Below are 113,274 nucleotides of genomic sequence, written 5' to 3' on the forward strand. Positions count from 1 at the left end.
TTGTGGTCCCACCTGACCCCATGCCGAACTCAGAAGTGAAACGCACCCGCGCCGATGATAGTGTGGCAGCTGCCATGTGAAAGTAGGTCACTGCCAGGCACCCAATTAAAAACCCCGATACCTGTGTATCGGGGTTTTTGCTTTTTCCGTTTCATGATTCTCTTAGCTTTTTCGTCACCTGCTTCGGCATCAGATCAGGCCCTGCTTTGTGCCAGGCAGCTTGATTCTGCCCTTGCTCTGCCTTATCCCTCGATCTTTATCCTGTCCCATCCGGGACTTGACCGCCGTTCCCTCCGTAAATATCCATTTCATTAATGTACACAATGTTGGTGTGCTATGTTTTATTGATGTCGCGACATAGGCTGCGATACCGGTGTTCGTTAGCTGTTTTTGTGAATGCTATGGTGGTTACATATACTTAATTTTTGTGTACAAAGTTATCACACAGGTATAACACTTATGTTTTTTTTACGGTATTATCTCTTCAGCTCCTCACTTAGCCCAGGCTTTGCAGTGGAGTATGGAGGGTAGTGCCAACCGTCTTTACAGGATGTTGGCCAATAAAAAAACAGCAGTCTGTTCATGTCTGCACATTGGCAACGATTAACAAAGGGATCTGTTATGACCCAGGATGTAAAAACAGAACAAAGCAAGAACCACGACCTGCTTTATTCGCTGCACGATAAACCGGGCTTCTGGCCTTCTTCTTTCGCCGCCTTGCAGCATGTGCTGGCCAGTCTGGTAGGCGTCATTACCCCGACCCTTATTGTGGGCGGCGTGCTCGGCTTGGGTGAGCATGTTCCCTACCTCATCAGTATGGCGCTGATGGTGTCCGGTGTGGGTACCTTTATCCAGTGCCGGCGTATCGGCCCCGTCGGTGCCGGCATGTTGTGCCTGCAGGGTACCAGCTTCGCTTTTCTCACCGCCGTGCTGTCGGCTGGTATGATCGTCAAGAGTCGCGGCGGATCACCGGAAGATATTCTGGCGACCATTTTCGGGGTCAGTTTCTGCGCCGCCTTTATCGAAATTTTCCTGAGCCGCTTTGTCCACAAGCTGCAGAAGGTGATCACTCCTGTGGTGACAGGTACCATCATCATTCTGATCGGTATTCCCCTGATCAAGGTGGCCATGACCGATATCGGTGGCGGCTTCGGCGCCCAAAACTTCGGTGCCCTGGATAACCTGATGCTGGCCGGCATAGTACTGGTGACGGTGATATTGCTGAACCGCTCCAAGAATCCCATGGTCCGCCTGGCCGCCGTGGTGATTGGCCTTGTTCTGGGTATGGTTGCCGCCTTCTTTATGGGACGTCTGGATTTCTCCCACCTGAGCAGCCTGCCGGTCATTTCGGTACCGGTTCCCTTCAAGTTCGGCTTCCAGTTCGATCTGGCCGCCTTTATTCCCCTGGCGATCCTGTTCTGTGTCAGTGCTATGGAAACCACCGGTGACCTGACCGCCAACTCCACTATTTCCCGGGAGCCGGTCAAGGGACCCGTCTACATCAACCGTATCCGTGGCGGTGTGCTGGGCGATGGTGTCAACTCCATGATTGCCGCCGTCTTCAACAGCATGCCGTCAACCACCTTCAGCCAGAACAACGGCGTTATTGCCCTGACCGGGGTGGCCAGCCGCTTCGTGGGTATCTACATCGCCGCCATCCTCTTTATCATGGGTCTCTTCCCCATCATCGGCGGTGTGCTGCAGCAGATGCCCAAACCGGTGCTGGGCGGGGCCACCCTGATCATGTTCGGCACCGTGGCCGTGGCCGGGATCCGGGTACTCTCCCAGGCCAACCTGGACCGTCGCAACATGATGATCATCGCCATCTCGGTCGGTATGGGGATCGGTGTGTCTACTGTGCCGGATGTGCTGCAGGAGCTGCCGAAGACGGTCTCTAATATCCTGAGTTCGCCGGTTGCCATGGGCGCCATCACCGCCATCCTGTTGAGTCTGATATTGCCTGAACAGAAAGGAGCCGAAGAAGACTCGATTGCAGAAGCGGAACAGGCGGATGCGGCCAAAAAAAAGTTAGGTGAGGTCAGCTAAGTCTCACTGTCGTATTGTCGCCTGAACGGGCGCAATCCCCTGGCGTACCTTCCCGGATTGTACGTCAGGGGTTTCTACATCCGGGGGATGCCAACTTTCATTTGCTAACGGAGTCGAAAGTCTGATGCAAAACCCCAAAACACTCTGGATAAAACAACCCCTCGCCACCCTCGATCCTGCCTGTGCCGGCGGCCTGGTGGTGGAAGGAAGCAACATTGTCGAACTGCTGGCCCCGGGCCAGCTACCCTCGAGGCCGGTGGATGAGGTTTTTGATGCGGGCCGGCATGTGCTGCTGCCCGGTTTGATCAATGCCCACCATCACTTCTACCAGACCCTGACCCGAGCCCATCCGGTGGCGCTCAACAAGGAGCTGTTCTCCTGGTTGACCTCCTTGTACCCGGTCTGGGCCCGGTTGCAGCCGGAGATGGTGGAAGTCTCCACCCAGATAGCCCTGGCCGAGCTGCTGCTGTCGGGCTGCACCACCGCCAGCGATCATCATTATCTTTTCCCCCAAGGGTTGGAAGAGGCCATCGATCTGCAGCTGGAGCAAGCCCGGCGGCTGGGCGTTCGGGTGCAGCTGACCCGGGGCTCGATGAGCCTGGGCAAGGATCAGGGCGGCCTGCCGCCCCAGTCGACGGTGCAGTCGGCAGAGACCATTCTGGCCGACAGCGAGCGCCTGATCCGGCGTTATCACGATCCGGCCGACGGCGCCATGAGCCGGGTGGCCCTGGCGCCCTGTTCGCCGTTTTCGGTCAGCACCGAGCTGATGAAAGCCTCCGCCGTGCTGGCGGAGCAGCATGATGTACAGCTGCATACCCACCTGGCGGAAACCCACGACGAGACCGAATTCTGCCTGAAGATGTTCGGGATGCGGCCGGTGGACTACCTGGAGTCGGTGGGCTGGCTCAGCGGCCGGGTGTGGCTGGCTCACGGTATTCACTTCAATGAGGAGGAGATCCTCCGCCTGGGTCGGGCGGGCGTGGGCATCGCCCATTGCCCTTCCTCCAATATGCTGCTGGCTTCGGGTATCTGTCCTACTCTGGAGTTGGAGGCGGCCGGTTGTCCCGTCGGCATTGGCGTTGACGGCTCCGCTTCCAACGACGGCTCCAATATGATCATGGAAGTACGCCAGGCGCTGTTGCTGCAGCGGCTGCGTTATGGTGCCAAGCGCATCACCCATCAGAAGGTGCTGGACTGGGCGACCCGCGGTTCGGCGGCCTGCCTGGGACGGCATGACATCGGTGAGATCGCCGTCGGCAAGCAGGCGGATCTGGCCCTGTTCACCCTGGATGACATCCAGTTCGCCGGTGCCGGCGATCCCCTGGCGGCCCTGGTGCTTTGCGGTGCTCGGCGGGCGGACAGGGTCATGGTGGCGGGCCGCTGGCGGGTGAGCGATGGCGTCGTATGTGGCCTCGATATCGAGGCGCTCAAGGCGCGACAACGGGAACTCTCGGCGCAGCTGCGTTGAACACGAGGGGCGCCACCGGTGCCCCTTTCTTGTGATCCGACCTGAAATTCTCTTCCTTATCTGGTATAAACGGCCCCATTTAATGGAGGGCGATATCACCATGCAATGGGATCTCAAAGGCTGGGCAGCGCTGCATGCCCTGGCGTTGTTGTTGTTTTTTTCCTGGTTTCTCGGCTACTGGCAGGGGCTGGATGAAGGGCTGTTCTGGTTGTTCAACGGCTGGTTGGTGACGGTGCCCGGCTGGGCGGAGTTCGTGGCTTTCGTCAACCAGCGCTGGATTGACGGCGCCGTGGCCCTGTTGATGGCCCTGTTCGTGTTCCACCATGCCTGGAGGGTATCCGGACGGGAGCGGGCCAGGATCTGCTGTCTGCTGCTGATCATGGCCGGCTGTTTTTCCATCCAGGCGGCGGTGGGCAAGGCCCTGCCTATAGAGCGGCCCAGCCCGACCCTGGTGTACGAGCAGGCGGAGCGGGTCAGCCAACTGGTGCCCCATATCAAGGCCAAGGACGCCTCCGGTGACTCCTTCCCCAGCGATCACGGTATCGGCTTCGCCACCTTCCTGCTGTTCGCCGTCTACCAGTTCCCGCGCCGCTACCTTTATGTGGTGGTGCCCCTGGTGCTGGCCCTGGCCATGCCCAGGGTCATGTCGGGCGCCCACTGGCTGACCGACTTCCTCTGCGGCTCGGTGCCCCTGGCCCTGATCACCGGCGCCTGGCTGTTTCATACCCCCCTGGCCAACAGGGTGATCAATCTGGCCACCGGCCTGGTCGAGGGGCTGCTGCGGCGCCTGCGCCTGATTGGCTAGAACTCAGCTGGTCAGAGTGACCCGCTCGCTGCAGGGCAGGATATCGTAGTCGATCATCACCTCCTGGCCCTGCAGGTGGCGGCGCAGCATGTCCAGGGCCACGAATGCCAGCAGGCGACGGCGGGACAGGGGATCGCGGAAGTGCAGCTTCAGGGTCTGCGCCTGGCAGTCCCGCTCGCTAAGCAGGGCCACCGGCACCCCGCCGGGACCTTCTGCGCCCACGGCCAGCGCCAAGGGGCGGGCGCTGCGCTGCAGCCAGAGACCCAGATCCTCGGCGCTGTCCGGCAGGCCGCTCAGGTAATGGCCCTCGAACTCGGTAGTGATGGTGCTGATGGTATCCGTCAGTCGGCCGCCGCTGGCCTCCTCGAACAGGGTCAGCGGCTGCTGGTGCAGCAGGGGACCCAGGCTGGCGGTGAAGTTCAATTCATCCCGGGCTACCAGATGAGCGCCCACTTCCTCCAGTAGCTGGGCCTCTGCCGCAGCGATGGCGGCCGAGTCATCCCGCTCGATAATCAGCTTGAGCTCTATGGTCGGCAGGCTGGCCCGGTAGCCCAGGGTGATGCCGGACGGCCAGGGCTTGTGGTCGAGCCGGTCGCTCAAGCCCGACTCCGACAGCCCGAACAGGAAGAAGCGGCGCACCTGGCTGCTGCCTTTCTGGCCAAAACGGTGGCGCAGCCGCGGCAGTATTTCATCCTCTACCATTTTCTTCAGCTCGGAAGGAACGCCCGGGGTAAAGATAAAGGTGGCCCTGTTGAGCTTGACGGCGAAGCCGCAGGCGGTGCCGACCGGATTGTCCACCAGCTCGGCCCCCTGGGGCAGCATGGCCTGCTTGATATTGCTCTGGGGCATGGTTCTGTTGCGGCTGGCGTACTTCTGCGCCATCACCGCCAGCCAGTGTTCGTTCAGCTCCAGGGGGACGCCGGCGGCGGCGGCCATGGCCTCGGCGCTGATGTCGTCCGAGGTCGGCCCCAGACCGCCGTTGACGATCACCAGGTCCGCATGATGGCTGCGCTGTTCAAACAACTCGACCAGATCCGCCTTGTCGTCGCCGAGGGTGAAACGGCGGCGTACCTGCCAGCCCTGCTCCAGCAGGCGCTGGGACAGCCAGGCCGCATTGGTATCCACAATCAGTCCGGTCAGCACTTCATCACCGGTACTTACCAGCTCAATCACAGGTTCCATATCGTTCTTCCTCGAGATGTATTACCGGGATTCTAACGTAACTTCCGCCCCCGGCCCACGCCGGGGATGACAAGCACCGCCGCTTTGTTGTAGATTTCTAGATGTCTAGACTTTCTTACTGATACTGCTCATGGAGTAAGCACATGCCCATCAGAATTCCGGATCGCCTGCCTGCGGCCGATGTCCTGTCTCAGGAAAATATCTTTGTGATGACGGAAACCCGGGCGGTCAACCAGGATATCCGCCCGATGCGGGTGCTGCTGCTCAACCTGATGCCGAAGAAAATTGAAACCGAAAACCAGCTGCTGCGGATGCTGTCCAACTCGCCGCTGCAGATAGGGGTGGACCTGCTGCGTATCGACGACAGGCCCTCCAAGAATACTCCGCAGTCTCATCTGGAGCATTTTTACTACGATTTCGAGCAGGTGAAGGACGAGTTTTACGACGGCCTCATCATTACCGGGGCCCCCCTGGGCCTGACCGATTTTTGCGATGTGGTCTATTGGGACAAGATAGAGCAGGTGGTCGAGTGGGCCAAGAGCCACGTCACCTCCACCCTGTTCCTGTGCTGGGCGGCCCAGGCCGGGCTGAAAATCCTGTACGGGCTGGATAAACAGACCCGTCTGGAAAAGTTGTCCGGCGTCTATGAGCACCAGAACCTGGCCCAGTTCGAGCCCCTGGTGAGGGGATTCGATGACGTCTTTCTGGCGCCCCATTCCCGTTATGCCGATTTCCCTCTGGAGCTGGTTCGGCAACACACGGATTTGAAGATCCTGGCCGGCTCGGAGCAGGTCGGGGTCTATCTGGCGGTCAGCCCGGATCGACGGCAAGTATTCGTGACCGGCCACCCGGAATACGACGCGGATACCCTGCACCAGGAATACATGCGGGATCTGGCCGCCGGGATGGAGCCGCGGATGCCGGAAAACTATTATCCCGGCAATAACCCGGATCAGGCCCCTCGGGCAAGCTGGCGTAGCCACGGCCACCTGCTGTTCTCGAACTGGCTGAACTATCACGTCTATCAGCTGACCCCCTACGACCTGCGTACCCTCAGCGCGGCCGGCGATACCCTGACCAGGGACTGGGAAGAATAAGGGGCTGTGGCCCCTTGCTTTCTACTCTATGGGGAAACCCGCCTTCTCCGCTTCGTTGGCCCTTTTGATCAGCGAGGTGATGGTCATGCCCTGCACCAGTATGGAGAAAATCACGCTGGCGTAGGTCATCATCAGGATCAGATCCCGCAACTCCACCTGGCCGCTGCTGCCCAGCTTGACCCCGGCGGGAATGGACAAGGCCATGGCCAGCGACAGGCCGCCGCGCAGCCCACCCCAGGTGAGGATGCGTACCGAATACTTGTTATAGGATCTGAAACAACGGAACACCATGTAGGGGGCCGATACGCTGATAAAGCGTCCGGCAATGACCAGCGGGATGCTGAGCAGCATCAGCAGCCAGGCTTGCCAGTGGAAGCCGACCAGCAGCATGGCCAGGCCGATCAGCAGGAATACCAGGGCGTTGAGGAATTCATCCAGCAGGTGCCAGAAGTGATCGAGGAAGTGTTTGCTCTGCTCGGAAAAACCGGTGTGGCGGGTCCAGTTACCGATCATGATGCCGGCCACCACCATGGCCAGGGCACCGGATACCCCCAGCACATTGGCCATGGCAAAACCGGCGGTGGGAATACAGAGGGTCATCAGCAGCTCCATGGAGCCGTCGTCGGTGGCGCTGATCATCACATGGGACATCAGCCCCAGCAGGGCGCCGAAGATGATGCCGCCGATGGCCTCGTGGGCAAACAGGGTCATGACCGAACCGAAGGTGGTCTCATTGCCGCTGAAGGCCACCGCGAAGATGGTCAGGAAGACCACCAGGCCGATACCATCGTTGAACAGGGTTTCACCTTCCACCTGAATGGCGATCTGCTCCGGGGCGCCCAGCTTCTTGACGATGGCCAGTACCGCGATGGGATCGGTGGGAGAAATCAGGGCGCCAAACAGCAGGCAGTACACGAAAGGCAGGGGGATGGCGACCACATAGGACAGCAGCCACAGGCCGGAGCCGATGATCACGGTGGACAACGCCGTTCCTAGGGTGGCCAGGATGGTGATTTCCCACTTCTGTTTTTTCAGCGCGGGCAAGTTGATCCCCAGGCCGCCGGCAAACAGCAGAAAACCCAATATGCCCTGCAGCAGGAACTCGCCGAAATCCACGGTTTTGATCACTTCCACCGCGTGTTGCTGCAATTCCGGCCAGGTGGTCTTGCCCAGGATCAGCATCAAGATGGAGATGGCCAGGGCCCCGGAGGTAATGGCGATGGTGGTCTGGATTTTCATGATGTATTGGTTGACGAAGGCAATGGTGATCGCCATGGCCGCCAAAAAACACAGAGTGTAATAGACGCTCATAAAGGCACTTCCGACAGTTATTGTATTTTTGCAAGCTGGAGTAGGTTGGCCGGTCTTCGCCGGTTGGGCATAGTTTGCCTAACCGCGGCCATTTTCCCTAGTGAAAACTGTGGTTGAATAACCTCTTTTCAGGAAGTTTTGACGGGTCCTTACCGATCGGCCTTGTAGATGGCTGGATTTCTAATGAGCCGTTTTGTGGTAGCATGGATGCCGCTTGCAGGAATCAGTCGTAACAGGAGTCAATAGTGTCTATATCCCCGGTCTTTTCCCAGCTTGAACAGGCACTCGCCGAACGTATTCTGATCATCGACGGCGGCATGGGCACCATGATCCAATCCTACCGACTGGATGAAGACGCCTACCGGGGGGAGCGCTTCGCCGACTGGCCGTCGGATCTCAAGGGCAACAACGATTTGCTGGTGCTGACCCAGCCCGAAATCATTGCCAGGATCCACAGCGATTATTTCGCTGCCGGTGCCGACATCATCGAGACCAATACTTTCAACGCCACCACCATCGCCATGGCCGACTACCAGATGGAGTCCCTGGCGGCGGAAATCAACCTGGAAGCGGCCCGGCTGGCACGCCGGGTGGCCGATGAGTGGACGGCCAGGGAACCCCACAAACCGCGCTTCGTGGCCGGGGTGCTGGGCCCGACCAACAGAACCGCCTCCATCTCGCCGGACGTGAACGACGCCGGCAAGCGCAACGTTACCTTCGATCAGTTGGTCGAAGCCTATACCGAGGCCGCCCAGGCGTTGATCGAGGGGGGCGCCGACCTGCTGATGATCGAAACCATTTTCGATACCCTCAATGCCAAGGCGGCGGTGTTTGCCCTCGAAACCCTGTTCGACAAGCTGGATCTGCGCCTGCCGGTGATGATCTCCGGTACCATTACCGATGCGTCCGGCCGGACCCTGTCGGGCCAGACCACGGAAGCCTTCTATCATTCCCTGCGCCATGCCAAACCCATTTCTTTCGGCCTCAACTGTGCCCTGGGCCCGGATGAGCTGCGCCAGTACGTGGCCGAGTTGTCCCGGATCAGCGAAACCCATGTGTCGGCCCACCCCAATGCCGGTTTGCCCAACGCCTTCGGGGAGTACGATCTGGACGCCAGGGAGATGGCCGACCATATCCGCGAGTGGGCCGAGAGCGGCTTTCTCAACCTGGTCGGTGGCTGTTGCGGCTCCACTCCGGAGCATATCCGCGCCATGGCCGAGGCGGTGGCCGGCATCAAGCCGCGGGTGCTGCCCGAACTGCCGGTGGCCTGCCGGCTGGCCGGCCTGGAGCCGGTGCTGATCACCCCCGAGAGCATGTTCGTCAACGTCGGCGAGCGCACCAACGTCACCGGCTCCGCCATGTTCAAGCGGCTGATCAAGGAAGAGCAGTACGACAAGGCGCTGGAAGTGGCGCTGCAGCAGGTGGAAAACGGCGCTCAGGTGATTGATATCAACATGGACGAGGGCATGCTCGACGCCGAGGCCTGCATGACCCGCTTCCTCAACCTGATCGCCGGCGAACCGGACATCGCCCGGGTGCCGATCATGATCGACTCCTCCAAGTGGGAAGTGATCGAGGCCGGCCTCAAGTGCATTCAGGGCAAGGGTATCGTCAACTCCATCTCCATGAAGGAAGGGGAAGAGAAGTTTATCGAGCAGGCCCGGCTGGTGCGCCGCTACGGCGCCGCCGTGATCGTGATGGCCTTCGACGAGGTGGGCCAGGCCGATACCCGGGCGCGCAAGTTCGAGATCTGCCAGCGTGCCTACCGGGTGCTGGTGGACCAGGTCGGTTTCCCGCCGGAAGACATCATCTTCGACCCCAACATCTTCGCGGTGGCGACCGGTATCGATGAGCACAACAACTACGCGGTGGACTTTATCGAGGCGGTGAAGGACATCAAGGACCACCTGCCCCACGCGATGATCTCCGGCGGTGTGTCCAACGTGTCGTTTTCGTTCCGGGGGAACGACGCGGTGCGCGAGGCCATTCACGCGGTGTTCCTCTATCACGCCATCAAGAACGGCATGGACATGGGCATCGTCAACGCCGGCCAACTGGCGATCTACGAGGACATCGAGCCCGAGCTGAAGGAAAAGGTCGAGGCGGTGGTGCTCAACCTGAACGATAATGCCACCGAAGCCCTGCTGGAGATCGCCGAGCGCTACCGCGGCAGCGGCGGCCAGCAGACGGACGCTCGGGATCTGGAATGGCGCAGCTGGCCGGTGAACAAACGGCTGGAACACGCCCTGGTGAAGGGGCTGACCGATTTTATCGAAGACGATACCGAGGAAGCGAGAGCCCAGGCGGCCAGGCCGCTGGAGGTGATCGAAGGCCCGCTGATGGACGGCATGAACGTGGTCGGTGACCTGTTTGGCGAAGGCAAGATGTTCCTGCCCCAGGTGGTCAAGTCGGCGCGGGTGATGAAACGGGCGGTGGCCTACCTCAACCCCTTCATCGAAGCGGGCAAGGAAGCGGGTCAGACCAACGGCAAGGTGGTGATGGCCACGGTCAAGGGCGATGTACACGATATCGGCAAGAATATCGTCGGGGTGGTACTGCAGTGCAACAACTTCGAGGTGGTGGACCTGGGCGTCATGGTCTCTTGCGAGACGATACTGAAAACCGCCCGGGAAACCAATGCCGATATGATAGGCTTGTCCGGGCTGATCACCCCGTCGCTGGATGAAATGGTGCACGTGGCCAAGGAAATGCAGCGCCAGGGCTTCAAGATCCCGCTGCTGATCGGCGGGGCCACCACCTCCAAGGCCCATACCGCGGTCAAGATAGAGCAGAATTACGACGAGCCGGTGGTCTATGTGGCCAACGCCTCCCGCGCCGTGGGGGTGGTACAGACCCTGTTGAGCGCGGAAAACAAGCCGGCCTTCGTGGCGCGGCTGAACAAGGAGTACGAGGTGGTGCGGGATCAGCATGCCCGCAAGCGTCCCCGTACCCGGCCGGTGCCCCTGGCCGAGGCCCGGGCCAACCGGATGCTCATCGACTGGCAGGCCTATACCCCGCCGGTGCCGGCCAAGCCGGGCATTCACGAATTCCACGATGTGCCGATTTCGGTGTTGCGCGAATATATCGACTGGACGCCGTTTTTCCTTACCTGGTCACTGGCGGGCAAGTACCCCCGTATCCTGGAGGACGAGATCGTGGGTGAAGAGGCCAAGCGGCTGTTTGCCGACGCCAATGCCCTGCTCGACCAGTTGGCGGCCGACGGCGAGCTGCGCTGCTCCGGCGTCATGGGATTGTTCCCGGCCAACAGCGTGGACGACGACGTGGAAGTCTATAGCGACGAGTCCCGCAGCCGGGTGCTGCATACCCTGCGCTTCCTGCGCCAGCAGACCGAGAAGAAGGACGGCTTCCCCAACTATTGCCTGGCCGATTTCGTGGCGCCCAAGGGCGCGAGGCCCGACTATATCGGTGCCTTCGCGGTGACCGGCGGCATCGGCGAGGATGATATCATCCGTCGTTACAAGGAGGCCCATGACGACTACAACGCCATCATGGCCAGCGCCGTGGCCGACCGGCTGGCGGAGGCTTTCGCCGAATACATGCATCTGCTGGTGCGGCGGGAATACTGGGGCTATGCCCCGGACGAGGCGCTCAGCAACGACGAGCTGATCCGCGAAAAGTATCGAGGTATCCGTCCGGCTCCTGGCTACCCGGCCTGCCCGGAACACACCGAGAAGGGGACCCTGTGGCAGCTGCTGGACGTGGAATCGCGCATCGGCATGAAGCTGACCGAGTCCTTCGCCATGTGGCCGGGGGCGGCGGTGTCCGGCTGGTACTTCTCCTACCCCGATACCCGTTACTTCGCGGTGGCCCAGATCCAGGAAGATCAACTGCTGGATTATGCCGCCCGCAAGGGCATGAGCCGGAAGGATGCGGAAAAGTGGCTGGCGCCCAACCTGAGCGAGTAAGGATTGGGAAGGCGCCGGGGTGGCGCCTTGCTGCTAAATATTGTACCGAGCCGACTCCCCGAGGGGGATGCCGGCGTGTATGCTTGTAATAATGAGGCCGCCGCAAGTACGGTGAAGGTGCTTTCGGATGGGCGGTCGCGGGAAAGGCTGGACAGAATTCGGGCGATAACGTAGCTTCTGCCGGCTTTGTTTAATCTCTGGGAGGAGCCTTCCATGTTTGCTGTAAAAAACGCCGGAAAAACGGGATTTTTATTCCTGGCTGTTTTGCTGATGTACTCCCTGTTCAACCAGGTGCAGGCCAATCCGCGTTACGCCTCTATCGTGCTGGACGCGGACAGCGGCGAGGTGCTGCATGCCTCCAATGCCGACGCTTCCCGTTATCCCGCCTCGCTCACCAAGATGATGACGCTCTATATGCTGTTCGAGGCGATGGACAAGGGCCTGATGACTCTGGACACCGCCATGCCGGTGTCGGCCCATGCCGCCGCCATGCCGCAAACCAACATTTCATTGAAGGCGGGAGATCGGCTTAAAGTGCGGGATGCCATTCCGGCGTTGATCGTCCGCTCCGCCAACGACGTGGCGGCGGTGGTGGCCGAAGCCCTGGGCGGCACCGAGAGCGGCTTTGGCCGCATGATGACGGAAAAGGCGAAGGCGATGAAGATGACCTCCACCACCTTCCGTAATGCCTCCGGCCTGCCCGATGCCGCCCAGACCAGTACCGCCCGGGATCTGGCGATACTGTCGGTGCGGTTGATGAAGGATTATCCCCAGTATTACCATTATTTCGCTACCCAGTCCTTCACCTATAAGGGGCGGACCTACAACAGCCACAACCGCATGGTGCGCAACTATCCGGGGGTCGACGGCATGAAGACCGGCTTTATCCGCGCCTCCGGCTTCAATGTGGCCACCTCCGCCGTCAAGGGCGAGCGGCGGCTGATCGGCGTGGTCATGGGCGGGCAGACCGCCCAGTCCAGAGATGCCCATATGGCGTCCCTGCTGGATCGCGGTTTCGAGCGGGCGACCCAACTCGCCAAGGTATCGCCCGCGGCGGCCAAGCCGGCCGCCAATCTGGTGGTCAGTACCGACACGGTGCGCCAGGTGGTGCGACAGGAGCAGCCGGTGACCCGGGCGCCGGCGGTGCTGCAACGCACCTCCCAGACCTTCCCGGTCGAGCAGACCATGATCACCGATGAGCTCGGTTGGGCGGTACAGATTGGCTCTTTCCGGGTGCCGGAGCAGGCGAGGGACAGGGCTTCCGATGCGGCCCAGCGGCTGGATGACATCGATCTGGCCCAGATAGCGGTGAGCGAGGTGGAAATCAGTAATCGCAAACTGTTCCGCGCCCGGCTGGTGGGACTGCAGGAAAATCAGGCCAAAAGCGCCTGCCAGCGCCTGTCCCGCCAGGGCATGGACTGCCTGGTGGTCAAGCTGACCGGCAGCTGAACAGAGGGCCTGCCGCCCGGAAGCGGGCGGCAGGGATGGCCGGGGCAAAGTCAGGGTGCTGCCCCTTGAGCGGCAAACAAAGAAAAAGGGGGTGACATCATGTCACCCCCTTTTTGGGTCGTCTTAGCGGTTCTGTCCCTAAACCAAATTGCTCCCTGCAATCCCTGACTTCACCTTGATCCTTAAGGTCATCCTCTTCCCGATCCGTCGGTGTGTCCATCTGGTCATCCTGACCGCGTGTCATCCTGACGCGCATGACCGTCTCCATCCGGGGAGGTGTCCGTTACCGCATCCTGCTGGGTTCCCTTTGCCTTTCCTGGCAGCCCGTCATCCTGACCGGCTTCCTTGCTCCTTGCGGGAGAGATAATAGCCCAAGTACCGTCCGGCTCAAGCCGGATAAATCGGCCGCCGCTGGAGGTTATTCGGGGTATTATTTCAATTCTTTGATTTTAATGAATAAAATTGATGTCATTGGTAAAGTCCGCGCACGGAAAACGTTTTCTCTGTCGCTAGCTTGAGAGATCTCTTACAAGATAGTGGGCTTATCTCCCTGATTCCTTCTGGCCGGCTTCGTGCTGCAACAGCCAAGCCTTGCGTTCCAGGCCTCCACCGTAGCCGACCAGCTTGCCGCCGGCGCCGATCACCCGGTGGCAGGGAATGATGATGGAGATGGGGTTGCGGCCGTTGGCCAGGCCCACGGCCCGCACCGCCCTGGGGTTGCCGATGCTCTCGGCGATGTCTTTGTAGCTGCGGTGTTCGCCATGGGGAATGGTCTGCAGGGCCTGCCAGACCCCGTGCTGGAAGGGGGTGCCTTGCGGCGCCAGGGGCAGCTCGAAGCGGCGCAGGCGGCCGTCGAAATAGGCGCTCAGCTGGTCGCAGGCGGCCTGCAGCAGGGAGCTGGCCGGCGGGCTCAGGGGCATGACATCGTCCCGGAAGTCGACCTCGAGGATGGCGTCGTCGCTGGCGGCGATATAAAGGGTGCCCAGGGGGCTTGGCAGGGTGCAGTGCATAAGGACTCCGGCTGGCGTGGGGATACCCTGATTGTATCCCCATTGCGCTCCGGGTGGCAGTTATCGGGCCAGGCGGCGGGCGATGGTGTCGCCCAGGGGGCCGTGGTGACGCTACCCCGGCGGCTGCCGCTGCCGGATCAGAGTTCGGCCAGCGGCCAGGCGTCGAAGGCGGGCTCTTCGTAGGGATGGGCGGTGCGCAAGGCGGCGATGGCGTCCCGGATCAGCCGGTCTTCGCACACCAGCTCGACCCTGACCTCGGCCACCCGCTCCAGCTCGCCGGGCTGGCCGAGAAAGGGGTTGGCCCCGGCCAGGGGACGGAACTGGCCCTGCCCCCGGGTTTCGAAGCAGCACTCCGTGTAGTCGCCGATCCGGCCGGCGCCGGTGGCGAACACCGCCGCCTTGACCGGCTCCAGATGGGATTCGGGCACGAAGAACACCAGCTTGTACATGGCTAGCTCCCGGTCGCCGCTCAGGCCTTTTTCAGGAATTTGGCCACCAGCACGATGTGCACACCGTTGACCTTGCCTTCGATATGCTCCGGATTATTGGTCAGGCTGATGTTCTTGACCAGGGTGCCGCGCTTGGCGGTGAAGCCCGCGCCCTTGACCTCCAGATCCTTGATCAGGGTGACCGCATCGCCGGCCTGCAGCCGGCTGCCGTTGCTGTCGAGGGTCGGCTCGCCGTCGTCTTCCTCCGCGGCCAGGCCGGCCTCGGCCCACTGCTGCACTTCCGGCTCCAGGTAGAGCATGTCCAGCAGGTCCCGGGCCCAGCCCTCGCTGGACAGCTTTTTCAGGGTGCGCCAGGCCAGCACCTGCACCGCCGGCACCGGGCTCCACATGCTGTCGTTGAGGCAACGCCAGTGGTGGTGATCCTGGGGATGATCCAGCTCGCCCTGGCAGCGGGCGCACAGCAGGACGCAGTGATCGGCGCTGTCGGCGGTCTTGGGGGCTACGGTATTCTGGCTCAGCGCATCGGTGGCGCCGCACAGCTCGCAGCGGCCGCCGCTGCGTTCCTGCAGTTGTTGTTCTATGGTCATGATTTGGACTCTTGTCGCTACGTAAAAGTGGCGCAGATCCTAGCATAAAACCGGGCTCCGGTTGTGGTTATCCATGGAATGGCAGACAATGCAGCTTCGTATGAGTTTATTTTTCGGGCAGGCCCGGACGAGATGACAGACCCCCTGATCCTGGAAGCCGATCCGGTACCCCGTGTCCGTTTGCACGGGGACTGGACCCTGGCCCGCTACCGGCAGCTGAGCCGGCTGCAGTTAACCGCGGAGACGACACCGGTGCAGCTCGACGCCGCCGGCCTCACCGCCCTGGACACCGCCGGCGCCGCCCTGCTGGTGCGGCTGCTGGGGGCGGAGCGACTCGGCCGACTGCTCCCTGCTGCTACCGGACTGTCGGACGAGCGGCGGGCCCTGCTGCGGGCGGTGGCCGAGGCCATGGCGGGGCGGGAGCCGCCACCGATACCGGTGCGTCGCTGGGTCGACGACCTGGCCCGGCTGGGTAGCCTGGTGGCCGGCGGCTGGCGGCAGTGGCTGCAGCTGCTCGGCTTTATGGGGCTGACCCTGATCACCCTGATGGTGCTGCTGCCCAGGCCGGGCCGCTGGCGGTGGACCGCCCTGGCGGCCCAGATGCACCAGTGCGGCCTCAACGCCGTGCCCATCGTTGCCCTGCTGACTTTCCTGGTGGGGGCCGTGGTGGCCTTTCTCGGCGCCACCGTGCTGGCCAACTTCGGCGCCACCATCTACACGGTCGATCTGGTGGCCTATTCCTTCCTGCGCGAGTTCGGGGTGCTGCTCACCGCCATACTGCTGGCGGGGCGTACCGCCAGCGCCTTCACCGCTCAGCTCGGCGCCATGAAAGTCAACGAGGAACTGGACGCCCTGCGCGCCCAGGGGTTGGACCCGATGGAACTGCTGGTGTTGCCGCGGCTGCTGGCGTTGCTGCTCACCCTGCCGCTGCTGACCTTTATCGCCATGCTGTCGGGCATGGCGGGCGGCGCCGCGGTGGCGTTGCTGGCGCTCGACATCTCCCTGGCCCAGTACCTGGCCATAGTGCAGGAAGTGCCGGTGCGGCACCTGCTGGTGGGGTTGGGCAAGGCGCCCCTGTTCGCCCTGCTGATCGCGCTGATCGGCTGCCTGGAGGGCTTCAAGGTCGGCGGCAGCGCCCAGTCGGTGGGCGAACACACCACCTCCAGCGTGGTGCAGTCCATCTTCGTGGTGATACTGCTGGACGCCATCGCCGCCCTTTTCCTGATGGAGATGGGCTGGTGAGCCGGGAGGCGGTGATCCGCATCCGCGGCCTGGACAACCGCTTCGGCAGCCAGGTGGTGCACCAGGGGCTGGATCTGGACGTCTACCGGGGCGAGATCCTGGGGGTGGTGGGCGGCTCGGGTACCGGCAAGTCGGTGCTGCTGCGCTCCATCGTCGGCCTGCGCCGGCCCAGCGGGGGCGAGGTGCGGCTGTTGGGGCAGGATCTGCTGGCCCTGCCGGAGCGGGAGCGGGCACGGCTGGAGCGGCGCCTGGGGGTGCTGTTCCAGAACGGCGCCCTGTTCTCCTCCCTGACGGTGACGGAAAATATCGCCCTGCCGCTGATCGAGCACGCCGGCCTGCCCCGGCCGGAGGCGCAGTATCTGGCCGAGGTCAAGCTGGCCCTGGCCGGCCTGCCGGCCGGAACGGGGGCGCGTTACCCGGCCCAGCTGTCCGGCGGCATGGTCAAGCGGGCGGCCCTGGCCCGGGCGCTGGCGCTGGATCCGGATATCCTGTTTCTGGACGAGCCCACCGCCGGCCTGGACCCGATCGCGGCGGCCGCCTTCGATCGCCTGCTGCTGACCCTGAGGGACGCCCTCGGGCTGACGGTGTTCCTGGTCACCCACGATCTCGACACCCTCTACACCAGCTGCGATCGGGTGGCGGTGCTGGCCCGCAGGAAGGTGCTGGTGGCGGATCGGCTGGACGCGGTGGCAGCCACCGAGGACGACTGGATCCGCGATTATTTTCACGGTCCGCGCGGTCGTGCCGCCCGGGCCGCGCAACGGAAGGAGTGACCATGGAAACCCGTGCACATCATGTATTGATCGGGGCTTTTACCCTGGCGCTGGCCGCGGCCGCGCTGCTGTTCGCGCTCTGGCTGGCCAAGTCCGGCAGCGAGCGTGATGCCCGCCGCTACGACATCCTGTTCCGGGAGCCGGTATCCGGCCTGTCGGTGGGCAGCGCCGTGCAGTACAGCGGCATCCGGGTGGGGGAGGTGGAAAGCCTGACCCTGGATCCGCAAGATCCCCGCCAGGTCTGGGCCCGGGTACGCATCGCCGCTGACGCCCCGGTCAAGACCGACACCCGTGCCCGCCTGGCCCTGGCCAATATCACCGGTGCCGCCAACATAGAGCTGAGCCAGGGCTCGCCGGAAAGCCCGCTGCTGGCCCGGGGCGACGAGATCCCGGTGATCGTCGCCGAGCCCTCGCCCCTGGCCCGGCTGCGGCTCAACAGCGAAGAACTGCTGCTGGCCATCACCACCCTGGTGGACAACGCCAACCGTATGCTGTCGCAAGACAACGCCCGCCATCTTGGCCAGGTACTGGCCAACCTGGACGCCACTACCAGCACCCTGGCGGCCCAGCAGGACAGCCTGGCCGCCGGCCTGCAGAGCCTGGCCGGGGCCGGCGACCAGCTGCAACGGCTGCTGGCCCGGCTCGATGCCCAGGCCGGCCGCCACGGCGAGCCGATGCTGGCCAATGCCGCCACCGCCATGGCCAACCTGGAGCGGCTGAGTCGCGGCCTGGACGCCCTGCTGGCCGATAACAGACCGGCCCTGGACGGCGGCCTGCAGGGCCTGGCCGAGCTGGGACCGGCTGTCCAGGAGCTGCGCTCTACCCTGATCATCCTGGGCGACATCGCCCGTCGGCTGGAGCAGGATCCCGCCGGCTATTTGCTTGGCCGCGACGACATCAAGGAGTTTAAGCCATGATCCGGGCCCTGCTTTTGCTGTCCTTGTCCGGCCTGCTGGGGGCCTGCAGCGTGCTGCCCGAGCCTACTCCCTTGACCCTGTACCGGCTGCCCCCCTCCGGGCAGGTCGCCACCGAGGCCGGGCCGCGGCTGACGGCGCTGCGGCTGGCCCGCCCCGCCGCCACCGATGCCCTGGGCGGCAATCGCCTGCTGGTGCTGGCGGCGGACCACAGTTACCAGGCCTATCCCCGGGCCCGCTGGGCCGCGCCGGTGCCGCTGTTGTGGCGGGACTGGCTGCTGGATGCCTTCTGGCGCGACGGCCGGGTGAGCCGGCTCAGCAGCGACGGCGACGGCCTGCAGGTCGGGCTGGAGCTGGGCGGGGTGCTGCGCGCCCTGAACGTGGAGATGCGGGAGGGCGGCCCGGTGGCGGTGATCCGCTACGACGCCCGGCTGGTGGATACCGGCAGCCGGCAGATCCTCGCCAGCCGGCGGTTCGAGGCCGAGGAGCCGATGGCCGGCCCCGCCGAGGCGGAGGCGGTGGCGGCCCTGGGCCGGGCGGCGAACCGGCTGGCGAGGGCGCTGATCGACTGGAGCCTGGCCGTAGCGCCTTGATTGCTCCTTATTCGGGCGGCAGCGCCGCCAGGGCCTGCCGGGCCCGGGCCTGGAAGGGGCCGTCCAGCGCGGCGGCCCGGGCCAGGGCCTCGGCGGCGTCCCGCGGTCGGCCCAGGGCGGCCTGGAGTAATCCCAGGTTGAGCCAGGCCGCGGCCAGTTGCGGATCCTGCCGGGTCGCCTGGCGGAAGGCCGCGATGGCGGCATCGTTGTTCCCGCCGCCATGCTGGGCGTTGCCCTGGGCGAACCAGCCCGGGGCATAGCCGGGCCAGCGGGCCGTCAGCGCCTGCCAGGCCGGCAGGGCGGCCTCGGGCCCGGCCACCGGTTCGAAGGCGGCGATGCTCTCCGCCGCCTGGGCCGGCCCCAGGGTCGCCGGCAGGGTGCCGGGCGGCAGGGCCACCATGGCCCAGCGGCCGCTGCGGGCCCAGGTGGCGTCGAACCGGCCCATGGCGATGGGCTGCCGGGCCTGTTCGCCGCTGTGGTGGATCAGCAGTTGCCGCTCCCGGTCGTAGCCGGTGACCACGGCGTAATGCCACAGGGGCCAGGCGGGCAGGGACAGGTTCTGCAGCACCACCACCGGGTGGCCGGCGGCCAGCTCGCCGAGCAGGCCGTCGAAGCCGTCCGGCAGGGGGTAGCCGATCCGGCCATGGCGCCGCACCGTGGCCAGCATTTCCGGTTGCACGCTGCCCTGGCGTCCGGGCAGGAACAGCTGGGGGATCAGCTCGTCGACCCCGACCGGCACGCCGCTGGCGTTCAGCACCATGGCGAGGGAGGCGGGGCCGCACTGGTAGTCGCGCTGGCCGTGGAAGGGCACGCCGCCGACGTGGGCGCTGGCCGGCAGGGCCCGGGCCGCCTCGGGGGACAGCGGCGGGGTGCCGGCGCAACCGCTCAGCAGCAACAGCAGCACGCCCGCCAGGCGGGCGTGCCAACGGCTCTGAGGCGCTGTCATCAGCGGGTGAAGGGGAAGACCTTGGTCAGCCCCAGCAGATCGGTGACCAGCAGTATGATGAAGACGGTGAGCAGGGCCCCGACCGCGGCGTTGGCACCGGCCGGCAGGTGGTCCAGTTGATCCGCCATCTGCCGGACTTCCTGATCGGACAGGGCGGCGACCCGGGCTGCCACTTCGGCCGGTTCGACGCCCAGCCCGACCAACTGGTCGCGCACCTCGGTGCGGGCCAGCAGCTCGCGGATGCGCTCGCGATCGGCGTTCACCTGCTCGGTGGCCAGCAACTGCTGGGTGGAGACCAGGGCGACCGGCTGGGCCTGGAGCGTCAGCGGCATGCTGCCCATGAGCAGAGACAGGATCAGTACGGGGTTAATGATTCGGCAGATAGGTTGCAACATTCTTGTTCTCCCTGAGGTTGGCGGTGTGAGACGGGTGGGGCGCAAGTGCCGCAATCTCGGTGCTGTGTTCCATGCCATCTCTTAATCGGTAGTATAGTCTTGCGGGTGCTCCGGATTCTGATGAATACGATGCGGAAAGCAAGGGGAGCGGAGTGATCCGAGCAGTGTTTCTCCCGTCGGCCAGAGGCCTGCAGACAGGGTTGCACGGCGGTTTGGCTGCCTGCCATCATGGTTGGGGGACGGATGTTGTTGCGACAACAATGGACATGGCCGCCCTGGCGTGGTGCTGTATCCGAGGTGGTGTGACATGGGGACGGGCGGTGGCGGTAGAGCGAAGGGGTTGGAATAATCAGCGGGAAAGCGCAGCGTTACGCTTGGAGGCGTTGGTCGTCGGAGAGCTGGCGCCGGTCTCCTTGACGGTGGCCCCCGGCGAAATCCTCTGCCTGTCCGGGCCGTCGGGCTCGGGCAAGAGCCGGCTGCTCAGGGCCATCGCCGACCTGGATGCCCACGGCGGCGAGGTCTGGCTGGGGAGGCAGCGCCGGTCCGGGGTAAAGGGCCATTGCTGGCGCGGCTGGGTGATGCTGGTACCCGCCGACAGCCAGTGGTGGGGCGAGCGGGTGGGTGATCACCTGGCACAGGAGCTGGGCGGGCAGTGTGCGGCCCTGGGATTCGAGGCGCCGGTAGCGGACTGGCAGGTCAGCCGGCTGTCGTCCGGCGAGAAGCAGCGGCTGGCCCTGCTGCGGGCCTGGTCCCGGCAGCCCCGGGCGCTGCTGCTCGACGAGCCCACCGCCAACCTGGATCCAGCATTGACCGAGCGGACGGAGGCCTGGATCCGCCATTGGGCCCGGCAGGCCGGCTTGCCGGTGATCTGGATCAGCCACGATCCGGCCCAGATCGCCCGGGTGGCGGATCGCCACTACCGGATCCGGAACAAGCTGCTGGAGAGTGCCGATGGGGGTGATTGAACTGGGCTGGTGGCAACTGGCCCTGGCCGCACTGATGATAGTGGCCCTGGCCGCCTGCACCTTCGCCGCCCGGCTGGAAGTGGGGCGCAGCCTGCTGGTGGCGGCCCTGCGCACCGTGCTGCAACTGGCCCTGATCGGCCTGGTGCTGGAGGCGCTGTTCGCCACTTCGGCGCTGCACTGGGTGGCGCTGATGGCCACCGCCATGCTGCTGATCGCCGGGCGGGAGGTGATGGCGCGGCAGAAACGGCGGCTGACCGGCGTCTGGAGCTTCGGCATCGGCACCCTGGCCATGCTGCTGTCATCGTTCACGGTGACGGTGCTGTCCCTGACCCTGATCATCGGGCCTGCGCCCTGGTATACCCCCCAGTATGCCATTCCCCTGCTGGGCATGATGCTCGGCAACACCATGACCGGGGTGGCGCTCAGCCTGGACCGGCTGACCGAGGGGGTCTGGCGTCAGCGGGCGTTGATCGAGGGCCGGCTGATGCTGGGCCAGCGCTGGCAGGAGGCGGTGGGGGATCTGCGGCGGGACGCCATGCGCGGCGGCCTGATCCCCACCATCAACGGCATGGCGGCGGCCGGCGTGGTCAGCCTGCCGGGCATGATGACCGGCCAGATACTGGCGGGCAGCCCGCCAGCGGTGGCGGTGAAATACCAGATACTGGTGATGTTCGCCATCACCGCCGCCACCGGCTTCGGCACCCTGCTGGCGGTGACCCTGGCCAGCCGCCGGTTGTTCGACGAGCGGGAGCGGCTGCGCCTGGACCGGCTGGCCGCGCCGAAAAAGTGAAGGATGCCATGACGCGTGTGATCTTGTTGGTTTGTCTGCTCTGGTGGGGGCCTGTCCGGGGCATGCCGCCGGTGGAACGGCTGGAGGTCGAGGTACTGGCGGTGTTGCCCCATGATCCCGGCGCCTTTACCCAGGGGCTGCTGCATCACCAGGGGTACCTGTACGAAAGTACCGGCCTCTATGGGAATTCCAGCCTGCGGGAGGTGGATCCGGCCAGCGGGGAGGTGCTGCGCCAGTTACCGCTGGATCCGGCTTTCTTCGGGGAAGGGCTGGCCCTGGTCGAGGATAGGCTGATCCAGTTGACCTGGCGTGAGGGATTGGCACTGATCTGGCGACTGGATGACTTCAGGCTGGTGGGGGCGCACCAATACGGCGGTGAAGGCTGGGGGCTGTGTTTCGATGGGGAGGCGTTATGGATGAGTGACGGCTCGGCCACCCTGTACCAGCGGGATGCGCATGATTTTTCGCTGCTGGCAGCCGTCGAGGTGAGCCTGCACGGCCAGCCGATGATGCAACTCAACGAGCTGGCCTGCGTCGGCGACCATGTCTATGCCAACGTCTGGCGGCGGGACCAGATAGTACGGATCGATAAAAGCACGGGGCGGGTTGACGCCGAGATCGACGCCTCCGCCCTGAACCCGCTCAGCGAGCGGCCCGGCGGCAGGGAGGCGGTACTGAACGGTATCGCCCATGATCCGGAGCGGGACGAGTTTTATCTTACCGGCAAACTCTGGCCGACCATGTTCCGGGTGCGATTCGTTCCGCGCCCGGAGTGCGCATCGTTGCACTGTCTGGTTCCCGTCACCATGGCGGCCGGCGACTGAGCCGCCCTTTCTTCAGCGCCCTTTCAGCATGGTCCGTAAAAAGCGGGCCGTGTGGGAACTTTCATGTTCGGCCACCTGTTCCGGGGTGCCGGTCACCAGGATGCGGCCGCCGCCGCTGCCGCCCTCGGGACCCAGATCCACTATCCAGTCGGCGGTCTTGATCACGTCCAGGTTGTGCTCGATGATCACCACCGTATTGCCGTGATCCCGCAGCCGGTGCAGCACCTGCAGCAGCAGCTGGATATCGTGGAAGTGCAGGCCGGTGGTGGGCTCGTCCAGGATATAGAGGGTCTGGCCGGTGTCGCGCTTGGACAGCTCCCGGGCCAGCTTGACCCGCTGGGCCTCGCCGCCGGACAGGGTGGTGGCCGACTGGCCCAGGCGGATGTAGGACAGGCCCACGTCCATCAGGGTTTGCAGCTTGCGGGCGATGGCCGGCACCGGGGCGAAGAAGTCGCAGGCCTCCTCCACCGTCATCTCCAGCACCTCGTGGATGCTCTTGCCCTTGTAGCGGATCTCCAGGGTCTCCCGGTTGTAGCGCTTGCCCTTGCACACATCGCAGGGCACGTAGACGTCGGGCAGGAAGTGCATCTCCACCTTGATCACGCCGTCGCCCTGGCAGGCCTCGCAGCGGCCGCCCTTGACGTTGAACGAGAAGCGGCCCGGCTTGTAGCCGCGGGAACGGGCCTCCTGGGTGCCGGAGAACAGCTCGCGGATGGGGGTGAAGATGCCGGTATAGGTGGCCGGGTTGGAGCGGGGGGTGCGGCCGATGGGGCTCTGGTCGATGTCCACCACCTTGTCCAGCTTGTCCAGGCCGTGGATCACCCGGTAGGGGGCCGGCTGGCTGACGGTGGCCTTGTTCAGCTCCCGGTGGGCGAGCGGGAACAGGGTGTCGTTGATCAGGGTCGACTTGCCCGAGCCGGACACCCCGGTGACGCAGGTCATCAGTCCCAGCGGCAGTTTGAGGTCGACGTCTTTCAGGTTGTTGCCGCGGGCGCCGTTCAGTTCCAGCCAGTGCTCGCCCGGCGGGGTGCGCCGCTCGGGCACGGCGATTTGCTCCCGTCCCGAGAGGTAGGCGCCGGTGAGCGAGTCCGGGTTGGCCATCACCTCGGCCGGGGTGCCCTGGGCCACGATTTGGCCGCCGTGCACCCCGGCACCGGGGCCGATGTCCAGCACATAATCGGCGGCACGGATGGCGTCCTCGTCGTGCTCCACCACGATGACGGTGTTGCCCAGATCGCGCAGGTGGGTGAGGGTGGACAGCAAGCGCTCGTTGTCCCGCTGGTGCAGGCCGATGCTGGGCTCGTCGAGTACGTACATCACTCCCACCAGGCCGGCGCCGATCTGGCTGGCCAGGCGGATGCGCTGGGCCTCGCCGCCGGACAGGGTCTCGGCGCTGCGCGACAGGCTGAGGTAGTTGAGCCCCACGTTGACCAGGAAGCCCAGCCGTTCCACGATTTCCTTGAAGATCTTGTCGGCGATCTGGGCCTTCTGGCCGCTCAGTTCCATGCGGGTGAAGAAGGCGTGGGCCTCGCCGATGGCCATGTCGGTGACCTGGGGCAGGTTGTGATCGGCCACGAACACGTGGCGCGCGCCCTCCTTCAGCCGGGTGCCCTGGCAGCTGGGGCAGGCACGGTTGGTCTGGTACTTGGCCAGCTCCTCACGCACCGAGTTGGACTCGGTTTCCCGGTAGCGCCGCTCCATGTTGTGCAGTATGCCTTCGAAGGGGTGCTTGCGCACCAGCACGTCGCCCCTGTCGTTCATGTACTTGAATTCGATGCTGGTGCGGCCCGAGCCGTACAGCACCGCCTTCTGGAGGTCCTTGGGCAATTGTTCGAAGGGCAGCTCCAGGTCGAAGCCGTAGTGCTCGGCCAGGGACTTGAGCATCTGGTAATAGTAGTAGCTGCGCTTGTCCCAGCCGCGGATGGCGCCGCCGGCCAGGCTCAGCTCCGGGTTGCTGATCACCTTGTCCGGGTCGAAGATCTGCTGCACCCCCAGGCCGTCGCAGCTTTCGCAGGCGCCCGCCGGGTTGTTGAAGGAGAAGATGCGCGGCTCCAGCTCGGCGATGGAATAGCCGCACTCGGGGCAGGCGAAGTTGGCGGAGAACACCAGCGGCGCTTCGTCCGGCCCGTCCATGGCCACCACAGAGGCGATGCCGCCGGACAGCTCCAGCGCCGTTTCGAAGGACTCCGCCAGCCGCAGCTGCAGATCGTCGCGCACCTTGAAACGGTCCACCACCACTTCGATGGTATGTTTTTTCTGTAATTCCAGGGCGGGCGGATCCGACAGATCGCACACCTCGCCGTCGATACGGGCACGGATGAAGCCCTGGGCCGCCAGGTTGTCGAGCAGCTTGCTGTGCTCGCCCTTGCGGTTGCGCACCACTGGTGCCAGCAGCATCAGCCGCTTGCCCTCGGGCTGTTCCAGCACCTTGTCCACCATCTGGCTGATGGTCTGGGCGGCGAGCGGCAGGGCATGGGTGGGGCAGCGCGGCTCGCCCACCCGGGCGAACAGCAGCCGCAGGTAGTCGTAGATCTCGGTGATGGTGCCCACGGTGGAGCGGGGGTTGTGGGAGGTGGACTTCTGCTCGATGGAAATGGCCGGCGACAGCCCCTCGATATGGTCCACGTCCGGCTTCTCCATCAGCGAGAGGAACTGGCGGGCGTAGGCGGAGAGGGATTCCACATAGCGGCGCTGGCCCTCGGCGTAGAGGGTATCGAAGGCGAGGGAGGACTTGCCCGAGCCGGACAGGCCGGTGATCACGATGAGCTTGTCCCGGGGCAGTTCCAGGCTGATGTTCTTCAGGTTGTGGGTGCGGGCCCCGCGAACTTCGATTTTATCCATCTGCAGCATGACCTTGGTGTAAATTCGACCGGCTAGTATGGCACTGGATGAATAGACAGCCAAGGGGACAATAAGGATTAATCTTGACAGCGCCTCCGTGCTAAACTAGCCGCCTTTTGATGGTCTTGATGGCGGAAGGATATTCATGAGCGACGAGCAAGGCTTCAGCCCCGGCGAGCGGCGGGCCTCGTTGACCCTGGCGAGCATTTTCGGCATGCGGATGCTGGGTTTGTTTATGATCATGCCGGTATTTGCGCTCTATGGTCAGGATTTGATCGGCTTTTCGCCGTTATGGGTGGGTATCGTCATCGGTGCCTACGGCCTGACCCAGGCCGTGCTGCAGATCCCCGCCGGCTGGCTGTCGGACCGTATCGGCCGCAAGCCGGTGATCTACGCCGGCCTGGGGCTGTTCGCGCTCGGCTCTGTGGTGGCGGCCCTGTCCGAGTCGGTCTACGGCGTGGCCGCCGGCCGGGTATTGCAGGGCAGCGGCGCCATCGCCGGCGCCATACTGGCGCTGGCCGCCGATGTTACCCGGGAAGAGCACCGTACCAAGGCGATGGCCATCATCGGCGTCTGCATCGGCATTTCCTTCGCCGTGGCTATGGTGGCCGGTCCCCTGCTGGCGGCGCTGTTCGGTCTGTCCGGGGTGTTCTGGACCACGGCGCTGCTGGCGCTGGCGGGCATGGGCATGGTGCGTTTCCTGCTGCCCGAGCCCGTTCATCGCGGCCAGATCCGGGATGTGACCGCGGCGCCCGAGCTGTTCGGCCGGCTGCTGAAAGACCGGCAACTGCTGAGGCTGGACTTCGGCATACTGCTGCTGCATATGACGCTCACCGCGGTGTTCGTGGCCTTTCCGCTCACCCTGCTCGATGCCGGGCTGGCGGCGGAGCGCCATTGGTGGCTGTATTTGCCGACCCTGCTGCTGTCGTTCGTGCTGATCATCCCCTTCCTGATCCTGGGGGCCCGGCGCAATATGAACAAACAGCTGTTCCAGGCTTCCATTTTGGTGATGATGGTGGCGCTGGTGCTGATGGCGGTGGGCCAGGGACAACTGTGGCTGCTGGCCCTGGCCATGTTGCTCTATTTTACCGCCTTCAACTTTATGGAAGCCTCGTTGCCGGCTTTTTTGTCGATGCTGGCACCGGCGGGGGCCAAGGGCACCGCCATGGGCATCTATTCCACCAGCCAGTTCTTCGGTGCCTTTCTGGGCGGTGTGCTGGGCGGCTTGCTGTTCCAGCAACTGGGTGGGCCCGGGGTGTTTCTATTGGTTGCGATCAGCATGGCATTCTGGTTCTGGCTGGCGGCGGGCATGGCCAATGTCAGCCAGGTGCGGTCTCATATCCTGTCCATCGGTGTTAATATAGAAAGCAAGGATGCCCGCGAACTGCTGTTGCAGCGGCTGATGGCCCTGCCCGGCGTGCATGAAGCCCTGATTATCCCCGAGGAAGGGGCCGCCTACCTGAAGGTGGACGGGAAAATTTTTGAACTGGATCAGGCCCGGCGCCTGATCAACTTGTGAGTACGGAGCGAGTTATGGCCAATAGAGGCATCAATAAAGTCATACTGATCGGCCACCTGGGCCAGGATCCCGAAGTGCGTTATATGCCCAACGGCAATGCGGTGGCCAATATTACCCTGGCCACCAGCGAGACCTGGCGCGACAAGCAGACCGGCGAACAGAAGGAACGTACCGAGTGGCACCGGGTGGTGTTCTTCGGCAAGTTGGCGGAGATCGCCGGCGAATACCTGCGCAAGGGTTCCCAAGTATATGTGGAAGGCCGGCTGCAGACCCGCAAATGGCAGGATCAGGGCGGCCAGGACCGCTACACCACCGAAGTGGTGGTGGACATGGGCGGCGTGATGCAGATGCTGGGCGGCCGGCCTCAGGGAGCTCCCCAGGGCGGCGGCCAGGGCGGTTGGAACCAGGGGCAGCCCGCCGGTGGTCAGGGCGGTCAGGGCAATTGGGGCCAGCAGGGTGGTCAGCCCCAGGGCCAGCCCCAATACGGCCAGCAGAGCCCGCAGCCGGCCAGCAAGCCGCAGAGCCAGCCGCCGGTATACAACGAACCGCCGATGGACTTCGATGACGATATTCCGTTCTAGCGTTCAGCTGAGACATGAAGTGTAAATTTTTTATTTAATGCCCTGTTTTTACAGGGCTTTTTATTTTCTGCCGGCGTCACTTTGGATCTTCGTGAGTCTTGTCTTTCGGGGTGGGCTACGATAATGGAAAACTCCTGTTGTATCTCCGCCCCAGTGTCTGCGATAACAACGGCATAATAAGGAAAAAACCGGGTCATCCGGACTTTATCAGGGATCAGGAATGAGATTTACCAATCAGTTTATTGCCACTATCACTCTGTGCGTGCTGGCGGCCGTGCTGATGGTGCTGGTGGGAGCCGGGATCAGCTTTTACCAGATGGGGACCGCCTATCAGCAGCGGCAGGTGGACGCGGTGGTCCGGCTGGTCGATGAAGGCTGGCGCGCCGGCGCCGAGCAGCAGGAGAGCATCGATCGCTGGCTGCCCGCGCTGCTCAACGTCAACGACATCATCGACTTTTCGGTGCTGGACGGCCAGCGCACCCTTTATCGCTATCAGTCGGACAACAGGCTGTCGGCCAGCGAACTGTCGCTGGAGTATCGGCGCAACCTGGCGGCGCATCCGGAACTCAGCGTACAGCTGGTGCTGCGCCCGCCCTTCTATGAGATCGATCATTCCCTGGCGGCGGTGTCGGGACTGACCGCCGCCATCCTGCTGGTGTTCGTCGGTCTGCTGTTCAGCCTGCGCTGGTTCCGCCGCCAGTTGCGCGGCGCCGAACTGCTCGATCTGCGCGGCCAGTTGATCCTGGACGGTAAACTCGGCCTGCTGCAGCACAATCCCCAGGAAGAGTGGCCGCACCATGCCAGCCAGGCGCTGGACAAGTTGATCCGCGATCTGAAAGATGCGGGCAAGGAACGCAGCCGGTTCGATACCTTTATCCGCGCCAATGTGTTTGTGGACAAGAAAATCCGCATCGGCAACCGGGTGTTCTTCGATAACCGGCTGGACGCGGCACTCAACGATCCGGCCAGCCATTCCGGCGCGCTGCTGCTGGTGGAGTTGCAGGATCTGGAATATATCAACTACAACCTGGGTTACGAGCGGGGCGACGAGCTGCTGTCGTCCGCTTCGGTCTACCTGGGACATTTGATCCGCCGCTATCCCGGTGCCCTGCAGGCCCGTTATACCGGCAACACCTTTGCCCTGCTGTTCCCCAACCTGGTGGAAAGCGAGGCGCTGGAGGCGGCGCGGCAGGTGATGAAGCTGTTGCAGCGGCTGCACTGGCCCGATGATATCCGCGAACCGGCGCTCTTTATCGGCGGGGTCTGTTTCCGTTTCGGCGAACCGCTGACCCAGGTGGAGGAGGAGGCCGAGCTGGCCCTGCGCAGCGCCGCGCTGCAGGGCGGGGATGGCTATTTCATGTATTACAAGGGCGTCACCGAGGAGAACAGTGGCAAGGGCACGGTGCGCTGGCGCACCCTGCTCGGTCGCCAGCTGGAGCAGGATCTGATCCGGCTCGATCGGCAGGGTATCTACACCGGCGAACATCAGGAGCCGGTGATCGACGAGCTGCTGGCCCGGATCCGGGACGAACAGGGGCGAGAACTGTCGGCCGGGCACTTCATTCCCATGGCGGAAAAATGCGGCCTGCTGCAGGAGCTGGACAGGACCATTCTGCTGCGCTGCCTGACCCTGTTGCAGGAAAGCGATCGCCGTTGCACCCTGGCGGTGAACATCTCGGCGGCCAGCCTGCTCAACCGGGGCTTTCACCGCTGGCTGATCTTCGAATTGATCCAGCTGCCCAAACCCCAGCTCGGCGAATTGGTGATCGAGTTGTCAGAGGCTCAGGTGAGTCGTCATTTTCAGGCGCTGATCAAGCCGCTGCGGGCGCTGAAGGCGCTGGGCTGCCGGCTGGCGGTGGACCATGCGGGCCAGGACGTGGTCAGCACCCAGTATATCAAGGACTATGAGCTGGACTACCTCAAGTTGCATCCCAGTCTGGTGCGTGACATCGATCACAAGCCGGTCAACCAGATGGCGGTCAGAAGCCTGGTCGGCAACTGTGCCGGAGGCCGGACCCGGGTGATTGCGGTCGGGGTGGAAACCGCCGCCGAATGGGAATGCCTGAACCAACTGGGCGTCTATGCCGGCCAGGGCTATTACTTCGCCCGGCCCGAACGGTTCGAACTGCTATAGGCCGCCGCGCGCACCCTGCAGGCCGCCGGTGTGCAGGAAGATGAGGCGGCTGCCGGCCGGATACATGCCGGCTTCGATATCCCGGAACAGCCCCAGCATGGCCTTGCCGCTGTACACCGGCTCCAGGGGGACCGCCAGCGCCGAGGCGAGGCGGGTGATGCGTTCCCGATCGTCGCCGGGGCATTTGGCATAACCGCCGCCGTGATGGTCCAGTTGCAGTCGCCAGCCGTCGTCCCGTGCCGCCGGGGGATACAGTTGTTGCACCGTTGCGGCCAGCCAGCCGTGGCCCTTGAGCACCGCATAGCCGGTGAGGCGTACGCCGGGCGGACGGGCCGAGAGCAGGCCCGCCAGGGTGCCGCCGCTGGCCAGCGGCAGTATCAGTTCATCTGCCGCCGGCAATTCCCGCCACAGCTCCGCCACTCCCGGCAGCGCCAGTGGCTCGCTGCCGCCCTCGGGGATCAGCCTGTAACCGGGATGGCGGTCGGCCAGGGCGGCCAGCCAGTCCGGATCCTGGCGGCGGCGGTATTCCGCTCGTTCGACGAATTCCAGGGTCATGCCCCAGCGTCGGGCATCGCTCAGGGTCGGGTTGGCGACGCTGTGCGGTTCGCCACGCACCAGGCCGACGGTGGGCAGCCCGAGTTGTTTGCCGGCCGCCGCCAGGGCATGCAGGTGGTTGGAGTAGGCGCCGCCGAAGCTGAGCAGGCCCGGGGCCTGCTCCGTCAGCGCCTGGCGCAGTATATACTTGAGTTTGCGCCATTTATTGCCCGATATGTGCGGGTGCAGCAGATCGTCCCGCTTGATGCTCAGGCTGATGCGATGGCGTTCCAGCAGCGGATGGTCGAGCGGTTGTAACGGCGAGCGGCTCGCCTGCCGGTACAGTCGCTGCCAGACATGGAGTAAAGACACAAGAGAAAATAAAAAAGGGCGATGGAGGCAAGTGTAAGGAACTTATCACTTTATTAAAACTCCTATCCGCCGGTGGTCGGCTTTAGCTGTGGTTGCGCCTTGCTACGAACTGGCTGCATTGGTAAAGTTAGCCGAATTTTCCGGTTTCTCAATCCAGGATCCCCTTCAGCATATGTTTAAAAAGCTCAGAGGCATGTTCTCCAACGATCTGTCGATCGATCTGGGAACGGCCAACACCCTTATTTACGTCAAAGATCAGGGCATAGTCCTGAACGAGCCCTCGGTCGTGGCCATTCGCCAGGAAAGATCCGGCTCGGCACAGAGTGTTGCCGCCGTCGGTCATGCCGCCAAACAGATGCTGGGACGGACGCCCGGCAACATCGCCGCCATTCGCCCGATGAAGGACGGGGTCATTGCCGATTTTTATGTCACCGAGAAGATGCTGCAACACTTCATCAAGCAGGTGCACGACAACAACTTTTTCCGTCCCAGCCCCCGGGTTCTGGTCTGTGTGCCCTGCGGTTCCACCCAGGTGGAACGACGTGCCATCAAGGAGTCCGCCCTGGGTGCCGGTGCCCGCGAGGTCTACCTGATCGACGAGCCGATGGCGGCCGCCATCGGTGCCGGCCTGCCGGTGTCCGAAGCGACCGGGTCCATGGTGGTGGACATCGGCGGCGGTACCACCGAAGTGGCCATCATCTCCCTCAACGGCGTGGTCTACTCCCAGTCGGTGCGTATCGGCGGGGATCGGTTCGACGAGTCCATCATCAATTACGTGCGCCGAAATTATGGCTCCCTGATCGGCGAGGCGACGGCCGAGCGCATCAAACACGAAGTCGGTTCGGCCTATCCGGGGGACGAGGTGCTGGAAATCGAGGTGCGCGGCCGCAACCTGGCCGAAGGCGTGCCGCGCAGCTTTACCCTCAATTCCAATGAAATTCTGGAAGCCCTGCAGGAGCCGCTGAGCGGCATCGTCAGCGCCGTCATGGTGGCGCTGGAGCAGTCGCCGCCCGAGCTGGCATCCGACATCTCCGAACGGGGCATGGTGCTCACCGGTGGTGGCGCCCTGTTGCGGGATCTGGATCGGTTACTGATGGAAGAAACCGGCATTCCCGTCGTCGTGGCCGACGATCCCATGACCTGTGTGGCCCGTGGCGGCGGCAAGGCATTGGAAATGATCGACATGCACGGCGGGGATCTGTTCCATTACGATTGATGACAAGGCCGGGAACACCGGCCTGCCTACTCCCTTATGAAACCGATTTTCGGCCGTGGTCCGTCCTTACCTATCCGCCTGGCACTGGCGGTGGTGGCCGCTTTGGCGCTGATTGTCGCCGACAGCCGCTATCACAGTTTTACCGAGGTCAAACTGTATCTCAATTCCCTGGTCAGCCCGCTGCAGTATATGGCGAACAGCCCCCGCATCCTGCTCGACTCCGCCTCCACCCAGTTGATGTCCCGCAAGGCCTTGCTGACCCAGTCCCAGCGGATGGAGCAGGAACTGTTTTTGTTGCGGGATGATCTGCTGCGGTTGCGCCACCTGGAGCAGGAAAACCAGCGGCTGCGGGATCTGCTCGGCTCTCCGGTACGCTACGATACCCGCCGTATGGTGGCGGAGATCATGGCGGTGGACACGGATCCCTTCTCCCATCAGGTGGTGATCGACAAGGGCAGCCTGCAAGGGGTGTTCGAGGGGCAGCCGGTGCTCAACGAGCAAGGGGTGGTCGGACAGATTATTTCGGTCGGCAAGACCACCAGCCGGGTGTTGCTGATCACCGACATCAGTCACGGCATACCGGTGCGGGTGGCGCGCAACGACATCAGGGCCATCGCCAGCGGCAGCGGCCAGCTCGACAGCCTGCTGCTGCACAATATCACCCGCAACACCGATATCCGGGAAGGGGATGTGCTGCTCAGTTCCGGGCTGGCCGGGCGTTTTCCGGAAGGCTATCCGGTGGGGCGGGTCAGCCGGGTGGGCTATGAAGAAGGCCAGCCTTTTGCGGATATCCGGGTGCAGCCCTTCGCCGCCCTGGATCGTGTCCGTTACCTGCTGTTGCTGTGGCCCGAACCCAGGGTGATCGATGTGGATGACCCGGCGTCACCGACGGAGGTGTCCCGCTCATGACCGCCTTTTCCCTGAAAGGACGGCTGGTGATCGGCACCAGCCTGCTGCTGGCGCTGATGCTGTCCATACTGCCGTTGCCGGAGCTGATCGCCCCCTTCCGCCCCGACTGGCTGCTGGTGACCCTGATCTACTGGGGCATCGCCCTGCCGCATCGGGCCAACGTCGGTACCGCCTTTTTCACCGGCCTGCTGCTGGATCTGCTGCTCGGCTCGGTGCTGGGGGTGCACGCCCTGGCGCTGGTGATCCCGGTCTACCTGGCCGCCTCCCAGTTCCAGCGCATGCGCAACTATTCGGTGTGGCAGCAGGCCTTCGTGGTCGGCGCCCTGGCCATGCTCAACAAGCTGCTGATCTTCTGGGCCGCCTACATGAACCGGGAGATCCAGCTCGATTACCATTACTTCTGGTCCATCGTCAGCAGCATGGTGTTCTGGCCCTGGATCTTCCTGCTGCTGCGCAAATGCCGGCGGCAGTTCGCCCTGTCGTGAGCCTGCCCATGTCTGCCGTACTTTATCTCGCCTCCGCCTCGCCCCGCCGCCGCGAACTGCTGGCCCTGCTGGAACTGCCGTTCGAGCTGGTGCTGCCCGACGTCGAAGAGCGGCGTCTGCCCCATGAGGCCGCCGCCGACTACGTCCGACGGCTGGCACGGGACAAGGCCCTGGCCGGCGCCGCGCTGGCGCCCCGGCCGCTGCCGGTGCTGGCCGGCGACACCATAGTGGTGGTGGACGGCGAGGTGCTGGAGAAACCTGCACACGAAGCCGACGGGCTGGCGATGCTGCGCCGGTTGTCGGGCCGCCGCCACCAGGTGATGACCGCCATGGCGCTGGCCCATGGTGGTGGCTGCGACGGGGTGCTGGTGACCACCGAAGTCAGCTTCCGCCCCCTCACCGAGGCGGAGATGGCGCGTTACTGGGCCAGTGGCGAACCGGCGGACAAGGCCGGCGGCTACGGCATCCAGGGTCTGGGCGGACGCTTCGTGGCGCGTATCGACGGCAGCTACAGTGCCGTGGTGGGGTTGCCACTGGTGGAAACCGAGGCATTGTTGCGTCAAGCCGGGGTTTTATCGGGCTGATCCCCCCTGTTACCGACCATTCTGTGATAGTTTAGAAGCAATTTATTCTCCTGATGGGCGGAGTGACCATGTCTGCAGAACTGATAATCAATATGACCCCCGCGGAAACCCGGGTGGCGCTGGTGGAAAACGGTATCCTGCAGGAAGTGCACGTGGAACGCCAGGCCCGGCGCGGTATCGTCGGCAATATCTACAAGGGCAAGGTCAGCCGGGTGTTGCCCGGCATGCAGGCGGCCTTCGTCGATATCGGCGGCGAGCGGGCCGCCTTCCTGCACGCCTCCGACATAGTGCCCCACACCGAGTGTGTGGACACCAAGGAGCAGGCCCATTTCCAGGCGGGCAACATCGCCGAACTGGTGCGTCAAGGGCAGGACATCATGGTGCAGGTGGTAAAGGATCCGCTCGGCACCAAAGGTGCCCGCCTGACCACCGACATCACCCTGCCGTCCCGCTACCTGGTGTTCATGCCCGGCAGCGCCTATGTGGGGGTGTCCCAGCGCATCGATTCGGAGCAGGAACGGGAGCGGCTCAAAGCACTGGCGGCCGGCTACGTGGACGAACTGGGCGGCTTTATCATCCGCACCGCCGCCGAGGGCATCGGCGAGTCGGAGCTGGCCCAGGACGCGGCCTTCCTCAAACGGCTGTGGCGCAAGATCCTGGAGCGGCGCGGCAAGTACCCCTCCTGCTCCATGCTGTATGAAGACCTGGGGCTGGCGTTTCGCATCGTGCGCGACTTCGTCGGTGCCGAGCTGGACCGGATCCGGGTCGACTCCCGCAGTACCTGCGAGTCGCTCAAGGCCTTTGTCGACGAGTTCGTGCCCGAACTGTCCGGCAAGATAGAGTACTACCAGGGCGAGTCACCCATCTTCGATCTCTACGATGTGGAAAACGAAATCCAGCGCGGCCTGGACCGCAAGGTGGAACTCAAGTCCGGCGGCTACCTGATCATCGACCAGACCGAGGCCATGACCACGGTGGACATCAACACCGGCGCCTTCGTCGGCCACCGCAACCTGGAAGAAACCATCTTCAACACCAATATCGAGGCCACCCAGGCCATCGCCCGCCAGCTGCGGCTACGCAACCTGGGCGGCATCATCATCATCGATTTCATCGACATGTACGACGAGGACCACAAGCGCCGGGTGCTGCACAGCCTGGAGCTGGCCCTAAGCAAGGACAGGGCCAAGACCAACGTCAACGGCTTCTCCCAGCTCGGGCTGGTGGAGATGACCCGCAAGCGCACCCGGGAAAGCCTGGAGCACGTGCTGTGCGGCGAATGCCCCGAGTGCCTCGGCCGGGGCCGGGTGAAGACGGTGGAAACGGTCAGCTACGAGATACTGCGCGAGATAACGAGGGTCAACAAGGCCTATGATGCCGACAAGTTCGTGGTCTACGCCTCCAGCGCCGTGGCCAGCGCCCTGCAGGAGGACGAATCCCATATGCTGGCGGAACTGGAGGTGTTTATCGGCAAGCAGGTGAAGGTGAGCAGCGAGCCCCTTTACAACCAGGAACAGTTCGACGTGGTGATGATGTAGTGATCAGGCGGGGACTAAGCTGGGCCTGGCTGGGCCTGGCGGCGTGCGCGGTGGGACTGGCCTTGCTGGTGACCCTGCTGCGTTTTGGCTCCCCCTGGCTGGCGGCCTGGCAGCAGCAGTGGCTGGACCGGCTGCTGAGCGAACAGCAGCTGACCCTGGAAGTGGGGCAACTGGGCCTGTCCTGGCAGGGTTATGGCCCGCTGCTGGTGGTCGAGGAGGTCAGCCTGCACCGGGCCGAGGGGCCGGCCATCACCCTGCGCCGCGCCCTGGTGGACCTGCATCTGTGGCAGAGCCTGCGGCAGTGGCGCCCGGTGCTGAACGAACTGACCCTGGAAGGCCTGCGCCTGCCCCTGGAGCTGGCCGCCGGTGAGGCCGCCGACCGTCACACCGATCTGGCCTTCCTGCGCCGCCTGGCGCTGGAAGGGGTGGCACGCTTTTCCCTGCAGGATGCCCTGCTGGTGGTGACCGCACCGGAGCAGGATTTGCTCGAACTGCATGTCCCCGCCCTGCACTGGCACAACAGCCCCGGTCGGCACCAGGGCCAGGGGCGGCTCGGCTTCGGGCCCGACGGAAGCCAGCAATTCACCCTGAAAGGGCATTTTGCCGGGCCGGCCGACCGGCTGGACGGCAGTCTTTACCTGCAGGCGGACCGGGTGGATGCGGCCTCCACCATTGCCCGCATCCGGCCCGACGACGAGCACATCGGCGCCGACCTGTCCTTCGAACTCTGGCTGGAGTGGCGCCAGGGCCTGCTTGATGCCGGTGTGCTGCAACTGGGCGAAAACCGGCTGCGCTGGGGGGATGACCACCAGATCGCCGTGGACGGGGGCCGGATACAGTGGCAACCGACCGAGGGCGGCTGGCAGCTGGCCAGCGAGGGCATCGACATCAGCGTGGACGGTGAAGCCTGGCCCAGCTGGCGGATACAGCTGGACCGGCAGGACGACAGGGTGCACGGCTACCTGGATCGGCTGACCTTCGCCGACCTGGCGCTGCTGGCCCAATGGGGCGAAAGCTTCTGGCCCGGTGCCGCTCGCCAACTGGCAGGAGCAGCACCCGAAGGCGAGCTGTCCGGGCTGTACTTTTCCGCCCGGCCGGATGGCACCGACTGGCTGGTCCGTGGCGAGCTGAACGAGGTCGGTACCCGTCCCTTTCAGTGGATACCCGGCACCCGGGGGCTGCAGGGAGACTTCCTGCTGACCCCGACCCGGGGCCGGCTGGGCCTGCGCCAGCAGGACGCCGCCGATTGGGTATTTGAGTCGGCGTTTCGGGCGCCCTGGCCCATGCAGCGGCTGGATACCGAGCTGAATTGGCGGCGGCAGCCGCAGGGCTGGCTGCTGTGGAGCGATAGGGTGCGGCTGGAGACCCGGGATCTGGCGTTGCAGGGCTGGTTCAGCCTGCAGCTGCCGCAACAGGGCTCACCCCTGCTCAGCGCCTCGGCGGAAGTGGATCTGGCCCGGGCCGAGCAGGCTTTCACCTATTTTCCCGAGCCCTTGATGGGCTCGCCCCTGGTGGATTACCTGCAGGGCGCCATCCGGGCGGGCAGGGCGGAACAGGCCGAGGTGCTCTGGTACGGCCGGCTGGACGGTTTTCCCTACGCCGACGGCAGCGGTCTGTTCCAGGCCCGGGTGCCCCTGCGCGAGGCCGAATTCCGTTTCGATCCCGGCTGGCAACCGCTCACCGATCTCAGCCTGGACCTGCTGTTCGAAAACGACGGTCTCTATATGACCGGCTCCTCGGGCAGGCTGGGGGAGGTGGATGCGGCCGACATCGATGCCCGTATCGTCCCCCTGAACAAGGCGGCCAGCCTGCAGCTCAGCGCCGGCATCAGCGGGGAAGGCAAGGCGGTGACCCGCTACCTGCAACAGTCGCCCCTGGCCGGTTCCGTGGGCAAAACCCTGCAGCAGGTGCAGGTGGCGGGCCAGCTCGAGGGGCGGCTGGCGCTCGATATTCCGCTCAGCGGGGGGGAGGTCGGGGTGGAAGGCCAGGTTGACTTCGTGCGCAACCGGGTCCAGATCTCGTCGTTGGGGTTGCCGTTGAGCGAGGTGTCCGGCCGGCTGTTGTTTGACGAGCGGCAAACCCATTTTGAGGCGCTGCGGGCGCAATGGGCCGGACAGCCGCTGGAGCTGGATTACCGGGGCCAGGTGACGGCGCAGGGGTATGAGGTCCGCCTGGATATGCGCGGGCGAACCCCGGCCCCGGTGTTGGCCCGGCAATACCCGCCGTTGCAGGCGCTGGAGGGGGAAACCGCCTGGCAGGGCCGGTTGTGGCTGACCCTGGCCGAGCAGGGCGAATTCAGCTATCGCGTCGAAGCCGATACCGAGTTGCGGGGCATGGCCAGCCGGTTGCCGCTGCCCCTGCACAAGACGGCCGAACAGCCGCGGCCGGCCCGCCTCATGGTGAACGGCAACGACCGGCAGGCGGAGGTGGCGTTGAGCCTGGGCCCGGATATTCAGGGGCAGGCGGAACTGCGCTTTGAGGCTGGGGGGGCCCGGGTTTCCCGCTTGTGGCTGTCGGCCGGCGAGGCCGGGCCGGCCGCGGCGAGGGCCCCCCTCGATATCGCGTTGCGGCTGCCCGCGCTGCCGCTGGACGACTGGCTGGCATTGCTTGGCGCCGACTGGCAGCAGGGGGAGGCGGCGGCGATGCCCCAGCTGCGCTGGCCGGCACCCTACCGGGTGGTGATCCAAGCCACCGAAGCCCGGCTCTGGCGCCAGCCTTTCAACCAGCTCCGGCTGCAACTCGAACCCGCTGGGGAAGGGCGCCGGCGACTGGCCTTCCAGTCCGAGCAGGCCGAAGGCGAGCTGGCGTGGGGGGGGGCTGTCCCGGCCCGGGCGGAACTGCGTCGGCTGTGGCTGAGCCCGGCGCCAGGCGAAGATCGGCTGGCGCAGCATGCCAACCACATCAGCCCGCAGCAGGTGCCGGCGCTCGAGGTCGACTGCCGGGACTGCCGTTGGCGGGAGCTGGCCCTGGGCCGGCTGAGTTTCCGGCTCGAGCCCCAGCCCGAGCAGAATGGGGTGCGGCTGGTCGATTTGCGGCTTGATGGCCCCCTGTTGCAGGGGACGGCCGAGGGCCAGTGGCTGCAGCACCAGAGCGGCAACCTGAGCCGGCTGGAATGGCAGCTCCGTACCCCCTCCCTGCAGCGATTGTGGCAGGGCCTGGGCCAGGAGTCGCCCTTCAGCGAGACCCGGGCCAGCCTCCAGGGCCAACTGCGCTGGCTGGATCTGCCCTGGCGCCCGGACCGGCCCAGCATGAATGGCAGTCTCGGCGCCGAATCCGGTGCCGGGGTGCTCACCGAATTGAATGACAGGGGCGCCGGCCTGCTGTCGGTATTGAGCATGGAGTCGGTGTTGCGCCGGCTGCGCCTGGATTTTCGCGACGTGTTCGAGCAAGGCTTCTACTTCGATCGCATCGGTGCCAGCGGTGAACTGCGGGACGGCGTCTTGCACAATGATGACTTCGTGCTGAACGGGGCCGCGGGGGATCTGCGCGGGCGGGGGCGGCTGGATCTGGTGGCGGAGCAACTGGATTACCAGTTCGATTTCACCCCCAATCTGACCGGCAATCTGCCGGTGCTGGCGGCGTTTGCGGTTACCCCGGTCACCGGCCTTTACGTGTTGGCACTGTCCAAGGTGCTGGGCCCTGTGGTAGATGTATTCACACGCATTCGTTATCGGGTCAGTGGCCCCCTGGCACAGCCCCAGGTTACCGAGCTGGATCGGGAGCAGGAGCGGGTGAGACTGTCCCGCAACCATAAGGAGTAAGCCATGGAACTGGTGGCGATACAGATGAATGCCGGGCCCGACTGGCCGGCCAACAGAGCCCGGCTGGAAAAACTGCTGCAGCAATTGCCCCCGAGCCGGCCCCTGCTGGTGCAGTTGCCGGAAAATGCGGCGGTGTTCGGCGGCCGGGACGCGGCCCGGCAATGGGCCGAGCCACTGGGCGCGGGCCCGGTGCAGGAGCTCTTTTCCCGCTGGGCCCGTGAACTGGGGATCTGGCTGGTAGTGGGATCCATGCCGACCCGTATCGAGGGGAGCGACAAGCTGCATTCCACCTGCCTGGTCTATGATGATCGGGGCGAACGGGCGGCTCATTACCACAAGGTGCACCTGTTCGACGTGGAGGTGGCCGACGGCCACGGGCGCTATCAGGAGTCGGCGACCTATGCCCCCGGCGACGCGCTGTGCGTTATCGACAGCCCGTTCGGCCGCCTGGGCCTGTCGATCTGTTATGATTTACGTTTTCCCGAGTTATATCGGGCCTTGCGGGAACGGGGGGCCGAGATCCTAATGGTGCCCGCCGCCTTTACCCGGGTCACCGGCCAGGCCCACTGGCTGCCCTTGTTGCAGGCCCGGGCCATCGAGAACCAGTGTTACGTACTGGCTGCGGCACAATATGGTGATCATGGTGGCGGTCGGCAAACCTGGGGCCACTCCCTGATCCTCGACCCCTGGGGAGAACTCCAGGCCTGTTTGCCCAAGGGCGAGGGCTTGATTATTGCCCCGCTGGAGGCCGAGCGCCTGGCCCGCATCCGGAGCCAGATGCCGGTGGCCCAACATGCCCGCCTGACCGCGGTTTGGAGAGACAAAGCATGAGTATTGAACAGATTAACCGCAGCCTGCTGGCCCCGAATGAACTGGATATGGCCCTGCTGGATGCCCAGCTGGCCCGGCTGTGCCGGCACCAGATCGACTTTGCCGACCTCTATTTCCAGAACAGTGTGCACGAGTCCTGGGTGCTGGAGGACGGCATCGTCAAGGATGGCAGCTACAACATAGAGCAGGGCGTGGGGGTGCGGGCCGTCAGCGGCGAGAAGACCGGTTTTGCCTATTCCGATGAACTGACGGCCTCGGCGCTGGATCAGGCGGTAAGCGCCGCGCGCGGTATTGCCGAGCGGGGTGGCGACGGCCGTTTCCAGATTGGCCGCGAGCAGCCGGTGCAGGCCCGTTACCTGGGGCTGAACCCCCTCGACAGCCTGGGGCGGGAGCAGAAAATTGCCCTGTTGCAGCAGATGGATGCCTTCGCCCGTAGCCTGGATCCGGCGGTGACTCAGGTGATCGCTTCCATTTCCGGGGTCTACGAGGAAATCCTGGTGCTGGCGACCGACGGTACTCTGGCGACCGATTTGCGGCCCCTGGTGCGGCTGAACTGCTCGGTGTTGGCGGAACGCAACGGCCGACGCGAGCGGGGAGGCAGTGGCGGCGGCGGCCGGGTCGGTTACGACTATTTCCTGGAGGAGGTGGACGGTCAGCCGAGGGCCCTGGGCTATGTGAAGGAGGCGGTGCGCCAGGCGCTGGTCAACCTGGAGGCGGTCGACGCCCCCGCCGGCACCATGCCGGTGGTGCTGGGCGCCGGCTGGCCCGGGGTGCTGCTGCACGAGGCGGTGGGCCACGGCCTGGAAGGGGATTTCAACCGCAAGGGGTCTTCCGCCTATGCCGGCCGCATCGGCGAGCAGGTGGCTTCCAGCCTGTGCACCATAGTGGATGACGGTACCCTGGCCAACCGGCGCGGCTCGCTCTCCATCGATGACGAGGGCACCGCCAGCGGCTACAACGTGCTGATCGAGAACGGCATTCTCAAGGGCTATATGCAGGACAAGCTCAATGCCCGGCTGATGCAGATGGCGCCGACCGGTAACGGCCGGCGCGAATCCTATGCCCACCTGCCGATGCCGCGTATGACCAATACCTACATGCTGCCCGGCGACACGCCGCCGGAGGAGATCATCCGCAGCGTGAAGAAGGGCATCTATGCGCCCAATTTCGGTGGCGGCCAGGTGGACATCACCTCCGGGCGCTTCGTGTTTTCGGCCTCCGAAGCCTATCTGATCGAAGACGGCAAGCTGACCGCCCCGCTCAAGGGCGCGACCCTGATCGGCAACGGCCCCGAGGCCATGAGCCAGGTGTCCATGGTGGGCAATGATCTGGCCCTGGATACCGGGGTCGGGGTCTGCGGCAAGGATGGCCAGAGCGTGCCGGTGGGGGTGGGGCAGCCGACCCTCAAGCTGGACCGGATGACCGTCGGGGGCACCCAGTAGCAAGGTTGGTCAATTATTAACCTTCAGTGAAAAGCTTTTTTCTGTGCGATTGGGGCAGGGACCAGGGTCTAATCATTGTTGCCGCAGTTGCGGCAATCTCTGGAGGCGATAAAGATGAAAACCTTGCTATCGATAGCCTTTGCCTCTGTCCTTGGGTTGATGTTGATGCCGGCGCAAGCCGGAACAGTGCTGGATATGCAGCAGCCCGTAGTGCAGGAAATGGCAACAAGGGGCGACGGTGTAGATAACCGTGAATGTGCAGTACAGAAACGAATGGGCAAAAAACCGGCGGATATGTGTTTCTAAGTGCCGGCTTGGCCCCATAGATCACAACGGGAGCCGAGGCTCCCGTTGTGCTGTTCAGGGTTCCAGATGCTGCTTCAGGTACTGGAACAGCTCCCGGTAGGCTGTGGGCGGCAAGTTGGCGGCCAGCTCCTTGCGGCCCTGGCGGGCCAGCTGCCGTAGCTTCTGCCGATCCAGCTCCCGGTATTCCGCTAGCAGGGCGTCCACGCCCTTGTCCCCTTCCCTGATTAGCCGGTCCCGCCACAGCTCCAGCTTGTGGAAATGGGCATTGGCCACCGCGCTCTTGTGGTCGAAGGCGGCCAGCGCCTCCTGGATGGCGGACACGTCCCGGCTGCGCATCAGCTTGCCGATGAATTGCAGGTGCCGGCGCAAGGCTTCCCGCTTGTTGCCGAGTTTGTGCGCCAGGGCGATGGCATCCTGCAGTTCTTCATCCAGGGGCACCTTGGCCAACTCGCTGGGTTTGAGCCTGACCAGGGACTCACCCAGCTGTTGCAGGGCATGGCTCTCCCGTTTCATCTCGCTCTTGCTGACCCATTCGATCTCATCATCGTGCTCGGGGTGCTCATCATGGTGGCGCATAGCTTTTCCGTTTCAACAAAGATTTACATATATAGTACCAGCTTCTCCCAAGGGGCGCAGGGGTCTGTTATGCTAACTCCAAACAGAGCCAGCGATGCCATTATGACCCCAGCAGAAATTCAGATCGAACAGCGCCAGCTTGAGCTGGCGGTAGAACAAGCCCTGGACAGCGCCAAGCGGCTGGGTGCCGAGGCGGCGGAAGTGTCCATCAGCAAGCAAACCGGCCTGTCGGTGAACACCCGCAACGGCGAACTGGAAAACATCGAGTTCAATAAGGATGGCGCCCTCGGTATTGCCGTCTACCGGGAGGGACGCAAGGGCTCGGCCTCGACCTCGGATCTGCGCCCCGATGCCATCGCCCGCACCGTGGCGGCGGCGCTGGATATCTCCCGTTATACTACGGTCGATCCTTTCGCCGGTATCGCCGAGGCCGCCGAACTGGCCTGGGATGCGCCCGAGCTGGGATTGTGTTTTCCCCAGCCATTGGAACCGGCGGACGGCATCGAGCTGGCGCTGCGTTGCGAGCAGCATACCCAGGGCCGGGATCCGCGCATCAAGCAGTCGGACGGCGCCAGCTTTTCCAGCAACCTGGGTATCAAGGTCTATGGCAACAGCCACGGCTTTATCAAGGGCTATGCGGGCACCCGCTTCGGGTTGAGCTGTGTGCTGATCGGCGAGCAGGACGGTGACATGCAGCGGGAGTACGGCTATACCTCGGCACGCAGTTTCGCGGATCTCTGGACACCCGAGCGGGTGGCCGACGAGGCCGTCAGCCGTACCCTGGGCCGCCTCGGTGGCCGCAAGATAGGCACCACCCGGGCGCCGGTGCTGTTTCATCCGGATGTGGCCGCGGGCCTGTTCGGCCACCTGGTGATGGCGATCAGCGGTGGCAACCTGTACCGGCAGTCCTCCTTCCTGCTCGATGCCCTGGGCAGCCGGGTCTTCCCGGACTGGCTCAGCATCCATGAACAGCCGCACCTGGACAAGGGCCTGGCCAGTGCGCCTTTCGACAACGAGGGGGTGCGTACCCACGAGCGCCATATCATCGAGGGGGGCGATCTCAAGAGCTACCTGCTGACCAGCTACTCGGCGCGCAAACTGGGGTTGCCGCTGACCGGCCATGCCGGCGGCATTCACAACTGGCAAATCTCCAGCAGCGGCCACGATCTGGCAGCCTTGCTGAAGATGATGGGCACCGGCCTGCTGGTGACCGAGATGATGGGCCAGGGGGTGAACATCGTCACCGGCGACTATTCCCGCGGTGCCGCCGGTTTTTGGGTGGAAAACGGCGAAATCGCCTACCCGGTGGAAGAGATCACCATCGCCGGCAACCTGAAGCAGATGTTCGCCGGCATCCAGGCCATCGGCACCGACGTGGAAACCCGCTCCAGCCTGCAGACCGGCTCGGTGCTGATCGACAACATGAAGATAGCAGGGCAATAAAGAAAGCCGGAAGCGTGAAGCTGGAAGCTATAAGAAAGGGCCGCCTATGCGGCCTTTTCTCGTCTATGGCCGAGGCGGCAGCCTTAAGGCTTCCAGCTTCCAGCTTCCGGCTTCAGTTCAGCAGGATCAGCGTCGCCAGGCCGAGGAAGGACAGCAGGCCGACGATGTCGGTGATGGTGGTCAGTGCCATGGAGCCGGCCAGGGCCGGGTCTATGTTGAGCTTGCGCATGCCCAGGGGGATCATGGCGCCGGCCATGCCGGCCACCGACAGGTTGATAAACATGGCCGCGGCGATCACCAGGCCGATCTCCCAGCTGCCTTTCCACAGGCTGACCACCACCGCGATCATCAGCGCCCACAGCATGCCGTTGATCAGACCCACCAGGGCTTCCTTGGTCAGCAGCCAGCGGGCGTTGCTGTCGCCGATATGGCCCACCGCCATGCCACGGATCACCAGCGCCAGGGTCTGGTTGCCGGCGATGCCGCCCATGGACGGCACTATGGTCATCAGTATGGCCAGGGTGGCCAGCTGGTCCAGGGTGGCTTCGAACATATTGGACACGCTGGCGGCGGCCAGGGCGGCGCCCAGGTTGACGGTCAGCCAGATAGAGCGGCGGCGGGCGCTGGTCAGCACCGGCGCGAAGGTGTCCTCGTCGTCGGCCATCTTGGCCATGCCCATCATGGAGTGCTCGCCCTCCTCCCGGATGATGTCGACCACGTCATCTATGGTGATCCGGCCCAGCAGGCGGCCTTCCTCGTCCACCACCGGCGCCGACAGCCAGTCGTGGCGTTCGAACAGGTTGGCCACCTCGGTGTCGGACATGGTCAGTGGAATGGCTTCCACATTGGTATCCATGGCTTCCGCCACCGTGGCGGTGGGCGCCTGCACCACCAGGCTGGCCAGCGAGATATCCCCCAGCAGGCGGTTATGCTGATCCACCACGTAGAGGGTATCGGTGCCTTCGGGCAGCTCGCTGTGGCGACGCAGGTAGCGCAGCACCACGTCGATGGTGACGTCCGGGCGCAGGGTGATGAACTCGGTGTTCATCAGCGAGCCGGCGGTGTCTTCCGCATAGGACAGGGCCTGCTCGGCCCGCTGCCGGTCCTGCTCGTCCATCCGGGTCAGTACCTGGTTGAACAGCTGCTCGGGCAGATCCCGCAGCACATAGGCCAGGTCGTCCGACTCCATGTCTTCCAGGGCGATGGCCAGCTTGTCCGGGTCCATCAGCCGGATGATGCCGTCCCGCACCTCTTCCGACAGCTCCTCCAGGATTTCGCCGTAGTCGTCGGGATCGATCAGCTGCCACAGCACCTTGCGGCTGGGCGAGGGGGAGGATTCGAGCAGCCAGGCCACGTCGCCCGGGCGCATCTGCTGCAGCATGCGCCGCACGTGCACGAACATGCCGCTGTTCAGGGCCTGGGTGATGCTGTCCAGCTGATCCGGCGTCCTGGGTTGGTCTAATGGCTCGGTCATCCGGGCTCCGGGTCGAGGAACGGGGGAGAGTGTCTTATTCCGATTCGTTGAAACGGTCGGCCACCAGCCGGGCCACGGCCGCCATGGCCGCTTCCGCGTCCGGGCCTTCGGCCACCACGCGAATGGCATGGCCTTGCGCGGTTTCCAGCATCAACAGGCCCATCACGCTGTTGGCCGGGGCCTGCTTTTCCTGGTTGCACACGGTGACGGTAGCATCGAATTGTTGCGTCAGTTGGACCAGTTGGATGGCGGCCCGGGCGTGCAGGCCCAGTTTATTGACGATTTCCAGGTCCCGTTCAATTTTCGGCATTGCGTTTTTCCAGTGTTCGGTGGCGAAGTTGCACGCTTTTCCCCATCTGCCGGAACACCCGGGCCAGTTGCTCGGCGAGAAACACGGAGCGGTGCTGGCCGCCGGTGCAGCCGATGGCCACGGTGACGTAGCTGCGGTTGTTGCGTTCCAGATGCGGCATCCAGGTGATCAGCAGGTTTTCTATCTGCCAGAGGTATTTCATCACCTCCGGCTGGCCGGCCAGGTAGTCGGCCACCGGCTCGTCGCGGCCGGTGAAGGGACGCAGCTCGGCAATCCAGTGGGGATTGGGCAGGAAGCGGGCGTCGAACACGAAGTCGGCATCCTTGGACACCCCGTACTTGTAGCCGAAGGACTCGAACACCCAGTTCAGTTCCCGCTCCTTCTTGCCGAGGATGCGCTCGCGGATGATCTCGCTCAGATCGTGGATGCTGAGGCTGGAGGTGTCGATGCGCAGGTCGGCATCCGAGGACAGGGGCGCCAGCAGGTGGGTTTCTTCCCGAATGGCTTCATCCAGGGTCAGGCTGTGGCGGGACAGGGGATGCAGCCGGCGGGTGTCGCCGAAGCGGCGGATCAGCGCGGCGTTGTCGGCATCGATAAAGATGCTGGACAGGCTGACACCTTCCATGGCCCTGACTTCGGCCAGGCAGGCTTCCAGCTTGTCGGGGCTGTCGGGCAGGTTGCGCACGTCTATGCTGACCGCCACCTCGCCGGGCCTGTGGCGGCGCATCTGTACCAGGTCGGGCAGCAGCTCGACCGGCAGGTTGTCGACACAGTAATAGCCCAGGTCCTCGAGTACCCGCAGGGCGACCGTTTTTCCCGATCCGGAGCGACCACTGACGATGACCAGCTGCATCTTGCTTTCCTCAGGCTGAAATCATGATGTGATAGAGTTCGTCATCGCTGCCGGCCTGACGCAACTGCTTGCATACCTGCTTGTTGCTGAGCTTTTCGGCAATCAATGACAGCGTCTTGAGATGCTGTTTGCACTCCTGTTCCGGCACCAGCAGGGCAAAGACCAGGCCGACCGGCTGGTGGTCGATGGCATCGAATTCCACCGGTTCGGCGAAGGTGAGTAAGACGGCGGTCGCCTTGTTGTCATTGCTGATACGGCCATGGGGGATGGCGATACCGTTGCCGATGCCGGTGCTGCCCATTTTTTCCCGGGCCAGCAGGCAGTCGAACAGTTGTTGGCTGCTGATGTTGAGGTGTTGCGCGGCCAGCTCACTGATGATTTCCAGGGCTCGTTTCTTGCTCGTGCAGGGAACTGCACTGCGGGTGCAGTCCCTGCTCAGTATGTCGGCGACTTCCATGGTTATTTTTGCTTGAGTTTCTCTTTGTGTTTGATGATCTGGCGATCCAGCTTGTCGATCAAGCCGTCGATGGCCGCGTACATGTCTTCATGCTGCGAATTGGCGAACACTTCGCCCCCGCTGACGTTCAGCTTGGCTTCGGCGATTTGTTGCAGTTTTTCCACGTTAAGGATGACGTGCGCATTGGTGATATGATCGAAGTGACGCTCCAGCTTGGAAAATTTGCTGTTCACATAGTCACGCAATGAATCGGTGATTTCTACATGGTGTCCAGTCAGGTTTATTTGCATAACGTCTTCCTTCTTGGTCTGCCTTAAACCAGGCGTTTACGCTGATTGGAAGGGGGAATGGCCAGCGACTCCCTGTACTTGGCGATGGTACGCCTGGCCACCTGTATCCCCTGTTCGGCCAGCAGTTGGGCGATTTTGCTGTCGCTCAGCGGCTTGGCCGGGTTTTCCGCACCGACCAGTTTCTTGATCAGGGCGCGAATTGCCGTCGAAGAGCATTCACCGCCGTCATCGGTCCCCACATGGCTGGAGAAGAAATACTTCAGCTCGAACACCCCCCGGGGCGTGTGCAGAAACTTCTGGGTGGTGACCCGCGAGATGGTGGACTCGTGCATTTCCACCGCCTCGGCCACGTGATTCAGCACCATGGGCTTCATGGCCTCTTCGCCATACTCAAAGAATGCCTGTTGTTGCTCGACAATACAATTGGCAACCTTGAGCAGGGTATCATTTCGGCTTTCCAGACTCTTGAGAAACCACTTGGCGTCCTGCAAATGGTTGCGGATAAACTGGCCGTCTTCGCTGTTCCTGGGCTGACGGGCCATGGCGGCGTAGGTCTGATTCAGCTTGACCTTGGGCATGGCTTCCGGGTTCAGCTCCGCCACCCAGGTGCCCTGGCGTTTGGTCACCACCACATCGGGGATCACATACTCGGAACTGCTCTGGAGTACGCTGTTGCCGGGTCTGGGCTCCAGCTGCTGGATCAGGGCCAGCACCTCCCTGAGCTCCTCTTCCTTCAGCTTGGCCTTGCGCTGCAGGGTGCGGTAGTCTCGATTGCCGAGCAGGTCCATATGCTGGGCGATGACGGCACGGGCCTCGTTCAGCCAGGGGGTCTCGGCGGGGAACTGTTCCAGCTGAATGCGCAGGCATTCCTGTACGCTGCGGGCGGCGACCCCGATGGGATCGAAGTGTTGAATCCGTTTCAGTACCGCTTCCACCTCGTCCGCTTCTATCTCCAGCTCGTCACCGGCCACCGCCTCGAGGATGTCGTCGATATCTATGGTCAGATAGCCGGCATCGTCGATGGCATCGATGATGGCCAGGGCGATGGCCTGATCGGTATCGCTGAAGGGGGTGAGGCGCATCTGCCATAACAGATAGTCCTGCAGGGTTTCGGTGGTTTCCCCTTGGTAGACGGTGTCTTCGGCGCCATCCGGCAGGCCGCCGCCGGCGCCGGATGAGGCGGTATAGACATCATCCCAGTTGGTGTCCATGGGTAATTCGTCGGACAGCTGGTTCTGCTCCATGGCGGTGTCGGCCGCCATCTGCTCTTCGTGGCGGGGCTCGGCCACGTCGATGGTTTCCGGCTCTTCCTGCTCCAGTAACGGATTGCTTTCCAGGGCTTGCTGGATCTCCTGCTGCAGTTCCAGGCTGGACAGCTGCAACAGGCGTATGGCCTGCTGCAGCTGGGGCGTCATGGTCAGCTGCTGACCCAGGCGTAACTGAAGAGTTGGCTTCATCTGTTCAAAAAGTCCTTCTATATCAACCGCATAATATACTGTTGCGGGCCTGCTCAGAGGCTGAATTGTTCACCAAGATAGACTTTCTTGACCTGCTCGTTATTGAGTATTTCCGCCGGGGTGCCGGCGGCGATACGGAGGCCATGGCTGACGATATAGGCCCGTTCGCACACATCCAGGGTTTCCCGCACATTGTGATCGGTGATCAGCACGCCCAACCCCCGGTCCCGCAGGTGCAGTATGATTTTCTTGATGTCGATCACCGATATCGGGTCGACCCCGGCAAAAGGCTCGTCCAGCAGGATAAAGCGGGGATCGGCGGCGAGGGCGCGGGCGATCTCCACCCGCCGCCGTTCGCCGCCGGACAGGCTCATGCCTAAGCTGTCGCGGATATGAGTAATATTAAACTCTTCCAGCAACTGTTCCATTTTCTCGTCGCGCCCGGCGGCATCCAGCTCCTTGCGGGTTTCCAGCACCGCCATCAGGTTATCGGCCACGCTCAGGCGACGGAAAATGGAGGCTTCCTGGGGCAGGTAGCCGATGCCGGCCCTGGCGCGGATGTGCATGGGCTGATGACTGATGTCCTGGTCGTCGATGGTGATGCTGCCCGCGTCCCGTTGCACCAGGCCGACGATCATATAGAAGGAGGTGGTCTTGCCGGCGCCGTTGGGGCCGAGCAGGCCGACGATCTGGCCGGTGTTGACGGTCAGGCTGACGTCGGCCACGACCTGGCGGCCCTTGTAGCTTTTCTGCAGCCCGCGCGCTTTCAGTGTTGCCATGGCTCAGTCCTGGCCCTGCGGGTTATCGAGGTTCTGCAGTTGTTCGGGCAGGAAGATGGTGGTGACCCTGTCCTGGCCACCCTGGCTTTCCGCTTCCATCTGCTCCCGGTCGATGTGGTAGCGGATGCGATAGCCGGTGACGATATTATCGTTCTGCTGCAGCTTGGCGTCCTGCAGCAGGGTGATGGTGCGGGCGCGCATGTCGTAGTGGATCTCCCGTGCCTCGGCATGCACCGGCTGGCCGTTGTCCAGGATCTGCTGGTAAGTCGCCGGGGTACCGTGGGCGGTCATCGACTGCAGCCCCTGTTCGGTGCGGATCACCACCACCCGGTCGGCACGCACGTCTATGGTACCTTGCTTGACCACCACCCGGTCGCTGAAGGTCACCTTGTTCTCCGCCAATTCGACCAACTGGCGGCCGGCGTCGATGGTGACCGGCTGGCGAAAGTCCGACTCCCTGGCTTCGGCCAGGCCCAGGCCCAGGGCCAGCAGTCCGCTTATGCTAAGGATTGAAGTAAGTTGCCCGGGTTTCATGCAGTAGTTCCACCGTTTGTTGTTCAAGCTTGCCCAGCAGGCCCTGGCCCTGGGCCTGGTAGTGCGGACTGCTCAGCTGCACATCCCGGTTGGAGCGCAGCTGGTTGTTGATAAAATCCAGTTCCAGATATTCGGTGGTCAGGGTTTCCACCAGGGCGTCCGGTTGCAGCCCCCGGCCGATCACGCTGCCGACCATCACCGCGTTGTCGCCGGTGTTGATGACGCCCTCGTCTCCCTGCAGCCGCCACTGGGGCTGGCCGTCGGGCGAATAAAGCAAGATAACAGGTTTTTCCATCAGGGTCATGGAGAGTGGATCGTAGTACTCCGCATAATCCGCATCCAGCCCCCGGTAGGGCAGGCCCAGCGGGTTGTATTGCAGGCTGGTCAGTTGCCTGGCGATAAAATCCGGTTGGTAATCCTGCTCACTGGCCGGGCCGCCGGGGGCGGGCCTGAACCATTGCCAACTGACCAGGGCGCAGAGGAAGAGGGCAGCAAACAGCCAGCTCTGGCGACTCATACGCTCATGCCCTTGGCATCGGCCAGCGCGCCCCGCGCTTCCAGGAGCAGGTCGCACAGTTCGCGTACGGCGCCATGGCCGCCGCGGAGTCGGGTGACGTAGTCGGCACCGTGCAGCACCAGGGGGTGGGCGTCACAGACGGCGACGCCCAGGCCGCAATCGCGCATCACCGGCAGATCGACCACGTCGTCGCCGATATAGGCGACCTGTTCGGGAGCGAGCTTGAGGGTATCCAACAAGGCCCGGTAGCTGTGCATTTTGTCGCCCTGGCCCTGGTAGACGTGGCGTACCCCGAGGGAGGCCATGCGCTCGCTGACGATGCGCGAGTCCCGCCCGGTGATGACGGCGACCTGGATACCGGCATTCAACAATGCCTTGATACCGAAGCCGTCCTTGGTACAGAAGCTCTTGTATTCCTCGCCCTGGTTGCCGAGGTAGATCATGCCGTCCGACAGTACCCCGTCCACGTCGCAGATCAGCAGGCGGATATCGGCCAGCCGCCGCCACAGTTTGATCGACACTGGGCCGTACAGGCTCTGCTGTGCCATCAGATCACCCCCGCCCGTAACAGGTCATGCATGTTGAAGGCACCGACCGGCTGGTTGTGCTCATTCACCACCAGCAGGCCGCTGATTTTCTTTTCTTCCATCAGTTTGACCGCCTCCGCCGCCAGCATCTGGGTCCTGGCGGTGGTGCAGTGCCGGGTCATGACCTGGTCGATGGTGGTGTGGTGGACGTCGATTTTATGGTCCAGGGTCCGCCGCAGGTCCCCATCAGTATAGATGCCGACCAGTTGCTGCTGTTCATCGACCACGGCGGTAAAGCCGAGCCCGGTGCGGCCGATTTCCAGCAGCGCCTCGATGATCAGGGTGTTGAGGCCGACCTTGGGCACCCGGTCGTCCTTGTGCATCAGGTCGCCGACCCGCAGCAACAGGCGTTTGCCGAGGGCGCCGCCGGGATGGCTAAGGGCGAAGTCGTCGGCGGTAAAGCCCCGGGCTTCCAGCAAGGCCACCGCCAGGGCGTCGCCCATGACCAGGGTGGCGGTAGTGCTGGCGGTCGGCGCCAGGCCGAGCGGGCAGGCTTCCTGCTCGACCCGGGTACACAGGTGCACATCGGCTTCCCGGGCCATGGTGGAGTCGGGATTGCCGGTCAGGCAAATCAGCTTGAGGCCGCGGCGTTTGAGCACCGGCAGCAGGGACAGGATCTCATCGCTTTCACCGGAATTGGACAGGGCCAGCACCACGTCATCATGGCCGATCATGCCGAGATCTCCGTGGCTGGCCTCGCCGGGATGGACGAAAAAAGCCGGAGTGCCGGTGCTGGCCAGGGTGGCGGCAATCTTGTTGGCGATGTGTCCCGACTTGCCCATGCCGGTGACGATGACCTTGCCCCGGCACTGGAACATCAGTCGGCAGGCCGCATCGAAGTCCTGATCAAGATATTGATAAAGGCCGTCGATGGCCGCCTTTTCAATATCCAGCACACGCTGGGCGGTTTTACGGTAATCAAATTCGACTGACATAACTCTCTCCACACCTTAGGCGGCGCCATTATAGAAAAGCTCGGGCCGATAAGCGACTGGTGCGGCGAGGATTCCTGGGCAAGGCCCGGGCCCCGGCTGCATTCGGGACAGGGCGTGGCGCAGGGGGACAGGAAAAAGCATCAGCTTGGTTGCCCATCTATCGGGGAACCCATACAATTCTTTCTTTTTTGCGGGGGATCAGTTTGAACAAGAGCCTTGTCGAAATCCGGGACCTTTGTTTCAGTCATGGGGAGCGGGCCCTGTATGAACGGATCGACCTGCAGATACCCCAAGGCAAAATCACCGCCATCATGGGACCGAGCGGCATCGGAAAAACCACCTTGCTGCGTCTTATCGGTGGGCAGATCAAGCCCGACAGCGGCGATGTGCTGTTCGATGGCGAGTCCGTGCCGTCCCTGAGCCGCAATCGGCTGTACCGGGTGCGTCGGCGCATGGGCATGTTGTTCCAGAGCGGGGCCCTGTTTACCGGCCTGTCGGTGTTCGACAACGTGGCCTTCCCGCTGCGCGAGCACAGCGGACTGCCCGAAGCCATCATCCGTACCCTGGTGATGATGAAGCTGGAAGCGGTAGGCTTGCGCGGGGCGGCGAGGATGTTCCCGGCCGAACTGTCCGGCGGCATGGCCCGGCGCGCGGCCCTGGCTCGGGCCATTGCCCTGGATCCGGATCTCATCATGTACGACGAGCCCTTCGCCGGCCAGGATCCGATCAGCATGGGGGTGCTGGTGAAGCTGATCGCCGAACTGAACAAGGCCCAGGGGCTGACGTCCATCATAGTGACCCACGATGTGGACGAAGTGATGAGCATCGCCGACTATGCCTATATCATCGCCAACAAGCAGGTGGTCGCGGCGGGCACGCCGGCCGAGCTGCAGCAGCATCAGGACCCCCGGGTGATCCAGTTTTTGCAAGGCCAGGCGGACGGACCCGTTCCCTTTCATTATCCGGCCCCGACATTCAGAGAGTCGTTAGCTTATGTTGATTGAACTGATCGGGCGACTGGGGCGCCGTGGGGTGAGCGGGGTGACCAGGGTGGGTCGCGCCGGCTTCATGCTGTTACATGCCCTGGTGGGACGCCCCCAGCCGAGCAAGCATTTTCCGCTGCTGGTGCAGCAGCTGCAGGTGGTGGGCGTGCAGTCGGTGGCCATTATCCTGGTATCCGGCCTCTTTATCGGCATGGTACTGGCCCTGCAGGGCTACAACGTGCTGGTGGACTTCGGTGCCGAAGGCAGCCTGGGTCCGCTGGTGTCGCTGTCGTTGCTGCGCGAGCTGGGCCCGGTGGTGACCGCCCTGCTGTTCGCCGGCCGGGCCGGCTCGGCGCTGACCGCCGAACTGGGCCTGATGAAGGCCACCGAACAGCTTTCCAGCCTGGAGATGATGGGCATAGATCCCCTGCGCCGGGTGGTGGCACCGCGCTTCTGGGCCGGCTTCATCAGCATGCCGCTGCTGGCCTTCATGTTCAGCATCGTCGGTATCTGGGGGGCCAAGCTGGTGGGGGTCGACTGGCTGGGAGTGGACGAGGGCGGCTTCTGGTCGGCCATGCAGGCCGCAGTGGACTGGCAGGAGGACATCATGCAGGGCTTTATCAAGAGTCTGGTGTTCGCCCTGGTGGTAACCTGGATTGCCCTGTTCAACGGTTTCGATGCCAGGCCGACGGCGGCGGGCATCAGCCAGGCCACCACCAAGACAGTGGTGCATTCATCTTTGGCGGTGCTGGGGCTTGATTTCGTCCTGACCGCCGTTATGTTCGGGTAGACAATAATGAAATACAGCAAACTGGAATTCAGTGTCGGCTGCTTTATGCTGGCCGGGATAGGCGCTCTGCTGCTGCTGGCATTCAAGGTAGCGGGGGTGAGTCTCAACAATCAGGGGGAAACTTATACCCTCTATGCCAAGTTCGATAATATCGGCGGCCTCAAGGCCCGCTCCCCGGTCAAGGTGGGCGGCGTGGTGGTGGGCCGGGTCAGCCAGATCGGCCTGGATCCCCGGGATCAGGTGCCGGTGGTGACCCTGGTTCTGAGCCGGGAGGCTGGCGAGTTCGCCGAGAGCAGCACCGCGTCCATCCTGACCTCCGGCCTGCTGGGGGAGCAATACCTGGGCTTGAATCCCGGTTTTGTGGACGAAGACATGGGCATCGGCATGCTGCAGGACGGCGATACCATCGCCCATACCCAGTCGGCACTGGTATTGGAAGAGCTGATCGGCAAGTTTATCTATTCCATCGGCAACAATTAATCCATGGGGCAACCCTGAGGAGTGATGATGAAGAAAATACTGATTACCTGGCTGCTGGCCCTGGGAACCCTGTGGGCGCCCCTGACCGCCTCGGCCACCTTTTCCGACCCCTACACCCTGATGGGCGAAGTCGCCCAGAACACCTTCGATCGCCTCAACCGGGAGCAGGTACGGATCAAGTCCGATCCCGAGTACCTGCGCATCATAGTGCGGGAAGAAATGCTGCCGGCGGTGGACGTGCGTTTTTCCGCCTTCCGGGTGATCGGCAACCAGCTCAACAACACCACCCCGGAACAGCGGGAACGCTTTGTCGATGCGTTCAGCGATTACCTGGTGGTGACCTATGCGGATGCCCTGGCGGCCTATAACGATCAGACCCTGGATATCGGCAGCGGCCGGGTCGCGGAAGGTGAGCGGCTGGTGACGGTGCCGGTGACCGTAAAGGAAGCGAACAAGCCGGACATCAGTGTTGAATTCAAACTGCGCCAGAATACCCGTACCGGGGAATGGCGGGTGTTCGATATGGTGGCCGAAGGCATCAGCCTGCTGTCCGCCAAGCAGACCGAACTGAGCGGCCTTATCCGCCAGAACGGCATCGATGCGGTGACCCGGCAGTTGCAGGAGCACACCAAGAAGCCGGTCACGCCGCTGGAACGGCCTGAATGAAGCTGGAGCGCCCCTTGACCAGGGACGAGCTGCCGGCCTATTGGGCCGAGCGGGGGACCCTGTTCGCCGCGGAGCAAGCCGACCTGAGCGCGGTGGAGCAGCTGGACTCGGTGGGCCTGGCATTTCTGGTGCAATGGAGCCAGGCCCTGGCCAGCGCGGGGAAGGGCCTGACCCTGCTTTCCCCGCCGGCCAGTTTTTACCCCCTTGCCGATTTATACGGTGTCGGTTCCTTGTTCGAACTGACAGACAACCCTTCCGGGAGCAAAAATGGATCTGAATAACGAAGTCGAGCGCTTGTTGCGGCAGGCCCTGCCCCTGGACGAGCTTTATGTCAAAAGCGAAGGTAGCCACTTCGAGGTGATTGCCGTATCCGCGGATTTTGCCGACATGAGCCGGCTCAAGCGACAGCAGGCGATCAATGGTCCCCTGATGGACTTGATTGCCCAAAACGCCATCCATGCCTTGACCATCAAAACCTTTACTCCCGAGCAATGGGCCCGGGAGCGAAAATTCATCATGCCGTCCTGATTAGGAGCCGAAATGGACAAATTCAAGATTCAGGGACCTTGCCGCCTGGCGGGCGAGGTCACCATTTCTGGCGCCAAAAATGCCGCCCTGCCGATCCTGTTCGGTACCCTGCTGTGTGACGAGGCGGTGCACCTGAGCAATGTGCCCAGGCTCAAGGACGTGGATACCACCCTGCAGTTGCTGGCTTCGATGGGGGTGAATGTGAGCGTGAACGGTGATGTCACCGTGCTGGCCGGCGCGGTCAACAGCCATATCGCGCCCTATGAACTGGTGCGTACCATGCGCGCTTCCATTCTTGCGCTGGGGCCCCTGGTGGCCCGCTTTGGCGAGGCGGATGTGTCCCTGCCCGGCGGCTGTGCCATCGGCGCCCGGCCGGTCAACCTGCATATCCATGGCCTGGAGCAGATGGGGGCCATCATCAGGGTGGAAGACGGTTATATCAAGGCGCGGGTCGACGGCCGTCTGAAAGGCGCCCATATCCTGATGGATATGGTCAGTGTGACCGGTACCGAGAACCTGATGATGGCGGCGGTATTGGCCGAGGGCCGCACCATTATCGAAAATGCCGCGCGTGAGCCGGAAGTGGTGGATCTGGCCCACTTCCTCAACACCCTGGGCGCAAAAATCCAGGGCATCGGCCAGGATACCCTGATCATCGACGGGGTCGAGGCACTGCATGGCGGCGATTACCGGGTGCAGCCGGATCGGATCGAAACCGGCACCTTCCTGGTGGGCGCCGCCATTACCGGCGGCGACATCACCTGCCGCAACACGGATCCGCGCCTGCTGGAGGCGGTGCTGGTCAAGCTGAAGGATGCAGGTGCCATGGTGGAAACCGGCGAAGACTGGATCCGGCTGGACATGACCAACCGGGTGCTCAAGCCGGTCGACATCAAGACCGCGCCCTATCCGGCCTTTCCCACCGACATGCAGGCCCAGTTCACCGTGCTCAATGCCGTGGCCAAGGGGGTGGGGCGGGTGACCGAAACCATCTTCGAAAACCGTTTCATGCATGTGCCCGAACTCAACCGTATGGGAGCCCATATCGAGCTGAATGGCAATCTGGCGATCTGTGACGACACCGAGCAGCTGACCGGCGCCACCGTCATGGCGACCGATCTGCGCGCTTCCGCCAGCCTGGTGCTGGCCGGTTTCGTGGCCCAGGGCACCACCATAGTGGATCGCATCTATCATATCGATCGGGGCTACGAGGATATCGAAGCCAAGCTGTCCGGTTTGGGCGGCAGGATAGAGCGGGTCAAAGGCAACTAAAGCCGGAAGCCGGAAGCTAGAAGCGTTCAGCAGCCCGAGTTGGCTGTTGAAAAAGTAAAAAGGGAAGACGATGCTTGTCTTCCCTTTTTTGTATGTTCAGTCTGCAATAATGAGCTTCCAGCTTCCAGCTTCCAGCTTCCAGCTTCCAGCTTCCGGCTTGCGTCAGCGCAATCGCTGAAAACGGCTGTCTTCTTCTATCAGTACCTTCAGGGTCAGGGGCTGCCCGGCCCGCAACAGGGTGGCGCTGATCTCGGTTCCCGGTTTGGTTTCGGCTATCAGGTCCATGGCGTGGCGGGCATTGATGACGGCCCTGCCATCGATTTCCAGCAGCACGTCTCCGCCCTGCATCCCCGCCTTGTCTGCCGGCCCGCCCGGATTGACCGCTTCCACATAGATACCGGAACGCTCCCCCAGGTTGAGCAATTGGGCCATGACCGGAGGGATATCGGCACCACCGATGCCAAGGTAACCGCGGATCACCCGACCGTGGCTGATCAGCTCCTGCATGATACGCTGGGCCAGCGCATAGGGGATGGCGAAGTTGATGCCGTAGCTTTCCTGATGGGCCAGGCTCTGGAAGGAGGCGGTGTTGATCCCTACGATTTCCCCGTACACATTGACCAGGGCGCCGCCGGAGTTGCCGGCATTGATGGCGGCGTCGGTCTGCAGCAGATCCTGCCGGCCGTTGCTGTCCGGCCCCATGCTGGACAGGCCGGTGCGGCCGGTGGCGCTGATGATGCCCTGGGTAATGGTCTGGCCGACGTTGTAGGGATTACCGATGGCCAGCACTATGTCCCCGACCTTGGGATTGAGATTGCTATCCTGGGGGATCACCGGCAGTTGTCCGGCTTCGATCTTCAACACCGCCAGATCCGTGGGCACATCGAACCCGGTGACCTCGCCGGCGATGATGCGGCCGTCCTGCAACGCCACAATCACCTGATCCGCATCGGCGATGACATGATAGTTGGTGAGGATATGGCCTTGCTCCGACATGATGACCCCGGAGCCCAGTCCGGTGGCGCTGAGCTCGGGCGTGTCACCACCGCGCTGGAAGCTGCGGGTGTAGATGTTGACCACGGCGGGCCCGGCACGGCCGGCGGCATAGGAAAAACTGGACACCCCCACCTGCTGGTTGCGCCACCAATGCTCGAACGGCTGGGTTCTCAGTTGGGGAAACAGCAGCAGCAGCAGCAGCGCCATCAACACCCCGGTGAGGGTGGACTGGAGCAGGAATTTGAACAAGGAGGCTGACCGCATGAGCTGACCTGATGGCCGAAGAATGATCCCAGCATAACATAAAGTGCCGGGGTTGGGAGTCCGCACCCGGGCAGACTCCCTGTAGCATCAAACGGTTATCTCAGCACCAGGTAGATGGAGGAGTTACCGCGCTGGATATTGAGCGCTATCACTTCGGGCTTGCCCTGGATGATCTGGCGCAGGTCGTTGAGGTTTCTTACCCGCTGGCGGTTAATGCCGATGATGATGTCGTCTTTTTCCAGCCCGGAAACGGCGGCAGGAGAACGGGCCGTCACCTCGGTAATCTTGACGCCCTGCACCGGATCACCGCTGCCGGTATTGGCCAGGGCCGCCCCTTCCAGGGACTCGTGCAGGGTGTTGGCCTGGATATTGGCCTCATCGGCCCGGGTCAGGGTCACGTCCACACGCTGCTCCTTGCCGTCCCGGAACAGGCCCAGGGTCACGGTCTTGTCCGCACCCATGGTGGCGACCTTGGCGCGCAATTCGCTGAAGGAGCGGATCGGCTTGCCGTCCAGGCTGATGATGATGTCACCGGCCTGCAGCCCGGCCTTGGCGGCGGCGGAGTTTTCCATCACCTGGCTGACGAAGGCGCCGTGCTGGCTGCGATAGCCGAAGGTGCGGGCCAGCTCGGAGGTCAGCTCGCCGCCCATCACCCCCAGTACGCCACGGCGTACTTCGCCGTATTCGAGGATCTGATCGGCCAGGTTCTTGACCATGTTGGCGGGAATGGCGAAGCCGATGCCGATATTACCGCCGCCCGGGCCCAGTATGGCGGTGTTGATGCCGACCAGCTTACCCTCCAGATCGAGCAGGGCGCCGCCCGAGTTGCCGGAGTTGATGGCGGCATCGGTCTGGATAAAATTTTCCAGGTTCTCCACGTTGAGGCCGGAGCGGCCCAGGGCACTGATGATGCCGGAGGTGACGGTCTGGCCCAGGCCGAAGGGGTTGCCGATGGCGATGGCAAAATCACCGACCTTGAGCCTGTCGGAGTCGGCAAACTCGATCTCCACCAGATCCTTGGCATCAACCTTCAACAGGGCGATGTCGGACTGTTTGTCGGCGCCGATAAGCTCCGCCTCGTATTCCTGGCCGTCGATCAGGGTGATCAGTATTTTGTCGGCATCTTCGATCACATGGTTGTTGGTGATGACATGTCCCTTGGCGGCATCGATGATGACACCGGAGCCCAGGGCCTGGAAGGGCCTTTCCTGCACCTGCTCGCCGGGCGCATTGGGGCCGAAGAAAAAGCGGAAGGGCTCGGGCAATACCTGCCGGCTTACCTTGCTGCCGGAGACCGAGATATTGACCACGGCCGGGCTGACCTTTTCTACGACCGGAGCCAGGCTGGTCAGGGTGGAGCCGGCCCCGAAAGGCAGGGCGGCCTGTGCCGCAGGCAGCAGCGCCAGCCCCAGGCTCAGGGCCAGGGTGGAAACCAGGGGGAGTCGACGTTTCATGCACATGCTCCTAACTCGATACGGGTGATTCAGGGAAATTGTTCAATCTGACCGGATCTGGGCTGCAAGAGTTCCGGTGCGGTCGCAATTACTTCATCTCCCCATTAATTGTGCTTTTTGCATGGAAGATCAAGCCCCTGCTGTTGGCCAGGGGTTGCTCAGGGAGGGACAGGACATTTACACTGGGGGCCCCTATCGTTTTTATATACCCTAATGACCCCGAGCGAAAAATACCAGGCGGATCTTAGTCGCCCCGATTTTGTCCGCGATCCGGCCCAGGCCATGGCCGTGTCTCACCTGCAGCGACTGTTTGATGAGTTGCGGGAGCCCCAGGAGCAGCCCAGGCTCAGCCTGTGGCAGAAACTGACCGGCAAACCGGTGCAGGCTCGCACCATCCAGGGACTCTATTTCTGGGGAGGGGTCGGCCGGGGTAAAACCTATCTGGTGGATACCTTCTATGATTGCCTGCCGTTCGACAACAAGCTCCGGGTACACTTTCACCGTTTTATGGGGCGGGTGCACGACGACCTGAACAGGCTGAAAGGGCAGTCCGATCCGCTCAGGCTGGTGGCGGAGCGCCTGGCCCGGGAAGCGCGGGTGATCTGCTTCGACGAATTCTTCGTGTCCGATATCACCGACGCCATGATCCTGGGGACCCTGTTCCAGTACCTGTTCGGCCATGGGGTCATACTGGTGGCCACCTCCAATATTCCGCCGGACGAGCTCTACCGCAATGGCCTGCAGCGGGCCCGTTTCCTGCCGGCCATCGCCCTGATTAAAGAGCACTGCGAAGTGGTCAACGTCGACTCTGGTGTGGATTACCGGCTGCGCACCCTGGAACAGGCGGAAATCTACCACTCGCCCCTGGACGCCCAGGCCAAGACCAACCTGGAGCAGTATTTCGCCCGCCTGACCAACGAGCCGGGCAGTTGGGGAGGGAGCATCGAGGTCAACCATCGCCGCCTCAAGACCATAGCGGAAGGGGATGGGGTGCTCTATATCGATTTCCGGGAGCTGTGTTGTACCGCCCGCTCCCAGTTCGACTATATCGAGCTGGCACGCTGCTACCATTCGGTGCTGCTGGCCAACGTCATGGCCATGGGGCTGGACAGCGACGATGCCGCCCGCCGCTTTATCGCCATGGTCGATGAGTTCTACGAACGCCATGTCAAGCTGATCATCTCGGCGGCGGTGCCTATGGAGCAACTCTACGGCCAGGGCCGGCTCAATTTCGAGTTCAAACGTTGCCTTTCCCGACTGACCGAAATGCAGTCCCACGAATATCTTGCCAGAGAGCACCTTCCTTAGTCACAATATGCGCCCCCGGGATCTGGGCATGATCGCGGGGAAGGGGCGGGCAAGCCGGCTAATTTCAGTGGGCATTGAAATTAGCAGGTGATTTTTAAGGCAACTTTACCTATAATCGCCCGGCCCACGTTACACAGCTGTCGATAAGACAGCATCACAGTAAGCAGACTGGTGCTCGAAGGGGTGCAGGTCTGGTCGTGTTTTGCGCATGGTGCGCAAGTGTAGGATTCATTTTCAGTAATTTGGGTTTATCCATGAAAACTTTTGTTGCTAAGCCAGAAACCGTTAAGCGTGACTGGTATGTTGTTGATGCAGAAGGCAAAACTCTGGGTCGTCTGGCCACCGAGATCGCTCGTCGTCTGCGCGGTAAGCATAAGCCGGAATTTACTCCGCACGTTGACTGTGGTGATTACATCATCGTTATCAATGCCGAGAAAATTCAGGTAACCGGTAATAAAGCCGAAGACAAGATTTACTACTCTCACTCCGGTTTCCCGGGTGGCATCAAGTCCATCAGCTTCGAGAAGCTGATCGACCGCAAGCCCGAGATGGTAATTGAGTCTGCCGTTCGCGGCATGCTGCCCCGTGGCCCGCTGGGTCGTGCTATGTTCCGCAAGATGAAAGTCTTTGCCGGCAGCCAGCACAACCACGCTGCGCAACAACCTCAAGTACTGGACATCTAAGACGGGATTAGGCAAATGGCAGAAACTCAATACTACGGTACCGGTCGTCGCAAAAGCGCTACTGCGCGCGTATTCGTAAAGCCGGGTAGCGGTAACATCGTTATCAACAAGCGTTCACTGGATCAGTACTTTGGCCGCGAAACCGCCCGCATGGTGGTACGTCAGCCGCTGGAGCTGGTTGAACTGACCGGAAAGCTGGATCTGTACATCACCGTTGCCGGTGGTGGCATCTCCGGTCAGGCCGGCGCTATCCGTCATGGCATTACCCGTGCCCTGATGCAATACGACGAAACCCTGCGTGGCTCGCTGCGCAAGGCTGGCTTCGTGACGCGTGACGCTCGTCGCGTTGAACGTAAGAAAGTCGGTCTGCACAAAGCGCGTAAGCGCCCCCAGTTCTCCAAGCGTTAATTGGGATTGCAGTTTTATATATCAAAGCCCGGGTTTACCCGGGCTTTTCTGTATCGGAATCCATGGGTCGAATTCACTAATAATTTGTTGTTTTATAACAAATTATCTTGCTAAATAACGACTTTTCGGCCCTTTACCCGTCCTTGTAAAAGACCGCGCTTTTCTTTAGAATTTCGGGGTTTTTTTGTGGCAATTGAAACCATGATATCCGCCGCAGTTGTCACAAGCAGTCTCAATGCATGGAATGAACAATAAACGCGCGGAGACCAAATGGGAGAGTTTTTGGATGAGCAATGCGCCAGTTGATACCGGTCGCCGCAGATTTCTGACCTGGTCAACCACAGCCGTGGGTGGGGTCGGAGCTGCTTTTGTCGCTGTTCCCTTCATTAAATCCTGGAACCCCAGTGCCAAGGCAAAAGCGGCAGGGGCCCCGGTAGAAGTCGATATCAGCAAGATGGAGCCCGGGCAGTTGATCCGGGTCGAGTGGCGTGGCAATCCGGTGTGGATGGTCCGCCGTACCCAGGAAATCCTGGATGCCTTACCCCAGCATGACAACCAGCTGCGTGACCCCGACTCCAAGGAGCCGCAACAACCCGAGTACGCCCAGAATGCTTATCGCTCGATCAAACCGGAAGTGTTTGTGGCGGTGGGACTCTGTACTCACCTGGGTTGTTCGCCCACTTACCTGCCCAATACCTTCGGTGAGCAGGTACAGGGCGTGAGCGCCGGTTTCTTCTGCCCCTGCCACGGCTCCAAGTTCGACATGGCCGGACGCGTGTTCCAGGGTGTGCCTGCCCCGCTGAACCTGGTCATTCCCCCTTATTACTATGTCAATGACACCACCATTCTGGTCGGTGAAGACAAGGAAGGAGCCTAAATCATGCTGGGTAAACTCGTAAGCTGGATTGACGAGCGCATTCCGATGACGGCGACCTACAACAAGCATGTAGGTCAGTATCCTGCGCCGAAAAATTTCAACTTCTGGTACTTCTTCGGTTCTCTTGCCATGCTGGTGCTGGTCAACCAGATCCTGACCGGCATCTTCCTGACCATGCATTATAATCCGTCTGGTGACGGCGCTTTCGCGTCCATCGAATACATCATGCGGGATGTGGAGTACGGCTGGTTGCTGCGTTACATGCACTCCACCGGCGCCTCCGCCTTTTTCGTAGTAGTCTATCTGCACATGTTCCGCGGCCTGATTTACGGCTCTTACCAGAAGCCCCGTGAACTGCTGTGGATTTTCGGCATGCTGATTTTCCTGGTACTGATGGCGGAAGCCTTTATGGGCTACCTGCTGCCCTGGGGCCAGATGTCCTTCTGGGGTGCCCAGGTCATCATCTCCCTGTTCGGCGCCATCCCGGTCATCGGTGACGATCTGACCCTGTGGATCCGCGGTGACTACGTGATCTCCGGTGCCACCCTGAACCGCTTCTTCGCGCTGCATGTCATCGCGTTGCCGCTGGTGCTGGTGCTGCTGGTGTTCCTGCACATAGTGGCGCTGCACGAAGTGGGTTCCAACAATCCCGACGGCATCGACATCAAGAAGAACAAGGACGAGAACGGCTGGCCGAAAGACGCCATTCCCTTCCACCCTTACTACACCGTCAAGGATGTGGTGGGTGTGGCCGGCTTCCTGTTCCTGTTTGCCTTCGTGATCTTCTTTATGCCGGAAGGTGGCGGCTACTTCCTGGAAGCGCCGAACTTCGAGGCGGCCAACGGCCTGAAGACGCCCGAGCACATAGCGCCGGTCTGGTATTTCACCCCCTTCTACGCCATCCTGCGGGCCGTACCCGATAAGCTGATGGGCGTTATCCTGATGGGGCTGTCCATCGCCGTGCTGTTCGTGCTGCCCTGGCTGGATCGCTGCAAGGTACGCTCCTTCCGTTACCGCAGCAAGCTGCACCTGCTCAACATAGTGCAGTTCGTTATCTGCTTCATCATTCTGGGGATCCTGGGCGCGCTGCCGTCGACTCCGGCACTGACCCTGCTTGCCCAGGTGTGTTCGTTCGGCTATTTCGCCTTCTTCGTCCTGTTGTTCTTCTACAGCAAAAACGAAAAAACCAAGCCGCTGCCAGAGAGGGTTACGTTCAAATGAAGAAGTTAATCATAGCCGCATTGACCTTGCTGCCGTCGCTGGTGATGGCAGCCGGCCCCAGCGTAGCGCTGGACAAGGCCAACTACGACCTGCGTGACCAGGCTTCGCTGCAAAATGGCGCCAAGCTGTTCATGAACTACTGTGCCGGCTGCCACAACACCCAGTACCAGCGTTACAACCGGGTGGCGGAAGATCTGGGGATCCCGGAAGATATCATGCAGGCCAATCTGAACTTCACCGGTGCCCCCATCGGTGAACTGATGCGCAGCGCCATCCCCGAGAAGGACGCGGCCAACTGGTTCGGTGCGCCGCCCCCCGATCTGACCCTGGTGGCCCGGGTGCGTGGTGCCGACTGGCTCTACACTTACCTGCGTTCTTTCTATAAGGATGACAGCCGTCCCTTCGGCGTGAACAACCTGGTGTTCCCCTCCGTGGGCATGCCCCATGTACTGGAACCCCTGCAGGGCAGTGCCCGGCTGGAAACCGTGACCCGCATGGTCGATGGCCATGAGGTGGATACCCCGGTAGGCATCAAGGCCGACGGCAACGGCGAGATGGCCGCGGACGAATACGACCATGCGGTGCTCGACATCGTCAACTTCCTGGTCTATTCCGGTGAGCCGATCAAGCTGGAGCGTCAGCGCCTGGGGTACTGGGTACTGGGTTTCCTGGCCATCTTCTTCGTCTTTGCATATCTGCTGAAGAAAGAATACTGGCGTGACGTACACTGATTAGACATCGTCTAAGCTAAACAGGGGAGCGGCAATGGGGCAAATATGCTTCCATTGCCGTTCCCATTTATGATTTGCGGAGGATTCAATGGCAGTTGCGGCCAATAAGCGTTCCATCATGACGCTGTTTTCGGGTGCTGACGATATTTACAGCCACCAGGCGCGTATCGTCCTGGCGGAAAAAGGGGTCAGCGTGGAGATCAGTCCGGTAGAGCCTGACAGCCTGCCCGAGGACATGCTGGAGCTGAACCCCTATGGTACTGTGCCGACCCTGGTCGACCGGGAACTGGTACTTTATGAATCTCGTATCATCATGGAGTACCTGGATGAGCGTTTTCCCCATCCGCCCCTGATGCCGGTGTATCCGGTGGCCCGAGGGACCAGCCGGCTGATGATGCACCGTATCGAGCAGGACTGGTACTCCCTGGTCAAGCGTATTCAGCGCGGCGACAAGGCCGAGGATGCGCGCAAGGAATTGCGGGAGGCACTGTTGTCCGTGGCCCCGGTCTTTGCCGAATACCCCTACTTCATGAGTGAAGAGTTCAGCCTGGTGGATTGCTACATGGCTCCCCTGCTGTGGCGGTTGCCTTCCCTGGGGATAGAGTTGTCCGGTCGCGGTGCCAAGGAAGTGAAAGCCTACATGATCCGGCTGTTCGAGCGGGAATCCTTCCAGGCCTCCCTGACCGAAGCCGAGCGTGATATCGGCGGCAAGGTATAAGTATGGATGAGATGACGCCCAGCCGGCCCTATTTGCTGCGCGCTTTCTACGACTGGCTGCTGGACAACGAGCTGACGCCGCACCTGCTGGTGAATGCACAAGTGCCCCACACCATGGTGCCCCGGCAGTATGTCAAGGACGGCCAGATAGTGCTGAACATTGCCCCGCGGGCGGTGGTCGGCCTGCAGATGGATAACGAGGCGGTCAGCTTCAGCGCCCGTTTCGGCGGTGCGCCGTTTCAGGTCTATATCCCGATGGCGGCCATTGTCGCCGTTCAGGCCCGGGAAAACGGGGCCGGCACTTTCTTCCCGCCGGAGCCCGCCTACGAGGCCTGGCTGGCCGCCGCCAGTGAGGAAGGCGAGGTTGCCGGGCCCCCGCCGGAGAGGGAGGAGTCCCAGCCTTCGACCGGCAAGAAGGGCAAGCCCAACTTGCGGATCATCAAATAAAAAAACGCAGCCTCGAGCTGCGTTTTTTTATGCCCGGTCGTTATGGAGGCTAAGGCGCCGCCTGTACAAATTCGAAGGCGGTGACGACCTTGGCCACCCCGCTGATAGTGCGGGTCAGTTGCACGGCGATATCCGCTTCTTTCTGGGTGACCAGGCCGATCAGGAAGACCTCGGCGTTTTCGGTGACCACCTTGATCTTGGTTCCGTCGATATTCTTCTCGGCCAGCAGGGTGCTTTTCACCTTGGAGGTCAGCCAGGTGTCCTGGCTGCGCGCCGAAAGCGATAGGGGCTGCCCCAGGCGGATCTCGTTGAACACCTCGGCCACCCCGGGTACGCTTCTGACGATTTCTTCCGCCTGTTGGCGATAGGCTTCGGTGGGCGTCTGGCCAATCAGCAGGGTCTTGGCGTTGGTGGTGATGACCGCCAGGCGGCTGTCGTCCCACAATGGCTTGGTCTCACCCAGCCGGTGCAGGGCGCGCATGTCGATGGCCTGGTCACTGACCTGGGTCGACACGGTACGGCGATCGGTCACGCTCCCGACGCCGGTACCGGCGCCGGCCATCATGACACCGGCACAGCCCTGCAGCAGGGTGAAGGCGGCCAGAAGAAGCAAGTGTCGTTGTTTCATCATTAATCTTCCTGTTGGGGAAAGAGGGTTCTGTCTATCAAATCACAGAGGCAGTGCAGGGTCAGCAGATTGACTTCATGAATTCGCGGTGCCCGCAAAGCCGGAACCCGGATTTCCACGTCGTTGGGGCCGAGCAGACCGGACAGCTCACCTCCGTCGCCGCCACTCAGCGCCACTATGGTCATGTCCCGGCTCAGGGCCGCTTCGGCCGCCTTGATCAGGTTGCGGCTGTGGCCGCTGGTGGAGATCACCACCAGTACGTCTCCGGCCTGACCCAGGGCGCGGATCTGTCGGGCATAGGCTTCATCGAAGTGCTGATCCACCGAGATGGCGCTGATGCTGCTGGTATCCAGGGTGAGGCAGAGGGCGGGCAGGGCGGGCCGTTCGGTTTCGTAGCGGTTGATCAACTCGCTGACGAACAGTTGCGCCAGGGCATTGGAGCCGCCGTTGCCGCATACCAGCAGCTTGTTGCCGTTAAGCAGGCACATCACCATCATTTGCGCCGCCGCCAGGATATCGTCCGGCAGGGCTTCGGCGGCGGCGATTTTGGTTTGAATGCTTTCGGTAAAGCTGGCCTTGATTTCTTCCTGCATGGGGGTCCTTAAAAAGCGTTGGCGATCCAGTTGATGTCGGTCCCTTCACAGGCGACCAGGTCAAAACGACAGGACTGACGGGATTCGTTCAATCCTTTTGATTGCAAGTAGCTGAGCGCGGCGCGACGCAGGCGTTGCTGTTTGGCCGGGCTCACCGAGGCGGCGGCGCCGCCGAAGTGGGTAGTTTTGCGGTAACGAACTTCGACAAATACCAGGGTGTCATCGCTGCGCATGATCAGATCGATTTCCCCGAGCTTGCACTGGTAGTTGCGTTCTACCAGGCTCAAGCCCCGGCCGAGCAGGAACTGTTCTGCCCGGCGTTCGTGCTGCTGGCCCTGCTCGCGTTTACTGCCCGCCGGGAAGCCATTCGCCATTACGGTACTCCATCCATTGCAGCCGTCGCTGCAGCACTCCCTGGGGCGATGCGGTCAGTTCACCCGTGAGGGCCGGGACCGGTGGGGCTCCTTCCCTCAGCTGGGACAACTGCGGGATCAGGGTCAGCGCATCATAGCCGAAGGCGAACAGCCGCTGCCAGGTGATACCGGCATTCGGCCACAGCGCGTCCACTTCTTGCCTGAGTTGTGGGGCGCCGTCGAAAATCCAGGGCATGTCGGCCAGTTGCAGTCCGTTGAGCTCGCTCATCGGCGCGTCGTCATCCGGTATATAGCTGCGTGAGGTCACATAGGTGGGCAGACGGGCGGCCCGGCTGTCCCGCACAAAGTCGAAATAAGGCAGTATGACCCGGGTTTCGGTGGCGTTGGTGACCATAAAGACGGAATCAATGGGCCCCGGTGCGCCGGTCCAGCCGCCGTCGCCGAGCGGCTGGATAACACCGGCGGCGGCCGGGGGGGGGCTGCCGGCGCTGGCCAGGGCGCGGCGAACGTCAGACTCAATAGAGGACTGCCCGGCAAAGTAGGCCAGAATAGCCGGCCGACCGCTCTGTTGCTGCCAGCGCTGGCCGAACTCGGTCGCCACCCGGCGCCCGAGTTCGTTGTTGGGGGCAAATACCAGCGGCTGGCGGTGGCCCTGATCCCACATGTGGCGGGCGGCTTCGGCGGCTTCCGCCTCCGGTGACAGGGCGAAGTAGTACAGGTGGGGCAGGCCCGGCTGATAGGCGGGCACATTGAGTGCCAATACCGGCATGGCCGGATCCAGCTCGGTCAGGGCATCTACCTCCTCCTTGAGCAGGGGGCCCAGGATGAAATCGGCCCCGGCTTGCTGCACTTGCTGGTAGAGGCTATTCATGGCACGGCCGTTGGTGTCGAAGAAGCTGAGCCGGGATGTCTGGCCCTGGTGGGCACTCAGGATACCATTACGGATGGCGTCGGCCTGCTCCGCCAAGCGTCCGGACAGGGGGAGCAGCACGGCGATATGGGCGGGCTGGTAGGCCGAGGTGACGACGGGCTCCGCCGGCGTGCCGACCACATAGGCCTGGCCGGGATGGTCCGGATAGGCGGTGCGCCAGGATTGCAGCTGCCATTGGCGTTGCCCGGGCTGGAGGTTGTCGCTGTTGAGGATGGCCATCAGCCGGAACCAGCCGTTGGCCAAATCAGTGTTACCGGGGCCCTGGGCCTGCCGCAGGCTCTGAGGGGAGAGGGACTGCAGAAGATGGTGGATATGCCCCCTGTTGGTCTCCCGCTCATCGCCGCTGAGCAGCTCCTGGCGTTCGATCAACACCTTGGCCGCTTCCAGCGGCTGCTGTTGCAGCTCCAGGGCGTTGGCCTGGAGCTGCAGGTAATAAATCTCGCCGCCGCGGGAAAGCCGGGTTCTGTCGACGGTGGCCAACTGTTGCAACGCCCCTGCCGGGTTGTTCTGGGTCAGCGCCAGGGCCGCCTCCAGCACTCCCAGGATGGATTGCTGCTGGGGCGAGGCCTGGCGGCGCAATACTTCCAGCTGCTGGCCGGCGGTGGCGGCATCCCCCTGCTGAAGGGCTGAACGAATGGCCAGCACCCGCCAATTGAAGGCGTCGGGCTCGGGGGCTCGCTCGGCCAGGGCCTGGTACTGGTCGGCCGGCCGGTCGATGAGGCTGAAGATGTCCGGCGCCGGCGGTGGGGCTTCCTGGGGAGCCCGGAGGCCGGTACCACAAGCCATCAGAATGGATGAAAGCACCAGGGTGCACAGCAGCCGTGTTACACTGTCGCGTTGATATTGTGTCGCCAATCCCATCTATCCCAAACTGTGTCATTCTGGCCCTAAGTGTAATAGGGCCATGACGGTGAAACAATTGCTTGCACAGGAGTCCCTATGAGCCACGCGGCCGCACTTTATATTGTGCCCACCCCTATCGGCAACCTGAATGATATCAGCCAGCGCGCTCTGGAAACATTACAACAGGTTGATTTTATTGCCTGTGAAGACACCCGTCACACCGCCAAGCTGCTGTCCCATTACCAGATTAGTACGCCTACCTGGGCGCTGCATGATCATAATGAACAATACAAGTCGGAGCAGCTGGTCACCCGGTTGCTGGCGGGCCAGGCTATCGCCCTGGTCTCGGATGCGGGCACCCCCTTGATCAGCGACCCCGGTTATCACCTGGTCAACAGCTGTCGTGATGCCGGTATCCAGGTGATTGCCTTGCCCGGCCCCTGTGCCGCGATCACGGCGCTGTCGGCGGCGGGCCTGCCGACCGACCGCTTTGCGTTCGAAGGATTTCTGCCGGCCAAGGACAAGGCCCGCCTCGACAAGCTGGAAAGCCTGAAGGACGAGGCCCGCACCCTGGTGTTTTACGAGTCCCCCCGTCGCCTGCTCGACAGTGTCCGTGCCTTGGTCGAGGTGATGGGGGAAGAGCGGCGGCTGGTGGTGGCCCGGGAGTTGACCAAGACCTTCGAGAGTATCCACAGCTTGCCGGCCGCCGAGATGCTCGAATGGCTGATGGGAGACGACAACCGCAGCCGGGGCGAGATCGTGCTGATGGTGGCCGGCCATCGCCCCGATGCGGATGAGCTGCCGGCCGAGGCGCTGCGTACCTTGGGCTTGCTGCGGGCCGAGCTGCCGCTGAAGAAGGCGGCGGCGCTGACCGCCGAGATCCATGGGGTCAAGAAGAACGCGCTCTACAAGTACGGGCTGGAACATACGGCATAAGGCGGCTGGTGTCCTCCCTGGCATTGGTGTACACTGCGCCGCGGAGTTGGCCGGGTAATCGCTGCTTCGTCGTTGTGCTTTCGGGCAAACGGGCGGAGGGGAGGAAAGTCCGGGCTCCACAGGGCAGGGTGCCAGGTAACGCCTGGGGGGCGTGAGCCTACGACCAGTGCAACAGAGAGCAGACCGCCGATGGCCCGCAAGGGATCAGGTAAGGGTGAAAGGGTGCGGTAAGAGCGCACCGCGCGACTGGCAACAGTTCGTGGCACGGTAAACTCCACCCGGAGCAAGACCAAATAGGCCTCCTACAGGCGCGGCCCGCGCTGGAGGCGGGTAGGTTGCTTGAGCCAGCGAGCGATTGCTGGCCTAGAGGAATGATTACCAGCCGAGCTTGCTCGGTACAGAACCCGGCTTACAGGCCGACTCCACTATTTTTTGAAAAACGCAGCTTCGGCTGCGTTTTTTGTTATCGGTATCAGCTGAGCCCTTCGTCGATGGCCAGCAGCAAAGTTTATTTGCACCACTTTTTTCGCAAATTTTTTTATAAAGCAGTTGGCTAGTTCCTCAGTTGCCCATCCTGGCGCTCCTTTGTCGTTATCTTCCGTTTCCTCGCTTGAAAAGCGTGAGTCCGCTCCTTACACTTGAGCCGGGTGGGGAAAAGTGGATTTTTGTGGAACAAAGTAGAGAATAAGGACTCAGCATGCTGCGTGGTGCTCACGCCATCAGCCTGGATACCAAAGGCCGGTTGGCAATACCGACACGATTCCGGGACTCGCTGCGCGATGAGTGTGATGGGATCCTGATCTGTACCATAGATATCAGCAACCCCTGCCTGCTGCTGTATCCCCTGGCCGAGTGGGAACAGATAGAAAAAAAATTGCGGGCCCTGTCGAGCACCAACCTGCAGGAGCGGCGCCTGCAGCGGCTGTTGCTGGGGCACGCGGCCGAATGCGAGCTGGATGGCCAGGGACGTTTCCTGGTGCCGGGCCCGCTCAGGCAACACGCAGGACTCGATAAAAAAATCATGCTGGTGGGTCAGCTCAACAAGTTCGAGATATGGAGCGAAGCCCGCTGGCAACAACAAATTAGCGATGATCTGCAGGCCCTTCCGGGGGAAGGCTGGGAATCATCGGAACGACTGCGGGACTTTGCGTTATAACATGAGTCAACAACAGGCACACATCACCGTCTTGCTGGACGAGGCCGTGGCCGGCTTGAATATCAATCCGGACGGCATCTATGTCGATGGTACTTTCGGCCGGGGGGGGCATTCCCGCCACATACTGGCACAGCTTGGGCCCAATGGCCGCCTGCTGGCCATCGACCGGGATCCCCAGGCCATTGCCGAAGCCCGGAGCATAACGGATCCCCGCTTTATGATACTGCATGGGCCTTTTTCCCGCCTGGCCCAGATGGTGGAAGCGGAAGGACTGACGGGACGCATCGATGGCGTCCTGCTCGATCTGGGGGTGTCCTCCCCCCAGCTCGACCAGGCCGAGCGTGGTTTCAGTTTCCAGAAAGACGGCCCGCTCGACATGCGCATGGATCCGACCAGCGGTCAGAGTGCCGCCGATTGGCTGGCCCACGCGGATGAAGCGGACATCGTCTGGGTGCTGAAGACCTTCGGTGAAGAAAAATTTGCCCGCAAGATCGCCCGAGCCATCGTTCACGACCGGCAGCAGACCCCCTTTACCCGCACCCGCCAACTGGCGGAGATGATCGCCCGGGTCAGTCCCAGCCGGGAGAAAAACAAGCACGCGGCCACCCGCAGCTTCCAGGCCATCCGCATCTACATCAACAGCGAGCTGGAAGAAATCGAACAGGCGCTGGACGGTGCCTTGCAGGTGCTGGCACCCGGTGGCCGCTTGTCGGTGATCAGTTTTCACTCCCTGGAGGATCGCCTGGTCAAGCACTTTATCCGCAAGCAGGAGAAAGGCCCCGAGGTACCGCCCGGGCTGCCGCTCACCGAAGCCCAGTTGGCCGGTGGCCGGTTGCTGAAGAGCATCGGCAAGGCGCAGAAGCCTTCGGCGGCGGAAGTGGCGGCCAATCCGCGGGCGCGCAGCTCGGTGCTGCGGGTGGCGGAGCGTCTGGAGACGTCGGCGTGATCGACGGGCGCATCAACCTGGCCAGAGAAATCGGCCAGGATCTGTTACGGCACAAATGGCAGCTGCTGCTGGCGCTGTTGACCCTGGGATCGGCGTTGACGGTGATAGTGGTGACCCACGGTACCCGTCAGTTGACCAGCGAATATAACGAGTTGATGGCGGAGCAGGACCGGCTGGATATCGAATGGCGGCACCTGCTGCTGGAGCAAAATACCCTGATGGAGCACAGCCGGGTCGAGGCCTTGGCCCGGGACAAGCTGAAGATGCACCGGCCGGCTCCGGCCCAGGAAAAACTGGTGACGCAACGATGAAAAGGCGCAAGGCAATCAAGAAAGAACCCATGCTGGTCGGCTGGCGCTTCCTGACCGTCTGCGGCGTGATCCTGTTCGCCTTCGTGGCGCTCTTTGCCCGGGCCGCCTGGATCCAGGTGGTGTCGCCGGATCGGCTGCGGATGGAGGGGGATCTGCGCTCCCTGCGCACCGCGGTCAGCAGTACGACCCGGGGCATGATCATGGATCGCAACGGCGAAGAGCTGGCCGTGTCGGTGCCGGTGCAGGCGGTATGGGCCGATCCCAAGCAGATCCACGAAGAACAGAGCCTGCAGAAGGAGCTGGCCTGGCAGGCCCTGGCCGAGGTGCTGGGGGTGCCGAGAGAAACCCTGCTGGGCCGGGTACAGGATCCCAAGCGCCGTTTCGTTTATCTGCAGCGCCAGGTGACCCCGGCGGTGGCCGAATACATCCGCAAGCTCCGTCTGCCAGGGGTCCATCTGCGGCCGGAGGAGCGTCGTTTCTACCCCACCGGTGAGATCAACGCCCACCTGGTGGGCATGACCAATATCGATGGCAGCGGTATCGAAGGCATAGAGCGCGGCTTTAACGAATGGCTGACCGCCCAGCCCGGTGAACGCAAGGTACGCAAGGACAGGACCGGCCGGGTGGTCGAAGATCTGGGCGTGGTGTCGGAAGGACGCGAGGCCAATCATATCCAGCTGACCATCGATCAGCGCGTCCAGGCCCTGGCCTATCGTTCGCTCAAGCGGGCCTCGGAATTTCACCGGGCCACCTCCGCTTCGCTGGTGATGCTGGATGTGAAAACCGGGGAAGTGCTGGCCATGGTCAACACCCCCTCTTTCAACCCCAACAACCGGAGCCAGTACCAGAGCTTCCGCGCCCGTAACCGGGCGGTGACCGATACCTATGAGCCGGGATCCACCCTCAAGCCGCTGATCGTGGTCAGCGCCCTGGAGAACGGTATCATCCGGGCGGACTCCATCATCGACACCAACCCGGGCTGGGTGCGGCTGGGGGGCAAGCGGGTGTCCGATACCCGCAACCTGGGCGCCATCAGCGTGGAAACCGTGCTCCAGCGTTCCTCCAACATGGGCATGGTACGGATGGCGTTGCAGGAAACCCCCGAGCAGTTGCTCGACACCCTCTATCGCTTCGGCCTGGGGATAGATTCCGGCATGGGACTGGTGGGCGAGAGTACCGGTATGGTACCCCAGCGCCGGCGCTGGTCGGATATCGAAAAGGCGACCCTGTCGTTCGGTTATGGTGTTACGGTGACGCCGCTGCAGCTGGCCCAGTCCTATGCGGTGCTGGCCAATGGCGGGGTGCGTTACCCCCTGACCATCGTCAAGCGCAGCCAGCCGCCGGTGGGCGAGCAGGTGATACCGCGCCGGCATGCAGACGACGTGCTGCACATGCTGGAAAGCGTCATCGGCCCGGGCGGTACCGCCCGCCAGGCGGCCATTCCCGGCTACCGGGTGGCCGGCAAGACCGGCACCTCGCGCAAGGCCATCGCCGGCGGCTATGGCAGCGACTACGTCGGCGTTTTCGCCGGCATGGCGCCGGTCAGCAATCCCCGCCTGGCGATGGTGGTGGTGATCAACGAACCCCAGGGCGATCAATACTACGGCGGCCAGGTGGCGGCACCGGTGTTTGCCGAGGTGATGAGCGGCGCCCTGCAGCTATTGAATATCCGCCCCGATGCGGCGACCCAGGAACAGTTCCAGCTGGCAGGACAGGAGGCGAAACGTGGCCCTCACACTTAGAGATCTGGCGGTGCCCCTGGGGCTGTCCGCTCCGGCCATCGCCATCGACGCCATCAGTCTCGACAGCCGCGCCGCCCGCCCGGGGTGTCTGTTTATCGCGGTCCAGGGACTCAGTGTGGACGGCCGTCGCTTTATCGACCAGGCCCTGGAGCTGGGGGCGGCGGCGGTGATGTTCGAAGTGGACAGCCCGGAACAGGCCGGGCTGGATCACCGGGATCATCGGTTGCTCGGTGTCTATCGATTACCCCGCCAGCTGTCGCTGCTGGCCGGGGTCTTTTATGGCGACCCCTCCGCCGATCTGCAGTTGGTGGGAGTGACCGGCACCAACGGCAAGAGCACCGTCAGCCAGGTCATCGCCAACTGGAGCTGCCTGCTCGGCACCCAGGCCGGGGTCATGGGCACCCTGGGCAACGGCCTCTACGGCCGACTGCAACAGGCGCTCAATACCACCGGCTCGGCACTGGACGTTCAGGCCCAGCTGGCTAGCCAGCTGGCGGCGGGCGCCAAGCGGGTGGCGATGGAAGTGTCCTCCCATGGCCTGCATCAGCACCGGGTGGCTGCGCTGGATTTTGACGTGGCGGTGTTTACCAACCTGAGCCGGGATCATCTGGATTATCACGGCACCATGGCGGAATACGGCGAGACCAAGCGCCAGCTGTTCGAGCTCTGCCACAAGGCCCGGGTGATCAACGCCGACGACGTGGTGGGACGGCGCTGGCTGCGTTTGTATCCGGACGCCATCGCCTACAGCCTGCACGGCCGGTTGGCGGATTTTAGCGGCCGTCAACTGGTGGCGGAAACGGTGCATTTTTATGGTGGCGGGTTGAAAGTGACCATTAACTCCGACTGGGGGAATGGTGTATTATCCGCCCCCCTGATGGGGCGTTTCAACGTGGCCAACCTGCTGGCGGGCATGGCGAGCCTGCTGGCCATGGGCGAGTCGTTTGAATCGCTACTGGCCACGGCTCCCCGGTTGTCCGGGGTCGCGGGGCGGATGGAGCCCTTTACCGCGCCCGGCAAACCGCTGGTGGTGGTGGACTATGCCCATACTCCGGATGCGCTGGAACAGGTACTGCAAGCGCTGCGCCAGCATTGCCGGGGCCGGCTCTGGTGTCTGGTGGGGTGCGGTGGCGACCGGGACAAGGGCAAGCGGCCGTTGATGGCCGCGGCGGCGGAAGCCGGCGCAGATGTGCTGCTGCTGACCGACGACAATCCTCGTACCGAATCGGCCGAGGCCATTGTCGAGGAGATGCGCCAGGGCTTGCTCGAGCCGGAGGCGGCCCTGGTGATCCACTCGCGGGCGGAGGCTATCCGCCACGCCATCGAGCAGGCGGAGGCGGACGATATTATTTTGGTTGCGGGCAAAGGCCATGAGGATTATCAGATAGTGGGTACTCACAAAGTGCATTACAGCGATCGGGAAACCGTGGCCGCCCTGCTGGGGGTGGTCGCGTGATCCCGCTCAGCCTTGGCCAACTGGCCCTGGCGTCCGGGGGCGAGCTGCGCGGCGCCGATGGCACCATACTGGCGGTCACCACCGACAGCCGCCAGCCCATGGCCGCCGGCTCTCTGTTCGTGGCCCTGGCCGGCGAGCGCTTCGACGGCCATGACTTCGCCGCCCAGGCGGCGGCCCAGGGGGCGGCGGCGCTGCTGGTGGAACGCTGGCTGGAGCTGGACCTGCCCCAGATCAAGGTGGCCGATAGCCGGCTGGCGCTGGGCGTGCTGGGCGGCCAGGTGAGGGAGCAGAGCCGGGCCCGGGTGCTGGCCATCACCGGCAGCTGTGGCAAGACCACGGTCAAGGAGATGGCGGCGGCGATACTGCGGCAGAAAGGCCGGGTGCTGGCCACCCGGGGCAACCTCAACAACGAGATAGGGGTACCCCTGACCCTGTGCGAGCTGACCCCGGACACCGAATACGCGGTGGTGGAGCTGGGCGCCAACCATATCGGCGAGATCGCCTGGACCAGTTCGCTGACTAAGCCCCATGTGGCCCTGATCAACAACGTGGAAGCTTCCCACCTGGAAGGCTTCGGCTCCCTCGAGGGTATCGCCCGGGCCAAGGGCGAGATCTACGACGGCCTGGAGCCGGGCGGCGTGGCCATCGCCAACGGCGACAGCCCCTTCTGCGCCCTGTGGAAGGAAAAGCACCCCCTGGTGTATTTCGGCGAGCACCGGGAATACGAGGCCCGCCAGGTCGGCCTGGACAAGGCGGGCTGCGCCCACTTCCGGCTGTTGACCCCCAAGGGGGAAGTGGCGGTACAGCTGCCGGTACCCGGCAAGCACAACGTGGCCAATGCCCTGGCGGCGGCGGCGGCCACCGAAGCCCTGGGCGCCAGCCTGGAGGAGATCGCCACCGGCCTGGGCCAGTTCGGCTCCGCCAAGGGCCGGCTGCAGCTGTGGACGCGACCCGGCTTGACGGTACTGGATGATACCTATAATGCCAGCGTCGCCTCCGTGCTGGCGGGGTTGGATACCCTGGCCAGCCTGCCCGGCTACCGCATCTTCGTGTTCGGTGACATGGCGGAGCTGGGCGACTACAGCAAGGAGATGCATACCCAGGTGGGTGAGCATGCCCGCCGGCTCGGCATCGACCTGGTGTTGACCGTGGGCCGGGACAGCAAGCATACGGCAACGGCCGCCCAGGGCCGGCATTTTGAACAGAAACAGCAGTTGTGGCCTGAACTGGCTCAAACGCTGGCACAGCATAATAAGGTGGTGGTTTTGGTTAAAGGTGCGCGCAGTGCCCGGATGGAAGACATAGTCCGGGCCATTCAGGAGGGTGCAGCATGCTAGTCTGGCTGGCGGAATGGCTGACCCCCCATTTCAGCTTTTTCAACGTCTTCTCCTATCTGACCTTCAGGGCGGTGATTTCCATCCTGACCGGACTTTTCGTGTCCCTGTGGATAGGACCACGGCTGATCCGCCGGCTGCAGATGCTGCAGATAGGCCAGGTGGTGCGCAACGACGGCCCCGAGTCCCATTTCAGCAAGGCCGGCACCCCCACCATGGGCGGCCTGATGATCCTGATCGCCATCTTCGTGTCGGTGCTGCTGTGGGCGCGGCTGTCCAACCCCTATGTGTGGGTGGTGCTGTTCGTGTTGGGTGCCTTCGGCGCCATCGGCTTCGTCGATGATTACCGCAAGGTGGTGCGCAAGAATACCGATGGCCTGATCGCCCGCTGGAAATATTTCTGGCAGTCGGCGGCGGCCCTGGCGGCGGCCATCTTTGCTTACTGGATTGCCAAGGATCCGGCCCAGACCCAGCTGGTGGTGCCCTTTTTCAAGGATGTCATGCCCCAGCTCGGGCTGCTGTTCATCGTGCTCAGCTACTTCGTGATCGTCGGCTCCAGCAACGCGGTCAACCTGACCGACGGCCTGGACGGCCTGGCCATCATGCCCACCGTCATGGTGGCGGCCGGTTTCGCCCTGGTAGCCTGGGCCACCGGCAACGTCAACTTTGCCGCCTACCTGCACATCCCCTATGTGGCCCACGCCGGCGAACTGACCGTGGTCTGTACCGCCATGGTGGGGGCGGGGCTCGGTTTCCTCTGGTTCAACACCTTTCCGGCCCAGGTGTTTATGGGCGATGTGGGCTCCCTGGCCCTGGGGGCGGCCCTGGGGGCCATCGCCGTGCTGGTGCGCCAGGAATTCCTGCTGGTGGTCATGGGCGGCATCTTCGTGATCGAGACCCTGTCGGTGATCCTGCAGGTGGGCTCCTACAAGCTGCGCGGCCAGCGGATTTTCCGCATGGCGCCCATTCACCACCATTACGAGCTGAAAGGCTGGCCCGAGCCCAGGGTGATAGTCCGCTTCTGGATCATCACCCTGATGCTGGTGCTGATCGGCCTGGCCACCCTCAAGGTGAGATAAGTCATGTTACCAGAGCGCATCGTGATCATCGGCTTGGGGCAGACGGGACTTTCCTGTGTGCGCTATTGCCTGGACCGGGGGCGTCGCCCCCTGGTGATGGACACCCGCGCCCGGCCGCCGGGGGCGGAACAACTGCCGCCCGGTCTCGACCGTCGTTTCGGCGCCCTCGACGCCGCCAGCCTGCTGGCGGCGGACTTGATCATCATCAGCCCCGGGGTGCCCCTGGCGACGCCCGAGGTGCAGCAGGCCCGGGCCGCCGGGGTGGAGATAGTGGGCGACGTGGCGCTGTTCCTGCGGGAATGCCGGGCCCCCGTCGTCGCCATCACCGGTTCCAACGGCAAGAGCACTGTCACCACCCTGGTGGGCGAAATGGCGGCCGAGGCCGGCCTGGCGGTGGGCGTGGGCGGCAATATCGGTACCCCGGCGCTGGATCTGCTGATGCAGCCGCTGGAGCTGGCGGTACTGGAGCTGTCCAGCTTCCAGCTGGAAACCACCCCCGGGCTCAGGGCACTGGCCGCCACCGTGCTCAATATCAGCGAGGATCACCTGGATCGTTACGACTCCCTGGCCCACTACCGGGACACCAAGCTCGGCATTTACCAAGGCGCCGGCCTGTGCGTGTACAACCGGGAGGACGACCAGACCCGGGCGGCAAGCCCCGCCGAGGCGGTCAGCTTCGGCCTGGACGCGCAAGAATACGGTCGGGTCGAGCACCGAGGCGAGCTCTGGCTGAGCCGCCATGGCGAACCTGTGCTGCCGGTGTCGGCCCTGCGTATCCTCGGGGCCCACAACCAGCTCAATGCCCTGGCGGCCATGGCCCTGGCGGACGAGGCGGGTATTTCCCAGGACGTCCAGGTCGAGGTGCTGCGCCGTTTCGGCGGCCTGCCCCATCGCTGCCAGTTTGTGGCCGAGAAAAACGGGGTGCGCTGGCTCAACGATTCCAAGGCCACCAATGTGGGCGCCACCCTGGCGGCCATCGCCGGGGTGGCCGAGGCGGTGCCCGGCCGGCTGTGGCTGATCGCCGGCGGCCAGGGCAAGGGCCAGGATTTCGCTCCGCTCAAGCCCCTGCTCGAACAACGCCTCGCCGGCATGGCCTGTTTCGGCCAGGACAGGGCCGCGCTGCTGCGGCTTGCCGCCAACACCCATGAGGTAGAGGATCTGGCCGGGGCGGTGGCCTGGTGTGCCGCACAGGCCACCCCCGGCGACTGGGTGCTGTTCGCCCCCGCCTGCGCCAGCCTGGACATGTATCCCAATTACCTGGCCCGGGGCGATCACTTCATGGCCCTGGTGGAGGCCCTATGAAGCTGCTGCCTTCCTTCGGGTCCGACTGGCTGCTGCGTCCCTCCCAGGGACTCGTCTACGATCGCCAACTGGTGGTGCTGGCGCTGTCGCTGATGGCCATCGGCCTGGTGATGGTGTCGTCCGCCTCCATCGCCGAGGGCATCAACGTCGGCAACGATCCCTTCTATTTCGTCAAACGCCACGGCGCCTTCCTGCTGATCTGCCTGCTGCTCGCCAGCCTGATGCTGCAGGTGCCCATGGCGCGCTGGCAGCAGTTCAACGCCAGCTTCCTGATCCTGGCGCTGCTGCTGCTGGTGGCGGTACTGCTGCTGGGACGCAACATCAACGGCAGTACCCGCTGGCTGGCGCTGGGCCCCATCAACGTGCAGCCGGCGGAAATCGCCAAGCTGGCCCTGTTCACCTTCCTGGCCGGCTACCTGGTGCGCAAGCAGGAAGAGGTGCGCGGCCAGTGGCGCGGCTTCCTCAAGCCCCTGGCGGTGATGGGCGTGATGTCGGTGCTGCTGCTGATGCAGCCGGATCTGGGCTCGGTGGTGGTGCTGTTCGTGACCACCATCGGCATGCTGTTCCTGGCCGGCGCCCGCATGAGCCAGTTTATCAGCCTGATCGTGCTGGGCCTGGGCCTGGTGGGTTTCCTGATCGTGACCTCGCCCTACCGGATGCGGCGGGTGACCTCCTTCCTCAATCCCTGGGAAGATCCTTTCGGCAGCGGCTACCAGTTGACCCAGTCGTTGATGGCGTTCGGCCGTGGCGGCTGGTTCGGCGAGGGGCTCGGCAACTCCATCCAGAAGCTCGAGTACCTGCCCGAGGCTCACACCGACTTCGTGTTCGCCATCCTCGGCGAGGAACTGGGCTTTACCGGGGTGCTGCTGGTGCTGCTGCTGCAGGCCTGGCTGGCGTTCAAGGCGTTGCACATCGGACAGAAGGTGTTGATGGGCGGCCGCCAGTACGAAGGCTACCTGGCCATGGGCATCGGCATCTGGTTCAGCTTCCAGACGGTGGTCAACGTGGGCGCAGCCTCGGGCCTGCTGCCCACCAAGGGGCTGACCCTGCCCCTGGTCAGTTACGGCGGCTCCAGCCTGCTGGTGATCAGCACCGCCGTGGCCATACTGGTGCGCATCGATTTCGAATGGCGGCGGGATCATATGCAGGCCAGACAACGGGAGGCGGCATGAGCGCTGACAAGACCCTGCTGGTGATGGCGGGCGGCACCGGCGGCCATGTGTTTCCGGGGCTGGCGGTGGCGGATGTGCTCCGGGCCGAGGGCTGGACCATCCACTGGCTCGGCACCGCCGAGCGGATGGAGGCCCAATTGGTACCCAGGCACGGCTATCCGCTGCACACCATCGACATCGCCGGGGTGCGCGGCAACGGCCTCAAGCGGCTGCTGCTGGCACCCTTCCAGATCCTGAAGGCGGTCTGGCAGGCGCGGCGGGTGCTGCGCCAGGTCCGGCCGGCGGTGGTGCTGGGCATGGGTGGTTTCGCCGCCGGCCCCGGCGGTGTGGCCGCCCGGCTGGCGGGCATTCCCCTGGTGCTGCACGAGCAGAACGCGGCCGCCGGCCTGACCAACCGCCTGCTGGCGAAGCTTTCCCGGCGGGTGCTGATGGCCTTTCCCGGCGCCTTCGCCGAGGGCGACCACGCCCTGGTGGTGGGCAACCCGGTGCGGCCGGAGGTGGTGGCCCTGCCGGCGCCGGCCGAGCGCATCGACACCTCGCCCCAGCCGCTGCGGCTGCTGGTGGTGGGGGGCAGCCTGGGCGCCAAGGTGTTGAACGACACCCTGCCCGAGGCGGTGGCCCTGGCCGGCAACATCCGGGTGCGGCACCAGACCGGCCGCGGCAATGCCGAGGCGGTGCGCGCCGCCTACGAGGCGAAGGGGGTGGCGGCCGAGGTGAGCGACTTTATCGATGACATGGCGGCCGCCTACGGCGCCGCCGATCTGGTGGTGTGCCGGGCCGGGGCCCTGACGGTGTCGGAAATCGCCGCCGCCGGGCTGGGGGCCATTTTCGTGCCCCTGCCCCATGCGGTGGACGATCACCAGACCAAGAATGCCCGCTCCCTGGCGGACCAGGGGGCGGCCCTGTTGCTGCCCCAGTCCGAGCTCAGCGCCGAGGGGCTGGCGGCGGAATTACTGCAACTGGCCGGTAACCGGGAACAACTGCTGGCCATGGCCAGCCGGGCCCGGGCCCTGGCGATGACCGATGCGGCGGAGCGGGTGGCGGACTGCCTGCGCGCGCTGGCGAAATAACACTGAGAGAATGGCATGACCAAGGTTGAACTGGCGAAACTGAGAAGCATCATCCCCGAAATGAGACGGGTGCGGCGTATCCACTTTATCGGCATCGGCGGTGCCGGTATGGGCGGTATTGCCGAGGTGCTGGCCAACGAGGGCTACGCCATTTCCGGCTCCGATATCGCCTACAACACCGTGACCGACCGGCTGGCGGCCATGGGCGCCACCATCTACCTGGGCCATGCCGCCGAGCAGGTGGAAGAGGCCAGCGTGGTGGTGGTGTCCACCGCCATCAAGGCCGACAACCCCGAGCTGCTGGCGGCGCGGGAGCTGCGCATCCCGGTGGTGCGCCGCGCCGAGATGTTGGCCGAGCTGATGCGTTTCCGCCACGGGGTGGCGGTGGCCGGTACCCACGGCAAGACCACCACCACCAGCCTGGTGGCCAGCATCTACGGCGAGGCGGGCATGGATCCCACCTTCGTCATCGGCGGCCTGCTCAACAGCGCCGGCTGCAACGCCCGGCTGGGCAGCAGCCGCTACCTGATCGCCGAGGCGGACGAGAGCGACGCCTCCTTCCTGCACCTGCAGCCCATGGTGTCCATCGTCACCAATATCGAAGCGGATCATATGGACACCTATGGCGGCGACTTCAGCAAACTGGAAGGCACCTTCATCGAGTTCCTGCACAACCTGCCCTTCTACGGTCTGGCGGTGCTGTGCGTGGACGACCCCGTGGTGCGTGAGCTGCTGCCGCGCTTGGGCCGTCAGTTCGTCACCTACGGCTTTGCCGAAGACGCCGACTACCGGGTGGAGGACTTCAGCCAGCAACAGGATCACAGCAGCTTCAAGGTGTGCCGTCCCGACGGCAGTTGCCTGGAGGTGCAGCTCAACCTGCCGGGCCGGCACAACGCCCAGAATGCCGCCGCGGCCGTCGCCGTGGCCTGCGAGGACGGCATCGGCGATGACGCCATTCTGGCGGCCCTGAAGAAGTTCGAAGGGGTGGGGCGGCGCTTCCAGCAGTACGGCGAGTTCGACAGCGGCCGCGGGCGGGTCAAGCTGGTGGACGACTACGGTCACCACCCGAGCGAAGTGCGGGCCACCCAGAACGCGGTGCGCGCCGGCTGGCCCGAGCGGCGGCTGGTGACCATCTACCAGCCCCACCGCTACAGCCGCACCCGGGATCTGTACGAGGATTTTGTCGAGGTGCTGTCGAAAAGCGATGTACTGATCCTGTTGGAGGTGTACAGTGCCGGCGAAGCGCCCATTCCCGGTGCCGACAGCCGGGCCCTGTGCCGTTCCATTCGCAGTCGTGGTCATATGGAGCCTATTTATGTGGCTACTCCGGACGAGGTACCCGCCGTGCTGGCGGAGCTGTTGCAGGAGGGCGACCTGGTGCTGACCCAGGGGGCCGGTAATGTGGGCGGGCTGGCGCGCAAGCTGGGGCAGCTGCAACTGTCGATTGAAACGATGAAACAACAGGGGGAACAGGTATGAGTCAGTTCGGCAAAGTGGCGGTGTTGTATGGTGGGCGCTCCGCCGAGCGGGAAGTCTCCCTGCGCTCCGGCGCCGCCGTGCTGGCCGGCCTGGAGCGGGCCGGGGTGGATGCCCACGGCATCGATACCCGCGACTATCCGCTGGCCCGGCTGAAGGACGAGGGCTTCGAGCGCGCCTTTATCGTGGTGCACGGCCGGGGCGGTGAAGACGGTACCCTGCAGGGGGCCCTGGAACATCTGGGCATGCCCTACACCGGCTCCCGGGTGCTGGGTTCCGCCTTGGCGATGGACAAGATCCGCACCAAGCAGGTATGGCAGGCCATGGGGTTGCCCACCGCCGACTTCCGGGTGGTGCACAAGCAGGACTTCAACCCGGGCGATGCGGCGGTGCTGCTGGCCCAGTTCCAGGGGCCGGTGTTCGTCAAGCCGTCCCACGAGGGCTCCAGCATCGGCATGACCAAGGCCACCGATGCCGCCACCCTGGCCGATGCCATCCAGGAGGCCTTCAAGTTCGACGACGAGGTGCTGCTCGAGAGCTTTATCGAGGGCGACGAATACACCGTCAGTATCCTGGGCGAGCGCGCCCTGCCGGCGATCCGCTTGCGTACGCCCCACGATTTCTACGATTATTCCGCCAAGTATCAGTCCGGCGATACCCAGTACCTCTGTCCCTGCGGCCTCGACGAGGAAGGCGAACAGGAGTTGGGGGCACTCAGCCTGGCGGCATTCAAGGCGGTGGCGGCCAGCGGCTGGGGCCGGGTCGACCTGATGCGGGACAAACAGGGGCAATGGTGGCTGCTGGAGGTCAATACGGTGCCGGGCATGACCGAAACCAGCCTGGTGCCCAAGGCGGCGAAGGTGGCCGGCCTGTCCTTCGACCAGTTGGTGGTCAGGGTGCTGGAGATGGCGTACTGATATGGCCTCCGTCGCGACCCGTACCCGGCTGGAGTTTATCGGCGGCCTGGCCTTCTTCCTGACGGTGCTGTCGGCGCTGCTGTGGGGCCTGTGGCTGCTGGTGATGTGGATGACCGCGGCCAACCAGATGCCGGTGAACAGCCTGCTGATCCAGGGGGAGCACCGCTATCTAAGTCGGGAGCAGGTGCGCGAATCGGTACTGGAGTTGCCGGAAGTGGGCAATTTTTTTGCCCTGGAAGTAGACCGGGTGCAACAACAGCTGCTGTCGTTGCCCTGGGTCTACCAGGCATCGGTGCGCAAGCAATGGCCCGATACCCTGCGGGTCTATATCGTGGAGCAGCCGGTGGCGGCCCTGTGGAACCAGGATGCCATGGTCAACACCCATGGCGAAGTATTCAAGGCCGAGCAGGGGGCGCTGGAGTTGGTGTCCCTGTCCGGGCCGGATGAAGAAGCGGGCCGGGTGCTGGAGGAGTATCGGGTCCTGCAGCGATTTTTGCAGCCCCGGGGCTATGAGCTGGTCCGGGTGCACCTGACGCCCCGTCGCTCCTGGGAGCTGACCCTGTCCAATGGGGTGCGGCTGCTGCTGGGACGGGACGATATCGAAGCCAGATTACAACGATTTATTGATGTCTATCCAGGCATCGTCGGGCGGGAGCGAGTGGCCTATCTCGACCTGCGCTACGATACCGGGTTGGCAGTGGGATGGAAGCAGGACGAAGAGACTGATAATGACCAAGAGCGCGGAACGAAATCTGATCGTCGGGCTTGATATCGGCACGGCCAAGGTAACAGCCCTGGTGGGGGAAGTGCTGCCGGACGGCGATCTGAACATCATCGGCCTCGGCAGCCACTCTTCCAAGGGAATGGACAAAGGCGGCGTGAACGATCTCGAGTCGGTGGTCAAGTCGCTGAAACGGGCGGTGGACGAGGCGGAAATGATGGCGGACTGCCAGATCACCTCCGTCTATCTGGGGTTGTCGGGCAAACATATCGAATGTCGGAACGAGACCGGTATGGTGCCGATTTCCGATGAAGAGGTGACCCAGGAAGACGTGGATAACGTCATCCATACCGCCAAGTCGGTACGGTTGTCCGATGAGCACCGGGTGTTGCATGTGCTGCCCCAGGAGTTTTCCATCGATTTCCAGGAGGGGATCAAGAATCCCATCGGCCTGTCGGGGGTGCGTATGCACGCCAAGGTGCACCTGATCACCTGCCACAACGACATGGCGCGCAACATCGAAAAATGCGTGGAGCGGTTGGGCCTGCGAGTAGACCAGCTTATTTTCAGCGCGCTGGCATCCAGTTATGCGGTGCTGACCGACGATGAGAAAGAGCTGGGTGTATGCGTAGTCGATATCGGCGGTGGCACCATGGACATGGCGGTGTTTACCGGCGGCGCCCTGCGTCATACCAAGGTAATCCCCTATGCGGGCAGCACCGTCACCAGCGACATCGCCTATGCCTTCGGCACGCCGCCGCTGGATGCGGAAGCGATCAAGGTGCGGCATGGCTGCGCCTTCAGCCGGCTGGTGAGCAAGGAAGACACCATAGAGGTGCCCAGCGTGGGCGGCCGCCCGGCTCGCAGTCTGCAGCGACAGACCCTGGCCGAGGTGATAGAGCCCCGCTACAGCGAACTGCTCGGCATGATCAACCAGGAGCTGAGCAAGGTGCAGAGCGAACTGAAGAAGGCCGGCGTCAAGCACCAACTGGCCGCCGGCCTGGTGCTCACCGGCGGGGCGGCCCAGATCGAGGGGTTGGTGGAGTGCGCCGAGCAGATCTTCCAGTGCCAGGTGCGGATCGGCCAGCCCGCCGGGGTCAAGGGATTGTCGGATTACGTTGAGACACCGGTGTATTCCACCGCCGTGGGGCTGTTGCACTACGGCCGGGAGCATCAGTCCATGCCTCAACAGGACTACAACAATAAGGCCAGCGTGACCGGGCTGTTGAAACGGGTCGGCAACTGGCTGCGTGGCGAATTTTAATCTTGGCAGGAATCAACCAAGAGCAAAGCGGAGAGAGTCTTATGTTTGAACTGATGAATGATCACGAGCAGGAAGCCGTCATTAAGGTGGTGGGCGTGGGCGGCGGCGGCGGCAACGCGGTCGAGCACATGGTGCGCGAGAACCTGGAAGGGGTGGAGTTCCTGGCCATCAACACCGATGCCCAGGCCCTGCGCAATTCCAGCGCCGACACTACCCTGCAGGTCGGCGGTGCCATTACGAAAGGCCTGGGCGCCGGTGCCAATCCGGAAGTGGGCCGTGACGCGGCGCTGGAAGACAAGGATGCCATTCGCGACCTGCTGGATGGGGCCGACATGGTGTTTATCGCCGCCGGCATGGGGGGCGGAACCGGTACCGGCGCCGCGCCCGTGGTGGCGGAAGTGGCCAAGGAACTGGGCATCCTCACGGTGGCGGTGGTGACCAAGCCCTTCGCCTTCGAAGGCAAGAAGCGGATGAACTACGCCCAGCAGGGCATCAACGAGCTGGCCAAGCACGTCGACTCGCTGATCACCATTCCCAACGACAAGCTGCTGAAGGTGCTGGGCCGCGGCATCTCCCTGCTGGACGCCTTCAAGGCCGCCAACAATGTGCTGCTGGGGGCGGTACAGGGTATCGCCGAGCTGATCACCCGTCCCGGGCTTATCAACGTCGACTTCGCCGACGTGCGCACCGTGATGCGGGAAATGGGCACCGCCATGATGGGGACCGGCAGCGCCAGCGGTGAAGACCGCGCCGAGGAGGCCGCCGAAAAAGCCATCTCCAGCCCGCTGCTGGAAGACGTGGATCTGGCCGGCGCCCGCGGCATACTGGTGAACATCACCGCCGGCCTCGACATGACCATCGAAGAGTTCGAAACCGTGGGTAACGCGGTCAAGGCCTTCGCTTCCGAGAACGCCACCGTGGTGGTGGGCACCGTCCTGGATCCGGAAATCACCGACGAACTGCGGGTCACAGTGGTGGCTACCGGTATCGGTGCCGAGCGCAAGCCCGATATCACCCTGGTGAAGTCCGGCAGCAGCCGGGACGACAACGGCATGCGTCGGGTGGATAGCCCGCGCGAGGATCAGGCCGGCAAGCTGGTGGTCAATGCCGACAGCACCCAGGCCAAGTCCGAGCTGGATTACCTGGACATTCCGGCGTTCTTGCGCAAGCAGGCCGACTGAGAAAGGCTCTCAATTGGCGTAGGCGGATTATTGTGCTAGCATGTCTGACCAATTGAGTTTGGTTCGGACCGGGCTTTTTTACTGGCGGATAACCTTATGATTAGACAACGAACCCTTAAGAATACCGTGCGGGCCACCGGAATCGGCCTGCATTCCGGGCACAAGGTACAGATGACCTTTGTACCGGCGCCGGCCAACACAGGCATAGTGTTTCGTCGTACCGATCTGGCTCCGCAAGTCGAGATCCGGGCCGATGCCGCTCTGGTCAAGGACACCATGCTCTGCACCGCGCTGGTCAACGAGCAGGGCGTGCGGGTGTCGACCATAGAGCACCTGTCGGCGGCGCTGGCGGGGCTGGGCATCGACAACCTCTATATCGAGGTGGATGCGCCCGAGGTACCGGTGATGGACGGCAGCTCCCACCCCTTCATCTATCTGCTCCAGTCCGGCGGCATCCGCGAACTGAACGCGCTCAAGCGTTTTATTCGCATCAAACAGCCGGTGCGGGTGGAAGACGGCGACAAGTGGGCCGAGTTCCGGCCTTATCGCGGCGGCTTCAAGATGGATCTGACCATCGACTTCAAGCACCCGGTGTTCGAAGGCCAGAGCCAGCATCTGGTGCTGGATTTCTCCGGTGCGGCCTTCGTCAAGGAGCTGAGCCGGGCACGGACCTTCGGCTTTATGCGTGACATCGAGTACCTGCATTCCCAGAACCTGGCCCTGGGCGGCAGCCTGGAAAACGCCGTGGTGCTGGATGACTACAAGGTGCTGAACGAAGACGGCCTGCGCTACCCCAACGAGTTCGTCAAGCACAAGATGCTGGACGCCATCGGCGACCTCTACATGTGCAATCACAGTATCCTGGGGGAGTTCCGTGCCTACAAGACCGGCCATGCCCTGAACAACAGCCTGCTGCGTGCCATGCTGGCCAGGGCGGATGCCTGGGAAATCGTGACCTTTGACGAGCAGGGTGCCGAATCGCCGATTCGTTACTACGACAGCGCGTTCAACCCCGCTTGAGCCGACTCTGAACACGCCGGCATTCTCTCCGCGCCGGCGTGTTTTGTTTTTCTCCTCTGTAGTGTACATGATGACCAATCCCGCTATCGTATCTGCTCCCAAGGCGGTGTCCCGCCCCCTGTTTTACCGGTTTTTCGTGATCCTGGCCCTGCTCCAGCTGCCGCTGGCCCTGTACCTGTACAGCCAGTGGCAGGGCAGCCAGCAGCACAACCTGCAGCTCGCCCGCCAGCTGGAACAGCAGCAGCGCAGCCAACAGCAGCAGCTGCAACGGATCGGCCAGCGCCTGGGCCAGCTGCAGGCGGATCTGGGACAACTGTCCGCCGTCGGCCAGCGCCTGGTGACCGATTATGACCTGAGCGACGAAATCAGCCTGCAGCGGCTGGATCCCAACCTGCTCAAGCGCCCCTTCAACGGTTTTGCCGAGCTGCATCAGGGGCTGGCCCAGTTGTCGGAGCAGTCCCGGGAATACGGCATGACCCTGGCTGCCCTTGAATCTCTGCTGCTTAATCTCCATATAAACGAGATTACCCAGATCCAGGGGCATCCGGTGCCCGATGGTACCACCCGCCTGAGCTCCGGCTTCGGCCCGCGCCGGGATCCCTTCACCGGTCGGGCACGCTGGCACAAGGGGGTGGATTTTTCCGGTAAATTGGGGCAACCGATCGCCGCCACCGCCGCCGGTGTGGTCAGCACAGTGGATCATCACCCCGCTTTCGGCGGCCTGGTTGAGATCAATCATGGTCAGGGCTGGGTAACCCGTTATGCTCATGTGGATACCAAGCTGGTCGAGGTCGGTGACTATGTGGAAAAGGGCCAGCATATCGCCCTGATGGGACGGACCGGCCGGGCGACCGGGGTTCATTTGCATTACGAAGTACTGAAAGGGAACAAGCAGCTGGATCCGGCGCGCTTCCTGCCCAACTAGTTTTTCGGCTCCGCCCGGGCGGAGCTTTATCTTCCAACATCATTATTGGCCAAGCATGATTACCAAACTCTTCACCAAGATAATAGGTAGCCGCAACGACAGAACCCTCAAGCGGCTGCGTAAAATTGTCAATGAAATCAATGCTATGGAGCCCAGGCTCGAAGCGTTGAGCGATGCCGAACTGCAGGCCAAGACCGCCGAGTTCCGCACCAGAATGGAGCAGGGTGAGTCCCTTGAGCAGATTTTGCCGGAAGCCTTCGCCACGGTGCGCGAAGCGTCCCGGCGCGTGTTCGAGATGCGCCATTTCGATGTGCAGATGATCGGCGGCATGGTACTGCACAACAACCAGATCGCCGAGATGAAGACCGGGGAAGGCAAGACCCTGACCGGTACCCTGCCGGTGTATCTGAACGCCCTGACCGGTCGCGGCGTGCACGTGGTGACGGTGAACGATTACCTGGCCCGGCGCGATGCGGAAGCCAACCGGCCGCTGTTCGAGTTCCTCGGCCTGACCGTGGGCTGCAACCTGCCGGGCATGGGCCATGCCGAAAAACGCGACGCCTACGCCTGCGACATCACCTACGGCACCAACAACGAATTCGGCTTCGACTATTTGCGCGACAACATGGCCTTCACCCCCCAGCAGCGGGTACAGCGTCCGCTGTACTATGCCCTGGTGGACGAGGTGGACTCGGTGCTGATCGACGAGGCCCGTACCCCGCTCATCATTTCCGGTCCGGCGGAGGACAGCTCCGAGCTCTATACCCGCATCAATACCCTGATCCCCAAGCTGGTCAAGCAGGACAAGGAAGACACCGAGGAATATACCGGCGACGGCCACTACACGGTGGACGAGAAGAACAAGCAGGCGCTGCTGACCGAAAACGGCCAGATCTTCGTGGAAGAGGAACTCAAGCGCATGGGGCTGCTGGCGGAAGAGGACTCCCTGTTCTCCGCCGGTAACATCACCCTGCTGGCGCACGTCAACGCCGGCCTGCGGGCCCATACCCTGTTCGAGCTCAATGTCGACTACATAGTGCAGGACAACGAGGTGGTGATCGTCGACGAGCACACCGGCCGCACCATGCCGGGCCGGCGCTGGTCCGAGGGGTTGCATCAGGCGGTGGAAGCCAAGGAAGGGGTCAAGATCCAGAACGAGAACCAGACCCTGGCCTCCATCACCTTCCAGAACTATTTCCGTTTGTACGAGAAACTGGCGGGCATGACCGGTACCGCCGATACCGAAGCCTTCGAATTCCAGCATATCTACGGCCTGGAGACGGTGGTGATCCCCACCAACAAGCCGATGGTCCGCAAGGACATGGGGGATCTGGTCTACCTGACCGCCGCAGAAAAATATCAGGCCATCGTCACCGACATCAAGGATTGCGTGGAGCGGGGCCAGCCGGTGCTGGTGGGCACGGTGTCCATCGAAAACTCCGAACTGCTGTCCCGCATCCTCAAGCAGGAAGGCATCAGGCACCAGGTGCTCAATGCCAAGTTCCACGCCAAGGAAGCGGAAATCATTGCCCAGGCGGGGCGCAGCAGTGCCGTGACCATCGCCACCAACATGGCCGGCCGGGGTACCGACATCGTGCTCGGCGGCAACTGGCAGGCGGAGATCGAGGCGTTGGAGCAGCCGACGGCGGAGCACGTCGCCGCCATCAGGGCCGACTGGCAGCAACGTCATGAGGCGGTGATCAATGCCGGCGGCCTGCATATTATCGGTACCGAGCGGCACGAATCCCGCCGTATCGACAACCAGCTGCGCGGCCGTGCCGGTCGTCAGGGCGATCCGGGGTCCAGCCGTTTTTACCTGTCGATGGAAGATGCGCTGATGCGGATCTTCGCCTCCGATCGGGTCACCAGCATGATGAAGAAGCTGGGCATGGAAGAGGGCGAGGCCATCGAGCATCCCTGGGTGACCCGGGCCATCGAAAACGCCCAGCGCAAGGTGGAAACTCGCAACTTCGATATCCGCAAGAATTTGCTGGAATTCGACGATGTGGCCAACGATCAGCGCAAGGTGGTGTACGAGCAGCGCAACGAGCTGCTGGATTCCGGCGATATCAAGGACACCATAGAAGTGATCCGGGACGATGTGCTGAGCGGTATCATCGACGAGTACATCCCGCCCCAGTCGCTGGAGGAAATGTGGGATGTCCCCGCGCTGGAGCAGCGGCTGCGGGGGGATTTTGCGCTGGATCTGCCCATCGGCGACTGGCTGAAGCAGGACGAGAAACTGCACGACGAACAGCTGCGCGAGCGCATCCTGGCGGCGGCGACCCAGGCCTATGCCGACAAGGAGGCGGTGGTGGGGGCGCCGGTGCTGCGCCAGTTCGAGACCTCGGTGATGCTGCAGACCCTGGACACCCTGTGGAAGGAGCACCTGGCGGCCATGGATCACCTGCGCCAGGGCATTCACCTGCGCGGCTATGCGCAGAAGAACCCCAAGCAGGAATACAAGCGCGAGTCCTACGAGCTGTTCACCCAGCTGTTGGATAACCTCAAGCGGGAAGTGATCAGCATCCTCAGCCGGGTACGGGTGCAGACCCAGGAAGAGGTGGAGGCGGCGGAGGCCAAGCGGCGCGAGGCGGCCGAGCGCCTGCCCCAGAGCTACAGCCATGCGGAGGCGGACAACCCGCTGGCCGAGGCCAGGCCGGCCAGCCCGCAGGCGGGCGCCGAGGCGGCGCCTTTCGTGCGCGAAGGGGAAAAGGTGGGGCGTAATGACCCCTGTCCCTGCGGCTCCGGCAAGAAGTACAAGCAATGTCACGGCAAGCTGAGCTGAGCCGGGCGCGACGCCCCTGACCCTCGAAACCGCCCTGCAGCCCAGGGCGGTTTTTTTATGGCGTGTTGCCAGGCCGTCATAAGGCAGCGCAATCATCGGCTACCAATGAATCCAATTGTCACCGGCTGAATAAAAACAGGCATGAATCTATGGGCTATCGCTTCACATTTACGGGCTTACCGGTATGATTGCGATCACTTTTGTGTACGATTTATTTATTTTTTGTGACGATTTGATGTTGCCGCTATTGGAGTCCCTATGAATAAAAGCTTGACCCTCAAAGCCATCATTCGCCTGGTTTTCCTGGTGGTGCTGGCCCTGGCCCTGTCGCTGGGGGCGGCCCTCTATCTGCTGCTGCAGTCCCAGCAGGGAGTGAGCCGGGCCCAGGAGGAGCGCTACCAGTATTTCAATTCCGCCAACATGCTGCGGCTGTACTCTTCCGAACTGTCGACCCATATTCGTAACTATGTGGTGACCGGCAACCAGGACAAGCTGACCGCCTACCATGGCGTGCTGGCGATCACCGAAGGCAAGGCGCCGCGGGTGGATGGCCGTATCCTGTCCAATGAACAGCTGCTGGCGGAGATGGTGCTGAGTCCGGCCGAAATGAACCTGCTGGAGCAGGGGCGGCGGGCCACCCTCGCGATGGTCGAACTGGAGGGGCAGGCCATCACCCTGGCCAGGGCCGGAGAGCTGCAGCAGGCCCAGGCCCGGGTACTGGGACCCGACTACGATCGGGAGCGGGGGATCCTGACCAAGGCGGTGAATGACTTTATTTCCCTGCTGCTCGCGCGCCAGTCCGAGCAGTTGCAGGCCCAGGAGCGCCGCAATGGCCAGATGGTCAGCCTGATGGTGGCGATGGTGCTGTTGCTGGTGGGCCTCAGCCTGGTGCTGGGATGGACCTTGCGGCGTACCGTGCTGCAGCCCCTGGGAGCTGAGCCGGGTGAGATGGAGCGGGTGGCCGCCAGCATTGCCGACGGTGATCTGAGCCTTGCCTTTGCACCCGGAACCCGGGGAGTGTACGGCAAGCTGCACCATATGACCGACAAGCTGCGCGAGCTGATCGGCCAGATCAACCAGTCCAGCACCGGCCTGGCTTCGGCGGCGGAGGAGACCTCGGCGGTCTCGCTGCAGACCAGCAGCAACCTGAGCCGACAGCAGCAGGATACCGAGCAGGTGGCGACCGCCATCAACGAGATGTCGGCCACGGTGCAGGAGGTGTCCCACAATACCAACCAGGCGGCCGAGTCGGCCCGGGCGGCTCATGAGGCGGCCGAGCAGGGCAAGCAGGTGGTGCAGCAGACGGTCGGCTTTATCAGCCGCCTGGCGGAAGAGGTCGCGACCACCGGTCAGGTGGTGCAATCCCTGGCAGACAGCAGCAACCAGATAAGCTCCGTGGTACAGGTGATCCAGGAAATTGCCGATCGCACCAACCTGCTGGCCTTGAACGCCGCCATCGAGGCGGCCCGCGCCGGCGAGCAGGGGCGGGGCTTCGCGGTGGTGGCCACCGAGGTGCGCAACCTGGCGGAGCAGACCCAGCAGTCTTCCCAGGAAATCGTGACCACCATTACCAAACTGCAGGCCGATGCGGATCTGGCCATGGCGGCGATGGCCAGCGGCCAGGCCCAGGCCGAGCAGACGGTCACCCGTGCGCGTGAGGCGGAACAGGCACTGGAGTTGATCAGTGCGGCGGTGCAGACCATCCACGACATGAATACCCAGATTGCCAGCGCGGTGGACGAGCAGGCGGCGGTGACCGAAGACATCAGCCGCAATATCTCCAATATCCATGCCATGGGCGGAGAAACGGCGGCCGGTGCGGAGCAGACCGCCAGCGCCAGCCGGGAACTGGCCCAACTGGCCGAACAACTGCAATTGGCGGTGCAGGGTTTCCGTCTGGAGCGGAGCGAACCGGGTTTGTCGACGCGCCGTTAAGCCATCCGGGCGGAGGCCTGGCTCCGCCCATTCCCCGCCGTTGCCTGAACCGGGTAGCCGCCCTTGTTCCCTCCGGGTCCCCTCAGTATACTGCCGTCTCTCAAAACGCGAGGTTCTTTCATGTTAAAGCTGCTGCGGCTGTTATTGCTTGCCCTGGCCATGATAGTGGTCTTTGTACTGGGCACCCTGGTGTGCCTGCTGCGCCCCCGTCATCCCAACAATGTCTATCTGCTGGGGCGGTTGTTCCACAAGGCCTGCCCGCTGGTGGGGCTCAAGGTCAGGGTCCGGGGCTACGAACACGTCAAGCGCCTGCACTCGGCTGTCTATATCGCTAACCACCAGAGCAACTGGGACATTATCGCCCTGCCCGGCGCCGTGATGCCGCGCACCGTGGCCATCGGCAAGAACAGCCTGTTCTGGATCCCCCTGTTCGGCCAGCTGTTCTGGCTCAGCGGCAACCTGCTGATCAATCGCGAGAACAAGGCCAAGGCGGCGAGCACCATCGGCACAGTGGTGGACAAGATACGCCGGCGCAACATGTCGATCTGGATGTTTCCCGAAGGGACCCGCAGCAAGGGCCAGGGCCTGTTGCCCTTCAAGACCGGTGCCTTTCATATCGCCCTGCAGGCCCGGGTGCCCGTCGTGCCCATCGCCTGCTCCAGCTATTTCGGGCAGGTGGATTTGAACCGCTGGGACAATGGCGAGCTGATTGTCGAGATCATGCCGCCGATCGATATTCAGCAGTATGAACCGGCCCATTTGCGCGAACTGCTCAAGCACAGCCGCCAGCTGATTGCCGAGCGTATTGCCGAGCTGGACACCGAAGTCCGCCGGCCCTAAGCTTTTGCCTCATCCCCGTACCCGGCCCAGGAGCCCCATATGAGTGAACAGCAAGACTGGCGGGAAGAAACCCGCGAGATTATCGCCTCCCTGCTGGAAGACGGCAGCAACCCGGAGGCGGAATACACCATAGAGCATCACTTCTCCGGCCAGGATTTTGCCCGCCTGGAAAAGGCGGCGGTAGACTGCTTCAAGGCGGAATTCGAGGTAACCGACGCCGAAGAGCTGACCCTGGAACGCGGCCAACTGCTGCTGTGTTTCGACGCCATCAAAGACGGCCCCCTGACCGAAGAGGCCATCATGGCCCAGATTGAGCAACTGCTGCCGATTGCCGAGAAATACGGGATCGAGTACGACGGCTGGGGCACCTACTTCGAAGAATAGGTTCAACCCAGGGGCAGCATCAGGGTGATTTCACAGTCGCGATGCCCGGTGTTGCCCAGCCGTTCACAAGGGGTGAATCCCAGCCCCCGGTAGCGTGCCAGCGCTTCCCCCAGGCAGGCGGTGGTTTCCTGGTAGCAGTGGCGATAGCCGAGTTGTCGGGCCTGTTCCAGCACCAGAAGTGCCAGCCGCTTGCCCGGTTCCCGTACCAGCAGGCGGGCGTGATGACGCAGCGAGGCTATCATGTCCATGGATGACTCCTTAACTGTTGTTTATCGCAACCATATTTTTGTGGCACCGGAACGGGTGCTTGGCTGCGCCATTGGCTAACCTTAACTTCAGGCAGGATGGAAAAAGGAAAGCGCCATGGACAAGGCCGGTACCCTCCCTCTGTTATTACTGCTGGCAGCCCTGCTCGCGCTGAGCGGCTGCAGCGAACTCCAGGCCCGGCTGGGCCGGCACCTGTTGCCCGAGCCGCCCGAACTGGTGGTGGAGGCGCTGCCGCCCGGCTATGATCCCGCCGCGCCCCGGCCGCCCTACGACGGTCCCCATGCCTCCCTGGTTCCCCTGGATCTGTCCGGTTTCGACTTTCCCATAGCACCGGGGCAGGTGGGTCCGGTGGATACCTCGCTCGGCCTGCAATACCCCTTCGCCTGCAACACCGAGGACTCGGATCTCGGCCAGCCGCTGGTGGACAACCGGGAAGGTATCGGCACTCCGGTGTTCGAGGAGCGGGAGGGGGTCAAGGACAAGCGAAGCCTGCTCGGCCACAGCAAGGACTGCCTGCTGCCGACCCGGCTGGATTACTTCTACAAGGTGGAGGGGCGCGACGACTTCAGGCCCTGGCCGGAGGACGACGAGCCGGAGGATCTGGCCTGGCTGGAATGGCAGGGGCAGCGGATTCCCTTCGTGCTCCGGGTGGAGCGGGGCACCATCAACCGTTTCATCTACGTGATCGCCATGCTGGCGGATCCCCGGGCGCCGGTCACCGACAGCCACAGCCCCTACTGGAACAACAAGCTGATATACCATTTCAAGGGCGGGGTGGGCATCGGCAAGCGCCAGGGGCGCATGAGCCTGGGCAGCATTGGTTCCCGCCGCATCGAGCAGCTGGCCCAGGGCTATGCCCTGGCGGGATCCAGCGGCAACGTCACCAGCAACCACTACAACATGTGGCTGGCGGCCAACACCGCCGAACTGGTCAAGGCCCAGTTCGCGGCCCGCTACGGCCAGCCGGATTATACGGTGGGCATCGGCGGCTCGGGCGGAGCGGTGCAGCAGTACCTGATCGCCCAGAACAAGCCGGGCCTGCTCGATGCCCTGATCCCCCAGTACAGCTACCCGGACATGATCACCCAGAGCATCTGGGCGCTGGACTGCGAACTGCTGGAGTACTACTTCGACGTGACTGCCCGGGACAACCCGCGCTGGCAGGCCCAGGAAAACCGGGGGCTGGTGATGGGGGTGGCGGCCAGCAGCGAGGTAGAGCACGAGTTCAAGAAATACTATCGCTGGGCGCGGATGGCCGGTTTCGGACTGCGGCTGCCCAGCCTGCCGCCGGGAGCGACCGAGTGCTCCAAGAGCTGGCGAGGGCTGGCGCCCCTGACCAACAATCCCCACTATTCCCACCGGGCCCACCATTATGCGCCGGCGGTCACCAGGAAAGAGCGATTCAGCCATTGGCATGATCTGGCCTATGTCTATGGGGTGGGGGAAGACGGTTATGCCTACCGTACCCACGACAATGTCGGGGTGCAGTATGGCCTGGATGCCCTGATCCGTGGACAGATCAGCATGGCGGAGTTTCTCCACCTCAATGCCAACATCGGCAGCTGGAAGGCGCCGAAGGACATGGTGCAGGAAAGGCTCTGGGTGCTGACCGGTGACGACAGCCTGGCGGGGGTCTCCATCTGGAGCGACCATAACATGCAGAAAACCCCGGGCAGCCCGGTGCCGCTGCGGGTATTCGAGCGCAACCAGGTGGAGCTGGTCAAGACGGCGCCCCGCAGCCGTGGGCACCTGGCCGCCATGGCGGCCGCCTACCGCTCCGGCCATGTGTTCCTCGGGGATATCGACATACCGGTGATCGATCTGCGCCACTATCTGGATCATGAGCTGGACATGCACCACTCCTATGCCACCCTGTCGTCCTGGCTGCGGATCCGGGCGGCCCGGGGCCGGGTGGATAACCTGGTGATCTGGCAGAGCGGCAAGCCCTATGATCCCAGCGATCGGGCCTTCGAACTGCTCGATCAGTGGCTCAGCTCCGGCCAGCGGCCGGCGGCGGCCCGGGACGCCTGCTGGACCGACCGGGGCGAGTTGATCGCCGAGGGCGAGGGGGTGTGGAACGGTGCCTGGCGGAATGATGCGGACACCGGCGCCTGCCTGGCCCATTATCCTCCCTATCGTTCGCCACGCAACGTGGCGGGCGCTCCCCTTACCGGAGATCTGTTCAAATGCGCCCTGGTGCCGGTGAACGAGGCGATAGAGCGCGGTTTTTATGGGCCCATCGAGGTGGCACCTCACAGGAGCATGCTGGAAACCATTTTCCCCGAGGGGGTGTGCGATTATCGCCGCGGTGATATGTCGCGCCCCCCGGACGCTGAGCTGGGGCTGGCTCCCGTGTTATAGTGGCGCAAACGGGAGCCATGGAGCACTCAGGTGGACAATCAGCTCGAACCGCACGCCCTGCTGTGGGATGAATACAAATACCGTCACGATCATATCTGGAAGAAGTTGTTCCAGATCACCATCGCCGTGGTGCTGCTGGGCGCCGTGCCCTACCTCAAGCCCGACATCACCCAGGTGTTGAAGGGCTGGATACTGATAGCGCCGTTGCTGGGCACGGTATTATCCCTGATCACCCTGTTTCTGATGCACTTCGAACTGACCCTGTTCGCCAAGATCGCCACCGCCCACCGCCAGTACCAGGAGGCGCTGGGGCTGATCCGCCACGGCCGGCACCACTACTTCCGCTATCTGGTGATGACCTACGTCGGTTTCCTGTTCCTGGTCAGCGTGGCCAATGTGGCCGTGGTGCGGCTGCTGTGGCTGGGGCTGGTGGCCTGAATCAGAAGCAGTGCCGGGCGCGGAAGTGATGTTCCCCCGCTGCCATCTCGTTGCGAATGGCGGCGAGCACCGGCGGTGAAATCTGGCCGCCGTCCGCCTCGAAGGTGCCGCACAGCCTGAGAGTACGGCGGATGTCCACCCGGTGGCCCAGGTATTCGAACACCACCCGGGTGCAGCTGGGGATGCGCTCGCCGCTGGCCGAGGCCCCTAGGCGCAGGCCGCTCAGCCGGCCCACCCGGCTCTTGAAGGTGGGGATGAGGATGGTCTGGGTGATCTGGTTGGCGGTGAGGGACTCGTAGTCCAGCAGGAAGATGCGGTCCGCCAGCAGGTGGGCCATGCCCAGGTACTTGCTGTGGTAGACCCGCTCGCCCGGGCTCTGCTGCAACCGCTCGGTGCGCTGGTAGTAGACGCGGCCGTCCCGTTTCTCCAGGCACACCAGGTTGCGCAGTATCTTGCCCGGAAAGGCCATCGAATAGTGGTATTCGAAGTAATAGCCCAGGTACTTGTCGAGCCCCTGGGAGTTGGCCTGCAGCAGTGCCAGATGGCGGTATTCCGGATGTTCCTCCACCTCATCCCGCGGCCGGGGCCGTACCTGGATCAGCAGCTCGAACTGGCTGTGGGGCATCAGGATTTCGTGTTCCTCCACCCCGAAGAAGTCGCACAACCGGCGCAGGCTGTGGGCCGAGGGCTTGTAGCGCCCGCTCAGGTAGCGGTTGAACTGGGGCCGGTTGACCTTGAGCTTGCGGCACACCTCGGCCACCGACTTGTAGTAGCTGCACAGCAGGCGCAGGTTCTTGGCGAAATCGTGATGCATAGGGACTCCGGGAAAACTGCGCCCAGTGTACCCAAAGTCGGTTTCCTGCAACAGAGTGCGCCTGTATCTGATTGATGCAGCCAGTGCGCCAGACAGCGCCACTTTGCTACAGGGCGCCAACTTCCCCGCCGGCCCCCCTTGTTGCTGTAATAACCGCACTGAATCCAGATGCGGACAGCAGGCAGCCGGGTTCCGAACCGGTAATGGCAGGATACAGCTAAGCCGACCGTGACATGCCAGGGATGGCATGTCCGAGCCTACAGGGATGTACTTGTGGCGTGTCGGCGTGCTGTGCCTGCCAGTACCGTTTACCGGACAGACAGACGACTTTGTGGGGATACTTCCAAATGCAAACACGTAACGAATACGATCTTCTGGGCGAACAACAGGTGCCGGCCGAGGCCTGGTACGGTATCCAGACCCAGCGCGCCAAGCAGAACTTCAACATCACCGGCGTGCCCATCAGCCACTTCCCCGAACTGATCCGGGCCCTGGCCATGGTCAAGGCCGCCGCCGCCCGCGCCAACCACCAGCTCGGCCTGCTGCCCGGCCACAAGGCCGAGGCCATCGAGACCGCCTGCGCCGACATCATCCGCGGCGAGCTGCACGACCAGTTTATCGTGGATCTGATCCAGGGCGGGGCCGGCACCTCCACCAACATGAATGCCAACGAGGTGATCGCCAACCTGGCCCTGAGCAAGCTGGGGCACGAGCGCGGCCGGTACAAGGAGCTGCACCCCAACAACGACGTCAACCGCTCCCAGTCCACCAACGACGCCTATCCCACCGCCGCCCGCCTGGCCATAGTGTTCGCCGCCCAGCCGCTGAAAGAAGCCATTGCCGGCCTGCAGCACAGCCTGGCCGACAAGGGCCGGGAATTCGCCCACATCCTCAAGATGGGCCGCACCCAGTTGCAGGACGCCGTGCCCATGACCCTGGGCCAGGAGTTCGAGGCCTTCGCCGTCAACCTGGGCGAGGAAGAGGCGCGCATCGACGATGCCTGCCGCCTGCTGTGCGAGGTCAACCTGGGCGGCACCGCCATCGGCACCGGCATCAACGCCCATCCGCGCTACGCCCGGCTGGCGGTGAACGAGCTGGCCGACATCACCGAGCTGCCGGTGAGCCTGGCCGGCAACCTGGTGGAAGCCACCTCCGACATGGGCGCCTTCGTCACCTTCTCCAGCGTGCTCAAGCGGCTGGCGGTCAAGCTGTCCAAGCTCAGCAACGACCTGCGCCTGCTGTCCAGCGGCCCGCGCACCGGCCTGGGCGAGATCAATCTACCAGCCATGCAGCCCGGCTCCTCCATCATGCCCGGCAAGGTCAACCCGGTGATCCCCGAGGCCATGAACCAGACCGCCTTCCAAGTCATCGGCGCCGATCTGGCGGTGACCCTGGCGGCCGAGGCCGGCCAGCTGCAGCTCAACGCCATGGAGCCGCTGATCATCTACAACCTGCTCAACAGCTGCCGCATGCTGGGCGAGGCCATCCGCATGCTGGACGAGCGCTGCGTGCGCGGCATTCAGGCCAACGAAGCCCAGTGTGCCAGCCATGTGGCGAACAGCATCGGCATCATCACCGCCCTGGTACCCCATATCGGCTACGACAATGCCAGCCGTATCGCCGGCCAGGCGCTGCTGAGTGGGGTCGGGGTGGCCGAGCTGGTGCAGAAGGAAGGGCTCTTGAGCGAGGAGCAACTGGCCGCCATCCTGAGCCCGGCGGCGATGGTCGCGCCGGTGGAGGCCTGAGATGGGACGGGTACTGATACTGCATACCGGCGGCACCATTGGCTGCCGGGCCACCCCTGACGGACACAAGCCGGATCCGGAGTTTGCCCGGCTGCTGCGCCGGCGGCTGGCGGACAGCGGCGAGCCGGAGCTGCCCGAATTCGACGTGATCGAGCTGCATACGCTTATCGACAGCGCCAACCTGACCCCGGCCCACTGGTCCCAGATCGCCGGCCTGCTGGTGATCCACTGGCAGGACTACGACGGTTTCCTGGTGCTGCACGGCACCGACACCATGGCCTACAGCGCGGCGGCGCTGTCCTTTATGCTGCCGGGGCAGGACAAGCCGGTGATCTTCACCGGCTCCCAGATCCCCCTGTCGGAGCGGCGCAGCGACGGCCTGGACAATGTCATCAACAGCCTGCACCTGTGCCAGCGGGCGGTGCTGGCCGAGGTGTGCATCTATTTCAACGGCCGGCTGCTGCGGGGCAACCGCACCACCAAACTCAAGGCCACCGAGCTGGACGCCTTCGCTTCGCCCAATCATCCTCCCCTGGGGGTGGCCGGCATCCGCCTGGAGCCGGAGTCGGGCCTGCTGCTGCCGCCGACGCCGCTGTGCTTCCGCATCCCCGAGTTCGACCCCGAGGCGGTGACGGTACTCAGCCTTTACCCGGGCATCAGCGCCCGGGCCGCCCGGGCCCTGCTCGACGACGAGCGGGTGCGCGGCGCCGTCATGCTGAGCTTCGGGGTGGGCAATCCGCCCGACGCCAACACCGAACTGATGCAGGTGCTGGCGGCGGCGGTGGAACGGGGCCAGGTCATCGTCAACCGCACCCACTGCCTCTATGGCAAGGTGGATCAGGGCACCTATGCCACCGGCAACAGCCTAAACCGTATCGGCGTGACCCCGGGCGGCGACCTGACCCTGGAGGCGGCCTTCGCCAAGCTGCACTATCTGCTGGCGATGGAAACCGACCCTGGGCGGGTGCGCGAGCTGATGCGCCAGCCCCTGCGCGGCGAGATGAGCGGCTGAGCGACAGCAGCCTGCGCAGGGCGTGACCTGCGGCTGGGCGCCCGGGTATCCGGCGGATACAATCAGGATAAGGGACCGGCACCCGGAGTGCCGGCGGGGCGAACAGACAGAGCCGAGGTAATGACCATGACCATCAAGACGAAACTGACAGGCGGCGCCCTGGCCGCCGTTGTACTGCTGGGCCTGTCGGCCTGCGCCAGCATGTCCGAACGGGAACGCAACACCGCCATCGGCGCCGGCGTCGGCGGCGTGGCCGGCTCGGTGCTGACCGGCGGCAGTACCACCGGCACCATTGGCGGCGCCGTGGTGGGCGGGGTGATCGGTAACCAGATCGAGACCAAGGACAAGAAGTAATACCCACACCGGCACGGCGGGGCCCCGAGCCCCGCCGCCACCTTCCTCCACGCCCTGCGGGCGGATTACAGCGCAAGAATCGGGGTGCCGGGCGGCGCCGGCGGGGCTACAGTAAGGCCATTATCCCGGACCTAGGATCCCGCCCATGAGCCGCCGCCATGCCGAAAACACCGCACACATCATCCAGGATCCCCGCTGGGCCCAGGTAGAGGCCCGGGATCCGGCCGCCGATGGCCGGTTCTGCTACGGGGTGATCACCACCGGCGTCTACTGCCGCCCCTCCTGCCCGTCGCGCCGGGCCCGGCCCGAGCACGTCCGTTTCTACGACTCGGCCGCGGCGGCCGAGGCGGCGGGATTCCGGCCCTGCCGGCGCTGCCGCCCCGAGCAGGCGGACCCGGGCGGCCGGCAGGCGTTGGTCACGGCCCTGTGCCGCCATATCGAGCAGGCGGATCATATCCCCACCCTGGCCGAACTGGCGGCCTGGACCGGGCTCAGCCCCGGGCATCTGCAGCGCTTGTTCAAGGCCGGCACCGGACTCAGCCCCAGGGCCTATGCCCAGGCCCTGAGGGCGGAGCGGGTGCGGCGGGCGCTGGCGCGGGAGCAGAGCGTGACCGGGGCCATCTTCGAGGCCGGCTACGGCGCCGGCAGCCGTTTCTACGAGGAAGCCGACCGGCTGCTGGGCATGACCCCGGGGCGTTACCGCGCCGGCGGGGCCGGTACCGAGATCCGCTTCGCCGTCGGCCAGTGCAGCCTGGGGGCCATACTGGTGGCCATGAGCGACAAGGGCATCTGCGCCATCCTGCTGGGGGAGGATGCCGAGACGCTGTTGCGGGAGTTGCAGGAGCGTTTTCCCGCCGCCCGGCTGAGCGGTGGCGAGGCGGGGTTCGAGCAATGGGTGGCCCGGGTGGTGGGCCTGGTGGAATGTCCCCGCCAGGGGCTGGAGTTGCCGCTCGATATCCGCGGCACCGTCTTTCAGCAAAGGGTCTGGCAGGCCCTGCGGCAGATACCGGCGGGGGAGACCATCAGCTACGCCGAGCTGGCCCGGCGCATCGGCCAGCCGCGGGCGGTGCGGGCCGTAGCCGGGGCCTGCGCCGCCAACGCCCTGGCGGTGGCCATTCCCTGTCACCGGGTGGTGCGCACCGACGGCGGTCTGTCCGGCTACCGCTGGGGCATCGCCCGCAAGCGGCAGCTGCTGGCGCGTGAGGCGGAAGAGGAGAGCGGAGACTGAGCCTTCAGTAAGCCCTTTCCCCCAGGTAGTTGCCGGGTGGATAGTAGTTGCACACCAGTATCAGGTGGTTGTCGCAGCTGGATGTGGCGCAGCCCAGTTCCCGGGTGGCAGGCCAGACCATCTGGGTGTAGTGGCCGACCACCGGCGCCAGCGCCCGGGTCAGCGGCTGGCCCCGGTAGTCGCGTTTTTCCTCCTCCCAGGCCCTGACCCCGTCCAGCTCGTCGTAAAAGCCCTGGGTACCCATAAACAGGTTTTCGCCAAAGCCCGAGCCCCGGCTGTGCTCCAGGGTACAGCGCCGGGCCAGTATCCCGGCCCAGCGCTCGGCCTGTTCGGTGGCGCGCGCCGACCAGCCCAGCGAAGCGGCCCCTACTTCCTCCCGAGCCCTGTTGTGGGCTTCCAGCAGGGCCCGGCGCTGGGCCTGGGTGAGGACGCCGGGACCGGGCAGTCCGGTAGCCGGCGGGGGGGCGGGCGCCATGGTCGGGGCAGGTTGGCGGATATCCGAGGTCGCCGGGCCGCCACAGGCGGTCAGCAGCAGGGCCAGCAGGCTGAGATGGACGAGGCGCATAAGGCGGCTCCACGGCAGGGATCCAGACCCTAAGTGTATCGGGCGCAAATAAAAAGCGCCCATCGGCGGGCGCTTTGTGGTTCAGGAGGAGGCGATCAGAGGCTTGCGATCTGCTCGCGCTGGGCCTGCAGCTTGGCCAGGCTGGCCTGGTAGTCGGCCAGCTTCTCCTGTTCCTTGGCCACCACCTCGGCGGGGGCCTTGGCGACGAAGCCCTGGTTATTCAGCTTGCCTTCCAGCCGCTTGATCTCACCGCCGACCTTGTCCAGCTCCTTCTGCAGGCGCGAAAGCTCGGCGTCCTTGTCGATAAGGCCCGCCATCGGCAGCAGCAGCTCGGTGTCGCCGATCAGCTGTTTGGAGCTGAGCGGGGCCTCCTGCTCGGCGGCCAGCAGGGTAATGGACTCGAGCTTGGCCATGGCCTTGAGGAAGGCCTCGTTGTCACCGGCGCGGCGGGCATCGTCGCCGGCCGGGCGCAGCAACACCGGGAGCGCCTGACTGGGCGGAATGTTCATCTCGGCGCGCAGGTTGCGGATGGACACGATAAAGCGCTTTACCCATTCCAGATCCGCCATCGCCTGCTCGTCTTCCAGCGCCGCATCCACCTGCGGGTAGGCGGCCAGCATGATGCTGTCGCCGGCGCGACCGGCGAGCGGGGCCACCCGTTGCCAGATCTCCTCGGTGATGAAGGGCATGACGGGATGGGCCAGGCGCAGCAGGGTTTCCAGCACCTCGATCAGGGTCTTGCGGGTAGCGCGCTGTTCGGCTTCGCTGCCGTGCCACAGCACCGGCTTGGTCAGCTCCAGGTACCAGTCGCAGAACTGGTTCCAGATAAACTCGTAGAGGGCGTGGGCGGCCCGGTCGAAACGGTAGCCGTCGAGCGCGCTGCGCACGTCCCTGATGGTGGCCTGCAGCTGGGCCTGGATCCAGCGATCCGCCAGCGAGTACTGCAGTTCGCCGCCATGCTGGCCGCAGTCCTGCTCTTCGGTGTTCATCAGCACGTAGCGGGAGGCGTTCCACAGCTTGTTGCAGAAGTTGCGGTAGCCGTCCAGGCGCTTCATGTCCCAGTTGATGTCCCGGCCGGTGGAGGCCATGGCGCACAGGGTAAAGCGCAGGGCATCGGTGCCGTGGGGCTCGATGCCGTCCGGGAATTCCCCGCGGGTGTTCTTCTCTATCTTGGCGGCCAGCTGGGGCTGCATCATGTTGCCGGTGCGCTTGGCCACCAGCGACTCCAGATCGATGCCGTCGATCATGTCGAGCGGATCCAGCACGTTGCCCTTGGACTTGGACATCTTGTCGCCGTTCTCGTCGCGGATCAGGCCGGTGACGTAGACGGTCTTGAAGGGTACCTGGGGCTTGCCGTTCTCGTCCTTGAGGAAGTGCATGGTCATCATGATCATGCGCGCCACCCAGAAGAAGATGATGTCGAAGCCGGTGACCAGCACGCTGGAGGGGTGGAAGGTCTTGAGCTCCGGGGTCTGCTCCGGCCAGCCCAGGGTGGAGAAGGTCCACAGCGCCGAGCTGAACCAGGTGTCGAGCACGTCCTCGTCCTGGCGCAGGTTCACGTCGGCACCCAGGTTGTGGTTGGCGCGTACTTCCGCCTCGTCGCGACCCACATAGACCTGGCCGTGCTCGTCGTACCAGGCGGGGATGCGGTGGCCCCACCACAGCTGGCGGGAGATGCACCAGTCCTGGATGTCACGCATCCAGGAGAAATACATGTTCTCGTATTGCTTGGGCACGAACTGGATGTCGCCGTCTTCCACCGCCTGGGTGGCCACGGCGGCCAGGGGGCCGGCGCGCACGTACCACTGATCGGTGAGCATGGGCTCGATCACCACGCCGCCCCGGTCGCCGTAGGGTACGGTCAGCTCGTGATCCTTGACCCCGTCGAGCAGGCCCAGTTGCTCCAGCTCGGTCACCACGGCGGTGCGGGCGGCATAGCGGTCCAGGCCGCGGAAGGCGGCGGGCAGCTCGGCGCCGTAGGCGTCGGACGGCTCGCCCTTGGTGGTGAACACCTCGGCCTGGTCGCGGATCTCGGCGTTGAGGGTGAGCACGTTGATCATCGGCAGGCCATGGCGCTTGCCGACTTCGTAGTCGTTGAAGTCGTGGGCCGGGGTGATCTTGACGCAGCCGGTGCCCTTTTCCATGTCGGCGTGCTCGTCGCCGACGATGGGGATGCGGCGATGGACGATGGGCAGGATGATGTCCTTGCCGATCAGGTCCTTATAACGCGGATCCTCCGGGTTCACCGCCACCGCGGTGTCGCCCAGCATGGTCTCGGGACGGGTGGTGGCCACCACCAGGTAATCCTTGCCATCGGCGGTTTTGACGCCGTCGGCCAGGGGGTAGCGGAAGTGCCACATATGGCCCTTCAGCTCGCGGTTTTCCACTTCCAGATCGGAGATGGCGGTATGCAGCTTGGGATCCCAGTTCACCAGCCGTTTGCCCCGGTAGATGAGGTCGTCCTCGTACAGGCGCACGAACACTTCCTTCACCGCGTTGGACAGGCCCTCGTCCATGGTGAAGCGCTCCCGCTCCCAGTCCACTGAGGCGCCCAGGCGGCGCAGCTGGCGGGTGATGGTGCCGCCGGATTCCTGCTTCCACTCCCAGATCTTGTCGATAAAGGCGTCGCGGCCGTAATCGTGGCGGCTCTTGCCCTCTTCGGCGGCGATCTTGCGCTCCACCACCATCTGGGTGGCGATGCCGGCGTGGTCGGTGCCCACCTGCCACAGGGTGTTCTTGCCCTGCATGCGCTGGTAACGGATCAGGGTGTCCATGATGGAGTCCTGGAAGGCGTGGCCCATGTGCAGGCTGCCGGTCACGTTGGGCGGCGGTATCATGATGCTGTAGGCATCTTTGCTGGTGTCGCCGTGGGCCTTGAAGTAGCCCTTGCTTTCCCATTGCTGGTACAGGGCCTGCTCGATGGCGTTGGGGTTAAACGTCTTGTCCATGGTGTTATGCGTCTTCAGTTTGGGATGGTACCGGCTCGGTGCCGAGTTCGACACCGGCCTGACGATAGGCTTTAAAGCGTGCGCGGGCCAACTGCTTGCCGGCCTCGTCGGGCGGCACGAAGTCATACAGCCGGTTGAAGCGTCGGGCGAAGGCCGGGGCTTCCGGTGCCAGGTTGATCAGCACCGGCCTGCCGCCGTGGGGGGCCTGCCAGCTGATCACCACCGGCGCCCCCTGGCGGGGCCCTTCGCCCTGCAGATTATGGGCCACGAAACTGTCCGGTGACTGCTGCCACAGCCGTTCGTCCAGGGCTTCGGCCTGGGCCCGATCGGCGGTGTGGATGAACACCCCCTGTCCCTGGCGGTAGCAGTCGGTGGCGAGCTTGCATGCCCACCACAGTTGTACTTCGGGGCCGGCGTCGTCCGGCAACAGGTAAAAACAGCCCTGGCTCATGCTCACTCTTCGGTATTGTTAATGCCGGCCCGGTTCAGCAGGAACTGGGTCAACAGCGGTACCGGGCGGCCGGTGGCGCCTTTTTCCTTGCCGCTCTTCCAGGCGGTGCCGGCCACATCCAGGTGCGCCCAGTTGTACTTCTTGGTGAAGCGGCTGAGGAAGCAGGCGGCGGTGATGGTGCCTGCCGGACGGCCACCGATATTGGCCATGTCGGCGAAGGGACTTTCCAGCTGTTCCTGGTATTCATCACTCATGGGCAGGCGCCAGGCCCGGTCGCCGGCCTGCTCGGAGGCGTTGAGCAGCTCGTGGGCCAGGGGGTTGTGGTTGGCCAGCAGCCCCGAGGTGTGGTGACCCAGGGCGATGATGCAGGCGCCGGTAAGGGTGGCCACATCCACCACCGCTTCCGGTTCGAAGCGCTCGATAAAGGTCAGCGCGTCGCACAACACCAGCCGGCCTTCGGCGTCGGTGTTGAGCACTTCCACCGTCTGCCCGGACATGGTGGTGAGGATATCGCCGGGGCGGTAAGCATTACCGTCGGGCATGTTCTCGCAACCGGCCAGCACCGCCACCACGTTGATAGGCAGCTGCAGCTCGGCCAGGGCGTGCATGGTGCCCAGCACGGAAGCCGCCCCTCCCATGTCGTATTTCATCTCGTCCATGCCGTCGGCCGGTTTGAGCGAGATACCGCCGGCGTCGAAGGTCAGGCCCTTGCCCACCAGGGCGATGGGACGGGCGCCGGCATCCGGATTGCCCTTGTATTCGATCACGGCCATCATGGCTTCGTTATGGGAGCCGCGGGCTACCGCCAGGTAGGCATTCATGCCCAGTTCGGCCATTTCCTGCTCACCGATCACCCGGGTGCTGATATTGTCGTAGGCGTCGGCCAGCTGGCGCGCCTGGGAGGCCAGGTAGGCCGGGTTGCAGACATTGGGCGGCATATTGGCCACGTCCCGGCAGATGCGTACGCCTTTGGCTACGGCCAGACCATGGTGGATGGCGCGCTCACCTATGGTCAGCTCCCGTCGCGTCGGCACATTGAACACCAGCTTGCGCAGCGGGCGGCGCGGCTCGGCCTTGTTGGTCTTGAACTGGTCGAAGGTATAGAGGCTGGACTGGGTGGTTTCCACCGCCTGGCGGACTTTCCAGTAGGTGTCGCGGCCCTTGACGTGCAGTTCGGTAAGGAAACACACTGCCTCCATGGAGCCGGTTTCATTGAGGGTGCTGATGGTTTTTCTGATGATCTGTTTATACTGGCGTTCGTCGAGCTCACGCTCCTTGCCGCAGCCCACCAGCAGTACCCGCTCGCCCAGCACGCCGGGTACCTGGTGCAGCAGCAGCATCTGACCGGCCTTGCCTTCCAGATCGCCACGGCGCAGCAGGGAACTCAGGTAACCGTCGCTGATTTTGTCCAGCTGTTCGGCCACCGGCGACAAACGGCGAGGTTCAAAGACGCCGACCACGATGCAGGCGCTGCGCTGTTTTTCGGGACTACCACTTTTAACACTGAACTCCATGGATTCTCCTACAGCTTGAAGACAATGGGCGCCAGATGAACGATAATGATGACCATCGCCAAAAGGCACCGATCTTCGCGTACTTAATATGCGAAAATCGTAATTTTACGCTTATTCTTAAGCGTTTCCATTAAAAAAGACAAGTTTACACTGGGATTAACGGTGATTGCATTCCGCTATTTGTTTCGGGAAACCCTGAAGACTCAGCTGGCCGTGTTGTTCGTCTTGCTGCTTATCTTTATCAGCCAGAATTTTATCGAGGTACTGGGCGAGGCGGCCAGTGGCAAGATCCCCGGAACCCTGGTGGGCAAGTTGCTGCTGCTCAACATGCCGGAAATGACCACCCTGATGCTGCCGGTCAGCCTCTTTATTGGCATTCTGTTCGCCCATGGCCGGCTTTATGCCGAAAGTGAAATGACGGTGATGCGCGCCGTGGGCATGGGGCCCGGCAAGATCATGCGTGCTACCCTGATCCTGGCCCTGTTCTGGACGGCGCTGGCGCTGGCTAATTCACTCTGGCTCAACCCCTGGTCCAAGGCGCAGATTTATCAGCTGCGGGATCAGATCCAGTCCGATCCGGGGTTTGCGGTTCTGCGCGAAGCCCGCTTTATGAGCCTGGACGGTGGTCGTATCGTGGCTTACGTCGAAGAGCTGAAGCCGGATAGTGCCGGCGATCGCCTGAATCGGTTGTTTGTAGTGCAACGAGGCCAGGCCCTGCAAGCGCCGAGCATAGTGGTGGCCGACGGCGGCCGCATCCATGAGCGAGACGGCGGCCAATGGCTGACCCTGGAGGAGGGGCGGCGTTACAGCGGTACGCCCGGCAATCGCCAGTTCGATGTGGCCGAGTTCGGCGAATACAGTGCCTATATCCGGCCCGTCGAGGTAGAAGCGTCGGAACACAAGGCGGCGGCCAGTGATAGTGTCGCCCTTTGGCAATCGGAAGAATTGCAGGATATCACCGAGCTGCAGTGGCGCCTGGTCATGCCGCTGTCGGCCCTGGTGCTGACCCTGATGGTGGTGCCGCTGGCGGTGGTGAATCCGCGCCAGGGGCGTTATGCCAAGCTGTTGCCGGCGATATTGCTGTATCTGGCCTACTTCCTGCTGCAAAGTGCCGCCCGCTCGGCGGTGGAGGCGGGCAGCCTGCCGGTGTATCCCGGACTGTATACGGTGCCGCTGTTGTTCCTGCTGCTGGTGGCGCTGCCGCTCAATCTGCTGGAAACGGCCTGGTGGAGCCAGACCCGGGAAAAATTCAAAGGGAGCAAAGCCGCCTGATGTTCAGTATTCTCGATCGTTACATCGGCCGTACCGTGCTGATGTCCATATTGTTGTGCGAACTGACCCTGGTGGGGCTTTCGGCCATTATCCGTTATGTGGAGCAATTGCGTAGCGTGGGCGAGGGCAGCTATACCCTGTTGGCGGCGTTTTACTATGTGCTGCTGTCCATGCCCAAGGAAATCGTGCTGTTCTTCCCCATTGCCGCCCTGCTCGGCGGCCTGATCGGCCTGGGCCAACTGGCCAGCAGCAGCGAGCTGGTGGTGATGCAGGCCTCCGGCAGCTCCCGCTTCAACATTGTCATCAGCGCCCTGAAAACCGCCCTGCCGTTGATGTTGCTGATCATGCTGATGGGCGAATACGTGGCGCCGGTGACCAAGTTGACGGCGGATGATTTGCGTACCCAGGCCCGTTCCAACGGCCAGGTGGTGCTGTCGGTACACGGGGTCTGGGCCAAGGACAGCCAAGCCTACATCAATATCGGCCAGGCCCGGCGCGACGGTACCCTGAGCAACGTCACCCTCTATTATTTTGATGACGACCTGAAGCTCAACCGCATCACTCAGGCGGTCAGCGCCGCTTACGAAGGCGGTGAATGGCAACTGAGCAATGTGACCGATACGATTTTCAATCACGGGGTGTCCATCGTGACCGAGCAGCAGGGCACTCGGGCCTGGCATTCCAGCCTGACCCCGGAAAAGCTGGGCGTGGTGTCCATCGACCCTGATGAGCTGTCGATGCGCGGCCTGTGGGAGTACCAGGCCTACCTGGAGGACAACCGCCAGGACGGCAGTCGTTATGCCCTGGAGTTCTGGCGCAAGGCGCTGCAGCCGGTGATGGTGATCGCCATGATGCTGCTGGCGTCGTCTTTCGTGTTCGGTGCCCTGCGCAGCGTGACCATGGGCGCCCGCTTGCTGATGGGCATATTGTTCGGCTTCGGCTTTTATGTGGCCAACGAGGTGTTCGGTCCCATCAGCCTGGTTTACGAGGTGCCGCCGGTGCTCGGCGCTTTGGGGCCCAGCTTGTTGTTTATCGGGGTGGCGCTGTTTTTGCTGAATCGCCGGGCTTAAAAGCGGGGATTAGGGATTAGGAATTTTATCCTTTCCAGTCCCCGGCCCCCGGCAATCAATCACGGCTCAACAGCTGCCGGTTCTGCTCCTTGGTCAGTACCACCACCTCGCAGTCGGCGATTTTGTCCTGCAGGGCAAGCCTGCTGCCTGGGTTGAGCCAGACCCAGAAGTTGCCCAGCCCGAGCAGGGCGCTGGCCGCCCGGATCAGGGCCTGGGTCAGGGTGAGCAGGCTGCCATCGGTGTTCTGCACCCGCAGCCGCCAGGCGCGCATGCCGATGGTCTGGCCGCTGCTATGCCAAAACCAGCAATAAAAACCCAGTACCACGCTCAGCAGGTAGAGGCTGTAAAGCCGGCTGGCGCCGAGCAGGGCGGCGGTATCCTCGTGTTGCCCGAGGCTGAGCCAGCCCATGACAAGAGCCAGCTGGGTCAGGCCGAAGCCGATAAAGCCGGCCACCATCAACAGCGCCGCCACCACCAGTAAGTCGTAGAGCCAGGCTCCCAGGCGGCGCATCACGCCGGCCCTGGGCAGCCCTTTATAAGTAGAAATCACCAGACATCATCCGCCGCACAAAAAGAGCCAGTATTCTAGCAAAACCGGGGCTGGGGGTAACCTTTGCATTACGCACAATTAATGCGCAATCACCCCGGCCGGTTCAGAATATGCTTGCGGGCCATAGGTGGATACGTATAATGCAAACCGCTTACCTAGGTGAGCCTACCAAGTGGCAGTGTGATGAAATTGGTAGACATGAGTGATTCAAAATCACTTGCCTTCGGGCGTGCCGGTTCGAGTCCGGCCACTGCTACCATAAAACCCAGCCGATGCTGGGTTTTTTTGTTTTTGCTAAGCTGACATACAGCTTCACTGCTCAGAGTTCACGTCCATGTTAAAGCCCGGCCAGCTGGTTACCGTTTCTGTTCATAGCCTTACCGACAAAGGGGATGGTATCGCCACCCTGGAGGGACGCCCGCTCTATATTGAAGGCATCCTGCCCGGTGAGCGGGCCGAGGTGCGCCTGACCCTGGTCAAGCCCAACTATTGCCACGGCCAGGCGGTGCAACTGCTGCAGGCCGCCGCCGCCCGCTGCCAGGATTTCTGCCCCTACACCGCTTGTGGCGGCTGTCAGCTGCGGGTCATGAGCAACAGTGCCCAGCTCGAGCTGAAGCGGCAATTGCTGCTGGAGGCGCTGCAGGCCCAGGGGCTGGACTGCCCCGTGGCCCAGACGCTCGGCATGGACGAGCCCTACCACTATCGTAACAAGGCCCAGTACGCGGTACAGCCCGGTCCCTATATCGGTTTTTACGCCAAGCACAGCCATCAGTTGGTGGAGGTCGATGAATGCCGGGTGCAGGCGCCGGAGACCACCGAAGTGGTGCGCCTGATCCGGAGCTGGATGCGCCAGTGTGCCGTACCCGCCTATAACGAAGCGCTGCACGTCGGCTGCGTGCGCCATATCATGGTGCGCAACGGGGTCAACAGCGGCGAGGTGATGGTGGTGCTGGTGGTGGCGGAAATGCCCGCGGAGGCGGCGCTGGAGCAACTGGTGGCGCAGCTCGGGCCGGTCCCCGGCCTGGCCAGCCTGATCCTCAATCTCAATACCGCAACCGGCAACCGGGTGCTGGGCCCGGACAATCGCCTGCTGTGGGGAAAAGACAGCATCGACGACAGCCTGGATGGCCTGGCCTTTTCCATTTCGCCCCTGTCGTTCTATCAGGTCAACCCGCGCCAGACCGAGGTACTGTATCGGGAAGCGCTGCGGCAGGCGAGCCTGCAGGGGCATGAGGTGGTGTTCGATCTCTACTGCGGCATCGGCACCATCGCCTTGTTTATGTCCCGCAAAGCGCATCGGGTGATCGGCATCGAGCTGGTGCCCGAAGCCATTGCCGATGCCCGTGCCAATGCGGCCCTGAATGCCATCAGCAACGTCGAATTCCACCAGGGGGCGGCGGAGTTGCGGGTTCCCGAGCTTTATGCCGAGGGAGTGCGGGCCGACGTGGTGGTGGTGGATCCGCCACGCAAAGGCTGTGATCCGGCCCTGCTGGAAACCT

The 113,274-nt window shown here is 63.4% G+C and carries 106 protein-coding genes, 1 tRNA gene, 1 rRNA gene and 1 other RNA gene (1 of these 109 only partly in view); 75 read left to right on the plus strand and 34 right to left on the minus strand.

Features of this window, described 5'->3' with window-relative positions; genetic code table 11:
* From rrf to JKV55_RS04980, 4 genes are all read left to right on the plus strand, one after another.
* Positions 1-99: ribosomal RNA gene (rrf, locus tag JKV55_RS04965) — 5S ribosomal RNA — on the plus strand; the annotation flags it as partial.
* A 522-nt stretch (positions 100-621) separates the two neighbouring features.
* Complete coding sequence (locus JKV55_RS04970) at positions 622-2,046, plus strand: uracil-xanthine permease family protein (RefSeq protein ID WP_202082794.1); 1,425 nt, start codon at positions 622-624, stop codon at positions 2,044-2,046.
* Between the two features lie 124 nt (positions 2,047-2,170).
* Positions 2,171-3,514 carry an 8-oxoguanine deaminase gene (locus JKV55_RS04975; RefSeq protein ID WP_202082796.1) on the plus strand — a complete coding sequence of 448 codons (1,344 nt, stop codon included), beginning with the start codon at positions 2,171-2,173 and terminating at the stop codon, positions 3,512-3,514.
* A 100-nt stretch (positions 3,515-3,614) separates the two neighbouring features.
* A complete protein-coding gene (locus JKV55_RS04980; protein ID WP_202082798.1) occupies positions 3,615-4,319 on the plus strand; it encodes a phosphatase PAP2 family protein in 705 nt (234 codons plus the stop codon).
* Positions 4,320-4,322: 3 nt separating this feature from the next.
* Here the strand turns inward: JKV55_RS04980 and JKV55_RS04985 are convergent, their stop codons facing one another.
* Complete coding sequence (locus JKV55_RS04985) at positions 4,323-5,501, minus strand: CinA family nicotinamide mononucleotide deamidase-related protein (RefSeq protein ID WP_202082800.1); 1,179 nt, start codon at positions 5,499-5,501, stop codon at positions 4,323-4,325.
* Between the two features lie 143 nt (positions 5,502-5,644).
* Between JKV55_RS04985 and metA the strand changes: the two genes are divergently transcribed.
* On the plus strand, positions 5,645-6,598 hold the full coding sequence (gene metA / locus JKV55_RS04990) for a homoserine O-acetyltransferase MetA (RefSeq protein WP_202082802.1): 954 nt from the start codon (positions 5,645-5,647) through the stop codon (positions 6,596-6,598).
* Between the two features lie 21 nt (positions 6,599-6,619).
* On the opposite strand, the gene JKV55_RS04995 is transcribed toward metA, so the two are convergent.
* Positions 6,620-7,909 carry a cation:proton antiporter gene (locus tag JKV55_RS04995; protein WP_202082803.1) on the minus strand — a complete coding sequence of 430 codons (1,290 nt, stop codon included), beginning with the start codon at positions 7,907-7,909 and terminating at the stop codon, positions 6,620-6,622.
* Positions 7,910-8,154: 245 nt separating this feature from the next.
* Here JKV55_RS04995 and metH point away from each other — a divergent pair, with 245 nt between their 5' ends.
* A complete protein-coding gene (gene metH, locus JKV55_RS05000; protein WP_369409620.1) occupies positions 8,155-11,835 on the plus strand; it encodes a methionine synthase in 3,681 nt (1,226 codons plus the stop codon).
* 213 nt (positions 11,836-12,048) lie between these two features.
* Positions 12,049-13,284 carry a D-alanyl-D-alanine carboxypeptidase gene (locus JKV55_RS05005; protein ID WP_202082805.1) on the plus strand — a complete coding sequence of 412 codons (1,236 nt, stop codon included), beginning with the start codon at positions 12,049-12,051 and terminating at the stop codon, positions 13,282-13,284.
* 542 nt (positions 13,285-13,826) lie between these two features.
* Here the strand turns inward: JKV55_RS05005 and JKV55_RS05010 are convergent.
* From JKV55_RS05010 to JKV55_RS05020, 3 genes are all read right to left on the minus strand, one after another.
* Positions 13,827-14,294 carry a methylated-DNA--[protein]-cysteine S-methyltransferase gene (locus JKV55_RS05010; protein WP_202082807.1) on the minus strand — a complete coding sequence of 156 codons (468 nt, stop codon included), beginning with the start codon at positions 14,292-14,294 and terminating at the stop codon, positions 13,827-13,829.
* Positions 14,295-14,431: 137 nt separating this feature from the next.
* A complete protein-coding gene (locus tag JKV55_RS05015; RefSeq protein WP_202082809.1) occupies positions 14,432-14,743 on the minus strand; it encodes a YqfO family protein in 312 nt (103 codons plus the stop codon).
* A 20-nt stretch (positions 14,744-14,763) separates the two neighbouring features.
* Entirely contained in the window at positions 14,764-15,330 is a 567-nt protein-coding gene (locus tag JKV55_RS05020; protein WP_202082811.1) for a PhnA domain-containing protein, read from the minus strand.
* A gap of 132 nt (positions 15,331-15,462) precedes the next feature.
* Here JKV55_RS05020 and JKV55_RS05025 point away from each other — a divergent pair, with 132 nt between their 5' ends.
* From JKV55_RS05025 to JKV55_RS05040, 4 genes are read left to right on the plus strand one after another with little or no spacing between them, the layout of a single operon-like run.
* Positions 15,463-16,572 carry an ABC transporter permease gene (locus tag JKV55_RS05025; protein WP_202082813.1) on the plus strand — a complete coding sequence of 370 codons (1,110 nt, stop codon included), beginning with the start codon at positions 15,463-15,465 and terminating at the stop codon, positions 16,570-16,572.
* Positions 16,569-17,345, plus strand: coding sequence for an ABC transporter ATP-binding protein (locus JKV55_RS05030; RefSeq protein ID WP_202082815.1), 777 nt, complete (start codon positions 16,569-16,571; stop codon positions 17,343-17,345). The genes JKV55_RS05025 and JKV55_RS05030 overlap by 4 nt, the downstream gene beginning before the upstream one ends.
* Positions 17,346-17,347: 2 nt before the next feature.
* Positions 17,348-18,262, plus strand: a complete 915-nt coding sequence (locus JKV55_RS05035) for an MlaD family protein (protein ID WP_202082816.1) — start codon at positions 17,348-17,350, stop codon at positions 18,260-18,262.
* On the plus strand, positions 18,259-18,852 hold the full coding sequence (locus JKV55_RS05040; RefSeq protein WP_202082818.1) for an ABC-type transport auxiliary lipoprotein family protein: 594 nt from the start codon (positions 18,259-18,261) through the stop codon (positions 18,850-18,852). The genes JKV55_RS05035 and JKV55_RS05040 overlap by 4 nt, the downstream gene beginning before the upstream one ends.
* Positions 18,853-18,859: 7 nt before the next feature.
* Here the strand turns inward: JKV55_RS05040 and JKV55_RS05045 are convergent, their stop codons facing one another.
* Both JKV55_RS05045 and JKV55_RS05050 read right to left on the minus strand, forming a co-directional pair.
* Positions 18,860-19,798, minus strand: a complete 939-nt coding sequence (locus JKV55_RS05045; protein ID WP_202082820.1) for a PA2778 family cysteine peptidase — start codon at positions 19,796-19,798, stop codon at positions 18,860-18,862.
* Positions 19,798-20,193, minus strand: coding sequence for a PA2779 family protein (locus JKV55_RS05050; RefSeq protein ID WP_202082822.1), 396 nt, complete (start codon positions 20,191-20,193; stop codon positions 19,798-19,800). The genes JKV55_RS05045 and JKV55_RS05050 overlap by 1 nt, the downstream gene beginning before the upstream one ends.
* A 374-nt stretch (positions 20,194-20,567) precedes the next feature.
* Here JKV55_RS05050 and JKV55_RS05055 point away from each other — a divergent pair, with 374 nt between their 5' ends.
* Genes JKV55_RS05055 through JKV55_RS05065 form a run of 3 tightly spaced genes read left to right on the plus strand, consistent with a single transcriptional unit; the run spans position 20,568 to position 22,772 of the window.
* Positions 20,568-21,158, plus strand: coding sequence for an ABC transporter ATP-binding protein (locus JKV55_RS05055; protein ID WP_237332682.1), 591 nt, complete (start codon positions 20,568-20,570; stop codon positions 21,156-21,158).
* Positions 21,145-21,948: an ABC transporter permease gene (locus JKV55_RS05060; protein WP_202082826.1), complete on the plus strand. Its 804-nt coding sequence runs from the start codon at positions 21,145-21,147 to the stop codon at positions 21,946-21,948. Before JKV55_RS05055 ends, JKV55_RS05060 begins: the two co-directional genes overlap by 14 nt.
* Before the next feature lie 8 nt (positions 21,949-21,956).
* Positions 21,957-22,772 (plus strand): glutaminyl-peptide cyclotransferase, encoded by an 816-nt coding sequence (locus JKV55_RS05065; protein WP_202082828.1) that lies wholly within the window; start codon positions 21,957-21,959, stop codon positions 22,770-22,772.
* A gap of 12 nt (positions 22,773-22,784) precedes the next feature.
* Here the strand turns inward: JKV55_RS05065 and uvrA are convergent, their stop codons facing one another.
* Positions 22,785-25,613: an excinuclease ABC subunit UvrA gene (gene uvrA / locus JKV55_RS05070; protein WP_202082829.1), complete on the minus strand. Its 2,829-nt coding sequence runs from the start codon at positions 25,611-25,613 to the stop codon at positions 22,785-22,787.
* 145 nt (positions 25,614-25,758) lie between these two features.
* Here uvrA and JKV55_RS05075 point away from each other — a divergent pair, with 145 nt between their 5' ends.
* The 3 genes from JKV55_RS05075 to JKV55_RS05085 all read left to right on the plus strand — a co-directional run bounded on the left by JKV55_RS05075 (position 25,759) and on the right by JKV55_RS05085 (position 29,847).
* On the plus strand, positions 25,759-27,132 hold the full coding sequence (locus JKV55_RS05075) for an MFS transporter (protein ID WP_202082831.1): 1,374 nt from the start codon (positions 25,759-25,761) through the stop codon (positions 27,130-27,132).
* 14 nt (positions 27,133-27,146) lie between these two features.
* Entirely contained in the window at positions 27,147-27,713 is a 567-nt protein-coding gene (locus JKV55_RS05080; protein WP_202082833.1) for a single-stranded DNA-binding protein, read from the plus strand.
* 220 nt (positions 27,714-27,933) lie between these two features.
* Positions 27,934-29,847, plus strand: a complete 1,914-nt coding sequence (locus tag JKV55_RS05085; RefSeq protein ID WP_202082835.1) for an EAL domain-containing protein — start codon at positions 27,934-27,936, stop codon at positions 29,845-29,847.
* Here the strand turns inward: JKV55_RS05085 and JKV55_RS05090 are convergent.
* Entirely contained in the window at positions 29,842-30,753 is a 912-nt protein-coding gene (locus JKV55_RS05090; RefSeq protein WP_202082837.1) for a 1-aminocyclopropane-1-carboxylate deaminase/D-cysteine desulfhydrase, read from the minus strand. The genes JKV55_RS05085 and JKV55_RS05090 overlap by 6 nt on opposite strands.
* A gap of 172 nt (positions 30,754-30,925) precedes the next feature.
* On the opposite strand from JKV55_RS05090, the gene JKV55_RS05095 reads away from it, so the two are divergent.
* The 9 genes from JKV55_RS05095 to JKV55_RS05135 all read left to right on the plus strand — a co-directional run bounded on the left by JKV55_RS05095 (position 30,926) and on the right by JKV55_RS05135 (position 41,825).
* Positions 30,926-31,969 carry a rod shape-determining protein gene (locus tag JKV55_RS05095; protein ID WP_071472502.1) on the plus strand — a complete coding sequence of 348 codons (1,044 nt, stop codon included), beginning with the start codon at positions 30,926-30,928 and terminating at the stop codon, positions 31,967-31,969.
* Positions 31,970-32,005: 36 nt separating this feature from the next.
* Positions 32,006-32,878, plus strand: coding sequence for a rod shape-determining protein MreC (gene mreC, locus JKV55_RS05100; RefSeq protein WP_202082839.1), 873 nt, complete (start codon positions 32,006-32,008; stop codon positions 32,876-32,878).
* Positions 32,875-33,363 (plus strand): rod shape-determining protein MreD, encoded by a 489-nt coding sequence (gene mreD, locus JKV55_RS05105; RefSeq protein ID WP_202082840.1) that lies wholly within the window; start codon positions 32,875-32,877, stop codon positions 33,361-33,363. The genes mreC and mreD overlap by 4 nt, the downstream gene beginning before the upstream one ends.
* 8 nt (positions 33,364-33,371) lie before the next feature.
* The gene (locus tag JKV55_RS05110) at positions 33,372-33,947 is read left to right on the plus strand and encodes a Maf family protein (RefSeq protein WP_202082842.1); all 576 of its coding nucleotides are present in this window, start codon (positions 33,372-33,374) and stop codon (positions 33,945-33,947) included.
* 68 nt (positions 33,948-34,015) lie between these two features.
* Positions 34,016-35,485, plus strand: a complete 1,470-nt coding sequence (gene rng / locus JKV55_RS05115; RefSeq protein WP_202082843.1) for a ribonuclease G — start codon at positions 34,016-34,018, stop codon at positions 35,483-35,485.
* Positions 35,485-39,246 carry a YhdP family protein gene (locus JKV55_RS05120; RefSeq protein ID WP_202082845.1) on the plus strand — a complete coding sequence of 1,254 codons (3,762 nt, stop codon included), beginning with the start codon at positions 35,485-35,487 and terminating at the stop codon, positions 39,244-39,246. Before rng ends, JKV55_RS05120 begins: the two co-directional genes overlap by 1 nt.
* Before the next feature lie 3 nt (positions 39,247-39,249).
* Positions 39,250-40,077 (plus strand): carbon-nitrogen hydrolase family protein, encoded by an 828-nt coding sequence (locus JKV55_RS05125; RefSeq protein WP_202082847.1) that lies wholly within the window; start codon positions 39,250-39,252, stop codon positions 40,075-40,077.
* The gene (gene tldD, locus JKV55_RS05130) at positions 40,074-41,519 is read left to right on the plus strand and encodes a metalloprotease TldD (RefSeq protein WP_202082849.1); all 1,446 of its coding nucleotides are present in this window, start codon (positions 40,074-40,076) and stop codon (positions 41,517-41,519) included. Before JKV55_RS05125 ends, tldD begins: the two co-directional genes overlap by 4 nt.
* A 114-nt stretch (positions 41,520-41,633) precedes the next feature.
* On the plus strand, positions 41,634-41,825 hold the full coding sequence (locus JKV55_RS05135; protein ID WP_202082851.1) for a hypothetical protein: 192 nt from the start codon (positions 41,634-41,636) through the stop codon (positions 41,823-41,825).
* Between the two features lie 54 nt (positions 41,826-41,879).
* On the opposite strand, the gene yjgA is transcribed toward JKV55_RS05135, so the two are convergent.
* Complete coding sequence (gene yjgA, locus JKV55_RS05140) at positions 41,880-42,401, minus strand: ribosome biogenesis factor YjgA (protein WP_202082853.1); 522 nt, start codon at positions 42,399-42,401, stop codon at positions 41,880-41,882.
* Between the two features lie 102 nt (positions 42,402-42,503).
* On the opposite strand from yjgA, the gene pmbA reads away from it, so the two are divergent.
* Positions 42,504-43,844 carry a metalloprotease PmbA gene (gene pmbA / locus JKV55_RS05145; RefSeq protein WP_202082855.1) on the plus strand — a complete coding sequence of 447 codons (1,341 nt, stop codon included), beginning with the start codon at positions 42,504-42,506 and terminating at the stop codon, positions 43,842-43,844.
* A gap of 112 nt (positions 43,845-43,956) precedes the next feature.
* Here the strand turns inward: pmbA and mgtE are convergent, their stop codons facing one another.
* Genes mgtE through JKV55_RS05200 form a run of 11 tightly spaced genes read right to left on the minus strand, consistent with a single transcriptional unit; the run spans position 43,957 to position 52,037 of the window.
* On the minus strand, positions 43,957-45,318 hold the full coding sequence (gene mgtE / locus JKV55_RS05150) for a magnesium transporter (protein WP_202082858.1): 1,362 nt from the start codon (positions 45,316-45,318) through the stop codon (positions 43,957-43,959).
* A gap of 34 nt (positions 45,319-45,352) precedes the next feature.
* Positions 45,353-45,628, minus strand: coding sequence for an HPr family phosphocarrier protein (locus JKV55_RS05155; protein WP_202082860.1), 276 nt, complete (start codon positions 45,626-45,628; stop codon positions 45,353-45,355).
* Complete coding sequence (gene rapZ / locus JKV55_RS05160) at positions 45,615-46,481, minus strand: RNase adapter RapZ (RefSeq protein ID WP_202082862.1); 867 nt, start codon at positions 46,479-46,481, stop codon at positions 45,615-45,617. The genes JKV55_RS05155 and rapZ overlap by 14 nt, the downstream gene beginning before the upstream one ends.
* Positions 46,482-46,491: 10 nt before the next feature.
* Entirely contained in the window at positions 46,492-46,938 is a 447-nt protein-coding gene (gene ptsN / locus JKV55_RS05165; protein WP_202082864.1) for a PTS IIA-like nitrogen regulatory protein PtsN, read from the minus strand.
* Between the two features lie 2 nt (positions 46,939-46,940).
* Positions 46,941-47,228: a ribosome hibernation promoting factor gene (gene hpf / locus JKV55_RS05170; protein ID WP_094039210.1), complete on the minus strand. Its 288-nt coding sequence runs from the start codon at positions 47,226-47,228 to the stop codon at positions 46,941-46,943.
* 23 nt (positions 47,229-47,251) lie between these two features.
* The gene (locus JKV55_RS05175) at positions 47,252-48,685 is read right to left on the minus strand and encodes an RNA polymerase factor sigma-54 (protein ID WP_202082866.1); all 1,434 of its coding nucleotides are present in this window, start codon (positions 48,683-48,685) and stop codon (positions 47,252-47,254) included.
* A gap of 53 nt (positions 48,686-48,738) precedes the next feature.
* The gene (lptB, locus tag JKV55_RS05180) at positions 48,739-49,464 is read right to left on the minus strand and encodes an LPS export ABC transporter ATP-binding protein (RefSeq protein ID WP_202082868.1); all 726 of its coding nucleotides are present in this window, start codon (positions 49,462-49,464) and stop codon (positions 48,739-48,741) included.
* 3 nt (positions 49,465-49,467) lie between these two features.
* Positions 49,468-49,998, minus strand: a complete 531-nt coding sequence (gene lptA / locus JKV55_RS05185; protein WP_202082870.1) for a lipopolysaccharide transport periplasmic protein LptA — start codon at positions 49,996-49,998, stop codon at positions 49,468-49,470.
* Positions 49,967-50,515 (minus strand): LPS export ABC transporter periplasmic protein LptC, encoded by a 549-nt coding sequence (gene lptC / locus JKV55_RS05190; protein ID WP_202082872.1) that lies wholly within the window; start codon positions 50,513-50,515, stop codon positions 49,967-49,969. The genes lptA and lptC overlap by 32 nt, the downstream gene beginning before the upstream one ends.
* Entirely contained in the window at positions 50,512-51,063 is a 552-nt protein-coding gene (kdsC, locus tag JKV55_RS05195) for a 3-deoxy-manno-octulosonate-8-phosphatase KdsC (RefSeq protein ID WP_202082874.1), read from the minus strand. The genes lptC and kdsC overlap by 4 nt, the downstream gene beginning before the upstream one ends.
* A complete protein-coding gene (locus tag JKV55_RS05200) occupies positions 51,063-52,037 on the minus strand; it encodes a KpsF/GutQ family sugar-phosphate isomerase (RefSeq protein ID WP_202082876.1) in 975 nt (324 codons plus the stop codon). The genes kdsC and JKV55_RS05200 overlap by 1 nt, the downstream gene beginning before the upstream one ends.
* 203 nt (positions 52,038-52,240) lie before the next feature.
* Between JKV55_RS05200 and mlaF the strand changes: the two genes are divergently transcribed.
* The 7 genes from mlaF to murA are packed head-to-tail and all read left to right on the plus strand — an operon-like array spanning position 52,241 to position 56,756.
* On the plus strand, positions 52,241-53,041 hold the full coding sequence (gene mlaF / locus JKV55_RS05205) for a phospholipid ABC transporter ATP-binding protein MlaF (RefSeq protein WP_202082878.1): 801 nt from the start codon (positions 52,241-52,243) through the stop codon (positions 53,039-53,041).
* Positions 53,031-53,810, plus strand: a complete 780-nt coding sequence (mlaE, locus tag JKV55_RS05210; RefSeq protein WP_202082880.1) for a lipid asymmetry maintenance ABC transporter permease subunit MlaE — start codon at positions 53,031-53,033, stop codon at positions 53,808-53,810. Before mlaF ends, mlaE begins: the two co-directional genes overlap by 11 nt.
* Positions 53,811-53,816: 6 nt before the next feature.
* Entirely contained in the window at positions 53,817-54,290 is a 474-nt protein-coding gene (gene mlaD / locus JKV55_RS05215; RefSeq protein WP_202082882.1) for an outer membrane lipid asymmetry maintenance protein MlaD, read from the plus strand.
* Between the two features lie 24 nt (positions 54,291-54,314).
* On the plus strand, positions 54,315-54,956 hold the full coding sequence (gene mlaC / locus JKV55_RS05220) for a phospholipid-binding protein MlaC (protein ID WP_202082884.1): 642 nt from the start codon (positions 54,315-54,317) through the stop codon (positions 54,954-54,956).
* A complete protein-coding gene (locus JKV55_RS05225) occupies positions 54,953-55,237 on the plus strand; it encodes an STAS domain-containing protein (RefSeq protein WP_202082886.1) in 285 nt (94 codons plus the stop codon). The genes mlaC and JKV55_RS05225 overlap by 4 nt, the downstream gene beginning before the upstream one ends.
* The gene (locus JKV55_RS05230) at positions 55,224-55,484 is read left to right on the plus strand and encodes a BolA family protein (protein ID WP_202082888.1); all 261 of its coding nucleotides are present in this window, start codon (positions 55,224-55,226) and stop codon (positions 55,482-55,484) included. The genes JKV55_RS05225 and JKV55_RS05230 overlap by 14 nt, the downstream gene beginning before the upstream one ends.
* Positions 55,485-55,496: 12 nt before the next feature.
* Positions 55,497-56,756, plus strand: coding sequence for a UDP-N-acetylglucosamine 1-carboxyvinyltransferase (gene murA / locus JKV55_RS05235; RefSeq protein WP_202082890.1), 1,260 nt, complete (start codon positions 55,497-55,499; stop codon positions 56,754-56,756).
* A 162-nt stretch (positions 56,757-56,918) separates the two neighbouring features.
* On the opposite strand, the gene degS is transcribed toward murA, so the two are convergent.
* Together degS and JKV55_RS05245 are read right to left on the minus strand one after the other, a co-directional pair.
* Complete coding sequence (gene degS / locus JKV55_RS05240; RefSeq protein WP_202082892.1) at positions 56,919-58,016, minus strand: outer membrane-stress sensor serine endopeptidase DegS; 1,098 nt, start codon at positions 58,014-58,016, stop codon at positions 56,919-56,921.
* 95 nt (positions 58,017-58,111) lie between these two features.
* A complete protein-coding gene (locus JKV55_RS05245) occupies positions 58,112-59,470 on the minus strand; it encodes a Do family serine endopeptidase (RefSeq protein ID WP_202082894.1) in 1,359 nt (452 codons plus the stop codon).
* Positions 59,471-59,683: 213 nt separating this feature from the next.
* Between JKV55_RS05245 and zapE the strand changes: the two genes are divergently transcribed.
* The 8 genes from zapE (at position 59,684) to JKV55_RS05285 (ending at position 65,862) form a co-directional block, all read left to right on the plus strand.
* On the plus strand, positions 59,684-60,778 hold the full coding sequence (gene zapE, locus JKV55_RS05250; RefSeq protein ID WP_202082896.1) for a cell division protein ZapE: 1,095 nt from the start codon (positions 59,684-59,686) through the stop codon (positions 60,776-60,778).
* Positions 60,779-61,032: 254 nt separating this feature from the next.
* Entirely contained in the window at positions 61,033-61,461 is a 429-nt protein-coding gene (gene rplM / locus JKV55_RS05255; RefSeq protein ID WP_202082898.1) for a 50S ribosomal protein L13, read from the plus strand.
* 15 nt (positions 61,462-61,476) lie between these two features.
* Positions 61,477-61,869, plus strand: coding sequence for a 30S ribosomal protein S9 (gene rpsI / locus JKV55_RS05260; protein ID WP_202082900.1), 393 nt, complete (start codon positions 61,477-61,479; stop codon positions 61,867-61,869).
* A 286-nt stretch (positions 61,870-62,155) separates the two neighbouring features.
* Positions 62,156-62,746, plus strand: a complete 591-nt coding sequence (gene petA / locus JKV55_RS05265; protein WP_202083069.1) for a ubiquinol-cytochrome c reductase iron-sulfur subunit — start codon at positions 62,156-62,158, stop codon at positions 62,744-62,746.
* 3 nt (positions 62,747-62,749) lie between these two features.
* Complete coding sequence (locus JKV55_RS05270; protein ID WP_202082902.1) at positions 62,750-63,967, plus strand: cytochrome b; 1,218 nt, start codon at positions 62,750-62,752, stop codon at positions 63,965-63,967.
* Entirely contained in the window at positions 63,964-64,698 is a 735-nt protein-coding gene (locus tag JKV55_RS05275; protein ID WP_202082904.1) for a cytochrome c1, read from the plus strand. Before JKV55_RS05270 ends, JKV55_RS05275 begins: the two co-directional genes overlap by 4 nt.
* Positions 64,699-64,786: 88 nt before the next feature.
* Complete coding sequence (gene sspA, locus JKV55_RS05280) at positions 64,787-65,416, plus strand: stringent starvation protein SspA (RefSeq protein WP_202082911.1); 630 nt, start codon at positions 64,787-64,789, stop codon at positions 65,414-65,416.
* A gap of 11 nt (positions 65,417-65,427) precedes the next feature.
* Positions 65,428-65,862 (plus strand): ClpXP protease specificity-enhancing factor, encoded by a 435-nt coding sequence (locus JKV55_RS05285; RefSeq protein ID WP_237332690.1) that lies wholly within the window; start codon positions 65,428-65,430, stop codon positions 65,860-65,862.
* A gap of 49 nt (positions 65,863-65,911) precedes the next feature.
* On the opposite strand, the gene dolP is transcribed toward JKV55_RS05285, so the two are convergent.
* From dolP to JKV55_RS05305, 4 genes are read right to left on the minus strand one after another with little or no spacing between them, the layout of a single operon-like run.
* Entirely contained in the window at positions 65,912-66,493 is a 582-nt protein-coding gene (gene dolP / locus JKV55_RS05290) for a division/outer membrane stress-associated lipid-binding lipoprotein (RefSeq protein ID WP_202082913.1), read from the minus strand.
* Positions 66,493-67,083 carry a D-sedoheptulose-7-phosphate isomerase gene (locus JKV55_RS05295; protein WP_202082915.1) on the minus strand — a complete coding sequence of 197 codons (591 nt, stop codon included), beginning with the start codon at positions 67,081-67,083 and terminating at the stop codon, positions 66,493-66,495. The genes dolP and JKV55_RS05295 overlap by 1 nt, the downstream gene beginning before the upstream one ends.
* A gap of 8 nt (positions 67,084-67,091) precedes the next feature.
* Complete coding sequence (locus tag JKV55_RS05300; RefSeq protein ID WP_202082917.1) at positions 67,092-67,457, minus strand: YraN family protein; 366 nt, start codon at positions 67,455-67,457, stop codon at positions 67,092-67,094.
* Positions 67,429-69,249 (minus strand): penicillin-binding protein activator, encoded by a 1,821-nt coding sequence (locus tag JKV55_RS05305; protein ID WP_439654898.1) that lies wholly within the window; start codon positions 69,247-69,249, stop codon positions 67,429-67,431. The genes JKV55_RS05300 and JKV55_RS05305 overlap by 29 nt, the downstream gene beginning before the upstream one ends.
* A 78-nt stretch (positions 69,250-69,327) precedes the next feature.
* Between JKV55_RS05305 and rsmI the strand changes: the two genes are divergently transcribed.
* The 23 genes from rsmI to rraB all read left to right on the plus strand — a co-directional run bounded on the left by rsmI (position 69,328) and on the right by rraB (position 95,186).
* Positions 69,328-70,167 (plus strand): 16S rRNA (cytidine(1402)-2'-O)-methyltransferase, encoded by an 840-nt coding sequence (gene rsmI / locus JKV55_RS05310; RefSeq protein WP_202082921.1) that lies wholly within the window; start codon positions 69,328-69,330, stop codon positions 70,165-70,167.
* Between the two features lie 42 nt (positions 70,168-70,209).
* An RNA gene (gene rnpB, locus JKV55_RS05315) (RNase P RNA component class A) lies at positions 70,210-70,595 on the plus strand.
* A 269-nt stretch (positions 70,596-70,864) separates the two neighbouring features.
* Complete coding sequence (gene mraZ, locus JKV55_RS05320; RefSeq protein ID WP_202082923.1) at positions 70,865-71,323, plus strand: division/cell wall cluster transcriptional repressor MraZ; 459 nt, start codon at positions 70,865-70,867, stop codon at positions 71,321-71,323.
* Position 71,324: 1 nt separating this feature from the next.
* A complete protein-coding gene (rsmH, locus tag JKV55_RS05325; RefSeq protein WP_202082925.1) occupies positions 71,325-72,269 on the plus strand; it encodes a 16S rRNA (cytosine(1402)-N(4))-methyltransferase RsmH in 945 nt (314 codons plus the stop codon).
* Positions 72,269-72,580 carry a cell division protein FtsL gene (ftsL, locus tag JKV55_RS05330; protein ID WP_439654899.1) on the plus strand — a complete coding sequence of 104 codons (312 nt, stop codon included), beginning with the start codon at positions 72,269-72,271 and terminating at the stop codon, positions 72,578-72,580. Before rsmH ends, ftsL begins: the two co-directional genes overlap by 1 nt.
* Positions 72,577-74,322, plus strand: a complete 1,746-nt coding sequence (locus JKV55_RS05335; protein ID WP_202082929.1) for a penicillin-binding transpeptidase domain-containing protein — start codon at positions 72,577-72,579, stop codon at positions 74,320-74,322. The genes ftsL and JKV55_RS05335 overlap by 4 nt, the downstream gene beginning before the upstream one ends.
* Positions 74,306-75,778 carry a UDP-N-acetylmuramoyl-L-alanyl-D-glutamate--2,6-diaminopimelate ligase gene (gene murE, locus JKV55_RS05340; RefSeq protein WP_369409621.1) on the plus strand — a complete coding sequence of 491 codons (1,473 nt, stop codon included), beginning with the start codon at positions 74,306-74,308 and terminating at the stop codon, positions 75,776-75,778. The genes JKV55_RS05335 and murE overlap by 17 nt, the downstream gene beginning before the upstream one ends.
* On the plus strand, positions 75,775-77,115 hold the full coding sequence (locus tag JKV55_RS05345; protein ID WP_202082933.1) for a UDP-N-acetylmuramoyl-tripeptide--D-alanyl-D-alanine ligase: 1,341 nt from the start codon (positions 75,775-75,777) through the stop codon (positions 77,113-77,115). The genes murE and JKV55_RS05345 overlap by 4 nt, the downstream gene beginning before the upstream one ends.
* Positions 77,109-78,191, plus strand: a complete 1,083-nt coding sequence (gene mraY / locus JKV55_RS05350; RefSeq protein WP_202082935.1) for a phospho-N-acetylmuramoyl-pentapeptide-transferase — start codon at positions 77,109-77,111, stop codon at positions 78,189-78,191. The genes JKV55_RS05345 and mraY overlap by 7 nt, the downstream gene beginning before the upstream one ends.
* Positions 78,192-78,194: 3 nt before the next feature.
* Entirely contained in the window at positions 78,195-79,493 is a 1,299-nt protein-coding gene (gene murD / locus JKV55_RS05355) for a UDP-N-acetylmuramoyl-L-alanine--D-glutamate ligase (protein WP_202082937.1), read from the plus strand.
* The gene (ftsW, locus tag JKV55_RS05360; protein WP_202082939.1) at positions 79,490-80,665 is read left to right on the plus strand and encodes a cell division protein FtsW; all 1,176 of its coding nucleotides are present in this window, start codon (positions 79,490-79,492) and stop codon (positions 80,663-80,665) included. Before murD ends, ftsW begins: the two co-directional genes overlap by 4 nt.
* Entirely contained in the window at positions 80,662-81,735 is a 1,074-nt protein-coding gene (gene murG, locus JKV55_RS05365) for an undecaprenyldiphospho-muramoylpentapeptide beta-N-acetylglucosaminyltransferase (RefSeq protein ID WP_202082941.1), read from the plus strand. Before ftsW ends, murG begins: the two co-directional genes overlap by 4 nt.
* 15 nt (positions 81,736-81,750) lie before the next feature.
* Entirely contained in the window at positions 81,751-83,214 is a 1,464-nt protein-coding gene (gene murC, locus JKV55_RS05370; RefSeq protein ID WP_202082943.1) for a UDP-N-acetylmuramate--L-alanine ligase, read from the plus strand.
* Entirely contained in the window at positions 83,211-84,128 is a 918-nt protein-coding gene (locus tag JKV55_RS05375; protein ID WP_202082946.1) for a D-alanine--D-alanine ligase, read from the plus strand. The genes murC and JKV55_RS05375 overlap by 4 nt, the downstream gene beginning before the upstream one ends.
* Position 84,129: 1 nt before the next feature.
* Positions 84,130-84,897, plus strand: coding sequence for a cell division protein FtsQ/DivIB (locus JKV55_RS05380; RefSeq protein WP_202082948.1), 768 nt, complete (start codon positions 84,130-84,132; stop codon positions 84,895-84,897).
* The gene (ftsA, locus tag JKV55_RS05385) at positions 84,857-86,113 is read left to right on the plus strand and encodes a cell division protein FtsA (RefSeq protein WP_202082955.1); all 1,257 of its coding nucleotides are present in this window, start codon (positions 84,857-84,859) and stop codon (positions 86,111-86,113) included. The genes JKV55_RS05380 and ftsA overlap by 41 nt, the downstream gene beginning before the upstream one ends.
* A gap of 41 nt (positions 86,114-86,154) precedes the next feature.
* Positions 86,155-87,294 (plus strand): cell division protein FtsZ, encoded by a 1,140-nt coding sequence (gene ftsZ, locus JKV55_RS05390; RefSeq protein WP_202082957.1) that lies wholly within the window; start codon positions 86,155-86,157, stop codon positions 87,292-87,294.
* A 96-nt stretch (positions 87,295-87,390) separates the two neighbouring features.
* On the plus strand, positions 87,391-88,314 hold the full coding sequence (gene lpxC, locus JKV55_RS05395) for a UDP-3-O-acyl-N-acetylglucosamine deacetylase (protein WP_202082959.1): 924 nt from the start codon (positions 87,391-87,393) through the stop codon (positions 88,312-88,314).
* Positions 88,315-88,381: 67 nt separating this feature from the next.
* Positions 88,382-89,239, plus strand: a complete 858-nt coding sequence (locus JKV55_RS05400; RefSeq protein ID WP_202082961.1) for a M23 family metallopeptidase — start codon at positions 88,382-88,384, stop codon at positions 89,237-89,239.
* 55 nt (positions 89,240-89,294) lie between these two features.
* On the plus strand, positions 89,295-92,027 hold the full coding sequence (gene secA / locus JKV55_RS05405; protein ID WP_202082963.1) for a preprotein translocase subunit SecA: 2,733 nt from the start codon (positions 89,295-89,297) through the stop codon (positions 92,025-92,027).
* Positions 92,028-92,285: 258 nt separating this feature from the next.
* Positions 92,286-93,962 (plus strand): methyl-accepting chemotaxis protein, encoded by a 1,677-nt coding sequence (locus JKV55_RS05410; RefSeq protein WP_202082965.1) that lies wholly within the window; start codon positions 92,286-92,288, stop codon positions 93,960-93,962.
* A 120-nt stretch (positions 93,963-94,082) separates the two neighbouring features.
* Complete coding sequence (locus tag JKV55_RS05415; RefSeq protein WP_202082967.1) at positions 94,083-94,802, plus strand: 1-acylglycerol-3-phosphate O-acyltransferase; 720 nt, start codon at positions 94,083-94,085, stop codon at positions 94,800-94,802.
* A gap of 39 nt (positions 94,803-94,841) precedes the next feature.
* Positions 94,842-95,186 carry a ribonuclease E inhibitor RraB gene (rraB, locus tag JKV55_RS05420; protein WP_202082969.1) on the plus strand — a complete coding sequence of 115 codons (345 nt, stop codon included), beginning with the start codon at positions 94,842-94,844 and terminating at the stop codon, positions 95,184-95,186.
* Positions 95,187-95,188: 2 nt separating this feature from the next.
* Here rraB and JKV55_RS05425 read toward each other — a convergent pair whose 3' ends face one another.
* Positions 95,189-95,434 (minus strand): GNAT family N-acetyltransferase, encoded by a 246-nt coding sequence (locus JKV55_RS05425; protein ID WP_202082970.1) that lies wholly within the window; start codon positions 95,432-95,434, stop codon positions 95,189-95,191.
* Between the two features lie 115 nt (positions 95,435-95,549).
* Between JKV55_RS05425 and JKV55_RS05430 the strand changes: the two genes are divergently transcribed.
* Together JKV55_RS05430 and JKV55_RS05435 are read left to right on the plus strand one after the other, a co-directional pair.
* The gene (locus JKV55_RS05430) at positions 95,550-97,814 is read left to right on the plus strand and encodes a DUF6351 family protein (protein ID WP_202082972.1); all 2,265 of its coding nucleotides are present in this window, start codon (positions 95,550-95,552) and stop codon (positions 97,812-97,814) included.
* A 30-nt stretch (positions 97,815-97,844) separates the two neighbouring features.
* Entirely contained in the window at positions 97,845-98,252 is a 408-nt protein-coding gene (locus JKV55_RS05435) for a hypothetical protein (RefSeq protein WP_202082974.1), read from the plus strand.
* A 1-nt stretch (position 98,253) separates the two neighbouring features.
* Here JKV55_RS05435 and JKV55_RS05440 read toward each other — a convergent pair whose 3' ends face one another.
* Entirely contained in the window at positions 98,254-99,066 is an 813-nt protein-coding gene (locus JKV55_RS05440) for a helix-turn-helix domain-containing protein (protein ID WP_202082976.1), read from the minus strand.
* 347 nt (positions 99,067-99,413) lie between these two features.
* Here JKV55_RS05440 and JKV55_RS05445 point away from each other — a divergent pair, with 347 nt between their 5' ends.
* The 4 genes from JKV55_RS05445 to ada all read left to right on the plus strand — a co-directional run bounded on the left by JKV55_RS05445 (position 99,414) and on the right by ada (position 103,405).
* On the plus strand, positions 99,414-100,811 hold the full coding sequence (locus tag JKV55_RS05445; protein WP_202082978.1) for an aspartate ammonia-lyase: 1,398 nt from the start codon (positions 99,414-99,416) through the stop codon (positions 100,809-100,811).
* Position 100,812: 1 nt separating this feature from the next.
* Positions 100,813-101,823: an asparaginase domain-containing protein gene (locus JKV55_RS05450; protein ID WP_202082979.1), complete on the plus strand. Its 1,011-nt coding sequence runs from the start codon at positions 100,813-100,815 to the stop codon at positions 101,821-101,823.
* 126 nt (positions 101,824-101,949) lie between these two features.
* Positions 101,950-102,177: a YMGG-like glycine zipper-containing protein gene (locus JKV55_RS05455; RefSeq protein WP_202082981.1), complete on the plus strand. Its 228-nt coding sequence runs from the start codon at positions 101,950-101,952 to the stop codon at positions 102,175-102,177.
* 145 nt (positions 102,178-102,322) lie between these two features.
* Positions 102,323-103,405 carry a bifunctional DNA-binding transcriptional regulator/O6-methylguanine-DNA methyltransferase Ada gene (gene ada, locus JKV55_RS05460; protein WP_202082983.1) on the plus strand — a complete coding sequence of 361 codons (1,083 nt, stop codon included), beginning with the start codon at positions 102,323-102,325 and terminating at the stop codon, positions 103,403-103,405.
* A gap of 4 nt (positions 103,406-103,409) precedes the next feature.
* On the opposite strand, the gene JKV55_RS05465 is transcribed toward ada, so the two are convergent.
* From JKV55_RS05465 to pepA, 4 genes are all read right to left on the minus strand, one after another.
* On the minus strand, positions 103,410-103,970 hold the full coding sequence (locus JKV55_RS05465; protein WP_237332684.1) for a CAP domain-containing protein: 561 nt from the start codon (positions 103,968-103,970) through the stop codon (positions 103,410-103,412).
* Positions 103,971-104,065: 95 nt separating this feature from the next.
* Positions 104,066-106,918, minus strand: a complete 2,853-nt coding sequence (locus JKV55_RS05470; RefSeq protein ID WP_202082992.1) for a valine--tRNA ligase — start codon at positions 106,916-106,918, stop codon at positions 104,066-104,068.
* A gap of 4 nt (positions 106,919-106,922) precedes the next feature.
* Positions 106,923-107,369, minus strand: coding sequence for a DNA polymerase III subunit chi (locus tag JKV55_RS05475; protein ID WP_202082994.1), 447 nt, complete (start codon positions 107,367-107,369; stop codon positions 106,923-106,925).
* Positions 107,370-107,371: 2 nt separating this feature from the next.
* The gene (gene pepA / locus JKV55_RS05480; RefSeq protein WP_202082996.1) at positions 107,372-108,883 is read right to left on the minus strand and encodes a leucyl aminopeptidase; all 1,512 of its coding nucleotides are present in this window, start codon (positions 108,881-108,883) and stop codon (positions 107,372-107,374) included.
* A 162-nt stretch (positions 108,884-109,045) separates the two neighbouring features.
* Between pepA and lptF the strand changes: the two genes are divergently transcribed.
* Positions 109,046-110,155: an LPS export ABC transporter permease LptF gene (lptF, locus tag JKV55_RS05485; protein WP_369409622.1), complete on the plus strand. Its 1,110-nt coding sequence runs from the start codon at positions 109,046-109,048 to the stop codon at positions 110,153-110,155.
* A complete protein-coding gene (gene lptG, locus JKV55_RS05490; protein ID WP_202082998.1) occupies positions 110,155-111,225 on the plus strand; it encodes an LPS export ABC transporter permease LptG in 1,071 nt (356 codons plus the stop codon). Before lptF ends, lptG begins: the two co-directional genes overlap by 1 nt.
* Positions 111,226-111,280: 55 nt before the next feature.
* Here lptG and JKV55_RS05495 read toward each other — a convergent pair whose 3' ends face one another.
* Positions 111,281-111,736 carry an RDD family protein gene (locus JKV55_RS05495; protein WP_202083079.1) on the minus strand — a complete coding sequence of 152 codons (456 nt, stop codon included), beginning with the start codon at positions 111,734-111,736 and terminating at the stop codon, positions 111,281-111,283.
* 213 nt (positions 111,737-111,949) lie between these two features.
* Here JKV55_RS05495 and JKV55_RS05500 point away from each other — a divergent pair.
* Positions 111,950-112,034: transfer RNA gene (locus tag JKV55_RS05500), tRNA-Leu, on the plus strand.
* 75 nt (positions 112,035-112,109) lie between these two features.
* A protein-coding gene (gene rlmD, locus JKV55_RS05505) for a 23S rRNA (uracil(1939)-C(5))-methyltransferase RlmD (protein ID WP_202083000.1) crosses the window boundary here: on the plus strand, positions 112,110-113,274 show its 5' portion. Its footprint extends 185 nt past the window's final position; the window shows 1,165 of its 1,350 coding nt (coding positions 1-1,165); it begins with the start codon at positions 112,110-112,112; the stop codon falls past the right edge of the window.

The organism is Zobellella iuensis, assembly GCF_016746085.1.
GTDB lineage: Bacteria > Pseudomonadota > Gammaproteobacteria > Enterobacterales > Aeromonadaceae > Oceanimonas > Oceanimonas iuensis.

Coding starts and splice junctions, on each gene's coding strand:
- lptC (WP_202082872.1), bottom strand. CDS start 50,515: ATGAGTCGCCAGAGCTGGCTGTTTGCTGCCCTCTTCCTCTGCGCCCTG.
- JKV55_RS05470 (WP_202082992.1), bottom strand. CDS start 106,918: ATGGACAAGACGTTTAACCCCAACGCCATCGAGCAGGCCCTGTACCAG.
- lptB (WP_202082868.1), bottom strand. CDS start 49,464: ATGGCAACACTGAAAGCGCGCGGGCTGCAGAAAAGCTACAAGGGCCGC.
- ftsZ (WP_202082957.1), top strand. CDS start 86,155: ATGTTTGAACTGATGAATGATCACGAGCAGGAAGCCGTCATTAAGGTG.
- tldD (WP_202082849.1), top strand. CDS start 40,074: ATGAGTATTGAACAGATTAACCGCAGCCTGCTGGCCCCGAATGAACTG.
- JKV55_RS05040 (WP_202082818.1), top strand. CDS start 18,259: ATGATCCGGGCCCTGCTTTTGCTGTCCTTGTCCGGCCTGCTGGGGGCC.
- JKV55_RS05015 (WP_202082809.1), bottom strand. CDS start 14,743: ATGTACAAGCTGGTGTTCTTCGTGCCCGAATCCCATCTGGAGCCGGTC.
- JKV55_RS05230 (WP_202082888.1), top strand. CDS start 55,224: ATGGATCTGAATAACGAAGTCGAGCGCTTGTTGCGGCAGGCCCTGCCC.
- JKV55_RS05085 (WP_202082835.1), top strand. CDS start 27,934: ATGAGATTTACCAATCAGTTTATTGCCACTATCACTCTGTGCGTGCTG.
- mlaE (WP_202082880.1), top strand. CDS start 53,031: ATGTTGATTGAACTGATCGGGCGACTGGGGCGCCGTGGGGTGAGCGGG.
- JKV55_RS05045 (WP_202082820.1), bottom strand. CDS start 19,798: ATGACAGCGCCTCAGAGCCGTTGGCACGCCCGCCTGGCGGGCGTGCTG.
- yjgA (WP_202082853.1), bottom strand. CDS start 42,401: ATGCGCCACCATGATGAGCACCCCGAGCACGATGATGAGATCGAATGG.
- hpf (WP_094039210.1), bottom strand. CDS start 47,228: ATGCAAATAAACCTGACTGGACACCATGTAGAAATCACCGATTCATTG.
- JKV55_RS05450 (WP_202082979.1), top strand. CDS start 100,813: ATGGGACGGGTACTGATACTGCATACCGGCGGCACCATTGGCTGCCGG.
- pmbA (WP_202082855.1), top strand. CDS start 42,504: ATGACCCCAGCAGAAATTCAGATCGAACAGCGCCAGCTTGAGCTGGCG.
- rpsI (WP_202082900.1), top strand. CDS start 61,477: ATGGCAGAAACTCAATACTACGGTACCGGTCGTCGCAAAAGCGCTACT.
- rsmH (WP_202082925.1), top strand. CDS start 71,325: ATGAGTCAACAACAGGCACACATCACCGTCTTGCTGGACGAGGCCGTG.
- petA (WP_202083069.1), top strand. CDS start 62,156: ATGAGCAATGCGCCAGTTGATACCGGTCGCCGCAGATTTCTGACCTGG.
- JKV55_RS05025 (WP_202082813.1), top strand. CDS start 15,463: ATGACAGACCCCCTGATCCTGGAAGCCGATCCGGTACCCCGTGTCCGT.
- murG (WP_202082941.1), top strand. CDS start 80,662: ATGAGCGCTGACAAGACCCTGCTGGTGATGGCGGGCGGCACCGGCGGC.
- JKV55_RS05415 (WP_202082967.1), top strand. CDS start 94,083: ATGTTAAAGCTGCTGCGGCTGTTATTGCTTGCCCTGGCCATGATAGTG.
- lptG (WP_202082998.1), top strand. CDS start 110,155: ATGTTCAGTATTCTCGATCGTTACATCGGCCGTACCGTGCTGATGTCC.
- rsmI (WP_202082921.1), top strand. CDS start 69,328: ATGAGCCACGCGGCCGCACTTTATATTGTGCCCACCCCTATCGGCAAC.
- mreD (WP_202082840.1), top strand. CDS start 32,875: ATGACCGCCTTTTCCCTGAAAGGACGGCTGGTGATCGGCACCAGCCTG.
- mraZ (WP_202082923.1), top strand. CDS start 70,865: ATGCTGCGTGGTGCTCACGCCATCAGCCTGGATACCAAAGGCCGGTTG.
- JKV55_RS05425 (WP_202082970.1), bottom strand. CDS start 95,434: ATGGACATGATAGCCTCGCTGCGTCATCACGCCCGCCTGCTGGTACGG.
- JKV55_RS05060 (WP_202082826.1), top strand. CDS start 21,145: ATGGGGGTGATTGAACTGGGCTGGTGGCAACTGGCCCTGGCCGCACTG.
- secA (WP_202082963.1), top strand. CDS start 89,295: ATGATTACCAAACTCTTCACCAAGATAATAGGTAGCCGCAACGACAGA.
- JKV55_RS05065 (WP_202082828.1), top strand. CDS start 21,957: ATGACGCGTGTGATCTTGTTGGTTTGTCTGCTCTGGTGGGGGCCTGTC.
- JKV55_RS05225 (WP_202082886.1), top strand. CDS start 54,953: ATGAAGCTGGAGCGCCCCTTGACCAGGGACGAGCTGCCGGCCTATTGG.
- uvrA (WP_202082829.1), bottom strand. CDS start 25,613: ATGGATAAAATCGAAGTTCGCGGGGCCCGCACCCACAACCTGAAGAAC.
- lptA (WP_202082870.1), bottom strand. CDS start 49,998: ATGAAACCCGGGCAACTTACTTCAATCCTTAGCATAAGCGGACTGCTG.
- rraB (WP_202082969.1), top strand. CDS start 94,842: ATGAGTGAACAGCAAGACTGGCGGGAAGAAACCCGCGAGATTATCGCC.
- mlaD (WP_202082882.1), top strand. CDS start 53,817: ATGAAATACAGCAAACTGGAATTCAGTGTCGGCTGCTTTATGCTGGCC.
- JKV55_RS05095 (WP_071472502.1), top strand. CDS start 30,926: ATGTTTAAAAAGCTCAGAGGCATGTTCTCCAACGATCTGTCGATCGAT.
- JKV55_RS04985 (WP_202082800.1), bottom strand. CDS start 5,501: ATGGAACCTGTGATTGAGCTGGTAAGTACCGGTGATGAAGTGCTGACC.
- pepA (WP_202082996.1), bottom strand. CDS start 108,883: ATGGAGTTCAGTGTTAAAAGTGGTAGTCCCGAAAAACAGCGCAGCGCC.
- JKV55_RS04980 (WP_202082798.1), top strand. CDS start 3,615: ATGCAATGGGATCTCAAAGGCTGGGCAGCGCTGCATGCCCTGGCGTTG.
- mraY (WP_202082935.1), top strand. CDS start 77,109: ATGCTAGTCTGGCTGGCGGAATGGCTGACCCCCCATTTCAGCTTTTTC.
- JKV55_RS05475 (WP_202082994.1), bottom strand. CDS start 107,369: ATGAGCCAGGGCTGTTTTTACCTGTTGCCGGACGACGCCGGCCCCGAA.
- JKV55_RS05050 (WP_202082822.1), bottom strand. CDS start 20,193: ATGTTGCAACCTATCTGCCGAATCATTAACCCCGTACTGATCCTGTCT.
- zapE (WP_202082896.1), top strand. CDS start 59,684: ATGACCCCGAGCGAAAAATACCAGGCGGATCTTAGTCGCCCCGATTTT.
- JKV55_RS05300 (WP_202082917.1), bottom strand. CDS start 67,457: ATGGCGAATGGCTTCCCGGCGGGCAGTAAACGCGAGCAGGGCCAGCAG.
- rng (WP_202082843.1), top strand. CDS start 34,016: ATGTCTGCAGAACTGATAATCAATATGACCCCCGCGGAAACCCGGGTG.
- lpxC (WP_202082959.1), top strand. CDS start 87,391: ATGATTAGACAACGAACCCTTAAGAATACCGTGCGGGCCACCGGAATC.
- JKV55_RS05125 (WP_202082847.1), top strand. CDS start 39,250: ATGGAACTGGTGGCGATACAGATGAATGCCGGGCCCGACTGGCCGGCC.
- metA (WP_202082802.1), top strand. CDS start 5,645: ATGCCCATCAGAATTCCGGATCGCCTGCCTGCGGCCGATGTCCTGTCT.
- mgtE (WP_202082858.1), bottom strand. CDS start 45,318: ATGACCGAGCCATTAGACCAACCCAGGACGCCGGATCAGCTGGACAGC.
- JKV55_RS05380 (WP_202082948.1), top strand. CDS start 84,130: ATGGCCTCCGTCGCGACCCGTACCCGGCTGGAGTTTATCGGCGGCCTG.
- JKV55_RS05005 (WP_202082805.1), top strand. CDS start 12,049: ATGTTTGCTGTAAAAAACGCCGGAAAAACGGGATTTTTATTCCTGGCT.
- JKV55_RS05020 (WP_202082811.1), bottom strand. CDS start 15,330: ATGACCATAGAACAACAACTGCAGGAACGCAGCGGCGGCCGCTGCGAG.
- JKV55_RS05080 (WP_202082833.1), top strand. CDS start 27,147: ATGGCCAATAGAGGCATCAATAAAGTCATACTGATCGGCCACCTGGGC.
- kdsC (WP_202082874.1), bottom strand. CDS start 51,063: ATGGCACAGCAGAGCCTGTACGGCCCAGTGTCGATCAAACTGTGGCGG.
- degS (WP_202082892.1), bottom strand. CDS start 58,016: ATGCGGTCAGCCTCCTTGTTCAAATTCCTGCTCCAGTCCACCCTCACC.
- JKV55_RS05245 (WP_202082894.1), bottom strand. CDS start 59,470: ATGAAACGTCGACTCCCCCTGGTTTCCACCCTGGCCCTGAGCCTGGGG.
- JKV55_RS05285 (WP_237332690.1), top strand. CDS start 65,428: ATGACGCCCAGCCGGCCCTATTTGCTGCGCGCTTTCTACGACTGGCTG.
- JKV55_RS05270 (WP_202082902.1), top strand. CDS start 62,750: ATGCTGGGTAAACTCGTAAGCTGGATTGACGAGCGCATTCCGATGACG.
- rapZ (WP_202082862.1), bottom strand. CDS start 46,481: ATGCAGCTGGTCATCGTCAGTGGTCGCTCCGGATCGGGAAAAACGGTC.
- JKV55_RS05455 (WP_202082981.1), top strand. CDS start 101,950: ATGACCATCAAGACGAAACTGACAGGCGGCGCCCTGGCCGCCGTTGTA.
- murD (WP_202082937.1), top strand. CDS start 78,195: ATGTTACCAGAGCGCATCGTGATCATCGGCTTGGGGCAGACGGGACTT.
- sspA (WP_202082911.1), top strand. CDS start 64,787: ATGGCAGTTGCGGCCAATAAGCGTTCCATCATGACGCTGTTTTCGGGT.
- mreC (WP_202082839.1), top strand. CDS start 32,006: ATGAAACCGATTTTCGGCCGTGGTCCGTCCTTACCTATCCGCCTGGCA.
- JKV55_RS04970 (WP_202082794.1), top strand. CDS start 622: ATGACCCAGGATGTAAAAACAGAACAAAGCAAGAACCACGACCTGCTT.
- murA (WP_202082890.1), top strand. CDS start 55,497: ATGGACAAATTCAAGATTCAGGGACCTTGCCGCCTGGCGGGCGAGGTC.
- JKV55_RS05430 (WP_202082972.1), top strand. CDS start 95,550: ATGGACAAGGCCGGTACCCTCCCTCTGTTATTACTGCTGGCAGCCCTG.
- JKV55_RS05440 (WP_202082976.1), bottom strand. CDS start 99,066: ATGCATCACGATTTCGCCAAGAACCTGCGCCTGCTGTGCAGCTACTAC.
- JKV55_RS05375 (WP_202082946.1), top strand. CDS start 83,211: ATGAGTCAGTTCGGCAAAGTGGCGGTGTTGTATGGTGGGCGCTCCGCC.
- ftsW (WP_202082939.1), top strand. CDS start 79,490: ATGAAGCTGCTGCCTTCCTTCGGGTCCGACTGGCTGCTGCGTCCCTCC.
- JKV55_RS05155 (WP_202082860.1), bottom strand. CDS start 45,628: ATGCCGAAAATTGAACGGGACCTGGAAATCGTCAATAAACTGGGCCTG.
- JKV55_RS05495 (WP_202083079.1), bottom strand. CDS start 111,736: ATGCGCCGCCTGGGAGCCTGGCTCTACGACTTACTGGTGGTGGCGGCG.
- JKV55_RS04975 (WP_202082796.1), top strand. CDS start 2,171: ATGCAAAACCCCAAAACACTCTGGATAAAACAACCCCTCGCCACCCTC.
- JKV55_RS05110 (WP_202082842.1), top strand. CDS start 33,372: ATGTCTGCCGTACTTTATCTCGCCTCCGCCTCGCCCCGCCGCCGCGAA.
- JKV55_RS04995 (WP_202082803.1), bottom strand. CDS start 7,909: ATGAGCGTCTATTACACTCTGTGTTTTTTGGCGGCCATGGCGATCACC.
- JKV55_RS05010 (WP_202082807.1), bottom strand. CDS start 14,294: ATGCACTGCACCCTGCCAAGCCCCCTGGGCACCCTTTATATCGCCGCC.
- mlaC (WP_202082884.1), top strand. CDS start 54,315: ATGATGAAGAAAATACTGATTACCTGGCTGCTGGCCCTGGGAACCCTG.
- JKV55_RS05410 (WP_202082965.1), top strand. CDS start 92,286: ATGAATAAAAGCTTGACCCTCAAAGCCATCATTCGCCTGGTTTTCCTG.
- JKV55_RS05305 (WP_439654898.1), bottom strand. CDS start 69,249: ATGGGATTGGCGACACAATATCAACGCGACAGTGTAACACGGCTGCTG.
- murC (WP_202082943.1), top strand. CDS start 81,751: ATGACCAAGGTTGAACTGGCGAAACTGAGAAGCATCATCCCCGAAATG.
- JKV55_RS05200 (WP_202082876.1), bottom strand. CDS start 52,037: ATGTCAGTCGAATTTGATTACCGTAAAACCGCCCAGCGTGTGCTGGAT.
- rplM (WP_202082898.1), top strand. CDS start 61,033: ATGAAAACTTTTGTTGCTAAGCCAGAAACCGTTAAGCGTGACTGGTAT.
- JKV55_RS05275 (WP_202082904.1), top strand. CDS start 63,964: ATGAAGAAGTTAATCATAGCCGCATTGACCTTGCTGCCGTCGCTGGTG.
- JKV55_RS05445 (WP_202082978.1), top strand. CDS start 99,414: ATGCAAACACGTAACGAATACGATCTTCTGGGCGAACAACAGGTGCCG.
- JKV55_RS05135 (WP_202082851.1), top strand. CDS start 41,634: ATGAAAACCTTGCTATCGATAGCCTTTGCCTCTGTCCTTGGGTTGATG.
- JKV55_RS05400 (WP_202082961.1), top strand. CDS start 88,382: ATGATGACCAATCCCGCTATCGTATCTGCTCCCAAGGCGGTGTCCCGC.
- ftsA (WP_202082955.1), top strand. CDS start 84,857: ATGACCAAGAGCGCGGAACGAAATCTGATCGTCGGGCTTGATATCGGC.
- JKV55_RS05075 (WP_202082831.1), top strand. CDS start 25,759: ATGAGCGACGAGCAAGGCTTCAGCCCCGGCGAGCGGCGGGCCTCGTTG.
- ptsN (WP_202082864.1), bottom strand. CDS start 46,938: ATGGAAGTCGCCGACATACTGAGCAGGGACTGCACCCGCAGTGCAGTT.
- JKV55_RS05335 (WP_202082929.1), top strand. CDS start 72,577: ATGAAAAGGCGCAAGGCAATCAAGAAAGAACCCATGCTGGTCGGCTGG.
- ada (WP_202082983.1), top strand. CDS start 102,323: ATGAGCCGCCGCCATGCCGAAAACACCGCACACATCATCCAGGATCCC.
- JKV55_RS05465 (WP_237332684.1), bottom strand. CDS start 103,970: ATGCGCCTCGTCCATCTCAGCCTGCTGGCCCTGCTGCTGACCGCCTGT.
- JKV55_RS05295 (WP_202082915.1), bottom strand. CDS start 67,083: ATGCAGGAAGAAATCAAGGCCAGCTTTACCGAAAGCATTCAAACCAAA.
- JKV55_RS05035 (WP_202082816.1), top strand. CDS start 17,348: ATGGAAACCCGTGCACATCATGTATTGATCGGGGCTTTTACCCTGGCG.
- JKV55_RS05175 (WP_202082866.1), bottom strand. CDS start 48,685: ATGAAGCCAACTCTTCAGTTACGCCTGGGTCAGCAGCTGACCATGACG.
- dolP (WP_202082913.1), bottom strand. CDS start 66,493: ATGATGAAACAACGACACTTGCTTCTTCTGGCCGCCTTCACCCTGCTG.